The sequence below is a fragment of the Oceanobacillus saliphilus genome, from assembly GCF_023522835.1.
Lineage (GTDB): Bacteria > Bacillota > Bacilli > Bacillales > Amphibacillaceae > Oceanobacillus > Oceanobacillus saliphilus.
This window is the reverse complement of the sequence record NZ_JALCZU010000009.1, coordinates 1-115,343: the sequence shown is the minus strand read 5'-3', so window position 1 is coordinate 115,343 and position 115,343 is coordinate 1. Positions and strand designations below refer to the sequence as shown.

Here is a 115,343-nt window from a genome sequence, read left to right as displayed (position 1 = left end):
TATGAAATTGTAAAAGAATAGTCAAAATTTACCCTTTACTAAAGTGGTATAATAGCGAAGGGAGTGATTAAATTTGAGTCTAGAACAGAAAAAAAAGAACAAACAGAAGAAAAAAAGGAATCGCTTACTATTCAGAACAGCTATTCTGGCTATTTTAGCGGGGGCAGTTGTATTTACACTTATCACAAATCTGCAAAAAGATAACACAATCTATAAAGCTGGCGATCTGGCTCCAGACTTTCAGCTTGAGCAAATCAGCAAAAATTATGATGCAGAAACCATACAATTAAGTGATTTGGAAGGTAAGGGAGTCATGCTTAATTTCTGGGCTACTTGGTGTAAACCTTGTGAAGCGGAAATGCCGTATATGCAGGAATTGTACCCGGAATATAAAGACAAGGGTGTTGAAATCGTAGCCGTCAGTCTTGATGGTACGGAGCTTGTTGTTGACCGTTTCATAGATAAATATGATTTAACATTTGCAATACCTCATGATAAAACGGGAGAGATTAGAGATTTATACAAAGTTGGACCTATTCCAAGTACTTTCTTTATAAACCCTGATGGTGAAATTGAAGAGATAGTGAATGGTGCTCTATCTTTGGAACGGCTCGATGGATACTTGCAGGCAATACAACCAAGCACAAATTAATCGTTACAATCAGTGTGGGGGATATAAATGAAAAAAATAAAATGCGAATGCGGGCATATCAACCCAGAAGGAACAGTCTTATGTGAGGCGTGTGGAAAGCCAATTGAAGGTAACCAGCATATTGATGGCAATCAGGATAATAAACTGATTAATATGCGTTACGACGGCACTGCACGTCGGTCACAAACGTACAATAAATCAATCATAGACAAAATATGGAGCTTCTTCTCCTCCGTGAAAGTCGGCGTATGGTTAATTGTGATAGCATTGGTTGCTTCAATGCTTGGAACAGTTTTTCCACAAGAAATGTACATACCTGCAGATGCAGTTTCTCGTGATCCTGCAATTTTTTATGAAGATATATATGGAATATTAGGGCTGATCTATTACCAGCTGGGTTTTCATAATTTATACAGTTCTTGGTGGTATATGGTATTAATTGCCCTTATTGGTATTTCTCTTGTTATATGCAGCCTGGATCGCTTTGTACCATTGTACAAAGCATTGAAAAAACAAAAGGCAAAACGTCATGAAACATTTTTAAACAGACAACGGTTATTCAGTGAAACGGAAACAGTATCCAAGGAGGATATTGAAACCGTCAAAGCTAATTTGAAAAAAGCTCGTTATAACGTTCGTGATGAAGATGGGCATATACTTGCCGAAAAAGGACGCTTCTCCAGATGGGGGCCATACGTCAACCATATTGGCCTGATTATTATTCTTATCGCTGCAATTTTACGTTCAACATCGCTTATGTATACCGATGAATACATCTGGGTAAGAGAGGGCGAACAAATAGTTATTCCTGGCACGAACGGCGAATACTATATCGAAAACAAAGAATTTATCATGGAAACACATGATGAAGATGACGAACGGTTCGCGCAGGCAATACAGCAGGAAGGTATTGTTCCAAGTAACTTCCAGACAGATGTTGTCGTCTATCAGGCTACTAACTCATCTATACCGGGAGCTGCACCTGAACTTGAACCCATTTTGACCGATTCCATTCAGATGAACAAACCGGCTAAATTCGATAAATACACGCTATACCAGTCAGGATATCAAGTGAACGAATTTACCAGTATGACTTTTAAGATTCATGAAACAGATGATCCTGATGCATCCGCTTTGGGAACATTCACGATCGATTTAACGAACCCCGAAGCAGCCTATGAGCTAGATAACGGCTTCTCGGTTTCGATAGAACAATATTATCCGGATTACTATATGAATGATGGTGCACCAACATCAGAGACAAATTATCCAAGAAATCCAGCTTTTGTCATGATGGTATACCCTCCTAATAACGAAAGTCCTGAAGTGAGTTTTATCGGTATCGGGAGAAATATTGACGCCACTGGGGAAAATAATTATAAACTTGGGATTTTAGATTTTGAATTACATGATGTCAGTGGTCTGACACTCAGAGTCGATTATACATTGCCTTTCTTTATGCTTGGTGCAGCAATATTCATGATAGGAGTTACACAGGGAATGTATTGGCAACATCGAAGAATCTGGATTAATCCTAAGGGTAATGGCGTTCTGCTTGCAGCCCATACAAATAAAAATTGGTTTGGAATTAATAAAGACATCGAGAAAGTTTTAAAAAATACATCGATTGCGATGGTTGTAGACCAGCAGGAACTGGATGAATAATTGTTGCTTGCGGAATCAATCGTTGTATTGGTTGCGCAAGCGATGGATCCTGGATAGGGAGGAATTTTTTAATGGATTTACTTAGTTTGAGCAGTACGATGCTATATACAGCATTTATTCTATATTTGATTGCAACATTTTTCTTTGGGGCTACCATCAGGCAGAACAAATCTGACAGAAAGAAAAAAACCAAATCCGGAACAATCGGGATTACAATCACCATTATCGGTTTTATTGCGCAGCTCGTTTACCTTATAACGAGGTGGATTGCAAGTGGACATGCACCTGTAAGTAATATGTTTGAATTTATGACATTCCTCGGAATGTGTATGGTCCTTGCATTCATTATCATCTATTTTTATTACAAATTGTCTTTTCTTGGGCTATTTGCACTTCCTATAACAATGGTTCTTATAGCTTATGCAAGTATGTTCCCAACCGATATTTCACCACTGGTACCTTCTTTACAAAGTCACTGGTTGTACATACATGTAACAACGGTTGCCCTCGGACAAGGAATATTATTTATCAGTTTCGTGGCAGGAATCATGTATTTGACAAGACAAATTGATCAAACAGTCAGGAATAAAAGAAATACATGGCTTGAAATCGTTCTCTATACAATTATATTATGTGTAGGATTTATTATCATAACTACCATTTTCAATCTTATGAATTACAACGCTACATTTGAATACCAGGAAGGTAACCGTACTGTCATAACAGAATATCATCTACCTGCGATTGCGGCTCCAAACGAGGGAACACTTCTGACGGAAGATGCTATGCAACCATGGTTTGAAACACCGAAATGGATGCATGGTGCAGATGCTGGCCGAAAGTTTAATACAGTCATCTGGTCATTCATATCCGGGACCATCCTTTATGGGCTGATTCGATTGTTTACCCGTAAAAGGATTGGCGCAAAGCTGCAACCGCTTCTGAAAAGTGTAAAGCCGGATTTACTTGATGAAATAATGTATCGATCCGTAGCAATAGGCTTCCCTATTTTTACACTTGGTGGATTAATATTTGCTGCAATCTGGGCACAAATTGCGTGGGGCCGTTTCTGGGGCTGGGATCCTAAAGAGGTTTGGGCACTTGTTACATGGTTCTTTTATGCTGCTTTCCTTCATTTACGCCTATCAAGAGGGTGGCATGGTGAAAGGTCAGCCTGGCTTGCAGTTATAGGATTCGGCATTATCATGTTTAACCTTATTGTTGTTAACTTAGTATTGGCTGGTCTCCATTCATATGCTTAGACTTTTCCTTACTGAACGGGGTATCATAAAGATACCTCGTTTTTTAGCAGATAGGAAATCAGGGGGCGGAGAGCAGTTCGCCACCATCTATAATGAAATAGGCAAAATAGAAATTAACCTGAATAAATCCATCTTGCAATGCTTAGACTTATTCATTTCATTATTGCTTATTATTGCCTGTTTTCATGCGAAATATAGAAGAATTTTCTAGCTGTGTAAGTATAACTTGGCTGACATCGAAAGATTTGGTGACAACCAAGTTTTCTAATACTTTTTTTACAATATGGTTTATAATTTACAATTAGAGTTGAATTTAGGGGGAACTAACATGGAGGAAAACGCTAGGATTTTAGTTGTCGATGATGAAGAAAGAATTCGGAGACTAATTCGGATGTACCTTGAAAGAGAAGACTATATCGTAGATGAAGCGGAAAACGGAAAAGATGCCTTGGAAAAGGCTTTAAATACTGACTATAATGCAATAATTCTCGATATTATGATGCCAGAAATGGATGGTATCGAAACGTGCCAGGAATTACGAAAAGAAAAAGACACTCCTGTCATTATGTTGACTGCAAAAGGTGAAGAGGCTAACCGTGTACAAGGCTTCGAAGTCGGAGCAGATGATTATATCGTCAAACCTTTCAGCCCAAGGGAAGCGGTATTGCGTGTGAAAGCACTACTGCGTAGAGTATCTGCATCTTCTTTCAATGAGGCAGATACTTCTACCAAAAATATTTTGGTATTTCCTCATATAACGATTGATCATGATGCACACCGTGTTACAGCTGATGGGGTAGAAGTTAGTCTTACGCCTAAAGAATATGAATTGCTCTGTTTTCTTGCAAAATCTCCTGATAAAGTTTTCAACAGGGAGCACTTGTTAAAAGAAGTATGGCAATATGAGTTCTTTGGAGATCTTCGCACGGTCGATACGCACGTCAAAAGACTGCGGGAAAAATTAAGTACCGTATCAAAATCTGCAGCTAAAATGATTGTGACCGTCTGGGGAGTAGGTTATAAATTCGAAGTTGATGATGCATAATGTTTTGGCGCAGTGTAGTTGGTAAACTCTCTTTAACGATTCTATTGCTGGTTGCCTTTGTGCTTTCCATTCTGACTATTTTCCTCATGGAATTCTTTGAAAATTTCCATATACAGGAAGCTGAGAAAGAAATGATGCAGACAGCAACGAAGATATCCTCTCTAGTCGAAAGGGGGCAGGAGAGGCCTTTTGTCGAAGAAATGACAGAGTTGCTAAAAGATCCTAACAGTAGGATAGCCATCTTCTATAGTGAAGACGACATCTGGTTGTCTACAAGCAACGATTCTGATCTCATTCCACAGGAGGAAGGTTGGATCGAATCAAGAGATGAAATTAACGAAGTAATCCATAACCAGCAGAGAATCAAAAGGCAGATAGACATCCCGGGTAAGGACGAAGAAATGATTATTGTAGGATCACCTATTGAAAATGGTGGTGCTATATTTGTATTTCAATCACTCGATATAATTAATCAAACAAAGGCACAAACTACCAAGCTAATCCTGCTCAGTGCGGGTATTGCCATTATACTTACTGCATTCTTTGCAGTATTCTTGTCGACAAGAATCACCTCTCCATTAATTAAAATGCGTGAAGCAGCCTATGATCTTACAAGGGGAGAATTTAATACGAAAGTCCCCGTTCTAACCCATGATGAAATAGGTGATCTTGCCATAGAGTTTAATCGAATGGGAAGACAGTTGAAATTTCATATCAATGCATTAAGACAGGAAAAAGAGCAGTTATCAAGTATTGTAAGTTCAATGGCTGATGGTGTACTTACACTTAATCGGAATGGGGACGTTCTAGTCATAAACCCGCCTGCACAAAAATATATTGATGCTTGGCACTTTGAAAATGATGTTAGTTTAAAAGAACCTCGCAAGCTTCCATCAGAAGTGCAGGAAGCTCTTAAGGAAGTAATTGATGGGGAGCAGGCTGTTCTACGTGAGATAGGGTTGCAAGGGCGAAACTATGTTATGCTGATGACGCCTTTATATGACCAAACTTATGTAAGAGGTGCAGTTGCCGTCATTCGGGACATGACTGAAGAAAGACGGTTGGATAAATTAAGGAAAGATTTTATAGCCAATGTATCGCATGAGCTTCGTACTCCAATTTCGATGCTTCAAGGATATAGCGAAGCGATTGTTGATGATATTGCAGATACGAAAGAGGCTAAAAATGAACTTGCTCAAATCATACATGAAGAATCGCTTCGCATGGGACGTCTTGTAAATGAACTGCTTGACCTTGCAAGAATGGAAGCTGGCCAGATAAAATTAAATCTGGAAACATTGGAAATTGAATCTTACGCGAAACGTATTGTAAATAAATTCAAGGGATTGGCTTCCGATAATAATATAGAATTGACATTGGAAGTAAATAATGACTATTCGAATGCTATACTTGATCCTGACCGAATTGAACAAGTATTTACAAATTTGATAGATAATGCCCTCAGACATACGACAGAAGGGGATACTGTTCAAGTTTCCATTGTTAACAATTTTAGTGGAATGTATGTGGAAGTGAAAGATAGTGGGAGTGGAATACCGGAAGAGGATTTGCCGTTTATTTTTGAACGCTTTTATAAAGCCGATAAATCCCGAGTACGCAATAAAGAGAAAAAAGGTACAGGACTTGGTCTAGCTATTGCTAAAAATATCATCGATGCCCATAAAGGGACCATTCAGGTGAAAAGCAAGTTAAAGCAGGGAACTACTTTCAGCTTTGAATTACCACAGAACCACAATAATCAATAAGGCTTTTCTATTCGTTTATCTTATGCTATTATATGTTGTGGTGGAAATGAATCGTATAATTTGAACATTGGTTAAAAGGGAATCCAGTGAAATTCTGGAACTGTCCTCGCAACTGTAATTGATTACGAACTAAGCAATCCACTGTATGTGTTTACATATGGGAAGGGCTTAAAGTAGGCTTGAATCATTAGTCAGTAGACCTGCCAATTTTCAATTGTTTCAATGCTTCGAGGATATGAGCGGTTGAGACTTACAAATACATACAGTACTTTGTCTATGATTATTTGTTTGTCTTAAATCCGTCTTGACTCATCAAAGACGGATTTTTTTAGCAGATAGGAAAGTATAAAACTTTCCTATCTGTATAAGTGCAACTAAGGCTGTCACCGAAAGGCTTGGTGATAACCAAGTTTTCTAATGTTTAACACAAAAACTTTCATTTCCAGCAACAATTATTATTTCAAAAAGGTGGGAAAAAGATGAAAAAATTAGGAATGCTATTTTCAGTAATAATCATGTCCGTAGGTTTACTAATTGGATGTGCTTCAGGAGAAGAAACGAATCAAAATACTTCAGTCAGCACAAACAATACATCGCATTCCGAAGAGGTGGCAGAGGATGCTGTCAGAATTACTATAACTATCGATGAGGGAGCTGAATTTGTAAACGAACAGGAAATCCCGATTTCTGAAGGGGATATCCTAATGGACGTTATGGAGGAAAACTTTTTCATTGAAACAGAGTTTGATGGTACATTCATAACATCGATAGAAAGAGTCGCTGCAAGTGATGAAGATCAAACAGCGTGGATGTTTTTTGTGAATGATGAGATGCCGACTGTCGGAGCAAGTGAATATGAGCTGTCTCCTGGTGATAAAGTTGTTTTTGACTTACAATCCTGGGAATAGAATATGAACACGTACAAGATAACAATAATCGCTTTATTGGCTGCAATGGCAGTTGCAGGAAGATATGCATTTCAATTTATTCCCAATGTACAGCCTGTTACTGCTTTAATTATTATTTGCGGCATTATCTTGGGACCATTATCCGCCATGCTTTTGGCTTTTCTAACCACATTTCTCTCAAACATGCTGATGGGAATGGGTGTATGGACTGTATGGCAAATTATTTCCTGGAGCATTATTGGAATACTGAGTGGTGTGATGAGTAAATTTCTTAAACGTGTCCCATTTGCAGTAATTGTATTGTTTGCTGTATTTAGTGGATACTTATATGGATTGATCATTTCATTGACAAACTACCAGATAACAGGGAAATTTTGGCCCTATTACATTGCTGGACTCCCATTCGATACAAGTCACGCAATTGGCAATGCAGTGTTTATCATTTTCCTTTATCCGATAATAGCGCATTTATTTAGCAGATATGCACAGAAAAGATTTACAGTTAGAAATACCAACTGAATCCAGTTGGTATTTTTTTGCGTATAAGAAACTTACCGCCATCTGTAATGGGAAAAGGGAGATTAGAATTTAACCCTAATAAATCTATATATTAATAACTCAACTTTTGCATAATTTAACTCCAGTTAAACGGTTGAACCTATTTTGTTGGTACGAAAGTTGAGTTAATCATTAATGTAAACGGGATAAACAGACACTTGCACTTTTATTTTATTCCATATAGTATGATTGTAACCTTTTCGTATTAAAAACGACTATTTACTTGAACGGAGGGTCTCTATGAAGGCCGTTTTCGATAAGTTATATGATAATTATCACCAGGATCTGTTCCAATATATTTTTTACATGGTAAAAGATAGGGAAACAACGGAAGATCTTGTTCAAGAAGTCTATATTAAAGTGCTAAAATCCTATCAAAATTTCAAAGGGGAGAGCACTGAAAAAACATGGCTTTTCTCCATAGCAAGACATGTTACATATGACTATTTCCGTTCACTAAAAAGAAAAAGAAATAGAATAATTGATCTTTTTGACTGGGAAGAAAAAGGGAGCAACATTGCTGATTCAAATGATTTACCTGAGGAAGTGGCAATAAAGAATGATCAGCTTAAACGTATCTATACATGTCTTGACAAGTGTACCATCGACCAGAAGAGTGTATTGATTCTTCGTTATCTGCAGTCCTTCTCCATTCAAGAAACTGCCGAGATACTTCATTTCAGTGTAAGCAAAGTCAAAACGACACAACATAGAGGATTGAAAGCATTAAAAAAACTTTTGCTGGAACAAGAAGAGAAAGGAGGAGATGTTCAATGAAGCAAACAGAAGAAGAACACCAGGAAATCATTGATCGTTTACGGGAAATGCCTGAAATGAAAGATGAAACAGATAAGCAGGTGTTGTACAACCGCATCTCCTCAAGCGTTTCAAACAAAGAACAGGTAAAGAGTAGAAACCAAAAACATAAGCTGGTTCCCGTTCTAGCCACCATTATGACCGCCGCCCTGATTTTTATTATTCCATTTATTATGAATCAAAGAGAACAATTAGATTTAAGTACAGAATCTGGAACTGAATTAGCGACCAACAGTGATGAAGCGGAATACTCAAGAATGATGGAAAGCTCTGATTTCGAGCAGGACATCGAAGAATCAGAAGAACAGGATATAAATTCTATGAATGAATTAACGATTACTCCTGAAGGGGAACTGCAAAGCTATGTGATCCAGGAATCCAACGAACCATATAAGGTTGTATATGGTGCTTTATCAGATCCTCAGCAGCAATTCATCATTCCGATTTCATTTATAATAGATGAGACTGCAGACTTAGAAGAATACTACAATAATCTTGAAAATTATATGAACAGGGAAGATTGGATTACAAATGATTACATGCTGAAGAATGCTTCTTTTGAGTTAAAGGAATCTGTAGTTCTCGTTGATTTAGAAAATGGGTTTGACATTGGTGAAGGGTCGGCAAATGCCTATATATTTGAAAAAGTGCTTGTTGCCATGTTTACTCCTTATGGTATAAGTAAAGCTGTCTTTGAATCTGACAGCAACGGAATAGACCTTGGTCCCTACGGATTTGTCGAAGAGCTTCCACTAAAAAGGGAAGAGGAAGAAATCTATAAACTTTATAATAATCAACTCTTAATTCCTCTTCCTAATACAAATAATCTCTCCATTGGTGATGCTATTACCGAAATGAAAGCAGAAGAGGAAGAATTCAATCTGGGTCGAACAATACCAGAAGATATTCATTTCTCAATCGATTCAACCGGCGACCAGCTTATATTGACACTTGATGAAGAGTCGAATTTTGGAAACGGGCAGGAAGAGCTGACAATGATTGAAGCGATACTGATGACTGCCAAAAGTTTTGAGTACAAATTTGTACAATTTAATGATCTTCCCTATAACCAAATCGGTACGTATGATACTTCAGAACCGATTCAAGTACCTGAAGCTGTAAATCCCGTAGACATAAGGAATTAATGATAAGTAACTATAAAAAGTGTTTTTGAAATAATATTTTTCAAAAACACTTTTTGAATGTATAATATAAAACAAAAGCACTTAGCACTTCGACCACCCCACAACAAGAAGGATGTTCGACTAAATTACTGTTAAAAAGAGTTTTCTATGATTCACCGAATTTCAATGGATTTCCGTGGAATGGATTTTCTGCTATTTTTATTGAACCTGTTGGACAACCTTCAAAGGCATCAAGCAAATCATCCATTAACTTTTTCGGTATGATAGATGTCCCTGTATTTTCGTCGATTGAAACATAGGAAAGACCCTCATCATCATAAGTAAAAATACGTGGAGCTGCTGCACCGCATGCACCACATGCAATACAAGTTTCTTTATCAACGATTGTGTATTTCGGCATCCGTTTTCCTCCTAAAACCAAACCCGCTACTTATATTCTAAATCTGATTTCAATTGTTTTCAACAACATCTGATATAATATTGCTTTAAGGGGGATCTTTAGATGATTTTCGATGGCATTATTTTAACATGCGTTTCCAATCTAAACGGAGAAAGAACGGCTTCCAGCATCTATCATTTGGTAAAGGGGAAGAAATCCATTCAAACTATCCAGGATGCTCATATTTATCAGTTGGATAAATTTTACGGGATTCACAGTCATCTGACAAAAGAGCGTTTCAATAAAAATTTATCTGCGTTGGTTACAGCTGGATTGTTGAAACCGGTTGGAACAAAGGATGGCGTATTTCAGTTAACAACGCATGCTGTCAATTGGCTTGATAATCATAGAGAACAATTGAAAATCGACTATTTTCATGGACTAACCTACAATGGAACGGCAAATAGCTTTTTTTTAAGACTTTTGTTGCTCATTCAGACACTAACGAATACTAAAATGGACCATTATCACTTCATCCCTGTGACCGATAACTATCATGTAGAAAGATGGGTTAAACAGGTATATAGAAAAATAAACAATAATCAGGAAAAAGCATTGGAGTCGCTATACATCGAACTATATAGCATATTAAAAAAATTACCCGATAAGGATGCTTCTGTATTTGTTGATAGGCTTACTGGCTATCAAAATTACGGGTTGAGTACCAATCAACTTTCTGACAAATATAACCTATCAGCAGATGACGTTCATTTAATACTTACAGGGGTTATCCATTATTTACTAAGTACAATTCAGGAAAAAGAAGGAAATTACCCGATTCTTTCTTACATCGTAAAAGATCTGGATAAAGCTGTACAAATTACACATTCGGCAAGTATAACGAGTGAATTATTAAGTAAAAACTACACAATAGAGCAAATATCGGCAATGCGCAATCTTAAGATAAACACCATTTACGATCATATAGTGGAATTGGCTCTCTATGAAGCCAACTTTCAGGTGGACGAGTACATATCCCAAGAGGAGCAGGAGGAAGTGTTAACTGTACTGAACAACGTGAACTCTTATAAATTAAAGGACATCAAAAATTCAGTAAACACGAATATCAGTTATTTTCAAATAAGACTTGTTCTCGCAGTTAATAAAAAATTGTTAAGCCAGGGTGATTAACATGCAGCAAACTATTCCGTTAGAAGATTATTTACAGAGATATTTTCATTTCAATTCATTTCGGACAGGTCAAAAGGAGATAATCCAGGATGTTCTTGAAGGAAAAGATGTACTTGGAATCCTTCCCACCGGATCAGGGAAGTCGATTTGCTACCAGCTTCCGGCTATCATTCAGGAAGGGACTACCATTGTTGTTTCACCGTTAATCTCCTTAATGATAGACCAGGTAAAAGAATTAAAGGCAAACAACTTTAAAGGAGTTGTTGCTATCAATTCTTTTATGAACCCTGCCGAAAGAAGAACGGTCTATACGAATCTTGGAAGCTATCAATTAATTTATGTTTCTCCTGAGTTATTACAGCAGCATGAATTGATTTCCCACTTAAAAAGCATGACTATCAAATTAGTTGTTATCGATGAAGCCCATTGTATCTCGCAATGGGGACATGATTTCAGACCGGATTATCTGAAGCTAAGTGAAACCCTTGAAGTTTTACATCATCCGACAGTGATGGCTTTAAGCGCAACCGCCACTCCTGAGGTCCAGACAGATATCATCCATTCCTTGGGAAGGCCAAACATGCATAAACGAATATATCCCATGGACAGGGAAAATATCGCTTTTTGCATGGAGGAAGTTACCGATGATGTCGAGAAGAATGAACGGATCATCCAGTTATTTAAACAGTTCAAAATTCCGGCATTAATTTATTTTACAAGCAGGGCAGTGGCGGAAAAAACAGCAGAAATTCTGTCCACACATCTTCCGGAGAATAATATAGCATTCTATCACGGAGGCATGGAACAACTCGATCGTATAAGCATTCAGCAGCAGTTTATGAATGGTCAGCTGGATATTATATGCTGTACAAGTGCATTTGGAATGGGGATCAATAAAAGTAATATCAGACTGATCGTTCATTATCACCTTCCACTTCAGCTAGAGTCCTACATTCAGGAAGTCGGCAGAGCAGGAAGGGATGGCAATTCCAGTGTAGGGTTATTACTTTTCTCACCAAAGGATCTTTATATTCCAACTAATATGATTAAAAATGAACTTCCTGATGAAACAGACTTAAGAAATTTATTCCTGTACTTAAAAAACTTGGTGACTCAAGAAAAAATGAAGATTACTGAAACAAATGAGCAAATTGAAAATCGGCTCCAGATCAGTGAAATACAATGGAAGTTTTTCCGTTACCAATTAGAAAAACATGGTATTATAAAAAATAATTATATTATCTATGATGAAGAACAGTGGAATGAAACCATGCGTCTGATTCAATTGATCATGAAAAACCGATTCATGTACAAGCAAGAAAAATTGTACGATGTATTCAATTGGATTCATGATAAAAAATGTCTTCGCAATCAGTTGTATCGTAATTTTCAGTCCGGTTTCAGAAACGCTACGTATCAGTGCTGTAGTAATTGTGGGTTCTCCTGGAATAAATGGGAACCTGATGAAACCGAAACAAACAGCAAGCGAATATCAAGTTGGCAAGCGAACCTGAAGAAACTATTATTGATTGGAGAATTTGATGAAACAGAGTGACCTTATGAAACAACTTTCCGATAAAGCGTTTAAACTTCTTCTTCTTTCATAAGCACTATTTATAAAATTCGTTTTATCTTTTTTAAAAGCTTTTCAGACTGCCTTCTACATGTTGATAGCAACTAACAACAACCAAAATATGTCCTACAATGGCTCCATTTATGAGCTGATCAAAACTTTTACTGGTTACGGTCACAGCTTTCTGTTTGTGCTTGTGATTCGCTTTAAGAAGTGAGGTGCTTTGTATTGAATATGAATCAAGATTCCAATAAGGAAAATGAATTACGAAGTCTTTTTGAGGAATTGGAAAAAGGCAATGAAAAGAAAACAATTCATACGGAGACAAACACAGATAAAAACACCGAAACAAAGCGGGAAGTTGATATTTTAAACCTCCCACCGAGGAAAGAAATCCATTCTGCTAATGCCGGAATGCATTTTAGAGTTAACAAACCGTTATTTCGTTTTCTGTTTGTATTATTTTTACTTATTATTATATTGATTGGCGCATACTATTTTTGGGATAATGAATTATTTTCTTTCGTAAATTTTATACAAATTTTCTAGCTAAGTACAACTTCAGGGGAGACGTTGTAATTGATTAAGTATATAATATAATCTATGTCCATTTGTTCACATCGTATATAGGACCTATGATTTTGGACGTCATAAACGAACCACACATGGCGGCATATCCATATTTTGGACACCGTCCGTATTAGAAAACGAAAGTATTTAGTATGCATCAGGACGAGTACCTGAGTTCACTTATGTAGAATGTCACGTACTTACTTTAAAAATAAAAACAAAGATAAATACATGGCACTGTTCAACATAATGATGATATGCATATAGTGTATTAAGTGCTTACAATTATGATTAATTGATACAATGAAAAGAGTAATTTTCACAAATAGGCACCTATATAAGGGGGATGCAGTATGCGTATTGAACGTTTGTCTAATGACCAATTTAAAATATTTTTAACGTTTGATGATTTGATTGAACGTGGTTTTACGAAAGACGATTTATGGCATGATGCATCAAGTGTCCGCAACCTTTTCAGTGATATGATGTATGAAGCCAGCAGTGAGCTTGGTATTGAACTTGATGGTATGCTTCTCGTCCAAGTTCATTTAATGCAGGCCCAGGGGATGCATATATTTGTGACACAGGAGTATGAGGAACTTACTTGGGACGATGATTTTATCGAAATGAAGGTTACGTTGGATGAAAGCAAGGAATTAATCTTTTCATTCAATGAATTTGAAGATATTATCCAGGTCTCATCCTATTTATTGCCTTTAGCTGTTGAAGGGGGAAAAGTTTACCACATGGATAATCGTTATTATATGATCCTTGACGAAGCTGATTTCCCTGAAATTAATAAAGAGGATATCATAGGAATCATGTCCGAGTATTCGAATCCGAGCATTATTACTTCGCATAGGTTGGATGAATATGGAAAAGTAATTTTTCCATCAAATGCAGTCAAAAAAATTATCGATACATTTTATTAGAGGGGTTAACTATTCTTACAGATTTCAAAGGAGTGCATAGAATGAAAGTCGCAGTTTTATACGGGGGAGTATCTGGTGAACGGGAAGTTTCACTCTCCTCTGGAAAGGGAATAATCAAAGCACTAAAGGAAAAGGGACATGAGGTTATTGGGATAGATTTTAACCCGAATCAATTGGAAGAAATCATTCATTTGGAGGCCGATCTTGTGTTCATCGGCCTTCATGGTAAACACGGTGAAGACGGAAGGATTCAAGGGTTATTGGATATGCTTGGTATTCCATATGTTGGCTCCGGTGTTCTTGCTTCTGCCCTGGCTATGGATAAAGCAAAAGCAAAACAGGTCTTTATGATGCATAATATTCCACAAGCAAAGAGTGAAGTATACACAATTACATCGTTAAGCGAATCAGAGAACATAGCAGAAGAAATAAAAAAGGCGTTTAACCCGCCATTTGTTATTAAACCAAATAAAGAAGGGTCTACGTTGGGACTTACTATCGTAACTGACTCAGCACAAGTTTTGGATGGCGTTAAATGTGCAGCTGCGAGCGATGACACGCTATTGGTTGAAGAATTTATTAAAGGAAGAGAATTAACTGTAGCTGTAATGGGTAAAAAGGGGCATGAAAAAGCTTTGCCAATTGTCGAAATCATACCCAAAAATACTTTTTATGACTATGAATCCAAGTATGCTCCTGGAGGCAGTGAGCATATAGTGCCTGCCTTAATTGATGAGGAAATAACGAATAAAATACAATCCTATGCAGTTCTTGCCCATCAATCACTCGGATGTGAAACATATTCCAGAGTGGATTTTATTTTAAATGAAGATAACCTGCCTGTAATTCTAGAGGTAAACACATTGCCAGGTATGACGCCCACAAGTCTATTTCCCGATGCAGCAAAATCTATCGGAATCAGTTACAGTGATATGATTGAACAATTTGTTAATCTTACATTGGAAAACGTAAAATAGACAGCATTTATACAGCATCCTAGACGAGTCTATACTATTGCATATTTATCATGAAAGTGTATACTAATCTCTGAGTGGCTATATAAAACTTTTATGTATATTGTAGGAGGTAAATGAATGGTAGCCGAAAAAGCAGCAGATTCTACCAAAGAAACACAAGAAAATATGGATGTATTACGTTCAACACGAACTGTTGTAAAAACAGCATTGGAAAAACTTGGTTACCCAAATGAGGTTTATGAATTGTTAAAAGAACCTTTACGTATGATGACTGTGCGTATTCCCGTACGTATGGATGATGGGTTAGTCAAGGTTTTTACTGGGTACCGTGCCCAGCATAACGATGCAGTTGGACCAACAAAAGGCGGAATCCGCTTTCATCCAGATGTAACAGAAACCGAAGTAAAGGCATTGTCTATCTGGATGAGCTTAAAAGCTGGTATTGTTGACCTCCCATACGGAGGTGCAAAAGGCGGAATAATCTGCGACCCTCGCGAAATGTCGTTTCGGGAATTGGAAGCATTGAGCCGTGGATATGTTCGAGCTGTAAGTCAGATTGTAGGACCAACAAAAGATATTCCTGCACCTGATGTTTTTACAAACTCTCAAATTATGGCCTGGATGATGGATGAATACAGTAAAATAGATGAATTTAACAGTCCAGGATTTATTACTGGTAAGCCAATTGTTCTTGGAGGCTCTCATGGAAGGGAATCTGCGACAGCAAAAGGTGTTACGATCGTATTGAATGAAGCAGCAAAAAAGAAGGGTATTGAATTAAAAGGCGCAAGAGTTGTTATTCAAGGATTCGGAAATGCAGGCAGTTTCCTATCCAAATTCCTTCATGACGCAGGTGCAAATGTTGTCGGAATATCAGATGCTTATGGTGCTTTGTATGATCCTGAAGGGTTGGACATCGATTATCTGCTTGATCGCAGAGATAGCTTTGGAACCGTAACCAAATTGTTCAATAACACCATATCAAATAAAGAATTATTTGAATTGGATTGTGACATCCTTGTTCCCGCTGCAGTAGAAAACCAGATAACCCGGCAAAATGCGCATAAGATTAAAGCTAGCGTCGTCGTGGAAGCTGCAAATGGTCCTACAACAATGGAAGCAACTAAAATTCTCACAGATCGTGACATACTTCTTGTACCAGATGTATTGGCTTCCGCTGGTGGAGTTACTGTATCCTACTTCGAGTGGGTACAAAATAACCAGGGATTCTATTGGTCCGAAGAAGAGATTGATAAAAAGTTACATGAAATCATGATTAAATCTTTTAACAACATTTATAATACAGCAAAAACAAGACGTGTCGATATGAGATTGGCTGCGTATATGGTTGGTGTAAGAAAGATGGCTGAAGCAGCCAGATTCCGTGGCTGGGTTTAGACAAGCACGGTTGCCATAGTTAATAGCTGCATGTATCTACATGTAAAAAACTCTTATTCATTAAGAGTTTTTTATTTTCGTAACAAACTTTAATACATAAAGGAAGTGCAGGATGATGGAGTATGAAAAAGTTATTATTGTTGGCGGGGGACCTTGTGGGATGTCCTGTGCCCTGGAATTGAAAAAGCATGGAATCAACCCTTTAATCATTGAAAAAGGAAATGTCGTCAATACGATCTATCATTTCCCCACTCACCAAACATTTTTCAGTTCGAGCGACAAACTGGAAATTGGGGATATGGCTTTTATAACAGAAAATCAAAAACCCGTCCGTAATCAGGCACTCGCATATTATCGTGAAGTTGCAGAGAGAAAGGAACTTCGCATGAATACCTATGAAAGAGTGACAGCAATAACAAAATTAACGGGACAATTTTCCATTTTCACCGAATTATTCAATGGGCAGAAAAGAACTTACACCGCTGATAAGGTAATTATTGCGACAGGGTATTATGATCAGCCAAATTACTTGGAGATTCCCGGAGAAAATAAAACGAAAGTCATGCATTATTTTAAGGAGGCCCATCCTTATTATGATAAAGATGTAGCGGTAATTGGCGGTAAGAATTCAGCTGTGGATGCTGCGCTGGAACTTCATAAAGCTGGCGCCAGGGTAACGGTTTTTTATCGGGGAGAAGAATATTCAAAAAGTATCAAACCATGGATCCTGCCCGAATTTGATTCCTTGATAAAAAAAGGAAGAATAAACATGATTTTTCATTCTCATGTCACAGAAATAACGGATAATGAAATTCATTATACAGTAGACCGTAAAAAAGGCACGCTAAAAAATGATTTTGTTTTTGCGATGACCGGATATAAGCCTGATTACTCACTGCTGGATATGATTGGGATTGAGTTTGATAGATCGACTGGAAAACCCACACATAACCCTGAAACATATGAAACAAACATACAAGGTGCATACATAGCAGGGGTAGTAGCAGCCGGATACAATAATAATGAAATTTTTATAGAAAATGGCCGCTTTCATGGAGAGGGAATAGCAAAATCAATTAGGAAAGGATAGCAGAAACTTCTGCCATCCTTTAGATTCATTCATATTTCAAAGAGATCTTTTAATACCTTCAGATTTTGTGTCTTTTCAAGAGCAATCAATAATTTGATTCTTGCTTTTGGGCCTGATACCCCTCTTGCGAAGATGACACCCATTTCTTTCAATTGTTTTCCACCACCATCGTAACCATATGTCGGCTGTACAACTCCCTGGTAGCATCGAGAAACAAGAATGACCGGTATATTTTCGGCTATCATTTTCTGTAAAGGTTCAACTGTTGTTTTCGGCAGATTGCCCTGCCCGAGCCCTTCAATAACGAGACCATCTGGATTTGCCGCTTTAATAGCATGGAGAAGATGGTCATCCATTCCTGCATAGGCTTTTAGTAAAAAAACTTTCTTTGATATGTCTTTAATTGGGTGTGTGGGGTGGGAAAGCACTGTACGATGAAAGATGATGGAATCCTTTGTAACCATTCCGATAGGTCCAAATTGTGGACTTTGGAATGTTGCTACATTACTAGTGGAAGTTTTCGTAACATTTTCAGCAGTATGTATTTCATCGTTCATTACAACAAGTACACCATTGCTTTTTGCTTCATCTTGGATGGTGACTCGAAGTGAACTGATCAGATTGTACAGTGCATCTGAACCAATTTCATTACTGGATCTCATCGCTCCTGTTAAGATAACAGGCTTGTTCGTATGAAGCACCAAATCTAGGAAATAAGCAGTTTCCTCCAATGTATCTGTTCCGTGTGTCACAATAATTCCATCATATGTTTCGATTACCTCATTTATTTTTTTCGCAAGTTCAAGCATATGTTTAGGAGTGATTTGCGGAGAGGGCAAATCGAATAATATATGTTCATCAATTTCTGCATACAATTTAAGTTGATCAGACACAGCTGTCAATGGATGCATCTCAGTAGAATTAACTTCCCCGGTTTCCTTGTTTTCAAGCATGGAGATTGTTCCCCCGGTATGTATAATCAAGACACGTTTCATTCATGTCACCTGCTCTCTTTTTTCTATTTCCAATATCGATACTTAATGATACGATAAAAGTACTGTAATTGGAAAGAGGTATGTAATGATGATTGCAATTTTATCTGCTGGAATAGCTCCCATAGTTGCTCTGATGTCTTTCATCTATCTGAAAGATCGAATTACAGAACCAATTCCATTGATTATGAAAACATTTATTTTTGGGGCTTTATTGGTATTTCCAATTATGTTTATACAATACGCCATTGCCAATGAGCAAATAAGCAATAGCATTTTTATCGAATCATTTTTTCAAATTGCATTATTTGAGGAGTTTTTTAAGTGGTTTATTTTTTTATTTGCCATTTACCATCATCCAGAATTTGACAATCATTATGATGGAATTGTATATGCTGTTTCAATTAGCTTAGGCTTTGCATCTGTAGAAAACATTCTCTATCTATTAACAAATGGAATTGAGTATGCCTTTTGGAGAGCTTTCTTTCCTGTTTCTTCACATGCATTATTCGGTGTTATTATGGGATTTTATTTTGGTAGGGCGAAGATGAATTCCGGCAATAAAAGCCTGAATATAGCAGTTGCATTTCTCTTCCCGTTTATATTACACGGAATATATAATTATATCCTTAGAAGTTTTACAAATAGCTGGTTTTATGTGCTCATTCCATTTATGATTCTGCTTTGGATGCGAGCATTGCATCGAATGAAAACAGCCAATGATTCTTATATAAGTTCCTATGATATTCATAAAGAACAAAAACACCTGTGATTGAAATAATTACAGGTGTTTTTTTAATTAAATCAGCAATCATGAATAAAAAGGGTAATTACACAAAAAATAGAACTGCAATTCACTAGAGATGAACAGGAGGAAAAAGAATGACCTATCGGAGAGTTGCCTTTTTACTCATGATTATATGTTTCTCATTGGCTGGGCTGCAAGGAGAGTCATCTATAAAAACAGTAAACGCCTTCAGTGAACAGGTAATCCAGCACGGCGCAGTTGGAGATGATGTGATTGAGTTGCAGTCGAGGTTACAATATTTAGGATTTTACAATGGAAAAATTGATGGCGTATTTGGCTGGGGTACTTATTGGGCTTTAAGAAATTTCCAATATGAATTTGGAATGGAAATTGATGGTCTTGCCGGGCAAGCTACCAAAGATAAACTTGTAAAAGCAAGTAATTATGATGAGGGATATGTAAAAGGAAAAATTAATAAAGGAAAGGACTTCACTCATTATGGAGGTGTCGATCGCACAGGGACACCAGCTGATCCCCAAGCAGAAACTCCTGAAGAAACTGCTGGAGAAGATGTGACTGCAGTAAATGTTCCGCAAGGCTACTCACAAAATGACATACAATTAATGGCAAATGCAGTCTACGGTGAAGCTCGTGGTGAGCCATATGAAGGTCAGGTCGCAGTTGCAGCTGTAATCATAAACAGAATTGAGAGTCCTACTTTCCCCAATACAGCTTCAGGTGTCATTTTTGAGCCGAGAGCGTTTACAGCTGTAGCGGACGGTCAAATATGGCTGACACCGAACGAAAGAGCAAGGGAAGCAGTTCTCGATGCAATAAACGGATGGGATCCATCAGGGAATGCAACGTATTATTTCAATCCCGATACTGCAACATCCGGTTGGATCTGGACGAGGCCTCAAATCAAGAAAATTGGCAAGCATATATTCTGTAAATAGAAAGGTGTGAGTAATAGATGGTTCGTTGGATACTAATCGGAGTACTTTCATTGGCGTTGGTCGGTACTGGTTTTTGGGGTTACAGGGAGCATCAGGAAAAAAACGCAATCTTAATTCAGGCAGAAAATACGTATCAGCGTTCTTTCCATGAACTAAGTTATCATATGGATCTTCTGAATGACCAGATTGGTACTACGTTAGCGATGAATTCCACTGAAAGATTATCTCCCCAGTTTGTGGAAATCTGGAGATTAACATCAGAAGCATTGTCCAATGTCGGACAGTTGCCACTGGGATTGCTTCCATTTAACAAAACGGAGGAATTTTTATCTGAAATAGGAGATTTCACCTATCGAACTGCTGTAAGAAATCTTGAGGATTCACCGCTTACTGAGGAAGAAACAGAAACGTTGAAGCAATTATACAGTCAATCCGGTGACATAAAGGACGAATTGAGACAGGTACAGCATATCGCACTCGAAAATAATTTAAGGTGGATGGACGTTCAACTCGCACTTGCCAATCCGGATGAGCAAGTGGATAACACGATTATAGACGGTTTTAGAACTGTTGAGAAGTCTGTAGAGGGATTCACAGAAGCAAATTCTCAGTCTTCTGTCATTGGAAGAACCTCCAATGATCATAAATATAAGTACTTAAATGGTCAGGAAATCAATGAACAGGAAGCACTCGATAAGAGCAAGGAAATTTTCAATGTTCAAAATGAGGATAATTTAACTATTGCAGAAAGCGGCGAAGGTTCGGATGTCCCGATGTACAGTATCTCCTATCATAATGATGAGAAAAGAGCTTATATGGACATGTCACAGCAAGGTGGGCACCCGCTAAGTATTCTTGTCTCCCGAGATATTGCTCAAAATCAAATCAGCTTGAATGAAGGTGCTGAAAAAGCCCAGGATTATCTCAAATCCTTTAATCTTGAAAATATGTCGCTCTTCCAAAGCAGTGAATATAATAATGTCGGTGTTTATTCATTCCTATACAATGAGGATGATGTACGCGTTTATTCAGATGCAGTCGAAGTAAAAGTCGCATTAGACAACGGCGATATTCTTGGTTTATCAACAAATAACTATTATATGAACCACACTGACAGGGATCTTAAAGAACCGGAAATTTCAGCAGAAGAAGCGAAAAAAATGGTTAATCCAAATGTTGACATACAGGAAGAATTTCTGGCTATCATCGACAATGATCTTGGTGAGGAAGTTTTAGTATATGAATTTCTTGGTGTATTGGACAACGATACGTACCGGATTTTTATCAATGCAATGAATGGCTTTGAAGAAAAGGTAGAGAAACTCGATGGAACAGAAATCAATTTTGCAGCTAATTGACCAATAGCTAAGGGGTACTTCTAAGCACCCCTGACAAAGCTAGACGTTTGCGCTGGACATGACTGTTGTTGAGTAAATAAATAGCTACTGGCAAATTTTTCTCCCCGCATTAGAGGACCTGACCTCCACTTCGATAATTTCATTTGTGGTGGAGGTCAACTTTCTATGAATCGATTCTGTTCATGGCGTTTAGTTTAGGTCATCCCTTTGTAGACTAACACATACAGGGAAGTGCCAAGTTTTTTACGGTATATTTTTTCTTTAGGGACTGGCAAAAAGCCTTTCCCTTTTTTTCAATTTCTGTAATAATGAGCATATAGTAGGATATAGGTCTGGGGGTCTTTAGATGAAAATAGGAACAGTGCTAAATCTCGAAGTAAAAGATATAGAAACTGGGGAAACACATGAATACCACTGTAAAATTATTGAAAAGAATGATAAATTTTTAATCATCGATTATCCGATCCATGTGAAAACGAAAAAAACTGCATTTTTCTCGAAAGGCACCTATATTACAGCAACCTTTATGGGAAAAGATCAAGCTGTTTATAAGTTTTCGTCACAGATAGCAGCAAGAATAAAATTGAACATACCCGCTTTGGCAATCACTATTCCGGATAATAAAAATATGAAACGCATTCAACGTCGTGAATATGTAAGAATCGAAACCTCACTAGATATTGCAGTTCATAGTGTGGATAATCAATTTCACCCCTTTGCGACAGTAACTTTCGATATAAGTGGTGGTGGATTGGCGGTAATCGTTCCAACAAGTACCCAATTGGAAATCGGCCAAAAGACCGATATTTGGTTACCATTGCCCATGCAAAATCAGGAATACCATTATGTTTACGGTCAAACCGAAATTGTTTTAATAAGAGAACTGAATACGAGAATGAATATGGTATCATTGAAGTTTATTTCCATAAGTAATAGCGACAGGCAAAAGATTGTAAGGTTCTGTTTTGAAAAACAACGTGAAGCACGGCAAAAAGAGCTTATTTAATTAGACCAACAAATTTAGGATATGTTATTATTAACTATATGTTAATCTAAAAAACTTGGCAGTTGCCAAGTTTTTTTAAAAGATAAGATGGAATGCGAATGGATTATAGCACGTTTTCAAATGGTCAACAGGAGGAAGGATTTTGGATTATGAACGAAAAGAAAATCGCAATAGCTATTGATGGACCAGCAGCTGCCGGTAAGAGTACAGTTGCAAAGATAGTTGCCGAAAAACTGTCATATATCTACATTGACACAGGTGCAATGTATCGAGCGTTGACATTAAAAGCGCTGAACGAAAACATCGAATTGGATAATGAATCAGCAGTCTTTCATTTGTTGTTGCATACAGAAATACAATTAAGACAAACGAATGAAGGACAGATTGTTTTACTGGATGGTACGGATGTTACAAAAGAGATACGTTTTCAAGATGTGACCACAAAAGTTTCCTATGTGGCTAAACACGCTTCAGTGAGAACGGAAATGGTGAAAAGACAACAGGACTTGGCAATAAACCGTGGTGTCGTCATGGATGGGAGAGATATTGGAACTCATGTCCTTCCAGATGCCGAGGTTAAAATATTTCTGGTTGCCTCCGTTGAGGAAAGAGCGAAACGCAGATATGAAGAAAATGTAAAAAAAGGAATTGCTTCCAGTATGGAGGTGCTCAGGAAGGAAATTGAAGAGCGAGATAGGATTGACTCTAGCCGTGAAGCATCACCTTTAATCAAAGCAAGAGATGCTATTGAGGTTGATACTACTTCCTTAACTATTACTCAAGTAGCAGAACTGATTTTGCAAGAAGTTAATATTAGCAGGTTAAATAATAATATCTAAAAGGTTCAAGGGGCGAAAAATATGAGTTTATACAAATTTGCAAGGTTTATTGTGGCATTGATACTGTATCCACTATATCGCATTAAAGTAATTGGAAAGGAAAATATTCCAAAAGATGGGCCGGTTATCATCTGTTCCAATCATATTTCCAACTTTGACCCTCCGGTAGTCGGTATCACTTCACCACGTGACATCTACTTTATGGCTAAAGGTGAATTGTTTGAAAAACCAATATTGGGTAAACTGTTATTAGGAATCCAGGCATTTCCGGTTAGGAGAGGCCTTTCTGACAGAAATGCTTTAAGGAAGGGACTTGAAATTTTAAAAGAAGGAAAGACGCTTGGACTCTTTCCAGAAGGTACAAGAAGCAAAACAGGTGAATTAGGCAAACCGTTAGCAGGTGTTGGTTTTTTTGCATTGCGTTCTGAAGCTGCGATTATTCCCTGTGCAATCATCGGCCCTTATAAAGCGTTCAGTAGATTAAAGGTTGTTTACGGTAAACCGATGGATATGGAACAGCACAAAGCATCTAAATCCTCACCACAGGAAACAGCAGATGCCATTATGCAGGAAATTAAGTATTTACAAGAAAAACACCAAAATTAATTGACTTTACTTGACAAATAATTGTAATTATTAGAAGTTATAGAAAGAATAAGTTTAAATCATTCTTACTATTTCCATTTAAATTGGATTTTGGAGTGTACTTAGGAGGGCTATGGATATGAGTGAAGAGAACAAGGATTTACAGGAATTGAAAGTAGGAGACACTGTAACAGGAACCATTATCAAATTGGAAGATAAGCAGGTTCTTGTCGATATTGGCTATAAAACAGAAGGTATTCTTCCAATTGGCGAACTATCAAGTATGCATGTTGAATCAACAGCTGACGTAGTTAAAGAAGGCGATTCAGTAACACTTAAAGTTAAAAAAGTGGAAGACGATGAAATAATCCTTTCCAAAAAAGCAGTAGATGCCGAAGCAGCCTGGGAAGATCTTGAGACAAAACACAAGAACGGTGAAGTTTTTGAAACCATCGTCAAGGAAGTCGTAAAAGGCGGACTTGTTGTTGATGTTGGTCTTCGTGGATTTATTCCGGCATCTTTAGTGGAAACTTATTTTGTAGAAGACTTCTCAGAGTATCTGAATAAACCATTAACTGTTAAAATTGCCGATCTTGACAGAGATCAGAATCGAATTATCCTTTCCCATCGTGCAGTAGCGGAAGCAGAAGCAAACGCAAGAAAAAATGATATTCTTCAATCACTTGAACCAGGTCAAGTATTGGAAGGTACCGTTCAACGGATTACTAGCTTTGGTGCATTTGTCGACCTCGGTGGTGTTGATGGGCTCGTTCACATTTCGCAATTAGCCCATGAACATGTCGCTAAAGCTTCTGACGTAGTCTCTGAAGGGGATAAAATCAACGTGGAAATCCTATCGGTTGACCGTGACAATGAGCGCATCTCATTATCACATAAAAATACACTGCCTGGACCATGGACAGATATTGAAAACCAGATTTCCGCCGGCTCTACAGTCGAAGGTACAGTGAAACGTCTTGTTAACTTCGGAGCTTTTGTTGAAATTCTGCCTGGTGTTGAAGGTTTAGTCCACATTTCGCAAATTGCCAATCGCCACATTGGTACGCCGCAGGAAGTTCTTGAAATTGGCCAAAAGGTGAATGTCAAAGTGCTTGATGTCAATGAGAAAGATGAACGAATTTCACTAAGCATAAAAGAATTGGAACAGGAACAGGAAGAAAAAGAATATAAACAATATGAAAAAGTTGAAGATCAATCTGGATTCCAGCTTGGAGACGTTATTGGTGATAAACTGGACAAATATAAAAAGTAAGAACGGTCAAGATCCCTCTTAGAGGGATCTTTTTATTTCCTAAGTAAGCTGCTCACATTTTCAATTAGTATTTTTACAATTTTAAGCCATACTACAAAAGAAATACACAATTTATAATTGTACCTGAGGTGGCTTACATGACTGAATATACGCTTTCGATTGTCTTTGGTGTGGTGATAGGGACAATATCAAGAATCATTATGCTAAAAACAGATTACAGACAGTATCCAACGTATTTACACGGCAAGATTATTCACCTTTCTTTGGGTTTTATAGCTGCATCTTTAGGTGCATTGGCAGTTCCAGCAATCATGGAAAAGGAATTCACTGCTGTTACACTGCTGACAGTGGCAGCCACCCAATTCAGAGATGTAAGGAACATGGAAAGGAACACATTGACCGAAGTGGATGGTTTTGAACTGGTTTCACGGGGAAAAACTTACATTGAGGGGATTGCCATTTCTTTTGAGAGCAGAAATTATTTAGTAATGTTCACTGGGTTTCTTGGTACGCTTTCTTATATCATGTGGAATGTATTTGTTGCTATTGTCGTTGCAATCATCTGTCTGTTTATCAGCAATAGGCTAATGAGCGGCTCCAAACTGGAGGAAATTGTTGATATAGAGCAAAGCAGAATACATTTTGATGGTGCTGGACTGTATGTGGATAACATTTATATAATGAATATAGGATTGGAAGAGCGGAAGCGGGAAATATTGAAATACGGAATGGGGTTTATTCTGACACCAAAAAATATCAATGTCGTAACAACTATTGGAAATCTCGGCCAAAGACAGGCTATTCTTCATGATGTTTCGGTTTCTTTAGGTGTGTTCAGGGATTCAGGCACCCCAGCACTCACGCCATTAATCAAACGTGATTTGGATGATGGGCGTTTAGGTGTATTTATCCTCCCACAAATTCGGGATGTTGATAAAGCCATAGCAGTTATCGGATCTGTTCCTGTACTGGAAAGTGCAGTCAGAATGCCTTCAGAATCCAAATCGTTAACAAAAAGGGGATAAGGTATAATGATGATTGAAAAAGCTATATTAGCTGTAATCACGATGAACAGACAGAAGGTTTCAGGGGGAGCACCTATATTTTTTTGCGACAATAAGAAAGAACTAGAATATGTTGCTGCCAATATCGAAGCCATTACAGATGGCATTGCTCATGCACTGAGTGAAGAAATGTTTATTATCGTTAAACATTAATAACAATTGTTAATATTACCTTCTTTTGCTAGAATGAATTAAAGTTAAGGCAAATAGACATAAAGAGAGAGGATGTCCTTACTATGAGGAAATCTGTAGTAGCAATTGTAGGAAGACCTAACGTCGGAAAGTCTACTATTTTTAATAGACTTGTTGGAGAAAGAATTTCAATCGTTGAAGATATACCGGGAGTGACCCGCGATCGAATATATGCGTCTGCCGAATGGCTGAATCAGGAGTTTAACCTGATTGATACTGGCGGAATTGAAATTGGAGACGAACCATTGCTTATTCAAATGCGTCAGCAAGCAGAGGTAGCGATAGATGAAGCAGATGTCATTATTTTTCTATTGAATGGAAAAGAAGGCATTACATCTGCAGATGAAGAAGTAGCCAAACTTTTATTTAAATCAAATAAGCCAATTGTGTTAGCAATTAATAAAATCGACAACCCGGAGATGCGTGATACGATTTATGAGTACTATTCTCTCGGCTTTGGGGAGCCATACCCGGTCTCAGGTTCCCATGGACTAGGTTTGGGCGATTTGTTGGATGAAGTGGTTAAACATTTCCCCGAACTATCCGAAGATGATATCAAGGAAGATACCATTTATTTCAGTCTTATCGGTAGACCAAATGTTGGTAAATCTTCACTGGTCAATGCGCTTCTTAATGAAGAAAGGGTTATTGTAAGTGAAATGGAAGGTACTACAAGGGATGCCATTGATACTCATTTACATAAAGACGACCAGGATTTTATCATTATTGATACTGCTGGGATGCGTAAGCGTGGAAAAGTATATGAAACGACTGAAAAATACAGTGTACTTAGAGCCCTTAAGGCTATAGAACGTTCTGATGTAGTTCTCGTTTTAATCGATGCAGAGACGGGAATCAGGGAACAGGACAAGAAAATCGCAGGCTATGCACACGAAGCAGGAAGAGCTATTGTCATTGTTGTGAACAAGTGGGATACAGTTGATACGGATGAAAAGGCAATGAAGGAATTTGAAACAAAAATCCGTGCACATTTCCTTTATTTAGATTATGCACCAATTGTCTTTCTATCGGCCAAAACGAAAAAAAGACTGCATACACTAATTCCGGCTATCAAACTTGCAAGTGAAAGTCATGCGAAGCGCATATCCACAAATGTATTGAATGATGTCATTATGGATGCCATTGCCATGAATCCTACGCCGACTGTGAAAGGCAAACGACTGAAAGTGCTCTATGCAACACAGGTTGCGGTAAAACCGCCTAGTTTCGTTGTATTCGTAAATGATCCTGAACTGGTGCATTTTTCCTATGAACGTTTTCTTGAAAATAAAATAAGAGATGCATTTGGTTTTACTGGTACACCAATTAAATTATTTGCAAGAAGAAGACAGTAGAGAGACAGGAAGTGAGATTATGGGAAAAATAGCGGTACTGGGAGCAGGTAGCTGGGGAACTGCTTTGAGCATCGTCCTTGCTAATAACGAGCATGATGTCAAACTGTGGTCCCATCGAAGAGAGCAAGTCGAACTGATAAATAGCACACATCGGAATGAAAAATACCTCGATGTGGATATTCCACCTCAAATTACAGCAGTTTATGATCTCAAAAAGACTGTTGAAGATGTGAGCGCAATTGTTGTAGTCGTTCCTACAAAGGCAATTCGGAGTGTTTGTCAGCAATTGAATCATGTTTTAACGAATCATGTTACTGTCATCCATGCATCCAAGGGAATCGAACCAGATACCTTGAAAAGAGTATCAGAAATGATCAGTGAAGAAATGGATGACTATGACTACGAAGATATTGTCGTCCTCTCCGGTCCAAGTCACGCTGAGGAAGTAGCCTTGAGACATCCAACTACAGTGACGGTTTCTTCGGTAAACATGGAAAATGCTAAAATTGCCCAGGATTTATTCAATAGTGATACATTTCGCGTTTATACCAGTCCAGATATTCTCGGCATCGAATTAGGTGGAGCTTTAAAAAATATTATTGCAATTGGTGCCGGCATTTCTGATGGTCTTGGCTACGGAGATAATGCAAAAGCCGCTCTTATGACCAGGGGCTTGGCTGAAATAGCAAGACTTGGCACATCACTTGGAGCCAACCCTTTAAGCTTTCTCGGATTATCGGGGGTTGGAGATCTGATTGTGACATGTACAAGTGTCCATAGTCGAAACTGGAGAGCTGGAAATTTACTAGGTAAAGGAAAGAAATTGGATAACGTACTGGAAGAGATGGGTATGGTAGTAGAAGGAGTCAGAACCGTTCAGGCTGCATATCAATTTGCAAGAGAGCAAGATGTGGAAATGCCCATCACCCGTGGTATATATCAAATTTTATTCGAGGAAAAAGATCCAAAAGAAGTTGTCGAACAACTGATGACACGAGATAAAAGGGAAGAAATGGATGACCTTGCAAGCTTGCTGAATGAGCGGTATTCTTAAAATTTCACGTATTTACTCCCCCTGCATATACTATGTTGAAGAACATAGCAAGGAGGAGAATGAGTGAATAGTTTTCAAAAAGGAATGTTTGATAAAATACAGAAAAACTCCAATATTAACCCGGATGATATATTCAAAGTTGCTGATTCCATTAAGAATGCTGATTTTTCCGATGAGAGGACAGTTAGAAATCTAGTCCGTCACCTAGCAAGAATGGCAGATAAACCATTATCAAAAGAAAAAGAAGATAAAATCGTTATGTCTATTGTCAACAACAAAATGCCAGGAGATATCCAATCATTGAACCAATTATTTAAAAAATAGCCATTCATAGGCAACCTGCGGATACGTAAAAGCAAAACCCTGCATAAGATAAATCGCACAAGCATTCATGGATAGAGTTGCAATGGAATTTATTTAGTCGGCCCGGAATGAAGAAGCCCCCTTCATTTCGGGTTTCGTTTGTTTGGTTTTCACTCTCTCGGTATATACACACAATATTGTGAAAACATCATTTTTATACGACCGTTTTCGACCTTATGTTATAATACCTTGTGCAAAGATAAATTGTTGGAATCAGGGGTGAATTTCGTTGTCAATTTCAATGCTTATGATGTATATTTCTTTTGTCGGGATGTTTTTATTAATTCTGGCAATTGGTTTGATCGTGTTAAGCAGACATAAGTTAAAAGGGTGGCTTGCCGGGATTGTTTCGCTTCTGGCATATATTTGTTTAATAACAGGCGGATTGATTATTCTTTATGTCGTGTTAAGTGGACCGACACGGTAGGTGGTAAGGGAGGCTATTACAAGTGAAACATACATATTTTGGCGTATTTGGTTTGTTCCTTTCTCTGTTTCTTTTGAGTGGTTGTTTATACCCTCAAAGCGAAATGGAACAAAACCAAATACCTAATGAAGAACAATTGGAAACGGTTCAACGTGCTATAGAAAATTACAAAGAAGGGGAACAAGGTTTGGTACCAATCAGGACCAAGCCAAATGATACACCAATCTTCCAAAAATACTTAATTGATTTTAATTTACTGAAAGAGAAGGGCTACTTATCAGAAGCACCTGGAAATGCCTATGAAAAGGGAGGCGTATATCAATATACATTAATCACTCCAGAAGATGACCCAAGAGTCAAGTTGATTGATTTACGCATTACAGAAGCTATCCGAAGTGTTAATGTCCAACTCGATTTCTACCGCAGTGAACATATCTACCCTGCATACGGAGAAAAAATCTCAGAAGGTGTCTATACGGTTGACTATAAAAAACTGGGCTTAGACAGTGCCCCAACAGTCGTCAGTCCTTATTCGAGAGAGAATCTTCCAATTATAATGGATGTCGATGGAAATCTATATGTAGATTATCGAATCGACTTGAACAATGCCTTAAATGAATATGACCATGAATATACCACTGGAGAGGATATACGTTATCTACTTGCTGATAATACTCCTTTTGTCCCAGCATATTCACTTCCATATACGATAGCAAACGATGAACCTGTTTTTTTGATGGAAAACGAATAAAGATATCATATTAGTTCCCTTGCAACATATATTGTTGCAAGGGATTTTTTAATTCCGGCATTTATTACATCCTAAAATGACTATTGATTTATTTATTTTATTAAAAAGACTTAAACAAGTCATATTTTAATAGGACAACATCATAGACTCATAATGTCAATAAATTGCGGGTGGTCCATATTAAAGTACGGAGATCGGGAGGGGATCTTTTGGAGAAAATTGATATTTTTAAAGATATTTCGAAACGGACAAATGGAGATATTTATCTAGGAATAGTTGGTGCAGTCCGTACAGGGAAATCGACATTTATTAAAAAGTTCATGGAGCTTGTTGTATTGCCTAATATTGAAGATGAGGGTGAAAGAGCAAGAGCACATGATGAATTGCCTCAAAGTGCAGCAGGAAGAACGATTATGACGACAGAACCTAAATTTATACCAAACCAGGCTGTGAAATTGACAGTGGATGAAGGTTTAGATGTAAATGTTCGACTTGTTGACTGTGTGGGGTATGCTGTCGAAGGGGCAAAAGGGTTCGAAGATGAAAATGGCCCGAGAATGATTAATACTCCATGGTATGAGGATCCTATTCCATTTCATGATGCAGCAGAAATCGGTACTAGAAAAGTCATACAGGAACATTCCACCATTGGAGTTGTCGTAACGACAGATGGAACAATAGGTGAAATTCCCCGAAACGATTACGAAGAAGCCGAATCGAGGGTAGTCGAAGAGTTAAAAGAAGTAGGTAAACCTTTTATCATGGTTATTAATTCCGTTAAGCCAACAAGTCAGGAAACAGAATTAATGAGACAGGACTTGTCGGAAAAATACGATATACCAGTTCTTGCAATGAGCGTTGAGTCAATGACGGAACATGATGTATACAATGTACTTCGTGAAGCATTATATGAATTTCCTGTTCTTGAAGTCAACGTTAATCTACCAAGCTGGGTTATGGTTTTAAAAGAAGATCATTGGCTAAGGGAAAACTATCAGGAAGCAATACAGACAACTGTTAAGGATATAAAAAGACTTAGAGATGTCGATCACATCGTTGGTAATTTTTCAGAATTTGAATATATTGATAAAGCAAACCTTGCTGGTATGGAAATGGGCGATGGTGTTGCCGAAATCGATTTACATGCCCCGGATTATTTATACGATCAAATCCTAAAGGAAATAGTCGGTGAAGAAATCCGTGGTAAAGACCATCTGTTGGAATTAATGCAGGATTTTGCTTTTGCTAAAAGGGAATTTGACCAAGTATCGGGAGCACTGCGAATGGTTAAGCAAACCGGTTACGGTATAGCTGCACCTACACTGGAAGATATGCAGCTGGATGAGCCTGAAATCATCAGGCAAGGCTCCAGGTTTGGCGTTCGTCTAAAGGCAATGGCTCCGTCTATTCATATGATTAGGGTAGAAGTAGAATCCGAGTTTGCTCCAATTATTGGAACTGAAAAGCAGAGCGAGGAACTGGTTCGTTATTTAATGCAAGATTTTGAAGAGGATCCATTATCAATCTGGGAATCTGATATATTTGGCAGATCGTTGAGCTCCATTGTCAGAGAAGGAATACAGGCGAAGATTTCTTTGATGCCAGAAAACGCAAGGTACAAACTGAAGGATACCCTTGAAAGAATAATCAATGAGGGATCTGGTGGATTAATAGCTATCATTTTATAATTATGAAGCAGCTTGATATAAGCTGCTTTTTAATTTGCAGATTATACATAACGTTTATTACTGCAACTAATTGACTGATAGACACTTCCACATCCGGTCCCCAGAAAAGTCATAAGCAGTCACCTACGCTTTAGTTCTACACTCAACTTTGACAAATAACCCTTGATTGAATTAAGAGGGTTGGAGATACACTGTAGCACATACTTATTACTTGTGGATTTCTACGTTTAACACTGTTAAACAGGTGAACTTATTTTATTATAAAAAAAGTTTGAGTTCTTCCTTTTTGAGTTAGGAGTCCGAGCTCATGAGTGTTTATTTCAAAAATATAGTTTTAACGGCAGGAAATATGGGAATGATGTCGTATATATATAATAATCTGCTTTAACCTTCGTTATCGCAGTATTAATGCCCTTTACCATAAATTGGTAATAGATCTGTGTTTTGGAAGACATTTTAGGCTTTTCAGCAAATAAATATTGGTTAAATAGATACTTTTTGTTGAATTTTATTAGAAACTCAGTTAATATAAGCCTTGTCATCAATTGAACAGATGGCATTTGCGTATAAAACAGACAAACTAGTGAACAAATTTTCACTTAGCCTGAAATGATTTGTTCCCATGTCGAATTAAACACTTTGGGAGGAGGTGAATGTCATGAACAAAACAGACTTAGTTAATGCAGTTGCTGAGAAAAGCGAGCTTTCTAAAAAAGACGCAACAAAAGCTGTAGATGCAGTATTCGAATCTGTCATGGATTCACTTAAAAATGGTGAAAAAGTACAGTTAATCGGATTTGGTAACTTTGAAGTACGTGAGCGTTCAGCGCGTAAAGGTCGTAATCCACAAACTGGAGAAGAAATCGAAATTCCTGCAAGCAAGGTTCCGGCTTTCAAACCAGGAAAAGCCCTTAAAGATAGTGTAAAATAATTACATAGGGCGTTGAAGGGTGCGTTATCATACGTGCCCTTTTTCTATGTTACGGCTTAAAAGATTGACTTTAAAATTGTTATAGGACATATTAATTAAAAAAGGACGGATACTATATGTATGACCCAACTGTTAAATCAGATTTTTTTATCATTAAAGCTCTAGAAGATGGCGTCAATGTCATAGGTCTTACCCGCGGCAACGATACCAAGTTTCATCATTCTGAAAAACTTGATAAGGGCGAAGTAATGATTGCTCAATTCACAGAGCATACTTCGGCTGTTAAAGTTAGAGGTAAAGCAATTATCCAGACCAGCCATGGAGAAATGGAAAACAGTTAAGTTATTTCCCTTTCATCTGGAATCAATCATTTTTATAACAGCTAAAATATGCTATAATAACTAGAGCACTCGAAAGGATGAAAGGGCCCAGGTGATATCTTTGAATACTTCTGTCACAGAAATTCAGAACTTAAGGGGACTTCTAGAAGATAAAATACACCACAAATATCTTGATAAATATTTACAAAAGCCCAAAATAGATGATGAAAAACTGAGAATTTTAACTTCTTTGATAGATAATAAGGTATCTCTTCATCCAATACAAAAGGAACGATACATTATCACAGCGATGATGGTACAAATTGCTCTTGATACACATGAACTCGTACCTGTAAGAAATGAAATGGATGAAACAAAAGAAGATAAACTCACGAAACAACTCAGGGTTTTAGCCGGTGATTATTACAGTGGTTTATATTATCTGCTGTTATCTGAAATAGAAGACTTTGATTTTATACATACGCTTGCATCTGCTATTAAAAAAATCAATGAATACAAAATACAACTTTACTATAAAGAAGTGGACTCACTTGAAGAATTTATTGATATAACAAAGAAAATCGATTCTACTTTGATTACCAATGTTACACAATATATTTATGACTGTTCAATTAACGAACTGATCGCTGATTGGCTATTTACGGAAAAGTTGAATATGGACTTAAGAGAAGCACAGCTCAACAAGAATTTCCCACTTTTCGAAAAATGGAAGGATATAGATAAAAGTAGCAATTATACATCTTTTATTACTAAAATGAATGTCCTAAACCATGAAAAGAAAGCGGAAATAGTAAGCTCCAATTCAAATCTCCCGGAAGAATACGTATTTCTGAAAGACTATTTTAAACATAGAATGGATGAAATTGAATATTATAATTCCTCAACTGTGGAAGAAGGTTAATTTATGCAGGGAAGAACAAAAGAAGAAAGAGTACATCATGTTTTTGAAAAAATATACCCAAACTATGATTCCATGAATTCCATCATTTCTTTTCAGCGTCATAAAGCATGGAGAAAAGATGTTATGAAGCGCATGAATGTGAAAATTGGATCACAGGCACTAGATGTGTGCTGCGGTACTGGAGACTGGTCTATTTCCCTGTCAGAAGCCGTTGGAGAAAACGGATATGTGACAGGGCTCGATTTCAGCAAAAACATGCTCTCTGTTGCAAAAAAGAAAAAAGAAGAGCTAAAACTAAGCCAGCTGGAATTGATTCATGGAAATGCTATGGAACTTCCTTTTGAAGACAATACTTTTGATTATGTAACAATTGGGTTTGGATTAAGGAATGTTCCGGATTATATGACAGTACTAAAAGAAATGTACAGAGTTGTGAAGCCTGGCGGAAAAGTGGTCTGTCTTGAAACGTCGCAGCCAACATTAATTGGTTTCAGACAAGGTTATTATTTTTATTTTCGGTTTATCATGCCACTACTCGGAAGATTATTTGCAAAAAGCTATGAAGAATATTCCTGGCTTCAGGAATCCGCAAAAGATTTTCCAGGCAAAAAACAATTAAAGCAAATGTTTTTGGATGCAGGGTTTTCCCGTGTTGAATTAAAAAGCTATACCGGCGGGGTTGCGGCAATGCATATGGGCTTCAAAGAATAATGATAATAGCATATATCTCTATCAATACGATTTATATTTTTAAGGGTAAAATTAGGTGACATAAATGAAACTACCAAAAATCTATGGGTTCTTAAAAAAAGATCTGGATCTAATCGAAACAGCATTACATGAAAGTATTCAAGCAGAACATCCTGTATTGCGAAAAGCATCCATTGGTTTACTGGACGCCGGGGGAAAAAGAATTCGCCCTGTTTTTGTCTTGCTGGCAGGGCAACTGGGTAGCTATGACTTAAACAACATTAAAAAGGTAGCTGTTTCTCTTGAATTGATACATATGGCTACTCTAGTTCATGATGATGTAATTGATGAAGCAGAGCTGCGAAGAGGTAAACCGACTACCAAGTCACTCTATGGGAATCGTGTTGCTATGTATACAGGCGATTACATTCTGGCGAGAGCGCTGGAAGAAGTAACAACCATTCATAACCCAGACATACACCGTCTACTTTCCAGAACGCTTGTGGAAGTGTCCATTGGAGAGATTGAACAAATTAAGGATAAGTATGTATGGGATCAGACGCTTCGGGATTATTTGCGGAGAATAAAACGAAAAACTGCGTTGCTTATTGCCACCAGTTGTAAACTAGGTGCGATAGTAAGTGGACTCGATGAAAAAGATGCAGATAGATTATACCAGTACGGATATAACATTGGAATGTCCTATCAAATTATAGACGACATTTTGGATTTCACTTCATCTGCAAAGGAACTTGGGAAACCTGCAGGCAACGACCTACTGCAGGGGAATATTACGCTCCCCGTACTTTATGCGCTTGAGCATAAAGATTTTAGAGAGATGATAGATGTCACATTTACAGATCCAGATTCTGTGGATGACCATTCTATGAAAATGCTCCTTACAAAACTAAAAAGTACGGATGCCATCAAGAAATCTTATAAAGTGAGTGATCTCTATCTCGCTAAAGCATTGAAGTCGCTTGAACCTCTACCACAGTCAAGGGCGAAGCTAACGTTGCAGGATATAGCAAAATATATTGGAAAAAGACGTTCATAACCTGATTGTAATTTTTATGAAAATTTGATAGAATCAAAAAGGTTGGACTTCCAATACATAGTAACGAGGTGAAAAAATGGAAAAAACATTTTTAATGGTAAAACCTGACGGTGTACAGCGGAATTTAATTGGTGAAATTGTAAAGCGCTTCGAATCAAAAGGATACAAGCTTGCGGGGGCTAAATTAATGGTCATTTCCAACGAGCTTGCCGAGCAGCACTATGGCGAACACAAGGAAAGACCTTTCTTTGGAGAACTCGTTGACTTTATTACATCCGGACCAGTTTTTGCGATGGTATGGGAAGGCGAAAACGTTATCGCAACTGCGCGAAACATGATGGGTAAAACAAACCCGCTTGAAGCAGCACAAAGCACCATTCGTGGAGATTTCGGTGTTACTGTAGGAAAGAACATTATTCACGGTTCTGATTCTCCGGAAAGCGCTGAAAGAGAGATTTCACTATTCTTTAAGGGAAATGAAATCGTTTCCTACACAAAACAAGATAGCGAATGGATCTATTGATTTAAATGAACCTCCGTTTTTTTCTAACGGGGGTTTTTTAACAGTTAATTATTGATGGAAGAGGCGCTTAGTTATGAAAGATGATTACATAGAGTTTATACAAAGAGTGAAGAAAAAAATTGGAATTGATTTGAACTTATATAAAGAGACACAAATGAAACGGAGGATTACTACTTTAAGAGATAAAAGAGGGTTTTCAAGCTATCTATCCTATTTTGAAGCACTATGCAAAGATGAACCCCTCCTGAAAGAATTTACAGACCGATTAACGATTAATGTATCCGAGTTCTATAGGAATCCGAAAAGGTGGGATGTACTTAAGAGCCAAATTATTCCAATGCTCCTGGAAACCAACAGGGAATTATCCATCTGGAGTGCGGCTTGTTCAACAGGTGAGGAACCATATAGTTTAGCAATTATGGCAAAAGAGCATTTCCCGAACGCCCGCATTCAAATTCTCGCCACAGATATCGATGACAATGTACTCGCCAAAGCAAAACAGGGAACTTATTTGGAGAAAGCTTTAAAAGAACTTCCGGATTCACTCAAAAAGAAATATTTCACACAAACAGGTAGTTTTTTTCAGGTAGAAGAATTCTTAAAGAAAAACATCACCTTTAAAAAACACAATCTTCTATCTGACCGTTACCCATCGAAAATAGATTTGATTGTTTGCAGAAATGTGCTGATTTATTTTACAGACCAGGCAAAAGAAGAAATCTATCAGAAGTTCAGTAAATCACTCAAGTCAAATGGGATACTGTTTGTCGGCAGTACCGAACAGATTTTTAATCCTTTTAAATATTCATTCCATCTAGCAGAAACATTCTTCTATCAAAAGGTGGAAAATTAATTTCACAAATGAACAAAAGCACATAGATATAACACAACTTTCGCATCGTGAAATTGACAAAGCCATATATATTATTCTTTCTTATCTTTCAAAAAAATGTACTAAATACAACATAAGTAAAAGCAGATATGATATAGTAATTAGAAAAACTTTGCTTTTATATAGAATATAATAATTTACTGTAAAGGAGAATGTTACATGCGCTACTTAACATCAGGTGAATCTCATGGTAAACAACTAACAACCATTATCGAGGGGCTGCCTTCCCAAATGCCTTTATTAAAAGATGACATAAATGAATCATTATTGAGGCGTCAGGGTGGATATGGTCGCGGAAAAAGAATGCAGATTGAAAAGGACCTTGTCGAAGTAACAAGTGGGATAAGACATGGTTATACACTAGGTTCCCCTGTTTCTCTTGTGATACATAATGACGATTTTAAACATTGGACCGATATTATGGGTGAAGATCCGCTTGAGGATGAATCAAAAATAAGACGTGTTGTCACAAAGCCACGACCTGGGCATGCTGACCTGAATGGTGCTTTAAAATATGGCCACCGTGATATGCGAAACATTCTTGAAAGATCATCTGCTAGGGAAACTGCTGCACGTGTAGCAGCGGGTGCAGTTGCTAAGACATTGTTAAAGCAACTCGGAATTGAAGTATGTGGTTATGTTAAAGAAATTGCCGGTATTCGAGCAGAAGAAAAGGAAACCTTAAATATTAACGAGCGAATTAAGATTTCTCAGGAATCACCTGTTATGGTATTGGATAAGAATGTGGAAAAAGAAATGATGGAAGCCATTGATAAGGCCAAAAGTGAAGGGGATTCAATTGGTGGAGTATGTGAGGTATATGTAGAAGGAATGCCTGCCGGTGTCGGTTCCTATGTGCATTATGATCGTAAACTGGACAGCAGAATTGCTGGCAGTGTTATCAGCATCAATGCTTTTAAAGGAGTTGAATTCGGGATCGGTTTTCAGGCAGCAGAACTGTTTGGTAGTCAAGTCCATGACGAAATCGCCTGGGATAAAGAGAGAGGATATTACAGAACATCCAACAGACTTGGTGGATTTGAAGGAGGCATGACTACGGGAATGCCTATTGTGGTAAAAGGGGTAATGAAACCAATTCCAACTTTAATGAAAAGACCGCTACAAAGTGTTGATATCGAGACCAAGGAACCATTTAAAGCAACCGTTGAGCGATCTGATGCCTGTGCTGTACCTGCTGCATCTGTTGTTATGGAACACGTGGTTGCATTTGAACTTGCCAAAGCGATTACAGAACAGTTTCCAAGCGATCGATTTTCACAGCTGAAAAAAGCGATTGAGGATTACCGTGAAGAAATCAGGTGTTTTTAATGGAGGTTATTTCCGTTAAATCCAGTACAAATTCATACCAAATCATTGTCGGTGAAGCTGTCCGCTTTAAATTAAGTGACTTTTTAAAAAAGGATTATTCCTCTATTCTTGTTGTTTCCGATGAAAATGTCTCAGCATTGTATATGGATGATATCGTGGGGAATTTTCCAGATAAAACGGTTTTCAAGTCCGTTGTCGGGGCTGGTGAACAATCAAAAAATATACAAACCTTTTACCAGCTCCAGACCGATGCCATAAACTTTGGCCTGGATCGCCAGTCATTAATCATCGCACTTGGTGGAGGCGTGGTTGGGGACCTGGCCGGTTTTGCAGCGGCAACCTATATGCGTGGGATTGATTATGTCCAATTGCCAACAACAATTCTCGCTCACGACAGCAGTGTTGGCGGTAAAGTTGCAATCAATCATGAATTGGGTAAGAACCTGATTGGCAATTTCTATCCTCCTGTGGCTGTTATTTATGATGTTGATACACTGGAATCACTCAATGACAGAGAAATACGTTCTGGATATGCAGAGCTGATAAAAGAGGCGTTAATTGCTGATGTTGACTTTTTCCGTTCCTTGCTTAAAACAGATATATATCACGTAACAAACAATCAGTTACAGAATCATCTAATGCTTGGAACTAAAATAAAAGCGCAAATTGTAGAAATGGATGAAAGAGAATCCGGAGTGCGAAAACATTTAAATCTTGGGCATACACTGGGGCACGCCCTCGAATCCGACCTTGGTTATGGGAAACTGGCCCATGGAGAAGCAGTGGCTATCGGGTTACTCTTTTCAATGCATGTCAGTGAACAGCTGGTTAATGAAAAACTGCCATTTGAAGAATTATATGAATGGTTACAAAATAATCGTTATCCTTTAAACGATATAGATTATCACAATGATCGATTAATTAATATAATGAAATCTGATAAAAAGTCAGTCAAAAGTAAAATACAAATGGTGCTGTTAAAAGACATAGCCGTGCCAATTGTGAAGGAACTGGAAGATGAAGAAATAGATAACTATTTAAAATCATTTATTGTAAGGATGGTGGCAAAATGACAAGAGGTATCCGAGGAGCTACGACAGTTTCTGAAAATATCGAAGCACAAATGATCGAAAACACGAAAAACCTAATCGAAGAAATGGTTGAAAAAAATAATATTAAACCACATGATATTTCCCATGTGTTTATCTCTGTGACAAAGGATTTAAATGCGGGATTCCCTGCAAGAGCACTGAGAAAATTTGAAGGATGGACCCATGTACCTGTAATGTGCATGGCTGAAATCGAAGTGCCTGGAAGTCTGCCCAAATGTATACGGGTTATGATGGTAGTAAATACAGAGGAGAACCAAAGTAATATCCAACATGTTTTTCATCATGAAGCAATCAAATTACGTCCTGATCTAGTAAACAATAAAGGAGAATAATTCATGGAAGGCAAACCAATTTTAAATCAACTTAGCCCTTATAAACAAGGGAAACAAACGAAAGAAATACAAGAAGAATTCGGATTAAGTCATATCGTCAAATTGGCTTCCAATGAAAATCCATATGGTTATTCAAAAATGGTTAAAGAACGCCTTTCTAAAGAACTTCCTGAATTTAATATTTATCCAGATGGTTATACAGGGGAATTGAGGAATGCTTTAACCGATAAATTAAATGTGAAAGAAAACGAATTGATATTCGGTAGTGGTACGGAAGAAATTATACAATTAATTTGCCGTTCTTACTTGCAACCTGGATTAAATGTGGTTGTGGCGGCACCAACATTTCCGCAATATAAGCATTATGCATTGATTGAGGGTGCATCAGTCAAAGAAATCCCAACAGATACAAATGGATACCATGATATGGACCGGATGCTTGAAGCAGTCGATGAAAACACGAAGATTGTGTGGCTTTGTTCGCCAAATAATCCAACCGGGTCTGTTATTCCAAAAGAAGATTTGCACACATTTATGAGTAAATGTCCTGATCATGTATTGGTAGTTTATGATGAAGCTTATTATGAATATATGGATAAAGAATTAGATGTACATGCATTATCCTATATTAATAAATTTGATAATCTAATTACAATGCGTACCTTTTCCAAAGCATATGGATTAGCAGGACTACGCATCGGTTACGGTGTAGCCAATAGTAATATAATAACTACACTAGATAAAGTCAGAGGTCCATTTAACACAACTTCGATTGCTCAAAAGGCTGCCATCACCGCACTTGAGGATCAGGCATTTATAAAGCATACATATGTAACAAATAAACATGTAAAAGCTTCGTTCGAAACGTTTTTGGATGATATCGGCTGGAAATATTATGATTCACAAACAAACTTTTTACTCATAGTTACTCCTACTAGTGGTACAGAAGTTTTCCAATATCTCTTGGAAAATGGGTTTATTGTAAGACCAGGTGAATTACTCGGCATACCTGGGACAGTCAGAATTACCATTGGTACAGAGGATGATATGAAGCAACTTCAAAAATTGCTGTTCATGTTCCATAAAGAAAAGACGAAGGTGTTCGAATGAATAAAACTACTATTTTAGTTGCCGGTATGGGATTGATCGGAGGATCCCTAGCCAAGGGGATGGCAGCATCCGAAGAAAATTATATTATAGGTTATGACCCCAGTCACGAATCATTGAAATTCGCTTTATTAAATGGGATTATTCATGAGTCCAGTACAAATTTTGCCGAATCTGCAACGAATGCTGACTTTATTATATTAGCAGCACCTATCTCTGATACAATTTCTTTAATGAAAGAGCTAAATACAATTAATTTTAATAAAAATGTAATTGTCACAGATACAGCATCTGTAAAAAGTCCAATCATTGAAACAGCAACACATTTTAACAATGAACAAATAACGTTTATCGGCGGTCATCCGATGGCAGGATCTCATAAGAAAGGGGTTCAGGCCGCAAAAGCACACTTATTCGAAAATGCGATCTATGTTCTTTCACCCATGAAGGAATGCAGTGAAACAGATGTAGCAGCCTTACAACACGTTTTGAAAAACACAAAAAGTAAATTTGTCGTATTACAACCTGATGAGCATGATGAAATGACAGGGGTTGTATCTCATTTCCCTCATTTAATTGCATCTTCATTGGTTCACCAGGCCAAGAAATGGGAGATTACACACGCATTTTTACCTAATCTTGCGGCCGGAGGTTTTAGGGATATTACAAGAATCGCTTCCAGCAATCCTAAAATGTGGCAGGACATTTTCCATCATAACAGAAACAAAATGTCCACCCTGCTTGAAGAATGGATTGAGGAAATGAAATACTTGAAGGTTCTATTGGAGAAGGATGAGAAGGACAAGATGATTTCATATCTGGATAAGGCTAAACTTTACCGTGATGGTCTTGCCGAAACAGAAAAAGGAGCTATCCCCTCATTTTATGATTTATATGTTGACATCCGTGACCAGCCAGGTGCACTTGCTTCAGTAGTTCAATTACTTGCAAACGAAGATGTCAGTATAAAAAATATTGAGATTCTTGAAGTTCGCGAAGATATTACAGGTGTTTTAAGATTAAGCTTTTATACAAAAGAAGCCCAGATTAAAAGCTCTGAACTATTAGAGAACAACGGTTATGAAACAATGATCCAGCATTAGAACTGATTCAGAAAGGAAGTGACAACCGTGAGCGAAAAAACACTAAAGCCTTTTGAAGGAAAGCTATCCGGTGTAATAGAAATTCCAGGCGATAAATCCATTTCTCATCGTGCAGTCATTTTTGGTTCTCTGGCTAAAGGAATTACAAAGGTTACCAATTTTCTGGACGGAGAAGATTGCTTAAGAACCGTAAATGCTTTCCGCGAAATGGGAGTAACGATACAGGAAGATGGAACAAGCCTTGTTATTGAAAGTGAAGGAATCTCAGGTTTGTCCGAACCAAAACAACCTTTAGATTTTGGTAATTCTGGAACAACTACAAGGCTGATGCTCGGAATACTATCCGGCCTGCCATTTTTTACAACCATCTATGGTGATGCTTCATTGTCCAAACGCCCAATGGATCGTGTAGTGAACCCACTGCGTCAAATGGGTTCTATCATCGATGGAAGAAATGATGGAAACTTACTCCCTTTGTCAATAAGAGGCAGTAAATTACATCCGATTGACTATACACTTCCGGTCAAAAGTGCCCAGGTTAAGTCTGCCATCCTGCTGGCAGGTCTACTGGCCGATGGCGAAACGAGGGTGACTGAAACAACCCCTACACGGAATCATACGGAAAATATGCTTAAAGCGTTTGGTGCTGATATTACTTCAGACGGATACACCACTACGATTAGAGGAAAAAATAATTTACATGCGACAAATGTTCATGTCCCTGGTGATATATCTTCTGCTGCTTTCTTTCTTGTAGCTGGTACCATTGTTCCTGACAGTAGCATTCACCTGAAAAATACAGGATTGAACAACACCCGAACAGGAATCATTGAAGTGCTTCAAAAGATGGGCGCTGACATCGTTATCGAAAATGAAAGATCTGTAAGCGGGGAAAAAATAGGTGATATTCACATCTCCTATAGTTCACTGAAAGGCATAACCATTGAAGGAAACATTATTCCTACGCTAATAGATGAGATCCCTATTATTGCTTTACTCGCAACTCAAGCTGAAGGGACAACAATCATTAAGGATGCCGAAGAACTTCGCGTAAAAGAAACGGACAGAATAACTGCTGTTGCCGATGTTTTAAATACACTTGGCGCAGATATAACACCGACAAAAGATGGTATGATTGTAAAGGGAAAAACACAACTGCATGGTGGGAATATAGCTTCCTATGATGACCACCGCATTGCGATGATGGGTGCAATTGCATCTTTGATAACTACAAATGAAGTTGTCATAGATGATATTTCCTGTATATCCATCTCCTATCCTGATTTTTTCAGAGATTTAGAATCGCTGAAATGAATAAGAAATTCACTCAAGGTCAGTTTTTTTAAAAGGATAGCGTATAAATGTTGGCTAGCATGAACTGTTGCAACATATTTGGCCACGTCAAGTCTAATCAGCACCATATGGGGATAACCTCAACGCCCATCCCCCCCTAAATTCTGGAAGTGGAAGTCAAACATCCGTTCATGCGGGATAAAATTAGCTATTAAGAATCTGCCGATGTGCAGATTCTTTTTAGTTCACATATTTGAACTGCCCGCCTGATTTGGGTATTATTAAAATTGAAATAACTTATATATGTAGTTATTTAGAGAGGATGTTCGTAATGGACACCATTATGGAAGCAGTGCAATTAGTAGAAAATAATCAAACTGAGAAAGCAATCAACATGCTCGATGATTATTTGACGAAAGCAAATGATGATGAGAAATATACGATTGCTGAATTATATCTTCAATGGGGATTCCATCAGGAAGCTCGGCTGATTTTAGAAGAATTGCTGGAGCTATACCCGGAAGAAAGTGATTTGAAACTATCCCTTGCTGATATTTTTATAGAAATGGAAGAAGACGAACCGGCAATAACATTGCTTAATGAAATAAAAAAGGACGATCCAGCATATATTCAGTCACTTTTGCAATTGGCAGATTTATATCAGGCACAAGGATTATTTGAAGTATCTGAACAGAAATTGCTGACAGCAAAACAGATAGCCCCAAGTGAAGTTGTCATTGATTTTGCGCTTGGAGAACTCTATTTTTCCATCGGAGAATATGTTAAAGCAATTACTTATTTTGAGAAAGTAAGGAGCAAACAAGCTGAAGTTGCTCACATCTCGTTGGATGACCGCCTCGGTGAATCTTATGCAGCTGCAGGAGAATATGAAAAAGCATTGACCTATTTTAAAGAAGATGGCAATGATAATGCCGATAAATTTTTTAAACATGGCGTAACTGCTTTTCAGGCAGACAGGACTGATATTTCCATCAAAGCATGGGAGCATGTACTGGAAATTGATGAAGACTATCATACGGTTTATTACCAACTTGCTAAAGCATATGAACGTGAAGGTATGCTTGAGGATGCGTTTAACATATCCAAAAAAGGAATGGAAAGAGATGCATTCAATAAAGAGCTATATTATATAGCTGGTTCTGTTGCCCATCAATTGAATCAGGATGAAGAAAGCGAAAAATACATTCGTGAAGCAATTGCCCTTGATCCCGATTACAAGGAAGCCGTTCTTTTCTTGATTGAGCTTTTCAAAAAGAATGGGAACTTCGAGGAAATAACCGACTTAATTTTGGAAATTAAAAACACCGGTGCAGATGACCCGTTATATGATTGGGAACTTGCACGGGCATTTAATGAAAATGAATCGTTTGAAAATGCATTAAAATACTATCGTGAAGCATATAATAGTTTAAATCAAGATAGCGATTTTCTGAAGGAATACGGTTACTTCCTGACTGAAGAGGGCAGAATTAAAGAAGCAATTCCCATCTTTGAATCCTATTGTTTACTTCAACCTCTCGATGAAGATGCTGAATCATATCTGAGCCGTTTAAAACAAACGTATGAATTGGATCAATAGTATCTTGTAATTTAAGAAGGGGGGAAAAAAATGATATCTCCTGTTACAGCGAAGGACAAAAAAAGTTTTATCCAATGGTTCCTTAATCATTACCGACTGAAAAAAAGAGAGAGTGTATGGATACTTAATTATCTTGTAAATCACAATGAACTGCTGACAAACGTTCATTTTGTGAGAGATGTAAAATATTGTCCAAGAGGAATCATGATGACCAGTCACTGTTCGGAAGAAGTGCCTTTTCGCTTTTACAAAAATCACCTTGTTACGACAGATGCTGAGAAGTCTTTTCATGAGATTCGACTTAACCAGAATGAACCTTTATACTTACAATTAAATTTCAAAAAATCCAATCAGCATTCCTACTATGCATCTGTATTGGAAGAAAACCCATTTATACCTGCGGACTATTATATAACAAATCACGATAAAGAGCTTGCCAGCCAACTACTGAACCATTCACTATACGAACATAAAAAAAATAAATTAATGATGGAAATCGACCGTGCTCTCGATGAAATGAACCATGAAGAATTCCAGCGCCTGACAGGTAAATTAAAAAAGTTAAATTCAATAGATTCTTATCAACCTGATTCGAAGGAATAGGTTGATTTTTTTTGTGTATATAGGATAAGATTTAGTAATGGGACACTATTTTGATAAGTCAAAAAGACTAAGAAAGGAAGATTAGCTATGAAATGGAGAAAAAACGATATACAGCAATATGTACAATCTAAAGAATACATAGATACGATTCTCCTGCCATTGATTCCCATCCAATTATCAAGTGATGATGATGCGGAAAAACACGCCTCACAAAGTGAAGTGATGAATATTCTAGCAAACGAGATAGAAAAAGAGCTGACAGGAAGAATCATGCTTGCACCAAACTACCATTATCTTAAATCTGCCGATAAACAGCTTGAGAGCAAACGATTGAATGGTTGGGCTGAAGATATGAAGAAGCAGCCGTTTTCCCATATTGTTTACATCACCTTTGATTCCAGCTGGAAAAAGCATGAAAAAGATATTAGTGACAATCTTTTATGGATGCCGGCTGTACAGGTGGGGGAAATAAACTCGAAAGAAATGCATGGTATTATACGTGAACAAGTAGGACAAACAGTTGAATTGATACGCTCCTACTGGCAGTCAAATTAAGCAGAATTTTGCCTGAACTTATATGTGAGAATATTGTTTTATATTGACCGAATATAAAGATTGCGCTATCATTGTATTGTCCTAGTAATCTGAATTTAATTATATTGTCCGTGACTAATGGAAAGAGGGGGGAAAATCATGAGTAATGAAAAACAGCAAGTATCCCGTAGACAGTTTCTAAACTATACGCTTACTGGGGTAGGGGGGTTTATGGCAGCCGGTCTACTTATCTCTCCGATAAGAATGGCGGTTGATCCAGTATTAAAAGAATCCTCAGCAGGTGATTTGGCAAACGTAGGATTATCTGTTGATGATATTACTTCAGAGCCTCAACGAATTGATTGGAGTGTTGATCAAGTAGATGGATGGTATGAATCTGAAGTTAATCGCTCTGCATGGGTTTATAGAAACGAAGATGATGAGATTGTAGCCTTTTCCCCGGTTTGCAAACACTTAGGTTGTGTTGTTTCATGGGAAGGCAGTGAAAATCATCCAAACGAATACTTTTGCCCGTGTCATGATGGACGCTATTACAAGGATGGTACCAATGTTCCAGGTACTCCACCATTGGCTCCATTGGATGAATATGAGCAGGAAGTCAGGGATGGCATGTTATTCCTAGGCGATGCAAGACCACGAGAGGAGGCGTAGTGACATATGTTACAAAAAATATATGATTGGATTGATGATCGTATAGATATTACGCCGATATGGCGTGATATTGCAGACCATGAAGTTCCCGAACATGTTAATCCCGCGCATCATTTCTCAGCATTTGTTTATTGTTTCGGGGGTTTGACGTTTTTCGTTGTCGTCATTCAAATTCTTTCCGGAATGTTTCTAACCATGTACTATGTTCCGGATATTCAAAATGCGTGGAAGTCCGTTTATTATTTGCAGACTGAAGTTGCTCATGGGCAGATAGTAAGAGGAATGCACCATTGGGGCGCCAGTGTTGTAATCGTAATGCTATTATTACATACCCTACGCGTGTTTTTTCAAGGCGCATATAAAAAACCGCGTGAACTTAACTGGGTGGTTGGTGTACTAATCTTCTTCGTTATGCTAGGTTTAGGTTTTACCGGTTATTTATTGCCTTGGGATAACAAAGCATATTTTGCAACACAGGTTGGACTTGAAATGGCGGAACAGGTTCCGTTTATCGGTCAACAGTTGAAAATACTTCTGGCTGGAGATGCAACAATTGTTGGTGCTCAAACATTGACAAGATTCTTTGCAATCCATGTATTCTTCCTGCCGGCAGCATTATTTGGACTATTGGCAGCACATTTTATTTTAATACGTAAACAAGGTATTTCCGGACCACTATAAGAAGGAGGGCAAGTGATGCATAAGGGTAAAGGTATGAAATTTGTCGGGGATTCGAGAATTTCCGCTGAAAGGAAACCAAATATACCGAAAGATTATTCTGAGTATCCTGGAAGAACAGAAGCTTTTTGGCCCAACTTTTTATTAAAAGAATGGTTGGCTGGAGCTGTATTTTTAGTTGGTTTTCTAAGTTTAACATTAGCTCATCCATCGCCTTTGGAAGGGATGGCTGATCCAACTGACGCAGCATATATACCTCTGCCAGATTGGTACTTCTTATTCCTATATGAACTATTGAAATATGAATTTGCAAGTGGAGACTTTATACTTTTAGGTATGCTCGTTCTCCCTGGGCTTGGTTTTGGAGCATTATTACTGGCACCATTTTTGGACAACGGTCCAGGGCGCAGACCACATCAACGTCCAGTGGCTGTTGGAATGATGTTATTAGGATTGGTATCCGTTATATGGTTGACCTATACATCTGCATCACATGTAGATTGGGAAAGCCGCGCTGAGGCGAATAAACCTATTCCACAAGCAGAAGTCACCATTGATACAGAGCATCCTGGTTTTGCTTCCTATGAAAATAGCTGTTTAGCATGCCATGGTAATGAATTAGAGGGTGGAGCAGGACCTGCACTCGTTGGAATGGATCTCTCAGCTGAAGAGATTGCTGACATTGCAGTGAACGGTATTGGTTCCATGCCAGCTGATCAATTCACTGGAACGGATGAAGAGCTCGAGCAATTAGTAGACTTTATCATCGCAGTAAATGAATCAGCAGAGTAAACGTTAACTAAAAAACACCTTTACCATCTATGTTGGTGAAGGTGTTTTTACTTAGTCATTTGGAAGGCGGTTAAAAATAATGATTAAATACATACTGCAAGATAAAAAATTTGTTTTCCTACTTTTTCTCATTAATTTATTTGGTACGATTTATGGCTTTTATTGGTATAAGAGCCAACTTTCCATTACACCGGATATCTTTTTGATTTTTGTACCTGACAGCCCTACAGCGAGTTTGTTCTTCACTATATTTTTGTTGTTTTTTCTATTTGGCAGGAACATTCCTTATATTGAGGCACTTGCCATTATAACGTTATTTAAATACGGCACATGGGCAGTGGTCATGAATCTTCTTACATTAATTGTTGAAGGGTCATTGGGCTGGCAGGGCTATATGCTGATGGCATCACATGCAGGGATGGCAATTCAGGGTCTACTATATGCACCGTTTTACAAAATAAAAATAAGACATATTGTAGTTGCTTCCATCTGGACACTTCACAACGATGTTATCGATTATGTATTTGGAATGATGCCAACGTATTCCTCGTTAGCTAATTATATGAATGAGATTGGTTATTTCACTTTCTGGCTAAGTATGTTGTCCATTTTTATAGCTTATTGGTTAACGATCGAACAAAAGCGCAAGCGCCTTGATTACCCCCGACAAGCTTAAGTAGAAACTACCAGTGGCGTTTTATGCCACAGGTAGTTTCTACTTAAGACCTCGAGGGGGTAGGCGCTGGAGCTGGACGTGGCCGTTTAGGTGTAAGAATTAATTGCTGCCAAAATTTTATGCTTTCTTATCTCTCGGAAATAGCAATAGTAAGTTACTGTTATATGTCGCTTATTTTCATCATACACTTGAATAATAACAAGTATATGAGGTGATCTCTATGGTAAACAGAAGAATACTTCTTGTCCAGATCACAGCTGCAGTGCTCATAGGGATTTTGTTTTACATTCAATTTAATTCTCCCAAGGTCCAGGCAAGTACAGTCACTACTGCGGATTTGTTAGATGGAAACAAAAACATGGATATTGCTTTGCTTATTTGCGCGGCCCTTATTGTAGGCGGATGCATCATTGGTACATTATCTTACGTAAGTTGGAAAAAATATAAAGCCGAAGTGAAACCGGAAGAGGAACCGAAAAAGGACAAATCAGTTGACTAAATATAGAAATTTGACTAAAATTGACCTTAGATAAATAATTTAAAAATGGAGGAATGTAAATGGGTTTAGGTAGTTACCTTATCTATATAGCTTTGTTGTTGATTATACCAATGTGGGCACAAGCTAAAGTTAAAAGCACATATACGAAGTTTTCCAAAATACCGACATCTTCTTCCATGACTGGAGCAGAAGTCGCACGTAAAATATTGGATGATAATGGTTTATATGACGTTCAAATCGGGCAAACCAAGGGCACTTTGACCGATCATTATGATCCAAGAAAAAAGGTAATCAAGCTTTCTGATGGAATATATCATGGTCGTTCCATGGCCTCTTCGGCTGTAGCAGCCCATGAGGTTGGACATGCTATCCAGGATCAGCAGGAATATGTATTTTTAAAATTTAGAAGCGCCTTGGTGCCAATTGCAAACTTCGGATCAAACATCTCTTTCTTTTTAATCATCGCTGGTATGCTTATGGGTGCAATGAATTTGTTCCTGTTTGGTATTATCTTCATGTCAGCCGCAGTTCTATTCCAGTTAGTAACACTCCCTGTAGAGTTCGATGCTTCAAACCGGGCGATGACCCAATTGATATCAGCTGGTGTCATACGGAATAATGAAGAAAGAGATACAAAAAAAGTCCTTAATGCCGCTGCACTAACATATGTCGCTGCTGCTCTTGTAGCTGTAGCTGAACTAGTCAGATTCATTTTAATTTACCTTGCGCACAGAGATTAATTTTAAAGGGATGACAATTCGTCATCCCTTTTCGTTTACAGTAAAATTCTACTGCAATACGTGCTGCGGTCTTCGCGAACGCCAAGTCGGGTTAATCCTGTAACGGGTTCTTATTTTCATCGAGCGTAAATCCTTCCCCCATCACATCATGGGCAGTGGTTACAGCTACAAATGCATGTGGATCGATACTATTTATAATACTCTTCAATTTTACGATTTCATTCCTTGCGACAACACAATATAGGACATCCCTTTTCTCACCGGAATAGCTTCCACGCCCATCCAAAACGGTAACTCCACGATTCATGGATGAAAGGATCTTTTCAGATATCTCACTGCTCTTGCTGGAAATGATTGTTGCACCTTTAGCAGAATATGCACCTTCCTGAAGGAAATCAATCACGCGTGCCCCCACATAAACAGCAACCAATGTGTACATACCTTCGACAAGATCCAGAATAACAAAAACAGAGGTAGCAATAACAATAAAATCAAAAAGGAACATGGTGCGTCCCATACTCCAGCCCGCATATTTATTGACAAGTCTAGCTATAATATCCACGCCACCGGTAGTCCCACCGAACCGGAAGATAATCCCCAGCCCGACACCAATGAACACCCCTGCAAATAGAGCAACCAATGTCATATCATTCTCCAAATGAATGGAGAATTGATAGACCTGGAAAATTCTTAGAAATAGTGACACGGCAACAGTTCCAATAATTGTATACATGAATGTACTTCTGCCAAGGAATTTCCAGCCTATAAAGAAAACCGGTATGTTCAGTACAATATTCGTAACAGCCGGATCCCAGCCCCAAAGAAAGTAAAGCAGTAATGTAATACCTGTAAAACCACCTTCACCAAGGTTGTTTTGCATATTAAAATGAACGATACCAAAAGAAAAGATTGCTGAACCGAGCAAAATAAATAAAATATTTTTAAATTTAATGCCAAATAACATGTAGAATTCCTCCTGATAATGATCTATATCCTGATTACCTCAAGTCTTTCTTAATTATAGTCAAATAATTTTATAAGAACAATTTAAATATTTCTGTATTAAAAATTTGTCAAACTAGCGCCTTTTCGCTAACATGATAATAGAAAAGCATAGAAGAGGGGTATTACCATCGGAGCGCAAGTCTATGATACAAAAGCAATTCAAAAAAGAGTGGACAATTATATTTCCCAGTATAAAGAAGGTTACTTTTCTCCTTTAGCTATGATGGCAAGACTGACAGAAGAGACTGGAGAATTGGCCAGAGAAGTAAATCACTATTATGGCGAGAAACCTAAAAAAGCATCTGAGAAGGAAAATACAATAGAAGAGGAATTGGGAGATATTATTTTTGTTATCGCTTGTTTTGCCAATTCACTTGAAATTGACCTCTCAGAATCATTTGATATGGCAATGAGTAAAATTGAGACAAGGGACAAGGATCGCTGGACCCGTAAATACTAAGAAATGGAAAGAGTTTGGGTCCACCCCATTAAAGGAGATAGAGAATATGGCAATAAATATTATTTTAGCAGGACCCCGTGGAAGAATGGGATCCGAAGCTGTACAAATGGTCTTAAAGGAAGCTGACTTTAAATTAGTAGCATGTATTGACAGAAAATTCGATGGTCAACATTTAAAAGACATTGATGGAATGCCTGATATAGATGTGCCTGTTTTTCAGGATATTGAAAAATGCTTTCAGCAAGTGAAAGCAGACATTTTCATTGACCTTACTGTTCCCGAGGTTGGATACTACCATACCAAAAAAGCACTGGAAAACAAAATCAGACCAGTTGTAGGAACAACAGGTTTTACAGATGAACAAATTATTGAACTTACCGAATTAGCGAAAACCAATCATACAGGATGTATCATAGCCCCCAATTTCGCAATTGGCGCTGTCTTGATGATGAAATTTTCACAAATGGCTGGAAAGTACTTTTCTGATGTTGAAATAATTGAAAAGCATCATGACAAAAAATTAGATGCCCCATCAGGCACAGCCAAAAAAACTGCAGAAATGATTATGGAAACTAGAGAATTCAAAAAACAGGGTCACCAGGATGAAAAAGAAACGATCAAAGGCTCACGTGGCGGAGAAATGGATGGCATGCGTATTCATAGTGTACGTCTTCCTGGACTTGTCGCACATCAGGAGGTAATTTTTGGGAGCTCTGGTCAAACATTATCCATTAAACACGACTCTCTAAATCGTGATTCCTTCATGGAGGGAATCAAACTATCTGTTTTGAAAGTGATGGATATGAACGAACTTGCCTATGGACTTGAAAATATCTTATAAATAAAGCCTTTTTTCATAAGTTATTTTGCTTTATAATCTTCGCAGTTCATATAAACTGTGACATAAGATAACCAGCCTTCGGCGACCGCGAACCGCAAGTGGATACGGACTGCGGTTGCCAAAGTAATTTGTCTCCATTAACAAGTTACGTCGTAGTTTACAGATGCGGCAAAAACGACATTTTTTTGGTTGCTGGATTACCCGCAACCCTTTTAGAAAGCAGCCTAGTTTTAAAACTCTATGATGATTTATAATAAAGGAAGGTATCTATGAATATCGCTTTGATTGCACACGATAAAAAGAAAGAAGACATGATCAATTTCAGTATTGCCTATTCCCATATACTTCAGGAACATCACCTGTATGCTACTGGGACAACAGGAAAATTAATTTCAAAAGCAACCGGACTGAACATTCATCGATTTATGTCAGGACCACTTGGTGGAGATCAGCAAATAGGTGCAATGATCGCTAGTAATGAGATGGATATGGTTATCTTTTTCCGTGATCCACTGACTGCACAACCCCATGAACCTGACGTAAGTGCTTTAATGCGTTTATGTGATGTATATCATATACCACTTGCAACAAATATTGCTGCTTCTGAGATTTTTATTCATGGCCTGGAGCGCGGTGATTTAAAATGGAGAGAAATCATTAAAGAAAAACGGCAGAAAGAAGGAAACGCGTGAAAAAAATAGGGATTACATGCTATCCAACTGTTGGCGGGTCGGGGGTTATCGCTACAGAATTGGGTAAACTCCTTGCTGAACGGGGAAACGAAATACACTTTATAACCTCTAGTGTTCCTTTTCGTCTTAATAAAGTTCATCCGAAGATTTTCTACCATGAGGTTGAAATGAACCATTATCCGGTTTTTCAATTTCCACCATATGATCTCGCTCTTGCTGCAAAAATGGCTGAAGTCATCGATCGTGAGAAGCTAGATATTCTGCACGTCCATTATGCTATGCCACATGCCATTTGCGCTATTTTGGCAAAGGATATCGCAGAACATGATGTGAAAATTGTAACTACTCTCCATGGAACGGATATTACGGTACTCGGCATTGATCATACGTTTAAGAAAATAATCAAGCACGGCATAGAGAAGTCGGATGCGGTGACAGCTGTTTCGAACAGTCTTGTTAATCAGACGAAAGTAATGCTCGATTTAAAAAAAGAGATATCGGTTATCTATAATTTTGTCAATGAAGAGGAATACCAAAAGAAGAATATTCCTTCACTCAAGGATCAATATGGAATTCAACGTGATGAAAAAGTACTTATACACATATCCAATTTTCGTAAGGTAAAACGTGTTCAAGATATCATTCATTCATTTGTCAAAATAAAAGAGCAAGTTAAAAGTAAACTACTCCTTATAGGAGATGGTCCAGAATGCTCCCATATGGTACATCTTGTTGAGCAGTTGGGCATACAGGATGAAGTGCTTTTCTTGGGAAAGCAGAACAATATTAGTGAATTATTGTCGATTGCGGATCTAAAATTATTACTATCGGAGAAAGAAAGCTTTGGTCTGGTGCTACTGGAGGCAATGGCATGCGGTGTTCCTTGTATCGGAACAAATGTAGGTGGAATACCTGAAGTTATTAGGCATCAGGAAACTGGTTATATTGTTGAACTGGGGGATATTGAGGCGACAGCCAGATACGCCATACAATTATTGAGCGATGAACGACTATTGAATCAATTCCGTGCAAATGCTTATAACCACAGCAAGAAAAGCTTTGAATCCTCTAAAATTGTGAGCGAGTATCTAGAGCTTTATGATACAGTTTTAAAATAGTAATCAGAAAGAAAATGGTGATCAGCATGTTACCAAAACCATTTTTAATGGCGAAACCTGTACTCGAATATATTGAAAAGCACAATCACAAGGCATATTTTGTGGGAGGATGTGTACGCGATTTATTGCTGAACCGCCCACTTGGAGATATAGACATTGCAACATCTGCACCGCCAGAATATATCCAAGAAATTTTCCCTAAAGTGATCCCGGTTGGCATCGAGCACGGCACGGTCATCGTAAGATATGAAAAAGAATCTTACGAAGTTACTACCTTCCGCATGGATGGCAACTATTCAGATAAACGTCACCCCGATACAGTTGAATTTATTGATGATATTAATAAGGATCTGGAGAGACGGGACTTTACAATTAATGCACTTGCTATGAATCTGCATGGGGAAGTTATTGATTTGTTTGGTGGCAGGAATGATATTGACAAAAAAATGATTCGGACTGTGGGAAATGGATATGAGCGCTTTACGGAAGATCCTTTACGGATAATTCGGGCACTTCGTTTCTCCAGTCAGCTTGGATTTGATATCCACCCGGACACATTTAAACAAATGAAAGACCTCCGTAAAGAAATTGAAAGCCTTGCAGTTGAACGTATTACAAATGAATTCACAAAACTTTTTGCAGGAGAATATGTTGCAAATGGTATCCGTTATTTAAAAAAGCTAGGGATTGAAAAGTTTCTACCGGTTTTCAGTGATTTTCCTGATTTAATCAATCAAATTCCATCTGCAATAAAACCTTTACAATCGTTCGGCGAATGTATTGCCCTGTTTAACATACTGAAGCCGGAAATTACGGTAAGTGAATGGGTGAGAAAATGGAAATGTTCGAATAAAACGAAACTGGAAGCTATTCAATTATTGCAGGCATATGACCAATATAAATCCAATGGCATCGATTCATGGCTGGTATATCAGTTAAGCTCTGAATTTTATGATGGCTTTTGCCGCTTATTGGACATCCTGGAACAAACGGATATCACCATACACCATATGAATGCAATTGAAAACGAACTGGAGATAAGGGAAAAAAGTGAATTGGCGATTAATGGTTACGACTTGATTGAATTATTTCCCGCTAGGCAAAAAGGGCCTTGGCTACACCAGTTAATCAAAAGAATCGAAAAAGAAGTTGTATCCGGTAATTTAAATAATACTAAATCAGAGATAAAGGATTGGATAAAATGGAATCCACTCGAGATCGATTAATAAACTTGCTTGCAGAAAATGAAGACAATTTCATATCCGGACAAGCATTATCCGAATCACTCAACATTTCAAGAAACGCTGTGTGGAAACATATGAAGGATCTCGAAAAAGATGGCTACGAAATTGAAGCGAAACCAAGAAAAGGATATCGCATCAAGGAAAACCCGGAAAAATTGAGCAGTAATACGATAAAGTGGGGGCTTGATTCCAAATGGATCGCCAAAACGGTTCTACATAAGCAAACAGTCGAGTCCACCCAAACAATCGCCCACCAGGCAGCCAGAGAGAATGCACCACATGGAACCATTGTCGTTGCTGATGAACAAACAAATGGGAAAGGAAGAATGAATCGGACATGGCATTCTTCCAAGGATAAAGGGATATGGCTTAGTATCATATTAAGACCGGAAATCCCTCCGAATCATGCAACCCAATTAACACTGTTAACCGCAACCGTCCTTGCAGATGTATTAAATACATTTGAAAATGTTGAACCACTTATTAAATGGCCAAATGATATACTGCTGAACCGAAAAAAAACAGCGGGTATTCTAACTGAAATGCAGGCAGAGCAGGACAGGATTCAGTATATACTGATTGGAATCGGATTAAATGTCAATCAATCCATCAGCGATTTAAGTGAAGATATACAACATAAAGCCACGTCATTACGAATAGAAACAAAGAAAGAATGGTCCGTCAAAAAGATCATCCAACAATTGCTGACTACCTTTGAGACTGCCTATGATGGATACATGGATGAAGGTTTTGGGCCCGTAAAAAGAAAGTGGGAGCACTATGGCTTTAAGATTGGTGAAAACATAAAAATAAACACATTTAATGATAATTGGGAGGCTAAATTCCTTGGGATTTCAGAGGAAGGCGCCCTTGTGACCGAGTCTAGAGACGGAAAACCTGTAACACTTTATTCGGCTGAAATCAATTGGTTTTAAAGATATATTGGGGATCCTGAACACAGTAGGAATTAGAAAGTAAGGTGGAAAAGATGGATAAATTTGTAGTGGTTGATCTTGAAACAACAGGACATTCACCGTCAAGAAATGATAAAATAATTGAAATCGGTATCGTTGTCATCGAAAATGGTGTCATCACAGATACCCATACGACATTATTTAATCCCAGTAAATCAATTCCACCATTTATATCGAATTTGACCGGAATATCTGATTTGGACGTTGAAAATGCACCACTATTTTATGAAAAAGCAGACAACATTATAGATCTATTTAAAGACAGCTACCTCATTGCTCATAATGTATCCTTTGATTTTGGCTTTCTTAATGCAGAGCTTGCAGCACATGGCCGAAACAGGCTGAATAATCCTGTTTTGGATACGGTGGAATTAGCGAGAATTTTGTTTCCCAGAGCACCAAGCTATAAGCTAGGTCAGCTTGCCGAATACTTGGATATTCATCACGAAGATCCTCACCGTGCACTTTCGGATGCCTATGTAACAGCTAAATTGTTTTTAAAGCTGAAGGAAAAAATAGAAACATTACCATATGAGACAATTGATCATTTATTGAAGCTTGAAAAAATGTTTATATCAGATGTGCGCGAGCTCTTCTCAGTCAGGTTGCAGGAATTGGCATTTTCCACAACTGAACAGGAAACGATCACGTCTTACCAAGGATTAGCTTTCAAAAAGGGCAATGACATAGCCAAAGAAGAACATCAGGTGGAAACATCTTTTGGTGAATATTTGGATGACATTTACGAAGATGAAGGCTCTATGCAAAAACAATTTACGAATTATGAGAAGCGGGCAGGACAGAGGGAAATGTCTGAAATCATCTATGACTCTTTTCAATCATCTACGCATGCTTTGATTGAAGCTGAGACAGGCACAGGAAAATCACTTGCTTATTTACTTCCCGCAGTATACGAAGCAGCAAAAAAGCAGCAAAAGATCGTTATAAGCACTTATACGACTCAACTACAAAGCCAGTTGCTAGAGGAGGAAATACCCTCTGTAAGACAGTTGACTGACATTCCTTTCAACGTATCATTATTAAAAGGAAAGAGTCATTACATAAGCTTAGAAAAGTTTGCCCACGAATTAAATCACACACATTCAGATAATTATGACAAGGTATTAACAAAAGCAATGCTGCTCGTATGGCTTACAGAAACGGATACTGGGGATATTGATGAAGTACAGTTACCTACAAGCGGTTATTTTTTTTATAAAAAGATATCTACGGATGCCGAGAGTAAAGTAGATCCTCAATCACCTTGGTTTTCTAAATCTTTTTATCAGAGAGCGCGAAGAAAAGCCCAAAAGGCTGATATTATTATTACAAATCATGCTTTACTATGTACAGACATGTTTAACGAGTATCAATTCCTGCCAGGATATGAGAAAGTGATTATTGATGAGGCACACCATTTTGAAGAGACTGCCTCCCGTCACTATGGCCTAAAAATGGATTATATCAATATGCTGTTTCTATTTAATCAGATTGGATATTCCAATGACGCAAAAATGTTTGGAAAGATACTGAAAAGCAATTCATTAACCGAGGAAAATATTCCGCTCGAAAAATGGGACGATATTCTGGATCAAGCGAAATATGAGATGGACGATTTATTTCAGACCCTCTATCAATATGTTGTAGCACAGCATAAAAACAGTAAATCCTTGAGTGATATAGGAAGACTGCAATATCGATTCGAAGCTGATAAGGAAGATGACACTACATGGTCAATTATTAAAGAAATGGTCTCCAGGTTGACATTCTATATTAGAGATCTGATTCATATTCTTGCACTTGTTGAGCAATATCTTACCAAACATGAGATGCTTGATAAATATGACAAAGAAGATTTAATTTCCATGACAGGTATTTTCCAGGACTTTATCGATGGATTCGAACAGATGTTTTTTACGGAAACAACTGTGCCACAAATAAAATGGATTGAAATTGATACGAAAGGAACAAAAAATGCCGTTTATTTATACAGTGAACCTTCAGATATATCCGGATTGCTGGCAAATGATTTTTTCCAGAGCAAAAAAAGCGTAATCATGACTAGCGCAACGCTTACGATGAGAAATTCATTCGTATTTATTCAAGAGAGACTCGGGCTAAGAGCGGAGAGACTCATAACCAAAAAAATCGATTCCCCATTTTCATACAAGGATCAGGTTCAACTGCTTATTCCTGATGATTTTCCAGATATAAAATACGGGAATACAGACGATTTTATTTATGCAACCTGTGAGGCGATTATTTCTCTGGCAGAAATAACAAAAGGACGAATGCTCGTGTTGTTTACTTCCTATGATATGCTAAAAAAATCGTATACTTTATTAAAGGAAATAATCAACGATAATGAATTTATACTGATAGGGCAGGGAATAACGAGTGGAAGCAGATCGAGACTAAAGAAGAATTTCCAGACATTCGATCAGGCTATTTTGCTTGGCACTAGTTCTTTTTGGGAAGGTGTGGATATACCAGGGGATGATCTCTCTTGTCTGATGATTGTTAGACTACCGTTCCAGCCTCCAAATCATCCTGTTTTTGAAGCTAAATCCCAATTGATGAAGGAGAATGGCAAAAATGCATTTATGGAATTATCATTGCCAAACGCTGTCATTAAATTCAAACAGGGTTTCGGTAGATTAATCCGTTCCTCAAGTGACAGGGGAATTGTTTTTGTTTGTGATGCCAGAATTGTAAAATCAAGATATGGGAAATATTTTACCGAATCCATACCCGACGTTCCTACATCATTTGATTCTACAAAAACATTGTTAAGTAAAGCAGAAAAATGGTTCTGATTCAGCGAGAACAAGTAAAAAGCTACTGATGCAACAGAACAGCATCAGTAGTATAATCAGATATGATGTGTGTGGGTCGGGAATATTTTGTCAAACTGATTAGAGAAAGCAGTTGATATTGTTTACTGACATGCTTTATCATACTTCGTTCATCAATTTGACGTATACTTATTGTTTACTTCCTGTTATCAGGTATGTATAGTAAAAATTGATAAAACATGAAGCAATAAAGTTAAAGGGGGACGGATGAATATGTATAATGGAAAACTCATCTTGATTCATTTCCAATTTTCATCCCGCTGGAAAAAAGTAAATAAACTGGATGAACGATATGCATAATACAAAATCCAATTGGTTAATGTGGAGTTCTGTGCTGTTACTTGTAATTATTTTAGGTTGTGGTATTTATGCTGTATACTTATACAATGAGCTATACGACAATAAAACTGCAGGATTTGATGAAACCTCACGACAAATCCTGAATCAGACAGCCATTACCGAGATAGGGAAGATGGATCAATACAATGGCTCTGAATCTTATCACATCCTATACGGTAAGAATGACGAAAATGAAGAAAAGCTCATTTTTTATCCGCTCGAAGGCACTGAAAAAGAGCTGACAACGATTGACAGGTCAGAGATCATATCAGAGGAAGAAATTCTAAGTCTTTGGCAATCGCAGTGTAATGGTTGTGAATTCGTAAAAATCAACCCTGCATTAGAAAATAACGAACCTTTATGGGAAATAAAGTATAATGACATGAATAATAGGTATGTAATGGATTATGTTTCCATTTACGATGGATCACTTGTAGAACAATACCGTTTTAAAAGAATGTTTAATTAGGGAGGAGCACAATTAATGGAATTAGCGCAACGAGTTAAAACATTATCACCATCATCAACTTTGGCAATAACAGCAAAGGCAAAAGAGTTAAAACAGCAAGGGCATGATGTAATTGGACTGGGGGCAGGGGAACCTGATTTTAATACCCCGGATTACATACTGGAAGCGGCAAAAGAAGCAATGGATCATGGTTTGACAAAGTATACTCCATCTGGTGGAATTGTCGACCTAAAAAAGGCAATTGCCGCTAAGTTCAGTAAAGATAATGGACTTGACTATACAAATGATCAAATCATCGTAACGACAGGAGCAAAACACGCACTGTATACATTATTTCAAGTGATCCTAAATAAAGGGGATGAAGTAATTGTACCGTCACCTTACTGGGTAAGCTATCCGGAACAAATTAAATTAGCGGAAGGAAATCCGGTATTTGTTCATGCTTCCGAACAAAATCATTTTAAATTAACAGCGGAAGAACTCGAACAAGCAATTACGGACAAAACAAAAGCAGTCATTATTAACTCGCCTTCAAATCCAACAGGAATGATGTATAATAAAGAAGAACTGGAAGAAATTGGCAAAGTTTGCTTAAAACACAATATTCTCATTATCTCGGATGAAATTTATGAAAAGCTTATTTATACTGCGAATCCGCATATTTCTATCGCATCGCTATCCGAACAATTAAAGGAACAGACCGTTATTATAAATGGTGTATCTAAATCACATGCAATGACCGGATGGAGAATAGGTTATGCTGCAGGATCAAAAGAAATAATCAAAGCAATGACGAACCTTGCTTCACATTCTACTTCAAATCCTACTTCAATTGCCCAGTATGCTGCACTTGCTGCATACGTAACAGAAGGGGATACATCTGAAAAATTTAAGCAGGTCTTTGCAGAAAGACTTGATGCCTTTTATGATTTAATTACTGATATTCCAGGAGTTAGCTGTGTTAAACCAGAAGGAGCTTTTTATTTATTCCCAAATGTTATCGAAGCAGTCAAAAACAATGGTTTTTCAAACGTTGACGAATGGGTTTCAGCACTGCTTGAAGAAGAGAAGATAGCACTTGTCCCTGGATCAGGATTTGGGTCACCTGAAAATGTCCGTTTATCCTATGCTTTATCCATGGATGAATTAACAGAAGCTGCAAAACGAATGAAACGATTCGTTGAAAATCACCAATCAAAGTAATATGGAGGTAAACTTTTTATGAAAACAACAATATCTCAAGCATCAAAACACAAGGAACAATCCGTAACAATTGGTGCATGGCTAACAAATAAAAGATCAAGCGGTAAAATAGCTTTTCTCCAGTTAAGGGACGGTACGGGATTTATCCAAGGAGTAGTTGTTAAAAGTGAGGTATCCGAAGAGACTTTTAACCTGGCCAAAAATTTAACACAGGAAACTTCCATGTACATCACCGGGAAAATAGTTGAAGATACACGCTCTGCATTCGGTTATGAAATGCAAGTAACCGAAATTGAAGTGATCCATGAAGCATCTGATTATCCAATTACGCCAAAAGAACACGGAACAGAATTTTTAATGGATCATCGGCATTTATGGCTTCGTTCAAAAAAACAGCATGCCGTAATGAAAGTAAGAAATGAAATTATTCGCTCCACCTACCAATTTTTCAATGAAAATGATTTTGTTAAAATAGATCCACCGATACTTACTGGATCATCTGCAGAGGGAACGACAGAATTATTTCATACAAAATACTTTGATGAAGAAGCATATCTTTCACAGAGTGGACAACTATATATGGAAGCCGCTGCAATGGCATTTGGGAAAGTATTTTCATTCGGACCTACTTTCCGGGCAGAAAAATCCAAAACGCGCAGACATCTAATCGAATTTTGGATGATTGAACCGGAAATGGCGTTTACAGATCATGAAGAGAGTCTCGAAATCCAGGAAAATTATGTAAGTTATATTGTTCAATCCGTATTGAATAATTGCAAACTGGAACTGGATATTCTGGAACGCGATACATCTAAACTGGAACAAATCAAAGCTCCATTTCCTCGAATTTCATATGATGATGCAATTGAATTGTTAAAAGAAAAGGGTTTTGATGATATCGAGTGGGGAGAAGACTTTGGTGCGCCCCATGAAACGGCTATCGCAGAAAGTTTTAATAAACCTGTTTTCATTACCAATTACCCAGCTAGGATCAAAGCATTTTATATGAAACCTGATCCAAATAGGTCGGATGTCGTTCTATGTGCCGATTTGATTGCTCCAGAAGGTTATGGGGAAATCATCGGTGGATCACAGCGTATCGATGATTTGGAACTAATGAAAGAAAGATACGAGCAGCATGGTTTGAACGGTCCTGCTTATAAATGGTACCTGGAACTAAGACAGTATGGAAGTGTTCCACATTCCGGATTTGGACTTGGTCTTGAAAGAACGGTTGCATGGCTTTCAGGCGTCGACCACGTCAGGGAAACCATTCCATTCCCAAGGTTATTAAACCGCCTATATCCTTAAGAAATCGTACAAAACGAAGGCAGATACGAAGGTTTCATACGGATTATCTATCAACGGAATTAAAATCCCTTGCAAATTTAAGCAAGGGATTTTAATTTCCCAGAACAAGTCATCTTTCATGCTATACTAATATTGAGGTGCTTTCATCATGTCAACAAATTTATCGATTCAACAGATTCTGTCAGATCAACTGCATATACCGACAACTCTGCTCACGAAATATAAATCATTCGGTCTCAATGAAAAGGAAGTTATGTTAATCCTCCAGCTGTTTCGCTACTTGGGAGAGAAGAATGATTTTCCAACACCGTATGAGCTTTCCAGACATGTAACAATGGATGAGCGGGAATGTGCGAATCTCCTAAGACAATTATTACAGAAAAACATGCTTTCCATTGAACAGAAAGAAAATGAAAATCATCAATTAAGTGAAGCCTATTCTCTGGAACCATTATGGGAAAGATTATTTTCTAAAGAAGAAGAGCAATTAGGCGAAGAACAGAAAGTAGGGACAATTTTCATTCTTTTTGAACAGGAATTTGGGAGACCATTATCACCATTTGAAATCGAAACGGTCAATGCCTGGATTGATGAAGATGAAATAGAACCTGCTTTGATAAAAGCTGGCCTAAGAGAATCTGTACTCATGGGAAAATTAAATTTCAAATATATTGACCGTATTCTGAGGGAGTGGAAAAAGAAAGGGATCCATACCGTTGATGAGGCCCGCCAGGCAAGTAAAAACTTTCACGGTAGAAAGAGTACGAAGGAAGAGAAATCGGTACAAAGAGATACATCCTTTTATTATAACTGGTTAGAAGGGGAAGATTAGAAGATGCTAAACAGAAAGCAGATTAGATATTGCCTTGATGTTATGGCGGACATGTTTCCAGATGCTCGGGGCGAATTAGTGCATTCCAATCCATTCGAGCTTGTTATCGCGGTCTTGCTGTCAGCACAATGCACAGATAAGCTTGTAAATCGAGTAACTGCAGATTTATTTCAAAAATATAAAAAGCCTGATGACTATCTTGAAGTGACGCTTGAGGAATTGGAAGAGGATATAAAATCGATTGGTCTCTACCGTACAAAGGCAAAAAACATTAAAAAGTTATGTCAGGTTTTACTGGATGACTATAATGGGGAAGTACCCCGGACGAAAGAAGAGCTAATCAAGCTTGCAGGGGTAGGGAGGAAAACTGCAAATGTAGTGGCTTCCATAGCTTTTAATGAACCTGCTATTGCAGTGGATACACATGTTGAGCGTGTTTCCAAGCGACTAGGAATTTGCAGATGGAAGGATTCAGTCATTGAAGTAGAAGAAACACTTATGAGGAAAGTCCCCCGGGATGAATGGAGTGTCACACATCATCGAATGATTTTCTTTGGAAGGTATCACTGTAAAGCCCGTAACCCGGATTGCCCGGAATGCCCCTTACTTGAATTATGCAGAGAAGGTCAAAAACGAATGAAAAAAGCAAAAGTACAATAAAAGCACAACCGACTTGAATACCGCAACAGAAGGATCGTTCGCTTGCGCTGGAATTTCAGAAGAGCGGAACCGGAGCTGGACACTCACTGTTTCTGTATTAAATATAAAAAACAGGTAAACTCTTAACGAGCTTACCTGTTTTTGTTATGATTGACCATCATCATCTTCTTCAGGTTCAGCGGGCTGTTCATCCGCTTCTTCTGTGTCTTCATTACTTTCTTCTTCATCCGGCTGTTCTTCTTCATCTTCTTCTTCTTGACCATTGTTGTTTCCATTTCCATTGCCGTTGTTGCCATTGTTACCTCTATTTCCATTATTACCGTTATTTCCATTGTTGCCATTGTCGTCTTCATTCGTCTCTTCAGCAGGTATATCTACAGTGGTACTTTGTGTCGGACCTCTTACACCTTCGTTATCTCCATTTTGTCCAATTGGGGTAACTTCAATGGTGTACGTTTGACCTGGGGTCGCTCCACTCACTTCAATTCCTTCTGATTGGACTGTTTGTGTCTGGCCATTGACAGATACTTCAAAGGATGCAGATGGCCCATCATAATTCCACGTCACATCAATCAAAGAACTGTCTTCAACATAACGTGCATTCAATCCACTAACTGGCGGTATATCTTCTTCCTCTTCTTCACCAGGAATGGTTATTGATGTTGTAGCTGGTTCACTTGTCATCGATCCGCTTTTGACGACTACCTGTATCTCATACGCCGTTCCAGGCTCTACTTCCGATATTTCCATCGTTGTATCTTCGGTGGAAGACAGACTTTGCATTTGACCACCATCCACACTTGCACTGACTTCAAATGATACGTCTTCATCTGTATCATAATTCCACTCAACCTGAACAGAGTTGGAATCCTCGTCATATTCGGCACGTAGCCCTGTAACTGGGTTCAGCTCATCAAACTTTTCAGATGTTTTCGTAGGTTCTGTTCCTTTTACAAACAGCTCCGTAACGATTTCTGAAGAAGGGGTGTATTCACTTGGAAGTGCAGGTGGGTTGGTTCCTTTTTCCACTTTTACTTCAACAACTGAATCTGGTCTTTGCCAATCACCAGATTCAATTCCTTCCGATATTTTAGACATCGTTTCTCTAAATAATGCTTTTGAAATGTTTGTATCCTTAAGTGGTGCTCGGTTACCAGCTTCATCAAAACCGGCTGTCCATGAAGAAATTGTATAATTTGTTGAATAACCGGCAAACCATGCATCAGGACTACCAGAGACATCAGGGAGATTTGTTGTCCCCGTTTTTCCGGCAATAGTAATTCCTGGAACATTTGCACCTGTACCAGTACCTTCCGTAACAACGGATTTTAACATGTCTGTTACCATATATGCAGTGTAATCGGACATGACCGCTTCTGGTTCTGGAGTAAGATCAACTACTTTTCCATCTGGAAACTCTACTTTCGTCACAGCATACGGCTCATTATAAATTCCCTCGTTACCAAAAGCTCGATATGCTCCCGCCAGTTGAAGAGGTGTAACGTTGGTATCTGTTCCGCCGATTGCATCACCTATCGCAATCTGATCATTAGCAAACGTATATCCTATATTTTCTGCAAATTCCTTCGCTTTTCCATATCCAACTTCTTCCAGCAATTTAACAGTAGGAACATTCAATGATTGATTCAATGCATGTCGTGCAGTGATCCAACCACTATAGCTTCTGTTCCAGTTTCTGATTGAATGTTCCATTCCTGCACCTTGATATGGTCCATCATCATTGATTTGATGATAGGTGGACATTTTGTTATATTCGATAGCCGGACCGTATGCCACAATAGGTTTGGCTGTCGATCCCGTTTGACTGCCACCTCTGATTGCGTAGTTAAATCCTCGATTGCCTTCATTGTTTCTACTTCCGCCGATGGCCTGGATTGCTCCTGTTTGCGTATCCAACACAACCATTGCGGCTTTTGTCTCATCATCCGGATATTTTATCGGATTTTGTTCACTGTCTGTCAATAGAAATTCAACATGCTCCTGAATACTTGTATCCAAAGTAGTATAGATTTTTAGACCGTCTGTGTTAATGTTGGCACCATCAATTTTTTCAGACACTTCATTTTCTACTTGTTGAATAAACGCTTCATATGGTGTTGGGTCCGGACGTGACTCAACAAGCAGGGAAGGGATATCTACTTCCCTTGCTTCATCCGCTTCAGCCTGTGTGATCTTATCATGTCTTACCATTAACGTTAGAACAGTGTTCATTCTTGTTTCTGTCAAATCAGGATTTTGAAATGGGTTATAGGCAGTTGGCCGTTGTGGCAAGCCGGCAAGTATGGCTGCTTCTGCCAAAGACAAATCATCTAAGTCCGTTTTCCCAAAATAGTTTTCTGCAGCTTGGGCAACCCCGTAAGCGTTATTACCATAAAAAATACCATTTAAATACATTTCCATAATTTCTTCCTTGGAATATTCGCGTTCCAATTGTAATGCAAGCCAAGCTTCCTGTACCTTCAGACTGATTTTCTTATCTGGTGTCAGGAAGGCTCTCTCAACTACTTGCTGGGTGATTGTACTTGCTCCTTGTGAACCAAATCCGTCAGTTATGTTAGCAAGTACTGCTCCACCAATTCTTCGGAAGTCTACACCGGGATGCTCAAAAAATCTTGCATCCTCTGTAGCAGTTACTGCATCAATAAGAATGTCCGGCAAATCTTCATAGGAAACCTGTTTCCTTTTTTCATCACCGCTTAAATTAGCAAATTGATTACCATCTTTGTCAAATAATGTGGATGAGAAGGGAACAGATAGTTGTGATTCATCCAGCTCTGGAGCTGTTGCTATCCAGTATGCACCAACAACTGCTCCTCCAATTCCTAAAGATAAAAAGACAATAAGTGCTGCCAATGCTATTTTTTTCCAAATTGGTTTCTTTTTTGTGTTTTTCTGTTTTCTTCTAGCTGATCGACTCTGGCTGTTTTCTGCCATAGTTCCATACCTCCGTCTCTAAAAATAAAGCTTATCTATGATAGCTAAATAATCGACTCTTGTCTGATATTGAAAGGGAATGATATAACTGTCCTTTTTTATCGTTTCATAGGAAATTGACTTTTTTCCTCCCTTTAATTTGTCGTTCCAATAGGAAAAAAGTTTCTCTGCTTCAAGAAAATATGTTTCATCATAGGCTGCAAAACGAATAATCATGAAGCAAACACCACCATGATCCACAACGGATTGCATATGGCTTATCTGATGATCGTGGATATTGGATAATGGAAATCGAGTCTTATTCCTTGTTTCCTTTGCTTCAAAATCAACATATTTGCCTCTATATAGGCCGTTGTAATCTGTTGTGGAAGCTTGTTTGTAATACGCTTCTGTAATAACAGCAGCACTACGACTGGGATAATTGACTTTTACTATTTGTACTGGCGTCGGTTTTTTATGAATAACAGCCTGATCGGTATCCAGATAAAATTTATTGGTAATATTTATATCCTCTTCGAGCGTCATGCCCCGATTACTGAATATCTTATTTTCCTGGTTTGATGATGATTTCTGGACAGGTATGATTTTCCTTTGTCCATTCGGATAATTCAAAAGATGCTCCCTCCCAGCATAATACAGTATGATATCAGAAAAAAAGGTAAATGATAACTTTTAACATCCCTGTATGTCTAAATACATGATTCGAAAAAGAAAGACGTGTTGTATGTTGATTCATAAAAAGGATTACATAGTATATTATATAACAAATCTGACCATATCACATAACGTAGACAATATCTCTAGAACAAAGGCTTACCAGAATTTTTTTATGGATCACCCCGAAATCAAGTGGGCACTGGTTGCAAGTATCGTATCCAGAAATGCTGGATGGAATATGACTGATTTGTCTTTACCCCAATTTAAAGGGTTACTGGGCAGAAAAGAGCGAAACCGCTTATTTATGACATATGAACGGGCAAACTGGCTAATTTTTTCAGATGCCTATCCACAATTACTTCTATACTATTTATCAAAGAAATACAATCAGCCTTTATTTCATTTGCTTCCTGAATTTCATGTTTCATCCTTTATGGTAAATGAATGGTTTCATTTCTGGAAATTTGAGGATAAGGAAAGACTGTTAACTTCTTTAATCATTAATGAACAAAATCTCATCCAAGCACCTGTTATCGACCAGTCATTTTTTAAATCACAAGTGTTTGGTTCTATACCATATAAGCTGCAAAATTTCCTTTATATGAATGCCGTTTTATTGCCTGATCGAAAAGGTAACCTTCATGGTACATTTGTACATGGTTTCACAAACGTAGACAAAAGGATAGAAGTGGGAAGAAAAATTGCCGCCATGCTCCAGAGACAAGATATTTATGAAGCGACGTTGGACTTTATAGTATCAATCGAACCAACTGGGTCACGTATGGAATACGAATCTTTTTTAAAATGGAACCTTCCTAGCAGTTCCATTTTAAGGACACTGTATCCCATCATCGACCATCAAGATATCATACGTAAGGACTGGTTAAAAAGAGGGGATATAAAAACAAAATGGTATAAGAAAGCCATTAATCCAGGCAAAACGGAAATTGGAAGATCCTTTTATAATAAGAGGAGATTATTGTTTGCCTACTATTATTTGAAAAAACGATTCAAAAGAGCACAAGTTACTTAATCAACTTACAAAAGGGTAGTCTGCGTGCTTGACGGCTGTTTTTGTCTGTCCATGTACTGCTGTCATCCATGTATAGTTCCTAATGTATGGAGAAAGGATTTGTACCACAGTGGACAAATCCTTTCTCCATTGTATTGTCAAAAAACGAGTTTAGTCTATACGGAAGGACGGTTTGGACCGTTGAGTTTTTTATCACCAGTTTTTAAGGACTTTGTTTTACGATCTGTTGTACTGCTTTGCTGACGTTCTTTTTTGGATTGCTTCAAAATAAAACACCTCCTTTTTTGAAGTCAAGAAAGTTTACAAACATCCTTAACTACATAAGTGTAACGAAGGTTGTCATGGAAAGGCTTGGTGACAGCCTTCGTTTACTAATAGTTTGTCTAACTTTAGATAAAAGATAAGTAATTCCACTAGTTTTGTACATTAACTTCTAGTTTTGTCGAAGGGGGAGGATAGTACCACGTAGGAGGCGAATCATTAGTTAATAAATAAATAATAAGGGTGATCAATATGACAGCTATTATGAAAATGGAACAGAATGGCATAAGTAAAAATAAAGCTCAACATACATTGGAAGAAATGGCCGAACAACTTCAGTTAATCGATCAAAAACTTAAAGTAAATGTGGATCGTGAAGTTTGGATGCATTTTCAAAATGAAATTCATCAAATAGATTTTACTAAAAATGCGATTAATAAAATGAGGAAATAAATGCCTTCTATACGTAAAAATGATAAAGTAATATATATCGTTTAAACTTTAGTATAAAGGCGGAAACATAATGGAACTAAAGAACCAGACTGAACTGTTAAAAGAACATCTTTTTCGATTGAAAGCGATTTTCGAAAAAAATTCCCCACCTGAAAGTACGAAAGACAAAGCATTCTTTCTAATGGTTAAGGAAGAAACGATGCCTGTCTATCAACTTTTGGAAGAGTGGGAGGATGGAGCATTAAAAGTAGTCAAAGAAAGAAAGGCTAAAGTACACCCACACCAAATAACTTCCACAAAGGAAAATATGGAACTAGTGCTCATGCACAGCTATTATGTAGATACAAGAAGAAAACGCTATATGGAATTGCATCGTTCGATAATATATGTGTTCGACTTGCTTATGGAGGATATCTAGTATATAAATCCTAATTGGAAATCTTTACAAAAGTTTGTATTTCTCTTATAATTACCTGCACAAACACAAAAGGATGAGATCGATGAAAACGGATAAATTAATCGAAGAAGCAATAAAAATCAGAGATAAAGCGTATGTTCCATATTCCAAGTTCCAGGTCGGAGCTGCCTTACTTACCAAATCAGGAAAGGTTTATACTGGGTGCAATATTGAAAATGCTGCATATCCGGTAAGCTGCTGTGCGGAACGTGTTGCTATCTTTAAAGCAATATCAGAAGGGGAGACAGAGTTTCAGGAAATGGCAGTTGCAGCAGATTCTCCAAGACCTGTTCCACCCTGTGGCTCTTGTCGCCAGGTAATGAGTGAATTTTTCTCCAAAACGATGCAGATCCATTTATCTAATCTTAAAAAACAAACAAAATCATTTACAATGGAAGAACTACTTCCTTTTTCATTTGGTACTGATGATATGTCGTGACTTATTTTTAGTAGGGTGGAGATTCCATTCTAAAAACTGCATGGCCCTTAATTTTAAGATTTTTAATTGTAAGAAGGAGACTGAGATTCAGTTTCCTTTTTTAGCAGGAAGGAAACGACAAATTACCAACCTGTACAAGTCAACTATCACCGAAAGGCTTGGTGACAATCAAGTTTTCTAATGGTATAATAAAATTAGTATATTTAGCATTAATTTTTCATTTGAATAATAAACTGAAAGAGGATGTTCAAGAAGTCGGTAAAATCACACAACGAATTTTCGGTGCGATGCTTTTGAACATTCTTAAATTGACTAGAAAAAATGATAACTAAAAATAGGAAATGTGAAGATTATGAGGTGATGAGATGGCTTTAAACCGTATTCAACTAAGTGGAAAAGATATTCTTGAAAAAGATTTTAAAACAGCTATGAGAGGATACAATCAGGAAGAAGTTGACGAGTTTCTTGATGTTGTCATACAGGACTATGATATATTCAAGCAGGAAATTGAACGACTGCAGGCTGAAAACGAAAAGTTGAGAAAAAATTCTGTAGAGCAGCCAAGAACAAGAACACCACAACCTAATACTCAGGTTAATTACGATGTATTAAAGCGCCTTTCCAATTTGGAGAAGGCTGTTTTCGGCAAAAAATTCGCCGATGCTGGTGAATAATTTACTCGCTCTGCCAATTTTTTACATCCATTGATTAAAGTATATTTTTATGATATGATAATAAAACATTAATTAAATGCTCATGTAATCGCTGCATGCAAATGCAGAGGAAAGTCCATGCTCACACAAACTGAGATGTTTGTAGTGTTCGTGCTTGATGAATTCATAAGTCAAGGTAGCTTATAGGCTAACGGCAGAAGACATTCCTAAGTCCTACTAGGATATGGAACTATTCTTGAAAGTGCCACAGTGACGTAGCTGAGATGGAAACATTTCGGGTGGAACGGGTAAACCCCACGAGTGAGCAACCCAAATAATGGTAGGGGCATCCTTCAGTAGGGAATTCAACCGAACAAGGGACAAGTTTTACTTGTAGATAGATGATTACAGCCGGAGTACGAGGCTTGACCACCGTTTGCAGTACAATGGCACAGAACATGGCTTATCGAGCATTTAACGGTCTATACGATGAATATGATACCTTTTCTTTGTCAAAAATGACACAAGGAAAGGTTTTTTATTTGGGCTGTTTTTATCAGATTGGGACTGCAGAACTCATCCTATCAAAAAATAGCAAACTCGTCCGTCTCGGTCGTTTCTTCTTTTGCTGATCTTATTGTATATGGTAAACTAAAACTAATTTTAATGCGAAGGGAATAGTTCAATGCAGAAAGTAACATTAATAGCAACGGCTGCTATGGGGTTAGAATCAGTTGTTGCACAAGAGGTAAAATCATTAGGATATGAAGTAACAGTAGATAATGGGAAGGTTATTTTTGAAGCTCCATTATCAGCAATTCCCAGGTGCAATTTGTGGCTCCGTACAGCTGATCGGATTAAGCTGGTTGTCGGACAATTTAAAGCATTAACATTTGATGAGTTGTTTGAATCGACAAAAGCACTACCATGGGAACATTATATAGCGGAGGATGGACAATTTCCTGTTTCCGGAAAGTCGATAAAATCCAAACTTTTTAGTGTCTCTGATTGTCAGGCTATTGTGAAGAAAGCAATTGCAGAAAGATTAAAACTAAAATATGGTCTCGCGAGCAAAATGCCGGAGACTGGAGCGTTGTACAAAACTGAAGTGGCACTGTTGAAAGATATCGTAACTTTAACATTGGATACATCCGGTGTGGGACTTCATAAGCGTGGATACCGTGTTGGTCAGGGGGAAGCACCATTAAAGGAAACATTGGCGGCTGCCCTTGTCATGCTCACAAATTGGAAGCCCGACTATCCATTCATCGATCCATTTTGCGGGTCAGGTACATTAGCCATTGAAGCAGCATTGATTGGGCAAAACATTGCACCTGGCTTCAACCGTGAATTTGCCTCAGAAGAATGGTCACTTCTCAAAAGAAAATTATGGGATGAGGCCTTTGAAGAAGCAGAAGACAAGGCGAACTATGACCAAAAGCTTGATATTACCGGGTCAGACATAGATCACAGTATGATTGAAATAGCTACTGACAATGCAGTGGAGGCTGGACTAGGGGACCTGATCAATTGGAAGCAGATGCAGGTAAGTGATTTATTTATTCGTAGGGATAACGGTTATATCGTAAGTAACCCGCCATACGGTCAGCGTATGGGTGACAAGGATGTCGTTGCCGCGATGTATAGTGATCTAGGCAGCATTATGAAAAAACATCCTTCTTGGAGTGTATACATCATTACAGCCTTCGAATCCTTTGAGAAATACTATGATCAAAAGGCTACTAAAAAGCGGAAATTATTTAATGGTTTTATTGAGACGAACTATTATCAATATTTTGGTCAAAAATCGAAGGAGGAATAACGTTGCAAAACACATACCTCAACGAAAAAGACTTTAAAGAATTATTAAATGAACAAAATGCTTATCGTGAAGCATTAACACTTGCACAGTGGGATATGCGCACAAAGATTCCAAGGAAAGCTGTTGATCAGAGATCGGAAGTAATCGGTTTTCTCGCGGATAAACTGCATCAATTGGAAACATCTGAGAAGATGAAGTTTTTTATAGATGTATTAAAAGACAATACCAATGACGAGACAATGCAAAAAATTGTTTTAGAATGTGAAGAAAACTATAACAGAAACCGAAAAATACCAAATAATGAATACAAAGAATATGTCATGCTACAAACCAAATCAGAGGCTGTGTGGCAGGAAGCAAGAGAAAAAGCTGATTTTTCTCTGTTCCAGCCCGCTCTGGAAAAATTGGTGGAATTCAATAAAAAATTTGCAGAATACTGGGGATACGAGAAAAATAGGTACGATGCATTGTTACATAATTATGAACCAGGGATGACAACAAAAACGCTGGATGATGTATTCCCGAAATTAAGAGATTCGCTTAGCAAGCTTCTCCAAAATATAAATAACAGCAAAGAAAAGCCTGATCCTACAATACTGAAGGCACATTTTCCCAAGGAAGATCAAAAAGCCTTTACAATCGAAGTATTAAAGCAGATGGGCTATGATTTTGAATCAGGGCGTCTGGATGAAACGATACATCCTTTTGCAATCACGTTGAATTTAAACGATGTACGGATCACAACCCGATATGATGAAGAAGATTTTCGAATGGCTGTATTTGGGACGATTCACGAAGGTGGACATGCATTATATGAGCAGAACATCAGTAGAAAACTTGCAAAGACACCTCTTGCAACAGGAACGTCAATGGGAATACATGAATCACAATCATTGTTCTGGGAAAACTTTATAGGTAGAAGTAAAGCATTTTGGAATAACCATTATGAGCTGTTCCAATCATTTGCTCCAAAGCATTTCCAAAGCGTTGACAGGAATGACTTTTATCGTGCTGTAAATGAAGTCAAACCTTCCTTGATTCGAATTGAAGCAGATGAACTAACCTATCCCCTTCATATCATGGTTCGTTATGAGCTGGAAAAAGCTTTAATAAACAGTGAGATTGAAGTGAAAGATCTCCCACATCTTTGGAATGAAAAAATGGTTGACTATCTTGGGATTAAAACTCCAACTGATAGGGAAGGTGTATTACAGGATATCCATTGGGCAGGGGGAGACTTTGGTTACTTCCCTTCGTATGCACTCGGTTACATGTATGCTGCACAATTTAACCAGTCATTGGCAACCGAAATGAATGTGGAAGAAATGATTGCTTCCGGTAATTTCGGTCCGGTGAATGAATGGATGACTGACAATATTCATCAGTATGGGAAGATGAAAAAACCATTGGAAATAATAAAAGATGTTACAGGTGAACCATTAAATCCAGATTATCTTGTTCATTATTTAACTACCAAATATACAGATATATATAGATTATAAGAGCGGGGGAAAATAACGCTAAAAGGTGATTAATTTGACCAATATCTGTTCCATTGGACTTGGCATACCGGAATTTTCTATTGATCAGCAAGCCATTAAAGAAACCGTTCAGAAAATATTTTCCTATTCAGATAAGCAAATAAATCGATTACTCCCCGTATTCGACAATGCTGCAGTTAACCGTAGGCAATTTGTCGTCGATGAGTCCTGGTTTTTCGACGAACACAGTTTCAAAGAGAAAAATGATTTGTATCAATCAGCGGCAGAAAGATATTCATTGGATGCGATTGATGATTGTCTAAAAAATCAAGATTTCTTGAAGGAAGCTATTCCTTATGAAGCAATCGACATGATTCTATTTGTATCGAGCACCGGGATTGCTACTCCTTCGATGGATGTTCACTTGTTGAATGCACGACCATTCAGGCAGGACGTAAGCCGGATGCCATTATGGGGGCTTGGTTGTGCTGGTGGGGCAACTGGGTTGGCGCGTGCACATGACTGGTTGACTGCATATCCGGATAAAACAGTCCTTATTGTATGTTGTGAGCTTTGTAGCCTGACATTTCAAAAAGGGGATAGTAAGAAGAGTAACATGGTGGGTACAGCTCTCTTCGGTGATGGTGTTAGTGCAGCATTGGTAATTGGAGATAAGTCCCGATACGTAAGCTACAGAAAAAAATACTCACCTAAAATAATTACATCGAGTTCCTATTTAAAACGCGATAGTGAAAGTGTAATGGGCTGGGAAATCAACAATTCCGGTTTTGAAGTAGTCTTTAAAAAAAGTATTCCCGCATTGGTTGACTCATTCTGGAGGGAGCACGCAACGAAATTCTTTCAAACTACAGGTCTTCGTGAGGAAAGCATCCATTCATTTATTTCCCATCCAGGCGGAAGAAAAGTGATGGAGGCAATGGAGGAAGTCCTCCAATGTTCAAAGGATAAACTGAAATACTCCTATCAAATTTTGGCTGATCACGGTAATATGTCCTCTGCAACGGTATTATATGTTTTGCGGGAATGGATGAAAGAAACGATCGAGCCTGGACAAAAAAGTATATTATCTGCTCTTGGACCAGGGTTTAGTTCAGAGTTATTGTTGTTGGAGTGGATGGAATAATGGCTGTATATATGTGGGCTTTACTGGGATTTATCATTTTGCAGCGTCTTTTCGAACTTATTGTAGCTAAACGTAATGAAAAATGGATGAAAGAGAGAGGCGCCATTGAAAGGGAAGCGGACCATTACAAATGGTTTATCATCATACACGTCTTTTTCTTTATCTCCATTTTAATGGAAACACTTTGGAGAGGTAATTCAACATTACCGTTAAACTATACACTATTGATATTTTTCATTTTAACGCAGATGGCGAGAATTTGGTGTATTGCTTCCTTGGGCAGATTTTGGAATACAAAAATAATTATTCTACCTGGAGAACGGTTGGTGAGTAAGGGACCCTATAAGTATGTTAAACACCCTAACTATATTATTGTAGGGATTGAATTATTTATCATACCACTGCTTTTTGGAGCAATCATAACTGCAATTCTATTTCCAATGCTTCATATTTTATTGCTTACTGTAAGAATTCCAGCAGAGGAACGTGCATTAAAGCATGTCTTATTCAATTCAAAAAGGGAAGAAACAGGTGATTAACCTGTTTCTTCCCTCATTTTAGTAGATAGGTAATAAGATGAAACGCCAGTCTGTATCTACTTAAGCTGTTACGAATACATCACCTTTAGATTTGTCGACTGCCTTTGTTTTCAATCAGGAGTTACCAATCGGCCAATCAAATGGCGGAGATCCTGGTGGTGAGTTTTGAATAATATCTATAAATGGGATCGTGTATGCAAATAATATTAAAGCTATCGTAATTGCAACCCACAATTTCCAGTTTTCAAGCCACATTGGAGTTGGCGGTGCATTTTCTTCTTCCTCTGCAATAGGGAACTCCTCTTCACCTTTAGGGGAAAAGAAAGCCAGTTTAATGAAAATATAAACCATTAATATAATACCAAGGAACAGAATTGTACCACCGATAGCCTGTGCCATTTGATATGCACCCCATTGAACAGCCTGTTCAGTGCCTCCGTATTCGGAGTAAGATGATCGTCTTGGTGCACCTAATAGACCTTGAATATGCATTGCACCTGACATAATGGTCATACCAATTGTCCAAACAAACGTTTGAATGATTCCGAGACGGTTAACTTCCTTCGTTAATGTTCTTCCCGTTAAATGGGGGATCAGCCAGTATGTGATACCAAAGAATGTCAGGATAACTGTAGTTCCTACTGTTAAATGGAAATGTCCTGTTACCCAAATTGTATTATGCACTAAGGTGTTCATTTGGTGGGAAGCATTGATGATACCACCAGCTCCACCAGGTATAAATGCAAGCATTCCTACAAATGGTGCAAGGAAACGTACATCTTTCCATGGTAAATGCCTTAACCAGCCAAATAATCCGCCAAAGCCTTTTTTACGTCCTGTAATTTCAAATGTTGCAAACATCGAAAATGCAGTCATTAAACTAGGGATAACAACCATAAATGTTAGAACGACCTGAATAAATTTCCAAGTTGGATCAATACCCGGTTCTGTCAACTGATGGTGAAAACCAACAGGAATCGAGAAGAACAGGAATAATACGAATGATAATCTTGCCAATGAATCACTGAAAACCTTACCACCGATAATTTTGGGTATAATTGCATACCATGCCATATAGGCAGGAAGCAGCCAGAAATAAACCAATGGGTGCCCAAAATACCAGAACAATGTCCTGCTGACCAATACATTAATGGTTTCTGCGTAGCCAAGAGACCACGGGATAAATTGGATGAGCACGGAGACGGCCACTCCAAGGCTAGCGATAAACCACATTATCATGTTGATGTTTACCATAAAAGCCAGCAAAGGTGACTTTTCACCAGGATGCGCCTTTTTCCAAAGATACAATTGACGCCAGTTTACAAAACCTGCGATCCAGCTGCCAACAATTACAAGAGCCAATCCAATATAAAATAACGGATGAGCTTTCAATGGAGCATAAAAGGTATAGAGAACACTTGCTTTACCTACAAGAATCGTAGCTGCAGTAATGGCAGTACCAACCGTCATGACCCAGAAAGCAAGCCAGGAAACTTTTCGTTGCTTATCGGAAATCCCAACTGTTTTCCCCATTAAAGCATATTGAAAACCGATTATAAAAAATGTAGTAAGTACGAGAGCCAGAACAACACCATGTAACGTCAATATTTGATAATAGCCAATGCCCCATGGTAATGTAAAACTTCCTGATCTGACCAGCACTTGCAGAAGTCCCATCAATCCGCCAATGAATAATGAAATAAATGCTACATAAATAAATGATAGATACAAATTCGCTTCTTTTTTACCAATCGTGAGTGGTAAACGGGCATTTTCTTCAAACACACCTATTTTTGGTATTTCCATATTAATACACCTCCACGGTTGCAAACATCATGTGATGTCCAACACCACAATATTCATTACATAAAAGCGTAAACTCACCAGTCTGCTTCATTTCAACTTCCATGCTGCTGATATAACCTGGTTCAACCATCATATTTACATTCGTCCCAGCGATGTTAAAGCCGTGAACAACGTCTGGTGTCACAACTTGAAACAGTACAGAAGATCCTTTTGGTATGCTTATGTTTTTAACTGCATTTCCATCTTCATCAACACCTAGGTCATAATTGAAAGCGGTTGCTACAACATTTACAATATACTTATCTTCATCCACTTTTGTAAGACCGAGGTTCTCCGACTGAAAGGCTTCATGTGCTTCAATATTTGCCGGATCAATTGTTATTCCATGGCTCTGTGGGTGGGTTCCGAGATAGAAAGCTCCAAATCCAAGAATAATTAAAAATAATGCTAAAGCTACAACCCCAGATATAAGCCAAATCTTTTCATACTTGTGTAAATGCATCGATATCACTCCTCTAAATTTCTATTTTTATCTTGAAATAAATAATGCGAACACCCCAAACCAACTAATGATAATGATTAGTCCTAAAACACCTACGGAAATAAATGTTCCCTTCAAATTCGGTTCATTTTCAGATCCTGTATGCTTTTTCTGATTCCTTCTCATTCGTATCATCCTTTCGTAAAAGTATCAGATATCACCCTATGTTTTTATCATACACAAAGTACAAATAGAAATAATAGAAAATGAAAACGATTCACAATTTGTTCAATAATGAAGATAGAGCTTCATGTAAAGGCTTTACTAACTTTTTAGTATAAAAAGTTTATGAACGATGTATGTATAATTAGCATTTTTACTTGACAACTAATCGAATCAGGTGTCTGCAATAATCACTTTCGATGCTGATATATGAAAGAAGAGGAAAATCAAACCCATCAGTTATGTATCTAGCTGATGCTTGTAACCGAGCAATAACCCAAAGCACCTTTAATCCGACCCTCCTTAAATTCGAGAGCCGATGTGCTTTTCACTAAAAGGGGAATACGTGCACTAATCCTCGTGTCTTGACAGTCGGAGAGGCTTCTTTATCGTGTTGTGAGGTAGAGGAAGTCTTACGACAACTAAAGAGCTGGAGCTGGACGTGGCCGTTTTGGTGTATGAATTAATTGCTACCAAAATTTTATTCTTTCTTATCTCACGAAAAAAAGCGGAAATCCAAATAGATTTCCGCTTTCGCTATATGTTTGTTGCTTACCTTTTTACGACATTTGCAGCTTGTGGGCCACGTTCACCATCCACAATCTCAAAAGAAACTTCCTGACCTTCTTCCAATGATTTGAAACCCTCTTCCTGGATTGCTGAATAATGTACAAATACATCATTTCCTTCTTCCAATTGAATAAATCCATAGCCTTTTTCAGCGTTGAACCATTTTACTACTCCGTTTTCCATGTAACTTTTCCTCCTAAATAATTCCACGTAAAACGCGTGTTAATACAAAGTCGAGAAACAGAATATCAAAAAAAGGGCAGCTTCTATAGAAGTGTAGGATCACTATTGCATCCACTTCTATAGAAGCTGCCTCTGTCATTAATGATTCCGTACATCTTCTTTGCTTGTTATTAATATAGCTTATTCAGAAATAATCGTCAAGAAAATGGGCTTGTTTTTGCCTCAATAAACTATTTTTTTAAAATTATTATTTAAATGAACAAACTGTAGGAACATCTGCAGTTAACTGAAAAAAATATTTTCTTAGGTTATACTAAATAGATACAAAGGAATAAAGGAGCATTAAGATGAAAACAGACATTGAAATCGCACAGCGGACCAAGTTAAAACATATTTCCGAAATTGCAGAAGCATTGGATATAGCTCCTGAGGACTATGAGCTCTACGGGAATTCCAAAGCAAAGCTTTCCGAACAATTAATGGGCAAGTTAAGGAACAAACCGAATGGTAAAATTATTCTTGTTACGTCAATCAACCCCACACCTGCCGGAGAAGGAAAATCAACCGTGACAGTTGGTCTGGGACAGGCATTACATCAATTAGGTGAGAAAGCTGTCATCGCTTTACGGGAACCATCCTTGGGTCCAGTAATGGGATTAAAAGGAGGAGCGGCTGGTGGGGGCTATTCTCAAGTGCTTCCTATGGAAGAAATCAACCTCCATTTCACTGGCGATCTCCATGCAATTACAAGCGCCAATAACCTGCTTTCTGCGATAATCGATAATCATATTCATCGGGGAAATAATTTAAATATCGATCCAAGGAGAATTGAGTGGAAACGCGTCCTGGATATAAATGATCGTGCATTAAGACAAATAGTCGTCGGCTTAGGTGGACCGATACAGGGAGTACCAAGAGAAGATGGGTTCAATATTACAGTAGCTTCCGAAATAATGGCTGTTTTATGCTTGGCAACTAGCCTGGAAGATTTAAAAGTAAGAATTTCAAGGATTGTAATCGGCTATACATATGAGGAAAAACCTATAACTGTCAAAGATCTTGATGTTGCAGGGGCTTTAACGATGCTCTTAAAAGATGCCATTAAACCCAATCTTGTACAAACGACAGAAAACACGCCTGCAATTATTCACGGAGGGCCTTTTGCGAACATAGCCCATGGTTGCAATAGTATTATCGCTACTAAAACCGCTGCTAAGTTAGGTGACTATGTGATTACGGAGGCAGGGTTCGGGGCTGATTTGGGTGCTGAGAAATTTCTCGATATCAAATCATTGGTAGGCGATTTTGAGACAGATGCGGTAGTAATAGTCGCTACCGTAAGGGCTTTAAAAATGCATGGTGGTGTCTCAAAACAAGATTTAGATATTGAAAATGTCGAAGCATTAAAAGCAGGTATGGAAAACCTCCAAAAACATATTGAAACAATCCAGCATTTTGGCTTACCATATGTCATCGCCATTAATAAGTTTCCTACAGATACAGAAGCAGAAACAGATTTCATTCAGTCCTGGTGTGAATCCAGAGAAATAGAAGTTGCATTAACAGATGTTTGGGCTAAAGGTGGAGAAGGTGGACTAGAACTAGCAAGAAAAGTAATCGAGAAAACAAATGCGCCTTCAACGGAAACCTTCAAAAGAATCTATGATTTGGATGATACCCTGGAAACCAAGATCAGAAAGGTAGCTCAACTTGTTTATGGTGCTAATGATATTGAACTTTCACCTAAAGCAAAAAAACAGATTCTCTTTTTTGAAGAACAAGGGTGGGGAAAGCTGCCAATCTGCATGGCTAAAACGCAATACTCCTTATCGGACAATCCGGAACTATTAGGTAGACCGAGTGGGTTTTCCATAAACATCAGAGAGTTGAAACCATCCATCGGTGCAGGATTTATTGTTGTATTAACGGGAGATGTGATGACAATGCCAGGTCTGCCGAAAAAACCGGCTGCCATACAGATGGATGTAACAGAAGACGGAACGATTACAGGGTTATTTTAAAATGAAAGAAAAACAGTTGTCACGTATACGGGAATATGTAAGGCAACTATTCCATGACGACGCCACCGGCCATGACTTTTTTCATATGGAGCGGGTAGCCAACATGGCAAAACAGATTGCGGAAGCTGAAAAGGCAAATTTATTTATTTGTGAAGCGGCTGGCTTGCTTCATGATATTGGTGATCAGAAACTTTTCAGCAATCCAAATAAAGCCATCGATGATATGGGTATCTTTTTAAATTCAATATCGATGAGCTCTAAGGAAATCGCCTGTATCAAAAGAATTATTAAAGATGTTTCCTTCAGCAAGGGAGAGATACCAGATCAATTGGAGGGGAAAATAGTACAGGATTCTGATCGACTGGATGCTATAGGTGCAATTGGAGTTGCCAGGACGTTTGCATATGGTGGAGCGAACAATCAAATGATTCACCATCCAGAACTTACTTCGACATCGATACAGCACTTTTATGATAAGTTATTAAAACTGAAGCAACTGATGAATACAGATACTGCTAAAGAAATTGCGGAGGAGCGCCATCGATTTATGGAGACCTATTTAAAGCAATTTTTTCATGAATGGAATTGAAGGGATTCATAGATAAAACAAGCAAGGTGTATCTATACTTGCTTGTTTTATCTCACCCGCCCTGCACCTAAATAACGTTCTTGCCAATAGGTGTTATTCAATTCACTAATTTCAACCCCCCGTGAAGAACCAGCATGTATGAATTTGCCATCTCCTACATAAATTCCGGCATGGGAGGGACCGGAATTATAGGTAGTAAAAAAGACAAGATCACCAACCGATGGAGTGCTTACCGGTTTGCTGAAATTCCATAAATCACTGACAGTTCTTGGTAGTACAATATCTTGATGTTGAAAAACATACTGGATGAATCCGCTGCAATCAAATCCAGAAGGGGAAGTACCGCCATATACATACGGTGTCCCAATTAACGAGCGTGCAGATTGAATGACATCCGTATTATTAGCAATTACTTCCACTTTTTCTGTACTGGCCACAACTTCCACCTGCAGGTCATTAGATGAAGGGTCCTCAGCCACATCTTCAGAAGGCTCAACCTGTTCACTCTCAACAGGTGATGCTTGCAAACTCTCTGTGGAAAGCTCAACGATGACTGGGTACAGAGAATTCACTAGTTCCAAAGTATCTTCTTTCGTCAATTCGATGTTCAAATCTGTTTGTGCTTTCATTAAAGCCTCATATGTCAAAGGGCCATATTTGCCGTCAATATCACCTGTGAGATAACCAAAAAAATACAATGCTTCCTGGACTATTTTAACGTCGTCACTATCCATACCTGGTTCCACTATATTTGCAAATTCAACCAATTGCTTCATACGGATCTTTTTTTCAGTTATTTCTGATAAAGTTTTCCGTTCAGCAGGACCTTCGATTTCGAGGTGATAATCATCCTGAAATTTGTTGATTGCATGTTCCGTAACCACAGCAAAATAATCAGGATTCTGTTCATAAAAATAAGTCATCTGACTTAGCTTTTTCTGCAATAGACAATCTGTTTCACTATGATACATGGATTCCATTTGTTCACTTTCGGCAAATACCTTTCCAATTTCTAGTGTTCCGACACCTTGCAATGGCTGACTTAACACATAGCTGCACAGAAGCGAATGTTTCAGTACACTTTCTACCGTTGCATTTACCATAAAGTCATCCTCCTAAAACACGAATAATCTCTATACTAGAATTATGACGAAAAGACTCTCGTATGAATTACGGTTATGTTACAATATCTGTTATAATAAAAACATTCATATTTTAAATATACATAACGTAGCTATATAAGTTAGGAGAGATACCATGTTAAAAGGTGAACAGGCCTATTTGGATTTAAGCAGGCACATACTGGATAATGGCTTCAAAAAGGGAGATCGTACCAACACTGGAACATATTCTGTGTTCGGTCATCAAATGAGATTCGACCTTTCAGAAGGATTTCCATTACTGACTACGAAAAAAGTTCCATTCCGATTGGTTGCCAGTGAACTTCTATGGTTTATCAAAGGGGATACAAACATACGCTACCTGCTCGAAAATAATAATAATATATGGAACGAGTGGGCATTCGAAAAATGGATAAATAGTGAGACCTATACAGGTCCCGACATGACAAATTTTGGAATCAGAAGTCAGCAGGATCCAGAATTCAATGAAACATATCACGAGCAAATGCAATTATTTAAAGACAAAATAGTGCAGGATAAAAGCTTTGCTGAAGAATTCGGTGACCTTGGATCGGTTTATGGCAAGCAATGGAGGAAATGGAAAACTTCTAAGAATGAAACGATTGACCAGTTGAAAGAAGTGATAGAATCCATCCAAACGAATCCAGATTCCCGCAGACATATTGTCTCTGCATGGAATCCGGAAGATATTCCGCATATGGCACTTCCGCCGTGCCATACACTATTTCAGTTTTATGTGGCTGATGGGAAATTATCCTGCCAGCTGTATCAGCGAAGTGCTGATGTCTTTCTCGGAGTACCATTTAATATCGCAAGCTATGCATTGTTAACACACCTTATCGCACATGAATGTCAATTGGAAGTTGGAGAATTTGTGCATACCTTTGGTGATGCTCATATTTATTCCAATCATATCGAGCAAATTCAAACACAGCTGAAAAGAGAAGTAAGACCATTCCCGAAATTGAAGATCAATAAAGGGAAATCTTCCATTTTCGATTTTGAACTTAATGATTTTGAAGTAATTGATTATAATCCTCACCCTAGCATTAAAGCACCAATCGCAGTATAACTTTACTACCCAACAGGAGGGGAACACCATGATTTCACTATTAGTTGCAATGGATAAAAACCATGTTATGGGCCTCGATAATGGAATGCCTTGGCATTTACCAAAGGATTTACGTTTTTTCAAAGAAAAAACGACAGGAAATACGATTATCATGGGAAGAAAAACGTACAATTCGATAGGTAGAGCTCTACCGAATCGAAGAAATGTCGTAGTTACTCGAAGTAATGGCGAATTTCCGGAAAACGTTGAAGTGATTGATAATCTACAAACTGTCAAAGAGTGGAATCTTGCAAAACCGGAAGAAGAATATTTTATTATTGGCGGAGGTAATATCTTTAGCCAGGTGATTGATATTGCAGATAGAATGTATATCACCTGGATTGATGAGTCATTTGATGGTGACACGTATTTCCCTAATTTTCCCGAAGAAGAGTGGATTTTAACTTCCAAAGTAAAAGGGGAGAAGAATGACACCAATCCTTATGACTATTATTTTTTACAATATGACCGTAAAAATCAATTGAATTAAATTAACTTGTTTATTAAAAGATAAACATGTTATGATGAAATTGAAATTTGCTGTAATATTGCAAGCTTTATAATATAATGAAGAAGGTGTTTGTATGTTGGCAAATATAGGGGTTCCCGGGTTAATTTTAGTTGTATTGCTTGCACTGATTATCTTTGGACCTAAAAAACTACCGGAAATTGGGAAAGCTGCCGGTCAAACCTTGCGTGAATTTAAAGACTCCACTCGGGGCCTGACAAGTGATGCTACTGATGAAATAAATGAGGTTAAGGCTATTGTTCAAGGTGGAAGTAAAGAAGAAGTTAAATAACTTTTCGGAGTGATGGTTATGTTTAGTAACATTGGAATTCCCGGATTAATACTTATTCTTATCGTTGCTTTGATTATTTTTGGTCCATCCAAGCTACCGGAAATTGGCAGAGCTTTTGGAAGCTCGTTAAGAGAATTTAAACATGCGACACGGGATATTGTAAGTAACGATGAAAAAAATAAAGACAAAAAACACATTTGAAATAATCAATAGATTGCAATGGAGGTGTAGGGTTATTCCTTACATCTTCTTTTGTGCTATTTGAGAGGGAGTATCGATATGTCAGAAGATCAGCAACAAATAGATACTGAAAAAGAGATGAATCTGGTTGGTCATTTATCGGAACTAAGGAACCGGCTAATCGTAACTGCTGTTTTCTTTATACTGTTTTTTATAGTAGGTTTTATTTATGTGAAGGATATTTATTGGTTTTTCGTTAATGATATCAATCTTGAACTTACCGCAATCAGCCCAACCGAGATTATATGGATTTATTTTTCTATGGCAGGTTTAGTCGCAATTATTGGTACAATTCCTGTTCTGGCCTATCAAATATGGGCATTTATCAAACCTGGTTTAACACCGCATGAAAGAAAAGCATCACTATCCTATATTCCTGCACTATTTCTTTTATTTTTATTAGGACTAGGTTTTGGTTATTTTGTATTTATACATTTAATAATGCCTTTTCTGCTCTCATTAAATGATGACATGTTCAATATAATGTTTACTGTAGATAGATACTTTAAATTTTTATTGCGGGTAACATTGCCTTTTGCTATACTGTTTGAGTTACCGATTATAGCAATGTTCCTGACAAGTTTGGGAATCTTAACTCCAGACTTTATGATTAAAAATAGAAAGTATGCTTACTTTTTCCTGATCGTTGTGGGAGTATTGATAACTCCACCCGATTTTATTCTACAAATTGTTGTGGCAGTGCCACTAATTATCCTGTATGAAATCAGTATACAGGTGTCAAAAATTGTTTATCGCAAAAAGCTGAAAAAACATGAAGAATTTATGCAGGAGAACAGCTGAAAAGAGGTGAAATGATGCGTTTCTTCTATCAATTTCTAATGACTTACAGAGGGAAAATTAAACCTGATGAAAAGTCTTTGCTTGCTGAATGGGCATTTGAGGACCATAATTTCCCAAAACATTCTGCTGATTATGATGAAATCAGTAACTATCTGGAGTGGAATAGTCCTTTTTCAAACGCGCTTAATGTATTTGATGAACTTTGGGAAACGTATCAAACAACTAAATAATGAAAGGGTTCGGGAAGTGTGTTTCCGGACCTTTTTTTAATTTCTAACAATCACACCGAATCGTTTCAGAAAACAAAGGCATTCGGCAAGTCTTTTCAAAAATATCTTCCTTAAACATATCCAGAAAGGCTATAGATTACGACATCCCAAATTCAAACAAACGTTTGATCAATTATCAGACAACAGTCATATGGACATATGACTGTTGGATTATAGCCTACGATTTTCTAAACATATCACCTGCGCAAAAAGTGACTTTTTTCTTATTAAACCGCCATTGGAAAGAAGTATTTTGTTGTTTCCTGCGGTTGCCCGGGAAATATCTCCTCTCCATATTTAAAGCTGCCTACACGAATTGAACAGCACAAACGTAAACTAATGTTAGATGATTTATACCTAAAAGGGGGATAATGATGATATTTCCACCGCGGCAGCACTATGACCAATATGAGCATCCTATGGAAAGACAATCAGGGCATGGCGCATTTCCATCAAAGTTTACTTCAAAATTTTTGGGAGGAAACACGGTGAACAGTATTTCCAAAACATTGGATACGGTTCAGCATATTTTAAACATGATTCAGTCAAGCACGCCGATAATAGAGGAATATGGCCCAATGATTAAAAATCTTCCTGCCATGTATAGAATGATGAAGGCTTTTAAAGAAATAGAAGGAAGTGATGAAGAAAATACGAAAACCTCCTACAAAGCAGAAGATACCAAAATTGAAACTGTTACGCCTGTTGAGCCAGTCAAAAAGACTGAGGTAAAAGGTATATCCAGACCTAAATTATATATATAGAGCTCTTGTAAGTCGGACTACTTGATTTTTATCTGTAAAAAGGGAAAAATAGATGTATGCAAAGCGAGTTAAATTGCTTTAAGACAATTGAATATAAAAGCATTCTATGGTTCACTGATAATAATAACAATAGGACAGGAGGAAATATTCATGTCTAATAACTTTGAAACAGCAACATTTGCCGGAGGATGCTTTTGGTGTATGGTCGAACCGTTTGATGAGCGTCCTGGAATCAAACGTGTTATTTCCGGTTATACGGGTGGACATGTTGAAAACCCAACATATGAAGAAGTTTGCTCTAATACAACGGGACATTTGGAAGCAGTACAAATAACCTTCGATCCAACTATTATGCCATACGAACAATTATTAAATACTTTCTGGCAGCAAATTGACCCGACAGATTCCGGTGGTCAATTTAATGATCGTGGAGAATCTTATAAAACGGCTATTTTCTATCATAATGACCGGCAGAGACAAGCAGCAGAAAATTCAAAACAGAAACTTGACGCAAGCGAAAAGTTCACCAAGCCGATTGCAACTCAAATCCTGCCTGCAAAACCTTTTTATCATGCAGAAGAAAATCATCAGGATTATTATAAAAAGCAATCATTTCATTACCGATTATATAAAAAAGGTTCCGGTAGAGAAGATTTCATAAAAAATACATGGAAGAATAATATCGACAAATCCGAATTAAAGAAGAAGCTGACACCAATTCAATATCATGTCACCCAGGAAAACGGAACAGAGAGGCCGTTCCAAAATGAATACTGGAATAATGATAAAGAGGGGATCTATGTGGATATTGTCTCCGGTGAGGTATTATTCTCATCGAATGATCAATATGATGCGGGATGTGGATGGCCAAGCTTTACCAAGCCTGTTGACCCATACCATGTTAAAGACAAAGTGGACACGACCCATGGCATGGTTCGTACGGAAATCAGAAGCAAGAGTTCCGATTCACATTTAGGTCATGTTTTTGAGGATGGTCCCCAAGAAGCTGGAGGTTTGCGATACTGCATGAATTCCGCTGCAATGCGATTTATCGCGAAAGATGAAATGGAAGAAAAAGGCTATGCAAATTATCTATATTTATTTAACTAAAACATAGTAGACGATAATAACATTATGTAAACTAGTTGAAAAGAGGGAAATAAAAGTGATTCATTTAAATTGGGAAAATAGAGAAACAGTGAAACAAATAGAATGTGTTCATGCGAATGCTAAAAAGTTTGTTGTTGATAGCAAACTGACACCTGGTAAAAAATATGATGTAAAGAATGAAACAGAAGAATTTTACTTTATTATCGATAATAGTGAACGTATTGGTGGATTTAGAAAAGATTACTTTAAAGAAGTAATGTAATTAAAAAATAACAGGAATCGCTCCTGTTATTTTTTTGTGCTTTTGTTAACTATTTTTAAAATTATAATACTTTGTTTTCTATTGCACCTTTAGATGCTATAATTTAACTACCTCTATCTTACAATTTTCCAAATAATTACCAGGAAGGGATGATCAAATATGAAAAAAATCTACTTCGTCCGACATTGTTCTGCCGATGGACAACATAAAGACGCCCCTTTGACAAAAATGGGGATCCAACAGGCAGTTGAGTTGGCGACTTTTTTCGAGAAAGAGCAAGTTACATTTGATCTTATCCTTACCAGTCCATATTTAAGAGCTATTGAGAGTATAAAGCCATACACACAACTAACTGGTATACCTATTGAATATGACGAACGGTTAAAAGAACGTATTCTTAGCGAGGATCCGGTTGAAGACTGGATGGAGGCATTGGAAAAATCCTTTATGGATTACAGCTTTTCTTTACATGGTGGGGAATCAGCACGGGATGTAATGGCACGAGCCAACGAAGTTATCCACGAAATAACAAGAGATGCTTCGATAAACAATGTAATCATAGTCAGCCATGGAAATTTATTGTCACATCTCTTTAATCAATATGATAATAGCTTCGGTTTCGAACAGTGGAAAGAGTTGAGAAACCCTGATATTTATTTATTGCAGTTAGATAGCGATAATAACAGTAGCAAGCTGGAATGTATATGGAACCCTGATAATTATTAGAAAAGCTTTGTATGAAATGCATGCATCCTTACAAAGGTTCTTTCTTCTGCAAGATTTGCCATTGCGATAGCCTCTGGTTCTTAATATATATTATGATAGATGTGAAAAATGATGAATCTTTTATTTTTTTGAGATAATGAGTTATAATAATTGAATACTAATATATATCCATTTTGAGCACGAAGGAGGAGAGACGTTTGGCATTTGTAATTACATCACCATGTATAAATGAAAAAGCAGGAGAATGTGTAGAAGTTTGTCCTGTTGATTGTATAGAAGAAGGAAAAGATATGTTTTTCATTGATCCTGATATATGCATCGATTGCGGGGCATGTGAAGCAGTTTGTCCTGTTGAAGCAATTTTTATGGAGGATGAGGTTCCTGAGAATGAAACAGAATATATTTCATTAAATCGGGTATTCTTTGAAAACAGATAATACCGTCGCAAAACCGTTTACCGAATTTGGTAGGCGGTTTTATTTTATTAAGGTGATTGCCTTCATTGCACATATACAGGTAGGTAAGTTTATACTTTAACCCTTTTTAAAAAAACATCTTCGCAAACAATCTGTCGTTTAAATACATAAATTTACCTGAAAAGGCAATAATAACGTTAACTGAATGAAAGATTGGAGCGAGATACATTGGTAAAACCTCAATTGCCTCAATTTCCTGAACCGATGTGGCGTGAGAATATGACGTTGCCGAGCTTTCCTGCCTTAAATGAATCTATTAAAGCAGATATTGGAATCGTTGGGGGAGGAATAACTGGAATAACCGCAGCTTACTTACTCGCAAAACAGAACTTTAACGTAGTATTACTTGATGCCGGTCCTGTGCTAAACGGAACAACCGGTCATACTACTGCAAAAATAACCGCCCAGCATGGACTTATTTACGACGAACTAATTAATCATTTCGGATTAGAAAAAGCTTCTCTCTACTATAAGGCTGCGGAAGAAGCAAAACAGTTTATTGAACAAACTGTAAATGAACATCGTATTAATTGTAATTTCAGCAAAGAGGATGCCTATATTTATACGAATGATGGCTCTTATATAAGCGACTTGGAAAAAGAAAAAGAAGCATACGATCAATTAAAAATAGACAATCAATTAACGGATAAGATACCGCTCGACATTCCCATTAAAAGTGCCCTAATCATGCATAATCAGGCACAGTTTCATCCATTGGAGTACTTAAAAGTATTGTTAAATGAAGGTTTAAAAAAACAGCTGACTGTTTACGAAAATACGATTGCAACAGATATCGAGTATGTTAAACATACGAACATTATTACCAGAGAAGGGCATCGAGTCACATGCCGGTATGTTATCGTAGCCTCTCATTTTCCTTTTTATGACCGTCAAAGCTTTTATTTTGCACGTATGTACCCTGAAAGGTCTTATCTCGTAGCTGGTAAATCTCCGCTGAACTTCCCAGGAGGCATGTATATCAATGCAGAAACTCCAACACGATCCATACGATCCGCAAAATTTGAAGGTGAAGATATCATATTAATTGGTGGGGAACACCATAAGACAGGTCAAGGGAAATCAACCATGGCCCATTATGAAGCATTGCAGAAATTTGCACAAGATCATTTTAAAATAGATAAAATTGATTACCGCTGGTCAGCACAAGACCTGACAACATTGGATAAAGTCCCATATATTGGAAGAATGACCAAAGGAGATAAAACAGTACTGACCGCTACAGGTTTTCGAAAGTGGGGAATGACAAGTGGCACTATTGCAGCAAAGATTTTAGCGGATAACATACAGGATCAGGAGAATCCATATTCTGATCTTTTCAGTCCAGCAAGATTTGAAGCCGATCCTGGACTCAAGAAATTCATGGAAATCAATGCAGATGTTGCGAAACACTTGATAAAAGGTAAACTAGAATTTACAAAAAATACCGTTAGTGAACTTGCAACGGATGATGCAACTGTTACCAGAATGGATGGAAAAAGGGTAGGGGTCTATAAAGACGAAGAGGATACGCTCCATATGGTAGATACGACCTGTACCCATATGGGATGTGAAGTGACATGGAATTCCGGTGATCGTACATGGGATTGTCCTTGTCACGGGTCAAGATTTGACTATACGGGAGAAGTTGTCGAAGGCCCGGCCAAAAAACCATTAACTAAAATTGTTGAAAACAACTAAGCAGCAGAAACTGCTTAGTTGTTTGTTTATGTTTATAAAAAGTATATTTTAAAATTTGATAGTAATGAATTCATTCTAATTTGACCTGATTTGACGTAGGTAATCTATGTAAATTATTGTCTGCAGGTGTATAGATCGATTAATGGATCCTGTAGCCGGCAAACGTTCATTGGTTAATAAAATGAAAATAGTCACAACGGTGCAACAAAAATGAAAAATAAGCTGAGTTATATTGGATAATAAACTTTTATATGCTTTGAAATAAAATGAACGACAAAAAAATTATTATAAATGTTAGTATACATAACGAATTCAATCTAAGATTAAATGATAATAAAATAAATATAAACTGTAAATCATCCAAAACGCAGCGTATTTTTTCATTTTATCTCAATATCATAAGTATACTTAATTAATGAGACAGAAATTCACTGTTTTTCGTTTACTTCCTATAATAAATATTATGTAAACTAGGATTAATTTAAGCCAAGAATAGAGTTCTTCCCTGTAGCTGATGTTCAAGGACAAAAAAGTGTGTACAAACTTTGATTGATTTCTCATCTACCCTTCTAATAGATAGTCCTTAAAATATTGCAAAGGTCTTGTTGCACCATCTTTAAAACTACTTGTAAAAACCGTTACCAATTGATAGTCAGGTGCGACAATAATATACTGTCCTTCATGTCCAATCGCAAAAAAAATCCTACCTACTTGATTGTCGGATGTTATGTTCCACCAATGATATGCGTATGAATAATTATCATCAGTTTTGACCTTCGAACTTGTAGATTCCTCAATCCAATGATATGGTACAATTTGTTTGGATTTCCATACACCATTATTTAAATATAGCGTACCGATTTTCAACATATCAACCGTTTTCATCGTTAATCCGAATCCACCAATTGCTATACCTTGAGCATCACGGTTCCACTTGTAATCTGTTATTCCTAGAGGTGTAAATAAATAGTTTTTGGCAAAGACTTCTGTATTTAATCCTGTAGTCTTTTGTAAAATTGCACTTAGTAATTGTGAAGAACCACAACTGTAGACCATTTCTTTTCCAGGTGGATGATCAATGTCCTGCTGCAATACAAAATTGACCCAATTTTTGCTGGGTATCATACCACTATTACCCGGCCAGTATAACCCTGAAGTCATTGTCAGCAGATGCTTAATTGTAATTCTCTCATTTTCTTTATCTTTATTAAATTCCGGAAAGTAATGAATTATTGGAGTGTTAACATTTTCGATAAACCCTTTGTCAATCGCAATTCCGATCAGTGCTGATAAGATACCTTTTGTGACAGAATATATCTTGTGTTGCTTTTCCTTCATTTTTTTATTTCGATAATATTCAAAAATCACGGTATTATTCTTCTGTACAAGGACACTATCAATTTTATCTTTTTTTATTATTTTTTCAAAATCGGTTAAAAATTTCATTCGCCTGGGAATCCCCCCCTTATATATTAATCCAATATCTTTTTTCTTCTTTCCTAATCTCAAAGCCAATAGATTTATAATGTTTTAATGCAGATTCATTTTTTGTTTCAACGAGAAGCTGTATGTAATCAAGATTGCATTTTTGTAAATAACGAATCCCTTCTATTATTAAATGACTTGCAAGACCACGCTTTCTCCAATCAGGCTTAACAAAAACATTTTCTATTGTGCCTATATTCTCATCTGCCTCCTTCCAAGCCATAACACTTCCAATGATTTCACCCTTGTAAAGTAGAGTCCATAAATGCAAGTTGCCACCAAGGTAGAAAAAGTGTTACGAATGTCACAAATAGCTTCCCTCTCATTCTATTAAATAATTTAGAAGGAATATTTCTGGCTGTATGACTCAAAATCATCTCACTTCCATAAAGTTTGACTATTTCATCTAACATTTGTTATATTCGATTATATAATCGAACTTCCCTGCACTTTGGATAAGAAAGGAGCTGTTTATACATGTCAAATGAAGTCTCTATCTTCATTATGGACGTAAGTAATTCGTCTAAAGAAAATATTGGGAATGAATTAAGTGAATATCTAGAGCAATTAAAAAATAGCATTGCTGAGTGGACACAAAATATTGGTGTGACAAAGGTTAGTCACCGTGCTGGTGATGAATTGGTAGTTATAAGTAGTGGCTATGCATCGGCATATACACTTGCTTTCTATATTAGCCGTATTTGGAAGTTTAGCAATCATAAGCCTTATTTCGGTCTATCGTTTGGCAATATCCAAGATGATTTAAGTGCAATAAACATAGAAACATGGATTCATCCACTAATGAAACAAGCAAGAAATGCTAATGATCACTTGAAAAAACAACAGAACAGATCGCTATTTCGCTTCGCATTACCTCGTTTATCAGATAAACAAGGCTTCACTGTTTTTAGCAAAGAATTTGAAATATTAATTAATACAAGTTTAACCCTCAAGCAAGCGCAAATGGACGAGCAAACCGATATACAATCTCTTGTATGTTCTTTATATTTAATGCTCGGTCAACAAAATAAAGTAAGCAAATATCTTAAACGAACATCCTCTACTATCTCCCATCATATGAAACAGGGTAAAACGCAAGTCATCTTGCATGCTTTTTATGACATTGTTAAGGTGCTGGATTTATTAGGTACGTCGGATGAGCATCAACTAACGGATAAGCTGCAAACAACCATTCGAAACCATGTAATAAACCAAATAAACGATTACTTTCCGAAAGAAAGGAGATTATAATGACTGTACTATTGTTGCTTCTTGCGCATTTGGTTGCTGATTTTTGGTTGCAATCCGATCAAATGGTGAAAAATAAAATAAAACATTTAAAAAAACATATACTTCATCATTTGCTGACAACAGGAATCGCACTTACCATTATATGGGGTTATCAATACGCGTTTCAACATATAATCAACTATTTTATTCTACCTTTTGTTTTTATTATTATCACGCATCTTTTGATTGATTTGTTAAAAATAAAATTAACAGACTACATTCCAAAAAGCGCAACAGATAATATGAAAAAGCTCGGATACTTTCTTTTGGATCAAGCATTACATGTCATAATGATACTCATCTCCTGTATTCTTTTCTTTCATATGAAAGCTACAGAAATGGTGACAAGCCTTTTAGACTTGAATGGGGCAAGTAGTTTAAACCTGTTCAACACAGTATTATTTATGATCATCATTTTTATTTTGGCAACAAGTGTTAGTGGTCATATCGTAAAATATATTATCGGTTCATTACCATCAGAACTTGCAAACTTTGAAGGTGAACTGACATTGAAAAATCAAATGAATGCTGAAAAAGAAACTATGCTACCTAAGACAGAAAATAGCTTTACAGAGGAATATCATTACTTTACATACTCCACCCCACTTCGTTCACGCGGAAAACTCATTGGCTATATAGAAAGATTGCTAGTTATTACATTAACAGTGATTGGCGCATATCCGTCTATTGCTTTTATTATCGCTGCCAAGTCGATTGCACGATTCAAACAGTTAGATGATCGAAACTGGGCGGAATATTTCTTATTAGGTACACTATCTTCTATTTTACTAGGATTAGTGCTCGGTCTTGTTGTACAGGGATTTATTATGTAAAAGATAAGGAGCCATTAACTAAATTGGTTCCTTAACAAGCTATCAGAACCGCAGTTAACCCTCTTGTTCTTTCATTTCTGACTTATGGTTAATCATCGTGCCTCACCATATATAAGTTGAACTTAATCCCCAGTATATCTCTATTACTCTATATGTATCGTAATTCCAGCTCTATTAAAAGTTTCGTTACACTTATTTTCTTTTCTCACGTTTGTAAATAATTGTATCAGTTTCTCTTTTGGAATCGGCTGATAGTCGTTTGTATTTTTTGTTCCACTTCTTTGGCAATTTGAAGATCCAAAATTGCGCAGCTTTTCTGGCTCAATTGATACCTTATTTTGGATTTAACCATCCTCTGCCTCTTGAAAGAAGTTTCGTGGCCCGGAAGCACTCCGTTTTAACCACCTTTTATTTAAAATAATTACTAATAAGATAGTATATATCCCCGAGGATTTTTTCACTAAACTAGTTTAATTGATATTTTGGTTACATAATTGATAATAGCCTCATCCTATAAACTCGATCTTTCTAGAGAATTTTAGCATTGCCTTGGAATTCAACCTCTTTGTTTTTAAAAAAAGGACCCATATTATATTAAACTGAATGACTCAATTGTAGAATGTTAAAATTTTTTATCTACAAACTCGATTATTGAATCCTTAAATATCACTATTGAAACTAATATACAATCAAAATTTCACAGCTGACGCCCCCCATCGTATTTAATCTTTTAAAAACATACTTGGCCCTGGGATTGGTCAACAATTGCAAGATCCAAGCGTTCTGTTTGTTCATTTTTTGTATTATACCATTGGAGAATTGATTCCTTATCAAAATCCGAACCGCTTTCTGTCAGTTTTAATACTTCATGGTCTTTTAAGCATTCTTCCATTAGAAAACTTGGTTGTCACCAAGCCTTTCGGTGACAGCCTTAGTTGCACTTATGCAGATAGGAAAGTTTTATACTTTCCTATCTGCTAAAAAGAAAGTCTTCACCCTTGAACGATCTGAGAACAACTTTCTCCCCTTCTATTATTGGTTTATGATCTAGATATACCAATCCACTTCACTCCCTTAATTTATTTAGTATTTACTCGCAATTATTCGCAGGATCTCTCCCCCTTTTTTCGTTAATATTTGAATAGTCAGAAACTTACAGAGTTTAGAATTTTATGTCTCAAGTATAAATAGTATAGACTTTCATGTCCTTTTACAGAAACATCTATTTAGAATGGTTCGCTTATCCCCCATCAATTCTAAAATAAATTCATTACCAAAGTTAATTATTGAATAAGGATGTGAAATAAAGCTGATTCGAATAATCTTCATCCTCTTTCACATCCTTATTCTTTAATGACTACTATCTTTTTTGTTCAGCCGCTATTGCATCTGCTTTCGTTACATGAACAGTGCCAAATGGATGTTCTGGTGGTGCGTAGATTGTATAAAGTTTAAGAGGCTTATCTCCCGTATTCGTCAGATTGTGCCATTTACCAGCAGGAACCATGATTGCATAGTCATCATAGACCCTTGCTTGAAAATCCAATCGATCCTGCCTGTCACCCATCTGAACCAATCCTTGCCCCTCTTCAATACGTAAAAATTGATCTACCGCTGGATGAATTTCTAAACCGATATCATCTCCAACCGCGATACTCATCAATGTAACCTGTAAATTACTACCTGTCCATAAGGCAGTTCGAAACGTACGGTTTTGTTTGGTGGCTTCCTCTATATCCACTACAAATGGACGTGAACCATAATCTCGTATCTCCATTCCATCTTGATGTGATCCTAAAGAACTAAATCTCTTAGCTAGATTAACTTCTTCCGTTCCAGCCTGTAAAAATACCTGTTGAATTGGTGGTTGCTGTGTACGCTGATAGCTGTTTCGGTATTCCTCATGAGCCTCTAATATTGCTTCATAAGCTTTTTGTAGTCCCTCTGAATAAGAGCTAAACGTAACGTTATCGATTTCATAATCAGGCTCACGGCCAGTGAACGATCGATAAAGATCAGTAAATTGCTGCAGAAGCGCTTTTTCATTTTCCACGGCATGGAGAATTTCTTCCTTATCCTGTTGATTTGGCGCAATATCCGCCAAACGACTATAAAATTCAACTGTGCTTGCTTTCCCTTTTATCGCAGACTGTATAGCATCCAATTCTTGTTGACTATGTTCTACAAAATCTCCTGACATAAACTCCTGGTTAGACGAGGGCGCGTTTACGTAATACGGATACATATTAGAAGAATCGTACATTTTGTTCATTCCTTTCATGAATACTAAAAACATCCTATGCACGATGTATAGGGAATGTGCCTCCATAATAGATGTGCGATTTATTATTCAAAAGATAACATACGTGTAAACCATAGCTCTATGATGAAAAATAACTCAATATCTTTTGGATACACCCTGCTTAATTCTGCTAAATCACTCATTTTTAAAAAAATATTGTTACCAAGCATTTCAGCGACAACCTTCGTTGCACTTATACAGATATGAAAGTTTTAGACTTTTCTATCCGCCAAAAAAAGCTGTTCCTAAAGCGTAGTCATTACTACCTTTTGGAACAGCCTTTTCATGACGGCTATTTAATTGATCTTCAATATTCGGCAATTTTTAATATAATACAATTTCCCGAAGGATCATAGGTCATAAAATCATTGTATTGTCGTTTAATATCTGCACCAATACGCTCTAAATTTATTACTGTATGTTTCAGAGCTTCCTCATTCGGCAATAGAAGTGTATAAGATTCCAGACCCGGGCTGTTTACAGATGGAGCAGGTGCACCCACTCCATTCCACGTATTTAACCCAATATGATGATGATACTTACCGGTGGAAAGAAATAGCGCCTGTGCCCCATATCTGTTTACGATATCAAAGCCAAGTCCCTCTACGTAAAATTTCTCTGTCTTTTCCAATTCAGCAACATGCAAATGGATATGGCCCATTACTGTTTCTTCGGGCAGGCCATTCCATAACTCCCCCTGTTTCAAACTGGATGAAAGGTCTTCAAAATCGAGTGGATCCACTGCCATTGCAACTTCTCCCTCATTCCAGCTCCAAACAGAAGGATCCCGATCTATATAAATTTCAATACCGTTACCATCCGGGTCTTTTAAATAAAGGGCTTCACTGACAAGGTGATCGGATGATCCAAAACGGATTCCTTTTTCACCAAGATAATTTACAATACCAGCTAAATCTGATCTACGAGGCAATAGTATGGCAAAATGATATAACCCAGTCGTCTTTCCTTCTTTTGGAATAACATTTTCCGGCTGTTCCAATGACAATATACTTGTCCTGCCATCTGTTGTTAATACAGCTGTTGTTTCCGTTTGTTCCAAAATTTGAAAACCTATTATCTCTTTATAATAATTTAGTGAGCGCTCTAAATTTTCCACCTTAATCCTTACATGACCAACAAATATATTTGGTTTCCGATGAAAATTGATAGAAATTCCTCCTTTATGTATATCTTATTATATTTTTACTTTATAGTTACTTTATGTAAGTAAGTTTACTTATGTTATTATATTTTGTCAAGTCATGATAACGAAGCTGTATATACTTTAGCAGACGTGGTGGTTGTCACTATCCTTTCGGTTACAGCCCTCGTAGCACTTATGCTGGTTGGTAAGTTTATACTTTTTCACCTACCCAAAAAGGACGATTCAGCTAAATGAAAAATCGTCCAATTATGCAATTAGAAAGGATTTTTACTTAAAACTCCCTCACATGCCTATAAAATAAATAATTACTAGTAAGCGTAAAGATTAGTTAGAAACCTTGGTAATACCTTCGTTGCACTTATGCAAGTATGAAAGTATAAACGTTCATACTTGCAAAAATAGACAGACGCCCAGTACTTAATACAACAGTACTACATAGTATACAATGTAAAATGAATAGGAGGTTTTATTTAAAATGCAACGACAAGATGGTATGAATATGCAACATCCAATGGCTTATCCAAGTATGAACGAGATGCCTATGCAAATGCATGAAGGTACAATGGGAGACTATAGTCATGGTCATAGTCACCACAGGGAAATGTTTGATTTTTGCAATAAGCACAGAGATCACTATGTCATGGTGGAAACAACTGATGGAAAAGTGTACGATGGGATAATTATTAATGTAGATGCCGAAAATGTGCAAATCCTTATGCCTATGGGTGACCAACGCCCTGAGGATTCAAATGAAAATGGTGAAAATAGGCAATTTGGTTTTGGTGGAGGATTTGGCTACCCTCCTTATGGCGGCTTTGGTCGGGTTCCTTTCAGATTTAGAAGATTTCGCCCTTTCCCTTTCCCTTTTCTTGGAATTAGAAGATTGTTTTTCCCATTCTTTTATTAATGAAGATTTTTTAGATATTGCCTGTTGAAAAACTGCGTTTGAACGATTTCCTTTATTTAAAGAAATACTAAAATGATTCGTAACTTAGAATTTTCTCTATAACATAACATATGATTGAGTGATTATGTTATGTAGTAACTATGACTATTTTTAATGAATAAATTTAATTTTTTCCGCTTCTTAGTAAACTTATGCATATTGGAAAGCTTTATACTTCCTATAATGCGAACAAGAGGAAGCTACCTTATGTAGCTTCCTCTTAGTATTTAACGATATTCCTTGATTTGTTCATCTGCAGCAGCCATCCGCTCATATTGAAGGAGCTTTAATTCGAACAGGGTAAGTGGATCGCGATAAACTTCCGGATTTTTTCGCATATCACTTAGCGTATTCTGATTTTCCTCTATCTCATTATGTGTTTCCTCCAAGGTTACATTCAGTACTTCCAATGGATTCGCGAAAAACATATTTATATCCCGTTCCAATGAATTTTCGAATATCTCGAACTGATGCATAAACTGATTTGTAATTGATTCTGCTGTTTCACTATAATCTTTGTTTTCGATGAATTGCTTATATTTATTTTGAAGCATTCCTTTATTTTGCGAAAGGGCTCCAAACAGTTTCCCTGCACTTTTAAATAAAAATTGTGAAGGAGTGGAACGCGTCAGTATACTGGCTTTTTGGAGGTTTATTTTACCTCTTGTCATCCGGTCTGCATCACGGCGCCAATCATCTAGCACTTGAAAGTCACAATCTAGCGCAATCTTTTCTTCGCCGTAAAGTTGATTAAAGCTTCTGCTCAATTCATGCAAATTTTCCTGGCTTTCTTTGAACTCCAATTCACTTTCCACTATCCACCCCTGGATTGCGGTTCGAAAATCAGGTAAGACCTTTTCTTCTATATAGTTAAAGATTTGATGATTCATTTCTTCATTAAGCTCAACATGGATTCTTTCAAAATTACTATCTTCTTTCACTATTTCAGAGGAGTCGCGAATAAGCTCCGGTATTTTGCTCTTCAGATCCTGGCTCATTTTTTGTTTGATTTCGCTATATGACGTGTTAATGACCTGAATTTTTCCCTCTTCCATATCACTTAACTGATTAACCGCTCCTTTGAGCTTTATAACCATCTCTTCATTCCATTTGATTTTTTCAATGTATGCCTTTTCCATTTCTATTCGTTTCTCAAGCATAAACTTAATTGATTCTTTTATATAATAAAGAATTTTTGTTGTACGTTTCTCTTCCAGCTTCTGCTCATTCTTTATCGTCCCAATAAATTCAGACAATTCACTCCATCCATCCACATCTTCATCATGTGCTGATAAACCAAAGAGCTTTGCATGCGGAAAATACGTATTCACAGTCGATACAGTGTGTTCAATTAATTCATTCGCTTCCTCGTTGTTAGCTGAGGTTTCCATTTTATTTAGAACGAAATGCATTGTCAGTTCTGGTGCCTGTTCCTTCATTTGAATTGCCATATCAAGCTGATTCGCTGTCAGTGGTGCGTCCCCACTTAAGACAAACACCAGGCTGTCCGCGAAATGTAAATCTTTGAGCATATCATTCTTCTCTTGATTCTTATCTGACAATCCAGGAGCATCAATTAGAGCAATCTTATTTTCATTTAGGAATGAGAACGGCGTCTTCACGGAAATAAGTGTATCTTGTTGTTTCATTGTTGATTTATAGTCGGCATCGTCGGATATGCTTTTTACTTCTTGGTCCGTTATGGCATGAATTTCCGCTTCAAGCGTATCTTTAAATAGGATTGTAGCTTGAGAAGAAGGTTCCAAGAATTCGCCTCCAAGAAGGTTGTTAATAAAAATCGTCTTTTCATGCGATTCGGCTGCCGATACAAGCAGGTGATAATGATTGAAATCCTGAAGTTCTCGGATTATCCATTCAAGGCGCTCGCTCAAGAACACACCGTTATCCTTTGCCCATTTCCCGATTGTTTCAAAAAGATTCAGCGCATCTTCCATAACATTTTGATCAACAGCAGATTGGCTCACCATGCTCTGTGCTTTACTAATCATAGATTCATCAATGGAGGAAGGAAAGATCTCATTCCAGGCCAATGTAGCTGATGAAGAGATTAGGGCATCTGAAGGTGTACATATTTTCATCCAATTGGTTAATAGATTCGGAATCAGACGCGACAAGTCTCTAATTAGATACCTTCCATCCGTTAAAGTAAAATAGGTTTCTTTATAGAGCGTTGAAAGCTTCTTCCATGTATGGTAGCTTTGGGGTTCCATGTCTAATAAAAGGTGATTGATTTCCTTAAGCCATGGGAAATACAGTTCATTTTGTCTGTAACTGTTCCAAAGTTCGGCTGTAAGGCTTTCGAAACACGACTGATCCGCATGATATAGCGACTTCAGTACTTCCTTAAAATAATTCGGCTCCATCGTTGCAGTGTGGCCCATTTTCACGTATGTTTCCAATACCCTGAACCATGTCAGTGAACCGGTTCGTATGGACTCCTTGACAGCAAGATGAATCGCATTTTCGAAATCCTGCTGATCCTCAAAGAAAGCACGGGCCATATCTGTCACATCCGGATAATCCGGATTTAAGTTAACTGCCTTTTTAATGGCATGAACCGCCTTTTCAAGTTTTCCGAGCTGAGTATACAATGAAAAAAGCTGTAGAAGGACTTCTGTTTTTAAAACATCTGAATCCGTTTCAACTGCTTTATAATAGTCTTCTGCAATTGCAAGCAAATCTAATTCAAAATGCGCATCTGCTATATTTTTCTGTGCCCAAGGCTTCAAATCATTTGAAATATTTTCCCATTTAAAAATTGCCGCTTCGAAATCTTTATTTAAAAAATATACCTCTCCTTGAGAATAGCGGATGGACGATAAATCAGTCACTTCATTTTGTTGTTCCGCCATATACATTTCACCCAAAACTTTCATTGGATGCATCGTTTCATTATCACCAATCAATGTTTTATAATAGGATTTACTTATTAATTGCTGCTCTAATGTCATGTTGATCCCCCGCAATGCTTTTTAGAATTTTACGATACAGTGAAACAGTGAGATTTCTTTTTCCCAACCTACACGTCTTGTTATTTCATCCCGTAGAGTTAGGGAGTTACAATCCCGTTCATGCTTGATAAAAATCTTTTCTTTAGAAAATTCGTTCTGTCCTTGGTGTTTATGACCAAAATCCCATTGTTATAAGCAATTTATACCATAATCAGCAGGAACTAGAGTAGTTTATATAAGTGAATGTAACTTCAGTAGACAGAGCTGTCTGTTCATTTTGGAACAAAGTCCTTCATTACTGGGTTAGCACAATAACTATGTATATTCCAGACAAGAATTATTATGTTTATAATCATTGCAGAGGGCTTTGTCCAACTAGTGACGAAGCCCTTCTGTATCTATTCTGTTAATATCCTTCCTGATCACCTTCTAGAACAGATGCTTCAGGAGCAGTGTCCTCATCTTCGACTTTCTTGAAGCCTTTATCCAATCTTCCGGCATTTTCAATGTCGCCAGAAGCCATGTAACCGGCGATTTCTGTATTGGAAGTGGTCCCATACAAACCCATGCCACCTAATTTTACATTTATTTTCTGTTCATTGCGCTCTTTTTTCTTATCCACATTTTTCACCTCCTAAAGGTAATATAACCAATGGGGATTCAATATATAGATTAGAAATACAGCATCAATCTGTAAACAGATTGATTTGAACGAAATAAAGTGAAACATACTGTACATATTATCTAATGAGGTGATAAAAATGGCAAATGATAATACAACTAACGATTTACCGAAACAGGATAAAAAAGAAAGAATCAGCGTCCAAGCTGGTATAACCACCGTGACGGATAATCGAATAACCGGAGACTCGATAGATGAACATCGCAGCTTAGAGTCAGCGAATACATTTATCGCTGAGAAAGAGATTAAACAAGCATTTCACAACTCCTAGGTAAAGGCTACTTGCTTACAAGCTATAGCGCAAATTGGTGGAAATTGAAGGAGTAAGTACTGATTTACGGATTGCTTACTCCTTTTGGATAATTGAAACTTGACTACTTACGGAGCGTTTTTCTTCAAAATCAAATGGAATTTAGAAGAAAAGACTTGAAATAGCCGATGTTACATTGGCTTCTTTGTATGCTCTTTCCCGATTTTAATCCTATTCATGCAAAAAATACAACATTCCTTTTAGTGAGAACTTTGTTGTACATAGACAGTTTCATTGCTCCTTAGAGATAGTAGAACACGTGGCTGTCATCATGCCTTTCGATGACAGCCACGTTGCACATAGAATAGGAAAGTTTAATACTTTTCTATCTGCTAAAAATGAAAGAATCTATTATTTTCCTCTATATCGTAGGTTAATCCTCGTTCAATGCGACTGCTGCTCGTATTAGTATGGTAAAAGAATCTCGGTTAATTTCTTCCATGTTTTTAATTCTAATATGCCTCATTGTTTTTCCATTTCCTTGCAATAGTTCATCCATGTCTTTCACCTCAAGTTCATTCCCTTTATGAAAACCGAGATTCACATGTTTTTTGGAAGCTTGCAAATAGCAAACCAATCCATTATACGAATAGTTTGGCATGGACCATTTAAATTCTTCTTTTAGCTCTGGGGAAGATTTAAGAATGATATTTCTCAAAGTATCGGTAATTGTTTGAATCTCATCTGGCAATTCCTCAATAAATTGATCAACTTCTTTTACGGTTCTTATTTTATCAGCCATTCGTCGCTCCTTCCAAATCCTATTTAGATTTAAAACCACTTTCATGTGATGAACATCTTATCTGTAAGTATACCTCACTTTAATAGAGGAGGAAAAAGCAAAGGGGTTTATTTGATTTCCATACCTTTCCGTATATGTCTTCGTTGCACTTATGGAGTTCGTAAGTTTTATTCTTTTTATACTAGTGGTAGCGGACCGCTCCCCACCGCGTTTACTATCTGGAAAGGAAAAGGGAATAAGCATTGTTGCTTATTCCCTAACGGATTAATATCCTGAAACTTCTTTTCTTTCGTATGCAGCAATTACTTTTGATAATGCTTCCTGCTCCGCTTCACTTAGTGGAATCAGCGGAAGGCGCACTCCCCCAACACGTATGCCAATTCTGTTCAATGCTTCTTTTACCGCAGTTGGATTTGGTGCTGCAAACAGAGCTTGCATTACTGGTAAAATCTGACGATGGATTACAGCTGCATCGGTTACTTTCCCATTATAAAAATGCTCTATCATTTCCTGCATCTCATTTCCGATAATGTGAGAGGAAACAGAAACAATCCCCGTTCCACCAATAGCCAATGTCGGTAATGTTAAACTATCTTCACCTGTATAGACACTGAAATCTTCGGAAGTATGACTGATAATTTCCGCTGTATGATCCAAATTACCACTTGCTTCTTTTACAGATACAATATTTTTTATTTTTGATAGACGAATAATCGTTTCCGGATCTATGTTTACTACACTTCTTCCCGGAATATTATACAGCATTACAGGCAGTGAGGTGTTTTCCGCAATGGTACGGAAGTGCTGATACATTCCCTCCTGAGAAGGTTTATTATAGTATGGTGCTACAAGCATAATTGCGTCTACCCCTGCCGCTTCCGCTTGTTTAGTCAATTCGACTGATTCTTTTGTATTGTTGGAACCCGTACCAGCAATTATAGGTACTCTGCCACCTGCTGCTTTCACAACAAATTTAAATAACTTTAATTTTTCATGATGTGTCAGGGTTGGTGATTCGCCAGTTGTTCCCGCTACCACCAATCCGTCTGATCCATTTGCAATCAGGTAATTAACTAATTCTCTAGTTGCTTCAAAATCAATTTCACCAGTCTGATCAAATGGCGTTACCATCGCTGTTATTACTTTACCGAAATTCATAACTTCACACACCCTTTTATTAGAATTGTTTAGCATAGGTGTGGAGGACCAAAATAAAAAGCACCAACGAGAGCCGTTGCTGCTTAGAACGTCTGTAATAGTTCTACGCTTGATAGCCCTCCATATAGTCACCCTATATGACAGTCCTGCATCTATTCAATGACAGCACCAGCTTCAGGATTATGAGTTTCCATCCGCTTCGGCAAATTCCCCTTTCCTCATGTATCGTTGGAGCTCACACTCCTCCACATAAGTACTAATGGTTTCTGCACCTCTATCCTTACTTTAAATATCTTAAAATAAGAAAGTATTCAATTGATATGTGTATTATAACAATAACCTCACACAAAAACAAACTTTTTAATGAAGAATCATATAGGTGTACGAAATCCAAGTATTTTTTGGAATTTGACGTGGTATAATAGGCTTGAATTATAATAAACAAACAAGTTGGAGGTAACATGCTTACATTTGAAGAAAAACTAGCAATTATTGAATCCTATCCGGAATTAGAACGTCACGATGTATCCCTAGGTCGTGTTAATTTTCATTTCCCCGAAAGTGTTATGGAAAAGAAAACCATCGTATACCATCTTCACCCGAATGGTAATGGATTTGTCTATGCTGAACAGATAGATGATCATTATACTGTCGATTCTAAAGGAATGGTCAACATTCGTGATTTTAGCCCAGATGCGTTGCATAAAATCATAAAACAATCTATAGAATCCCTTTCTGAATCAGAACCTTTTGAAGAAACATGGATAAACAGTGAAAAACAAATCCTTAAGATAGTCGAGGATTTTGATTTATGGAACGTCTATGCAGGAGATTTACTGGACGGAACTTATGCCACCTATAATGCTGCGGCGGATTACCTTCATCAAGAAGGCTTTAGAAGATTGACAGATGAAGTGGAATAACGTGAAACTTCATTATAGTAGGGTGTTCTTTCTCCCAACTGAATAGTAACCACTAGTATAACCGAATGGCACATGAACAGGATCACGAATTAATCGGCTGTTTATACCACAAGGGGATAACATAAGGCCCGCTCCCACCTTCACGTGATAGTTTCTTACGCTTAGAAGTAGGGATTAAGCCAGTTAATGCATGGAAAAACTAAAATGAACCTTACTTTTTATAAGGTTCATTTTTTATTTGCAGGTAAGATGGAAAAAAGAATAACGTTATTTCTTATTAACTACCGCTTCGAATGTAATGGATTGATTTGATTTCGTCGGATATTGTCCATATTGATAATCTGCTGATATTACGATATCTTCAAAACCAACCTGTTCAAGAAGTATTTTAAACTCTTCCACTCCATACCAGCGAAGTGGAAAACGTTCTAATTCTGTTTGTATGAGTAAACCATTTCGCCACTTTTCATAGCGATTGTGAGATATTGTGTACTGGTTGATATAATCAACTTCGACTATTTTAGATTCTAATGTAATCATATCCCCATTTTTAGTTTCCCATGTTCTTGTAGATACTTCGTCAATTGTTACATCTGTTTGCAAAAAGGTATCTATAATAAGCTTTCCACCGTTTAAGAGATGATCATAGAAATTCTTTAATGCTTGAATAGAATCCTCTCTTTTGTGTAGTAATAGGAATGTTCCAGTTGGCACAATAATAGCTTCATACTTTGTATCTAATGAAAATGACTCCATTTTCTCTTCAAATAATTTTGGGTCAAACCCTCTTTTTTTACAATTATTACGACATATCTCTAACATTTCTGCTGAAACATCGAAGCCATCAACTTTTAAGCCTTTTTCTAAAAGTGGAATGAGGATTCGACCCGTTCCAACTCCTGGTTCAAGAATGTTACCCTCACAAGATGCTAACCTATTACTATAAAATTCTACATCTCCAAATGAAAGACCAATATATTTGTCCAAATCATAGACTTCTGAAGAAAGTTTACTATAATAACCTAACATGAATTCATTCTACTCCTTCTTGTGTATTTCTTAGTCAGTCATAATAACAACATTATTTGCTTGTATGATCGCAGAGGTTGTCATATATAATGAACTTTGAAAAACTGTAATATAATTCTTGTTGAATTGAATCATATAATGTCCCAGTCCTTCTCCCCTTTAGAATTACTTGAATAGTTTAAATAACACCGTCTTCATAATACCATCATAAAAGATTGCATCCAAGTCTTTTAAAGGTTTTGCACCATTATCTTAAACAGATTACTTTCAGGCAGTTTCGAAATTCTTTGCTGTTTATTTAATGTTTAATGAAATGGAAAAGGTACTGATGAATAACAGCACCCTTGCTCTGATTGGACCTATAATTTTAATCCCCACGACTGCAATAGACTCTATAACCTGGCAGATAAAGCCTCTTTCGATAAGATGATTTGGATAGTACTCGGTGAAGCATTAATAATTTATGGATGAGGAGTACTTCGTATCATACTTTTAATTCTTTGGAATTCCTGACCAATGCTATCTTATTGCGATTTAATATTTTTTCAAGGATTTCTTCTACATACATGGAAAAAGCGGGATGGGTTCGCTGTCTCGGTCTCGGTAACCGAATAGGCTGATTTACGCTAATGACACCATCTTCAATTAATATTACCCGGTCAGCAATAGCAACAGCCTCTTCTACATCATGCGTGACGAGAATCGATGTAAACTTTTTCTCACTCCACAATGATTCGATAAGGTCCTGCATCTCAATTCTCGTGAGTGCATCAAGCGCACCGAGTGGTTCATCCAATAAAAGCAGGGAAGGATTATGAACGAGAGCCCTTGCCAAGGCTACTCGCTGCTTCTGTCCCCCGGAAAGCTTAGACGGCCAGTCGTTCATCCGATCTTCTAATCCGACTTGCCTCAATGCATCAATAGCTTTTATTTTGAATTCGCTTGAAAGCCCAATACTTACATTATCAATCACCCGCTTCCAGGGAAGAAGGCGTCCATCCTGGAACATGATTCTTGCATATTTATTTATATCATGTAATTGTTCATTGTTTATACGTATGAAACCATCATGATAATTTTCAAGTCCAGCAATTAAACGCAGTAAGGTGCTTTTACCACAACCACTCTTTCCGACAATTGCTACGAACTCCCCTTCTTGTATCGTTAAATCTAATCCTTTGAGAACTTTCCGTTCGCCATAGATTTTGTGTATATTATGAATCATAATATATTCTTTCTTCCTGGGCTGTTTCACGGTGGATTACCTCCTAAAACGTTACTAATTTTATGCATTCCACTTAAGTAACTTTGCCTCCAGATATCTGGCGATGACATCTGATAACTTCCCAAACAAGGCATAGAGCAGAATACTCAATACAATGACATCCATTTGCATAAATTCTCTTGCGTTCATTGCCATATATCCGATTCCGGTATGGGCAGATATCGTTTCAGATACGATAAGTGTTAACCACATCACTCCCAATGAAAAACGGATACCTACAAGTATCGATGACATTGCGCCGGGCAGAATGACCGTAACAAACAGTGATATTCCTTTTAGTCCATATGCACGCCCCATCTCCACTAATCCTTTATCGACATTTTTTATGCCATGATACGTATTGATATATATTGGAAAAAGAACGCCCAATGCAACTAAAAAGATTTTCGATGTTTCCCCTATTCCAAACCATAAAATAACAAGCGGGATTAAAGCCAGGTGAGGGATATTTCGCAGCATTTGAATGGATGTGTCAAAGAAGAGATCCGCAGACCGAAATATTCCATTTAATAGACCAAATATGAACCCTATTACACCTCCGATAAGAAATCCGGCTAATGCTCTTCCAAGACTTATCGATATATGGCTGAATAATTCCCCTGTTGAGAAAAGTTCTATACCAGCTTGCATAACTTTTGTAGGTGCCGGCAAAATTCTCTCCGGAATAGCTCCCGCCCATGAGAATACTTGCCAGCCTACAAGCAATAAGAGGGGTAAAAACCAGGGAATGAATTTTTTTATTGATTCCATCATCATAAACTTCACTTGCCCCACCCTCCTTTCTTTCATTAATGCTTACTCATGACATCCTTAACATCGATTTCGCGTGGGATAATATCCAGCCTGAAAAAGGTATCAGCAATTTCCTGCTGCTCTTCAACGATTTCATCACTTAATGAATCTACACCATACACCCTACGTTCAACTGCAAGCTTAATTGAAGCTTCATCAATATTTAAAACAGGAACTAGCATCTCTATTAGCTCTTCATGATGGTTATTGGCCCAGACAGATGAACTTTCGATTTCATCCAAAATGATTTCAATTAAATCTTCATGTTCCTCTGCGAACGTCACATTTGCTATAAAGAAATCCCGATCGGTTGTAAAACCCTCTCCATTGGCCAGAAGGGTTGCATTCATATTTATTTCCGTTGAAGAAGTAAACGGATCCCAAACTACCATTGCATCGGTTTGGCCTTGTTCAAAAGCAATTCTTGCATCACCCGGCGATAAAAACACGGGAGTGATATCTGTATAACGTAACCCTTCACTTTCCAATGCTTTTACGATGAGATAATGAGAACTTGATCCCTTAGCAAAGCTTACCTTCTTATTCTTTAAATCTTTAATTGATTTTATTTCAGAGTCTTTCGCTACTAAGATTCCGCTTCCCTCATACTTTGATTTCCCAGCCGCTACTGTAACAAACGGAGCGTCTGCCGCCTGGGCAAATATCGGCGGGGAGTTTCCTGTTCTCCCGAAGTCGATACTGCCCGCATTCAAAGCCTCAACCAATGCCGGACCTGCCTGGAACTCATTCCATTCTACTTTATAACCAACTTTCTCAAGTCGATCCTCAAGTGCTCCTAGAGACTTTAAAATAATCAATGGTCCATTTTTCTGATAACCAATTCGAATAACATCCTCATTCGATTTAGCTGACGAATCACTGATACTGCAACCAGCAAAAATAATGCATAGTATACTCATCAAGAACAGTGACAATTTCTTAAACATAATTACTAAAACCATCCTTGCTAAAATGTATTTTATATCTGTGTTTAGATTATGTATAAATTAAAAGTAGGTTCCTGTCTTGGGTAAAATGCCTAGTAAAAATATTCATTATTGTTATTGTAATTAGCTTCTGAATGCTGATACCGCAGGATAATTTATCTCCTTTCAGGAAAACTTAAAGGAGAAGCATTTACTAGGAGGATTTCGAAATGGGAGTACTTACTAATAAAGAACAGGAAGAGCCATTGCATTCCGGGGAAGTTTTTAATCTCTGGTCATACTTATCCAGTACTAAAGGAACGCTTGTGACGCTACAAGTTTTAATTAATCACTGTGGAGAACATGATTTAAAAACATTTCTGGAAGATCTTCTTGAAAATGTCTTAACACAGGAAGAACAGCAGGTGGAGACACTACTGAAAGAAGCTGGAATACGCTTACCACCCGCTCCACCAGACCGTCCAAACGTGGAAGTTCAGGACATACCAGCCGGTGCTAGGTTTAATGATTCGGAAATTGCAGTTCTGGTTCAAAAAGAATTAATGGCAGAAAGAATTTTATGCAGCTATATAACCGGTATAGCTAACCGAGAGGATTTACGGACGATGTTCAGTGAGTTTGGAGAACAAAAAGAAGAATATGAGCTCAAGCTGTTAAAGATTACAAAAGACAAAGGATGGATGGTTTCTCCACCATTAAATATAAAATAAAGTGATAATTCATCTTGTGGAGATTTCCTTTTCTCTCCCTGCTCAATTAACACAAGGATATGACACAAGGCCCAACTCCACCTTCACTGTTTGATTTGCTCACGCTTAGGGGGAGGAAGAGCACTACACTACAGCCCATAAATGCGGGATATAACTAGATATATTGCCAATATCAAGGAGCGGAGAGAAAGTGACAAAGAAAAATAAGGGTATGATTATTACTGCGATCGGATCCATCCCACTTATTATGACGCTTGGAAATTCCATGTTAATTCCAATATTTCCTAAAATGGAAGCTTCATTGGGTCTTTCTAAAATGCAAGTAAGTTTAACCATTACCGTTTTTTCCGTAGCTGCCGCCATCTTTATTCCGTTTGTCGGATACCTTTCAGACCGTTTTTCAAGAAAGATCATCATAATTCCTTCCCTACTTGTGTTTGGTCTGGGTGGCTTAATTGCTGGATTAGGTGCTGCATTCTTTTCTAATCCCTTTCTATGGATCATGATTGGAAGAACCATACAGGGTTTCGGCGCGGCCGGGACTTCACCAATTGCCATGGCATTGACTGGTGACCTTTTTAAAGGTGGGGAACAAAGTCGGGTACTTGGAATATACGAAGCTTCTAATGGATTGGGAAAAGTCTTATCGCCGATACTTGGTTCAATTTTAGCATTAATCGTATGGTATTCCGTATTTTTCACTTTTCCCCTATTAAGTGTTGTGTCAGCTTTGCTTGTTTGGATTTTTATTAAAGAAAAGAGCAACCGTCAGGCTCCCCCTCCTTTTCGGAAATATATAAGCGGTTTGTTGAGTGTATTTAAGCATGAAGGACGATGGCTTTTTACTACATATCTTGCTGGTGGAACTTGTTTATTTGCCCTATTTGGGATTTTATTTTATCTTTCGGATAATCTTGAAACAGAATTTAAGATTGATGGTGTTGTAAAAGGTCTGATTTTAGCAATACCATTGCTTGTTATGGTCATTACATCTTATATCACTGGAAGTAAAATTGGTAAGAATCTGGAAAGAATGAAACGATTAGCGTTGCTTGGTTTCCTCTTAAAGACAATTTCATACGGAACACTTGTCTTCTTCAACAGTCTAATCCCTTTTCTTGCAATTCTCGCTTTAAGCAGTGTAGGTGCAGGGCTTATCCTCCCTTGTGTAAATAGCATTATAACGGGAGCGGTCGGTAAAGAAAGGAGAGGATTTGTAACCTCTTTGTATGGTTCTGTCCGATTTTTGGGTGTGGCACTCGGCCCGCCCATATTTTCACGTTTAATGGATTGGTCAAGAACCGGCATGTTTTTGTCCATTGCGACCTTTACACTTATCGTCGGACTGCTCGTACTGCTTTTGCTTCATGTAAATGGAAAGGATGGAAAGGAAAAGAAGGTTACATCTGTGCGCTATAATTATTTTTAAGTAGCACCATCTTTACTTTTTCCGCCAGTTAAGTGTATAGGTATGAAAACATGTAATTTGGCATATTTGATCGATTATCTTTGTTGAGATCCATTGACTGATAAGTGCTAGGAGTAATATTTTCCAGTCAATTATTATGGCAGTCATTAAAAAAATGCATATATTCACAAGAAATAAAGGCTTTCCGGGAAGCATATTTCTTTTTTTAGATATAATAAGTGCAACTACTCCAACACCACCATTGGAGACTCCTTGCCGCATAAGAATTCCAATTCCAGTTCCAAGAAATACAGATCCTGCAACAACATCAAAAAGCAAACTTCTATTCGGTGAAAAACCTTGCTCAAATAAATGGAGGGATATCGATGTTATTGTTATCCCTATTACTGTCCAAACTGCGAATCGTTTACCAAGAATTTTTATTCCAAAAAAAAGCATGGATAAATTAACGATCCATAATGCCAAGCCTATATTGATTTGAAACCAATAGTTTAAAAGAACTGCAATCCCTCCAGCACCACCTGATGGTATATAATTTGGAAATAAAAATAGACCCATTCCAAACCCTTGAATAGTTCCTCCCGCTACTACTAGTCCAAATTTTGTTGCTAGCTGTTTCATTGGGTTCCTCCCGGATAATCGTATCTTCTCTTCTGTTTAAGGACAACTCTTTTCATCTTATTCAAAACAAAGCCAGGACATGAATAAGTCATTGATAAACTCTTGATAGTTGGGTAAACTCGTTTTGGCATTCCAGCCGACAAGCTTAAGTACAGTGGTGTTCTTTTTACATGAGGTAGTTTCTACTTAAGAGCGGGGGGAGTCCCTTTCGCCGGACGTTCAGAAGCGGAGGTTGACTTAATGCTAGCAAGGGCAGGAGTTTCTAGGAACCAGAGCTGGACGTAGGTAGCCATATATCTGTTAAATTAAGTGCGCCAAAATGTCCTACTTTGTTTATCTCATAAAAAAAGATTGCCCTATAGTAATTTTACTAATGGACAACCTTCGATTAAACACGTTGATTGGGAGCTTCAGTTACTTTTGAGGAGCAGCAGGTGTAGAAATACTGGTTAGTGCCTTTTCAGCTTCATTATCGTATTGTTCTTCCACAGCCAAGTCACCTAATGCAACCATACCTACAATTTGTTCATTCTCCACTACAGGCAACCGACGTATTTGTTGGTTGGCCATTAATTGTATAGCTTCAATAACATCCATATCAGGTGTTCCCTTTACAATTTGCTGTGCAGTCATGACTTCTGATATTGGTGTTTGGGCAGTTTCACCTTGGGCTGTAGAACGGAGTGTTATATCACGGTCTGTTATGATTCCAACCATTCGACCGTTGCTATTCACAACCGGCACAGCACCAATGTTATATTTACTCATCATTTCCGCTGCTGCCTTAATGGATTGTGATTCATTCACTGTGTGAACATCCGATGTCATGATATCCCGCAAAGAATGTTTCATCCAAAAACCCCCTTTCATTTCATAGTTTCATTCTATTTAAAGATAGTATGAAAGGAAATTTATTCCTCAATTGGATAGCTTATTATTATGTGTAAGTTAGCAGTACAACTATTGATAAAGCTATCCAATATCGTTAAATTTCATCGACAGGTAGAATTAAATAAGATTCTTTCTACCGTGATGTATAGGCTGTTTCCATACATTATTAGGCAAAACAGATCGCATAATTTGCTGCAACTGCAACGTATGAAACGTGATAAGAAATTGGTGAATTACAGATAGTAAGCAAACCGTAAATAGAAGTTGCTACAGAGGGTGATGCCATTAACAATTACTTCCATAAGAGCAAACTAAGTATTTTGAAGGGGGGACTAACTTTATGTGTTCATGAAAATTTAGAGACGGTTCGTGTCACCCATTTCTTTTTCAATAGAAGCTTTCCACACCAGGGTTTTTCACCACTTATGAGGGTAGATGAGTCTATACTTCCCTACTGCAACCCCGTACTGTGGGGTTGTTCGACTTGTCGATAATCAAATTATCCACAACCGAATAAATCTATAATTTTCTAGGCAATAAAAAAACAGGAGATACGATAAAATCGTATCTCCTGTTTTTTTATTGCCTGGCGGCGTCCTACTCTTGCAGGGGCAAAGCCCCAACTACCATCGGCGCTGAAGAGCTTAACTTCTGTGTTCGGGATGGGAACAGGTGTGACC

The 115,343-nt window shown here is 37.5% G+C and carries 121 protein-coding genes, 1 rRNA gene, 1 other RNA gene and 2 riboswitches (1 of these 125 running past the window's edge); of the genes, 98 read left to right on the top strand and 25 right to left on the bottom strand.

All coding sequences use genetic code 11. The features are described 5' to 3' along the window. The 10 genes from MN204_RS15065 to MN204_RS15020 all read left to right on the top strand — a co-directional run. Positions 1-13, top strand: the 3' portion of a protein-coding gene (locus MN204_RS15065) for a pseudouridine synthase (protein ID WP_249871903.1). It extends 722 nt beyond the left edge of the window; only the last 13 of its 735 coding nucleotides appear in the window; its start codon lies off the left edge, out of view; its stop codon occupies positions 11-13. A gap of 60 nt (positions 14-73) precedes the next feature. Next, complete coding sequence (gene resA, locus MN204_RS15060; RefSeq protein WP_249871902.1) at positions 74-652, top strand: thiol-disulfide oxidoreductase ResA; 579 nt, start codon at positions 74-76, stop codon at positions 650-652. Positions 653-679: 27 nt separating this feature from the next. Then, the gene (resB, locus tag MN204_RS15055) at positions 680-2,317 is read left to right on the top strand and encodes a cytochrome c biogenesis protein ResB (protein ID WP_249871901.1); all 1,638 of its coding nucleotides are present in this window, start codon (positions 680-682) and stop codon (positions 2,315-2,317) included. Between the two features lie 71 nt (positions 2,318-2,388). Continuing rightward, complete coding sequence (gene ccsB, locus MN204_RS15050) at positions 2,389-3,579, top strand: c-type cytochrome biogenesis protein CcsB (protein WP_249871900.1); 1,191 nt, start codon at positions 2,389-2,391, stop codon at positions 3,577-3,579. Between the two features lie 328 nt (positions 3,580-3,907). Continuing rightward, positions 3,908-4,624 (top strand): response regulator transcription factor, encoded by a 717-nt coding sequence (locus MN204_RS15045; protein ID WP_249871899.1) that lies wholly within the window; start codon positions 3,908-3,910, stop codon positions 4,622-4,624. Next, positions 4,624-6,390, top strand: coding sequence for an ATP-binding protein (locus MN204_RS15040; protein WP_249871898.1), 1,767 nt, complete (start codon positions 4,624-4,626; stop codon positions 6,388-6,390). The genes MN204_RS15045 and MN204_RS15040 overlap by 1 nt, the downstream gene beginning before the upstream one ends. Positions 6,391-6,441: 51 nt before the next feature. Next, positions 6,442-6,612: riboswitch (cobalamin riboswitch) on the top strand. Between the two features lie 257 nt (positions 6,613-6,869). Beyond that, positions 6,870-7,298, top strand: a complete 429-nt coding sequence (locus tag MN204_RS15035) for a DUF4430 domain-containing protein (protein ID WP_249871897.1) — start codon at positions 6,870-6,872, stop codon at positions 7,296-7,298. Positions 7,299-7,301: 3 nt separating this feature from the next. Further along, positions 7,302-7,817, top strand: a complete 516-nt coding sequence (locus MN204_RS15030; RefSeq protein WP_249871896.1) for an ECF transporter S component — start codon at positions 7,302-7,304, stop codon at positions 7,815-7,817. A 279-nt stretch (positions 7,818-8,096) separates the two neighbouring features. Continuing rightward, positions 8,097-8,633 carry an RNA polymerase sigma factor SigX gene (gene sigX / locus MN204_RS15025; RefSeq protein WP_249871895.1) on the top strand — a complete coding sequence of 179 codons (537 nt, stop codon included), beginning with the start codon at positions 8,097-8,099 and terminating at the stop codon, positions 8,631-8,633. After that, on the top strand, positions 8,630-9,817 hold the full coding sequence (locus MN204_RS15020; protein WP_249871894.1) for an RsiX family anti-sigma factor: 1,188 nt from the start codon (positions 8,630-8,632) through the stop codon (positions 9,815-9,817). The genes sigX and MN204_RS15020 overlap by 4 nt, the downstream gene beginning before the upstream one ends. A 145-nt stretch (positions 9,818-9,962) precedes the next feature. On the opposite strand, the gene MN204_RS15015 is transcribed toward MN204_RS15020, so the two are convergent. Further along, the gene (locus MN204_RS15015; protein ID WP_249871893.1) at positions 9,963-10,217 is read right to left on the bottom strand and encodes a ferredoxin; all 255 of its coding nucleotides are present in this window, start codon (positions 10,215-10,217) and stop codon (positions 9,963-9,965) included. 102 nt (positions 10,218-10,319) lie between these two features. On the opposite strand from MN204_RS15015, the gene MN204_RS15010 reads away from it, so the two are divergent. The 7 genes from MN204_RS15010 (at position 10,320) to MN204_RS14980 (ending at position 17,927) form a co-directional block, all read left to right on the top strand. Continuing rightward, a complete protein-coding gene (locus tag MN204_RS15010) occupies positions 10,320-11,387 on the top strand; it encodes a YpbB family protein (RefSeq protein WP_249871892.1) in 1,068 nt (355 codons plus the stop codon). Between the two features lies 1 nt (position 11,388). Further along, a complete protein-coding gene (locus MN204_RS15005) occupies positions 11,389-12,942 on the top strand; it encodes a RecQ family ATP-dependent DNA helicase (RefSeq protein WP_249871891.1) in 1,554 nt (517 codons plus the stop codon). 246 nt (positions 12,943-13,188) lie between these two features. Then, the gene (locus tag MN204_RS15000) at positions 13,189-13,509 is read left to right on the top strand and encodes a hypothetical protein (protein WP_249871890.1); all 321 of its coding nucleotides are present in this window, start codon (positions 13,189-13,191) and stop codon (positions 13,507-13,509) included. 374 nt (positions 13,510-13,883) lie between these two features. Further along, positions 13,884-14,462 carry a genetic competence negative regulator gene (locus MN204_RS14995; RefSeq protein ID WP_249871889.1) on the top strand — a complete coding sequence of 193 codons (579 nt, stop codon included), beginning with the start codon at positions 13,884-13,886 and terminating at the stop codon, positions 14,460-14,462. A gap of 41 nt (positions 14,463-14,503) precedes the next feature. Further along, positions 14,504-15,439: a D-alanine--D-alanine ligase gene (locus tag MN204_RS14990; RefSeq protein ID WP_249871888.1), complete on the top strand. Its 936-nt coding sequence runs from the start codon at positions 14,504-14,506 to the stop codon at positions 15,437-15,439. A 117-nt stretch (positions 15,440-15,556) separates the two neighbouring features. Then, positions 15,557-16,837 (top strand): Glu/Leu/Phe/Val family dehydrogenase, encoded by a 1,281-nt coding sequence (locus tag MN204_RS14985; protein WP_249871887.1) that lies wholly within the window; start codon positions 15,557-15,559, stop codon positions 16,835-16,837. A 115-nt stretch (positions 16,838-16,952) separates the two neighbouring features. Continuing rightward, the gene (locus MN204_RS14980; RefSeq protein ID WP_249872000.1) at positions 16,953-17,927 is read left to right on the top strand and encodes a YpdA family putative bacillithiol disulfide reductase; all 975 of its coding nucleotides are present in this window, start codon (positions 16,953-16,955) and stop codon (positions 17,925-17,927) included. A gap of 29 nt (positions 17,928-17,956) precedes the next feature. On the opposite strand, the gene MN204_RS14975 is transcribed toward MN204_RS14980, so the two are convergent. Beyond that, positions 17,957-18,922: an asparaginase gene (locus MN204_RS14975; RefSeq protein WP_249871886.1), complete on the bottom strand. Its 966-nt coding sequence runs from the start codon at positions 18,920-18,922 to the stop codon at positions 17,957-17,959. 88 nt (positions 18,923-19,010) lie between these two features. On the opposite strand from MN204_RS14975, the gene prsW reads away from it, so the two are divergent. The 37 genes from prsW (at position 19,011) to MN204_RS14790 (ending at position 50,983) form a co-directional block, all read left to right on the top strand. After that, complete coding sequence (gene prsW / locus MN204_RS14970) at positions 19,011-19,691, top strand: glutamic-type intramembrane protease PrsW (RefSeq protein WP_249871999.1); 681 nt, start codon at positions 19,011-19,013, stop codon at positions 19,689-19,691. A gap of 140 nt (positions 19,692-19,831) precedes the next feature. Then, positions 19,832-20,623 carry a spore cortex-lytic enzyme gene (sleB, locus tag MN204_RS14965; protein WP_249871998.1) on the top strand — a complete coding sequence of 264 codons (792 nt, stop codon included), beginning with the start codon at positions 19,832-19,834 and terminating at the stop codon, positions 20,621-20,623. Positions 20,624-20,640: 17 nt separating this feature from the next. Further along, a complete protein-coding gene (ypeB, locus tag MN204_RS14960) occupies positions 20,641-21,981 on the top strand; it encodes a germination protein YpeB (RefSeq protein WP_249871885.1) in 1,341 nt (446 codons plus the stop codon). 346 nt (positions 21,982-22,327) lie between these two features. Beyond that, complete coding sequence (locus tag MN204_RS14955; protein ID WP_249871884.1) at positions 22,328-22,987, top strand: flagellar brake protein; 660 nt, start codon at positions 22,328-22,330, stop codon at positions 22,985-22,987. Between the two features lie 149 nt (positions 22,988-23,136). Then, entirely contained in the window at positions 23,137-23,826 is a 690-nt protein-coding gene (cmk, locus tag MN204_RS14950; protein WP_249871997.1) for a (d)CMP kinase, read from the top strand. A 21-nt stretch (positions 23,827-23,847) separates the two neighbouring features. Continuing rightward, positions 23,848-24,432 carry a lysophospholipid acyltransferase family protein gene (locus MN204_RS14945; protein WP_249871883.1) on the top strand — a complete coding sequence of 195 codons (585 nt, stop codon included), beginning with the start codon at positions 23,848-23,850 and terminating at the stop codon, positions 24,430-24,432. 118 nt (positions 24,433-24,550) lie between these two features. Then, a complete protein-coding gene (gene rpsA, locus MN204_RS14940) occupies positions 24,551-25,684 on the top strand; it encodes a 30S ribosomal protein S1 (RefSeq protein WP_249871882.1) in 1,134 nt (377 codons plus the stop codon). 137 nt (positions 25,685-25,821) lie between these two features. Further along, positions 25,822-26,709: a YIEGIA family protein gene (locus MN204_RS14935; RefSeq protein WP_249871881.1), complete on the top strand. Its 888-nt coding sequence runs from the start codon at positions 25,822-25,824 to the stop codon at positions 26,707-26,709. 6 nt (positions 26,710-26,715) lie between these two features. Continuing rightward, positions 26,716-26,901, top strand: a complete 186-nt coding sequence (locus MN204_RS14930; protein ID WP_249871880.1) for a capping complex subunit for YIEGIA — start codon at positions 26,716-26,718, stop codon at positions 26,899-26,901. Positions 26,902-26,984: 83 nt separating this feature from the next. Continuing rightward, entirely contained in the window at positions 26,985-28,295 is a 1,311-nt protein-coding gene (gene der / locus MN204_RS14925) for a ribosome biogenesis GTPase Der (protein ID WP_249871879.1), read from the top strand. Positions 28,296-28,314: 19 nt separating this feature from the next. Beyond that, a complete protein-coding gene (locus MN204_RS14920; protein ID WP_249871878.1) occupies positions 28,315-29,349 on the top strand; it encodes an NAD(P)H-dependent glycerol-3-phosphate dehydrogenase in 1,035 nt (344 codons plus the stop codon). Between the two features lie 63 nt (positions 29,350-29,412). Further along, entirely contained in the window at positions 29,413-29,673 is a 261-nt protein-coding gene (locus MN204_RS14915; RefSeq protein WP_249871877.1) for a stage VI sporulation protein F, read from the top strand. Between the two features lie 268 nt (positions 29,674-29,941). Next, positions 29,942-30,139 (top strand): DUF2768 domain-containing protein, encoded by a 198-nt coding sequence (locus tag MN204_RS14910; RefSeq protein ID WP_249871876.1) that lies wholly within the window; start codon positions 29,942-29,944, stop codon positions 30,137-30,139. A gap of 22 nt (positions 30,140-30,161) precedes the next feature. After that, positions 30,162-30,890, top strand: coding sequence for a YphF family lipoprotein (locus MN204_RS14905; protein WP_249871875.1), 729 nt, complete (start codon positions 30,162-30,164; stop codon positions 30,888-30,890). 209 nt (positions 30,891-31,099) lie between these two features. Further along, a complete protein-coding gene (spoIVA, locus tag MN204_RS14900; RefSeq protein ID WP_249871874.1) occupies positions 31,100-32,578 on the top strand; it encodes a stage IV sporulation protein A in 1,479 nt (492 codons plus the stop codon). 658 nt (positions 32,579-33,236) lie between these two features. Beyond that, positions 33,237-33,509: a non-specific DNA-binding protein Hbs gene (locus tag MN204_RS14895; protein WP_010650679.1), complete on the top strand. Its 273-nt coding sequence runs from the start codon at positions 33,237-33,239 to the stop codon at positions 33,507-33,509. A 116-nt stretch (positions 33,510-33,625) separates the two neighbouring features. Further along, on the top strand, positions 33,626-33,850 hold the full coding sequence (gene mtrB, locus MN204_RS14890) for a trp RNA-binding attenuation protein MtrB (RefSeq protein WP_249871873.1): 225 nt from the start codon (positions 33,626-33,628) through the stop codon (positions 33,848-33,850). Positions 33,851-33,950: 100 nt separating this feature from the next. Further along, positions 33,951-34,751: a heptaprenyl diphosphate synthase component 1 gene (locus MN204_RS14885; RefSeq protein WP_249871872.1), complete on the top strand. Its 801-nt coding sequence runs from the start codon at positions 33,951-33,953 to the stop codon at positions 34,749-34,751. Positions 34,752-34,754: 3 nt separating this feature from the next. Further along, the gene (menG, locus tag MN204_RS14880) at positions 34,755-35,462 is read left to right on the top strand and encodes a demethylmenaquinone methyltransferase (protein ID WP_249871871.1); all 708 of its coding nucleotides are present in this window, start codon (positions 34,755-34,757) and stop codon (positions 35,460-35,462) included. A 64-nt stretch (positions 35,463-35,526) separates the two neighbouring features. Further along, on the top strand, positions 35,527-36,498 hold the full coding sequence (gene hepT / locus MN204_RS14875; protein ID WP_249871870.1) for a heptaprenyl diphosphate synthase component II: 972 nt from the start codon (positions 35,527-35,529) through the stop codon (positions 36,496-36,498). Between the two features lie 76 nt (positions 36,499-36,574). Next, a complete protein-coding gene (gene ndk / locus MN204_RS14870) occupies positions 36,575-37,021 on the top strand; it encodes a nucleoside-diphosphate kinase (RefSeq protein WP_249871869.1) in 447 nt (148 codons plus the stop codon). A 73-nt stretch (positions 37,022-37,094) separates the two neighbouring features. Next, a complete protein-coding gene (locus MN204_RS14865; protein ID WP_249871868.1) occupies positions 37,095-37,874 on the top strand; it encodes a CheR family methyltransferase in 780 nt (259 codons plus the stop codon). A 198-nt stretch (positions 37,875-38,072) separates the two neighbouring features. Continuing rightward, complete coding sequence (aroC, locus tag MN204_RS14860) at positions 38,073-39,242, top strand: chorismate synthase (RefSeq protein WP_249871867.1); 1,170 nt, start codon at positions 38,073-38,075, stop codon at positions 39,240-39,242. After that, positions 39,242-40,315 (top strand): 3-dehydroquinate synthase, encoded by a 1,074-nt coding sequence (aroB, locus tag MN204_RS14855; RefSeq protein WP_249871866.1) that lies wholly within the window; start codon positions 39,242-39,244, stop codon positions 40,313-40,315. Before aroC ends, aroB begins: the two co-directional genes overlap by 1 nt. Beyond that, the gene (aroH, locus tag MN204_RS14850; protein ID WP_249871865.1) at positions 40,312-40,686 is read left to right on the top strand and encodes a chorismate mutase; all 375 of its coding nucleotides are present in this window, start codon (positions 40,312-40,314) and stop codon (positions 40,684-40,686) included. Before aroB ends, aroH begins: the two co-directional genes overlap by 4 nt. Before the next feature lie 3 nt (positions 40,687-40,689). Continuing rightward, positions 40,690-41,796 carry a histidinol-phosphate transaminase gene (gene hisC / locus MN204_RS14845; RefSeq protein ID WP_249871864.1) on the top strand — a complete coding sequence of 369 codons (1,107 nt, stop codon included), beginning with the start codon at positions 40,690-40,692 and terminating at the stop codon, positions 41,794-41,796. After that, entirely contained in the window at positions 41,793-42,896 is a 1,104-nt protein-coding gene (locus MN204_RS14840) for a prephenate dehydrogenase (RefSeq protein WP_249871863.1), read from the top strand. The genes hisC and MN204_RS14840 overlap by 4 nt, the downstream gene beginning before the upstream one ends. A gap of 27 nt (positions 42,897-42,923) precedes the next feature. Next, complete coding sequence (aroA, locus tag MN204_RS14835; protein WP_249871862.1) at positions 42,924-44,210, top strand: 3-phosphoshikimate 1-carboxyvinyltransferase; 1,287 nt, start codon at positions 42,924-42,926, stop codon at positions 44,208-44,210. A gap of 310 nt (positions 44,211-44,520) precedes the next feature. Beyond that, on the top strand, positions 44,521-45,789 hold the full coding sequence (locus tag MN204_RS14830) for a tetratricopeptide repeat protein (RefSeq protein WP_249871861.1): 1,269 nt from the start codon (positions 44,521-44,523) through the stop codon (positions 45,787-45,789). A 30-nt stretch (positions 45,790-45,819) separates the two neighbouring features. After that, positions 45,820-46,392 (top strand): ReoY family proteolytic degradation factor, encoded by a 573-nt coding sequence (locus tag MN204_RS14825; protein WP_249871860.1) that lies wholly within the window; start codon positions 45,820-45,822, stop codon positions 46,390-46,392. 87 nt (positions 46,393-46,479) lie between these two features. Next, entirely contained in the window at positions 46,480-46,947 is a 468-nt protein-coding gene (locus tag MN204_RS14820; protein WP_249871859.1) for a YpiF family protein, read from the top strand. 138 nt (positions 46,948-47,085) lie between these two features. After that, positions 47,086-47,598, top strand: a complete 513-nt coding sequence (locus MN204_RS14815) for a QcrA and Rieske domain-containing protein (RefSeq protein WP_249871858.1) — start codon at positions 47,086-47,088, stop codon at positions 47,596-47,598. A 6-nt stretch (positions 47,599-47,604) separates the two neighbouring features. Then, the gene (gene qcrB, locus MN204_RS14810) at positions 47,605-48,279 is read left to right on the top strand and encodes a menaquinol-cytochrome c reductase cytochrome b subunit (protein ID WP_249871857.1); all 675 of its coding nucleotides are present in this window, start codon (positions 47,605-47,607) and stop codon (positions 48,277-48,279) included. Positions 48,280-48,294: 15 nt separating this feature from the next. After that, on the top strand, positions 48,295-49,068 hold the full coding sequence (locus MN204_RS14805; protein WP_249871856.1) for a menaquinol-cytochrome c reductase cytochrome b/c subunit: 774 nt from the start codon (positions 48,295-48,297) through the stop codon (positions 49,066-49,068). Positions 49,069-49,147: 79 nt separating this feature from the next. After that, the gene (gene lhaT, locus MN204_RS14800) at positions 49,148-49,744 is read left to right on the top strand and encodes a lipoprotein heptaprenylglyceryl N-acetyltransferase LhaT (RefSeq protein ID WP_249871855.1); all 597 of its coding nucleotides are present in this window, start codon (positions 49,148-49,150) and stop codon (positions 49,742-49,744) included. Positions 49,745-49,964: 220 nt separating this feature from the next. Further along, a complete protein-coding gene (locus MN204_RS14795; RefSeq protein ID WP_249871854.1) occupies positions 49,965-50,243 on the top strand; it encodes a sporulation protein YpjB in 279 nt (92 codons plus the stop codon). 59 nt (positions 50,244-50,302) lie between these two features. Next, on the top strand, positions 50,303-50,983 hold the full coding sequence (locus MN204_RS14790; protein ID WP_249871853.1) for a zinc metallopeptidase: 681 nt from the start codon (positions 50,303-50,305) through the stop codon (positions 50,981-50,983). A gap of 91 nt (positions 50,984-51,074) precedes the next feature. Here MN204_RS14790 and MN204_RS14785 read toward each other — a convergent pair whose 3' ends face one another. Beyond that, positions 51,075-51,947, bottom strand: a complete 873-nt coding sequence (locus MN204_RS14785) for a YitT family protein (protein WP_249871852.1) — start codon at positions 51,945-51,947, stop codon at positions 51,075-51,077. A 210-nt stretch (positions 51,948-52,157) separates the two neighbouring features. Here MN204_RS14785 and MN204_RS14780 point away from each other — a divergent pair, with 210 nt between their 5' ends. The 12 genes from MN204_RS14780 (at position 52,158) to nth (ending at position 64,986) form a co-directional block, all read left to right on the top strand. Beyond that, positions 52,158-52,448, top strand: a complete 291-nt coding sequence (locus MN204_RS14780; RefSeq protein WP_249871851.1) for a nucleotide pyrophosphohydrolase — start codon at positions 52,158-52,160, stop codon at positions 52,446-52,448. 46 nt (positions 52,449-52,494) lie between these two features. Next, the gene (gene dapB / locus MN204_RS14775; protein WP_249871850.1) at positions 52,495-53,289 is read left to right on the top strand and encodes a 4-hydroxy-tetrahydrodipicolinate reductase; all 795 of its coding nucleotides are present in this window, start codon (positions 52,495-52,497) and stop codon (positions 53,287-53,289) included. Positions 53,290-53,558: 269 nt separating this feature from the next. Continuing rightward, positions 53,559-53,981: a methylglyoxal synthase gene (gene mgsA, locus MN204_RS14770; RefSeq protein ID WP_249871849.1), complete on the top strand. Its 423-nt coding sequence runs from the start codon at positions 53,559-53,561 to the stop codon at positions 53,979-53,981. Beyond that, a complete protein-coding gene (bshA, locus tag MN204_RS14765) occupies positions 53,978-55,099 on the top strand; it encodes an N-acetyl-alpha-D-glucosaminyl L-malate synthase BshA (protein WP_249871848.1) in 1,122 nt (373 codons plus the stop codon). The genes mgsA and bshA overlap by 4 nt, the downstream gene beginning before the upstream one ends. A 26-nt stretch (positions 55,100-55,125) precedes the next feature. Continuing rightward, the gene (locus MN204_RS14760) at positions 55,126-56,325 is read left to right on the top strand and encodes a CCA tRNA nucleotidyltransferase (RefSeq protein WP_249871847.1); all 1,200 of its coding nucleotides are present in this window, start codon (positions 55,126-55,128) and stop codon (positions 56,323-56,325) included. After that, on the top strand, positions 56,301-57,278 hold the full coding sequence (locus tag MN204_RS14755) for a biotin--[acetyl-CoA-carboxylase] ligase (protein ID WP_249871846.1): 978 nt from the start codon (positions 56,301-56,303) through the stop codon (positions 57,276-57,278). The genes MN204_RS14760 and MN204_RS14755 overlap by 25 nt, the downstream gene beginning before the upstream one ends. A gap of 53 nt (positions 57,279-57,331) precedes the next feature. Then, positions 57,332-60,133, top strand: coding sequence for an ATP-dependent DNA helicase DinG (gene dinG, locus MN204_RS14750; protein WP_249871845.1), 2,802 nt, complete (start codon positions 57,332-57,334; stop codon positions 60,131-60,133). Positions 60,134-60,464: 331 nt separating this feature from the next. Then, positions 60,465-60,980 (top strand): cell wall elongation regulator TseB-like domain-containing protein, encoded by a 516-nt coding sequence (locus MN204_RS14745; protein WP_249871844.1) that lies wholly within the window; start codon positions 60,465-60,467, stop codon positions 60,978-60,980. Positions 60,981-60,995: 15 nt separating this feature from the next. After that, entirely contained in the window at positions 60,996-62,183 is a 1,188-nt protein-coding gene (locus tag MN204_RS14740) for a pyridoxal phosphate-dependent aminotransferase (protein WP_249871843.1), read from the top strand. 18 nt (positions 62,184-62,201) lie between these two features. Then, the gene (asnS, locus tag MN204_RS14735; protein WP_249871842.1) at positions 62,202-63,494 is read left to right on the top strand and encodes an asparagine--tRNA ligase; all 1,293 of its coding nucleotides are present in this window, start codon (positions 62,202-62,204) and stop codon (positions 63,492-63,494) included. Between the two features lie 148 nt (positions 63,495-63,642). Continuing rightward, positions 63,643-64,326 (top strand): DnaD domain-containing protein, encoded by a 684-nt coding sequence (locus tag MN204_RS14730; RefSeq protein ID WP_249871841.1) that lies wholly within the window; start codon positions 63,643-63,645, stop codon positions 64,324-64,326. 3 nt (positions 64,327-64,329) lie between these two features. Next, complete coding sequence (nth, locus tag MN204_RS14725; RefSeq protein WP_249871840.1) at positions 64,330-64,986, top strand: endonuclease III; 657 nt, start codon at positions 64,330-64,332, stop codon at positions 64,984-64,986. Between the two features lie 144 nt (positions 64,987-65,130). On the opposite strand, the gene MN204_RS14720 is transcribed toward nth, so the two are convergent. Both MN204_RS14720 and recU read right to left on the bottom strand, forming a co-directional pair. After that, positions 65,131-67,941, bottom strand: coding sequence for a penicillin-binding protein 1A (locus tag MN204_RS14720; protein ID WP_249871839.1), 2,811 nt, complete (start codon positions 67,939-67,941; stop codon positions 65,131-65,133). 18 nt (positions 67,942-67,959) lie between these two features. Next, the gene (gene recU, locus MN204_RS14715; protein ID WP_249871838.1) at positions 67,960-68,553 is read right to left on the bottom strand and encodes a Holliday junction resolvase RecU; all 594 of its coding nucleotides are present in this window, start codon (positions 68,551-68,553) and stop codon (positions 67,960-67,962) included. A gap of 112 nt (positions 68,554-68,665) precedes the next feature. Here recU and MN204_RS14710 point away from each other — a divergent pair, with 112 nt between their 5' ends. The 10 genes from MN204_RS14710 (at position 68,666) to MN204_RS14665 (ending at position 76,880) form a co-directional block, all read left to right on the top strand. Then, positions 68,666-69,631, top strand: coding sequence for a DUF2515 family protein (locus MN204_RS14710; protein WP_249871837.1), 966 nt, complete (start codon positions 68,666-68,668; stop codon positions 69,629-69,631). A 513-nt stretch (positions 69,632-70,144) separates the two neighbouring features. After that, positions 70,145-70,345, top strand: coding sequence for a hypothetical protein (locus MN204_RS14705; RefSeq protein ID WP_249871836.1), 201 nt, complete (start codon positions 70,145-70,147; stop codon positions 70,343-70,345). 70 nt (positions 70,346-70,415) lie between these two features. Next, complete coding sequence (locus MN204_RS14700) at positions 70,416-70,763, top strand: DUF1798 family protein (RefSeq protein WP_249871835.1); 348 nt, start codon at positions 70,416-70,418, stop codon at positions 70,761-70,763. Between the two features lie 55 nt (positions 70,764-70,818). Further along, a complete protein-coding gene (locus tag MN204_RS14695; protein ID WP_306798725.1) occupies positions 70,819-71,241 on the top strand; it encodes a cytidine deaminase in 423 nt (140 codons plus the stop codon). Between the two features lie 365 nt (positions 71,242-71,606). Then, positions 71,607-71,915: a cell division regulator GpsB gene (gpsB, locus tag MN204_RS14690; RefSeq protein WP_249871833.1), complete on the top strand. Its 309-nt coding sequence runs from the start codon at positions 71,607-71,609 to the stop codon at positions 71,913-71,915. Between the two features lie 76 nt (positions 71,916-71,991). After that, positions 71,992-72,365, top strand: an RNA gene (gene rnpB, locus MN204_RS14685) — RNase P RNA component class B. A 214-nt stretch (positions 72,366-72,579) separates the two neighbouring features. Continuing rightward, on the top strand, positions 72,580-73,716 hold the full coding sequence (locus MN204_RS14680; protein WP_249871832.1) for a THUMP domain-containing class I SAM-dependent RNA methyltransferase: 1,137 nt from the start codon (positions 72,580-72,582) through the stop codon (positions 73,714-73,716). 2 nt (positions 73,717-73,718) lie between these two features. After that, the gene (locus tag MN204_RS14675; protein ID WP_249871831.1) at positions 73,719-75,218 is read left to right on the top strand and encodes a carboxypeptidase M32; all 1,500 of its coding nucleotides are present in this window, start codon (positions 73,719-73,721) and stop codon (positions 75,216-75,218) included. A 34-nt stretch (positions 75,219-75,252) separates the two neighbouring features. Further along, complete coding sequence (locus tag MN204_RS14670; protein WP_249871830.1) at positions 75,253-76,341, top strand: type III polyketide synthase; 1,089 nt, start codon at positions 75,253-75,255, stop codon at positions 76,339-76,341. Next, positions 76,341-76,880, top strand: a complete 540-nt coding sequence (locus MN204_RS14665; protein WP_249871829.1) for an isoprenylcysteine carboxyl methyltransferase family protein — start codon at positions 76,341-76,343, stop codon at positions 76,878-76,880. The genes MN204_RS14670 and MN204_RS14665 overlap by 1 nt, the downstream gene beginning before the upstream one ends. A 114-nt stretch (positions 76,881-76,994) precedes the next feature. On the opposite strand, the gene MN204_RS14660 is transcribed toward MN204_RS14665, so the two are convergent. The 4 genes from MN204_RS14660 to MN204_RS14645 all read right to left on the bottom strand — a co-directional run bounded on the left by MN204_RS14660 (position 76,995) and on the right by MN204_RS14645 (position 80,142). Next, a complete protein-coding gene (locus MN204_RS14660; protein WP_249871828.1) occupies positions 76,995-78,686 on the bottom strand; it encodes a b(o/a)3-type cytochrome-c oxidase subunit 1 in 1,692 nt (563 codons plus the stop codon). A gap of 1 nt (position 78,687) precedes the next feature. Next, positions 78,688-79,188: a cupredoxin domain-containing protein gene (locus MN204_RS14655; protein WP_249871827.1), complete on the bottom strand. Its 501-nt coding sequence runs from the start codon at positions 79,186-79,188 to the stop codon at positions 78,688-78,690. Positions 79,189-79,215: 27 nt separating this feature from the next. After that, complete coding sequence (locus MN204_RS14650) at positions 79,216-79,353, bottom strand: cytochrome c oxidase subunit 2A (RefSeq protein WP_249871826.1); 138 nt, start codon at positions 79,351-79,353, stop codon at positions 79,216-79,218. 588 nt (positions 79,354-79,941) lie between these two features. Beyond that, positions 79,942-80,142 carry a cold-shock protein gene (locus MN204_RS14645; RefSeq protein ID WP_067725536.1) on the bottom strand — a complete coding sequence of 67 codons (201 nt, stop codon included), beginning with the start codon at positions 80,140-80,142 and terminating at the stop codon, positions 79,942-79,944. Between the two features lie 347 nt (positions 80,143-80,489). Here MN204_RS14645 and MN204_RS14640 point away from each other — a divergent pair, with 347 nt between their 5' ends. Both MN204_RS14640 and MN204_RS14635 read left to right on the top strand, forming a co-directional pair. Then, positions 80,490-82,163, top strand: coding sequence for a formate--tetrahydrofolate ligase (locus MN204_RS14640; protein WP_249871825.1), 1,674 nt, complete (start codon positions 80,490-80,492; stop codon positions 82,161-82,163). Position 82,164: 1 nt separating this feature from the next. Next, positions 82,165-82,752 (top strand): HD domain-containing protein, encoded by a 588-nt coding sequence (locus MN204_RS14635; protein ID WP_249871824.1) that lies wholly within the window; start codon positions 82,165-82,167, stop codon positions 82,750-82,752. Positions 82,753-82,799: 47 nt separating this feature from the next. On the opposite strand, the gene MN204_RS14630 is transcribed toward MN204_RS14635, so the two are convergent. Next, the gene (locus tag MN204_RS14630; RefSeq protein WP_249871823.1) at positions 82,800-83,855 is read right to left on the bottom strand and encodes an NlpC/P60 family protein; all 1,056 of its coding nucleotides are present in this window, start codon (positions 83,853-83,855) and stop codon (positions 82,800-82,802) included. Between the two features lie 154 nt (positions 83,856-84,009). On the opposite strand from MN204_RS14630, the gene MN204_RS14625 reads away from it, so the two are divergent. The 12 genes from MN204_RS14625 (at position 84,010) to MN204_RS14570 (ending at position 92,151) form a co-directional block, all read left to right on the top strand. After that, on the top strand, positions 84,010-84,966 hold the full coding sequence (locus MN204_RS14625; protein WP_249871822.1) for a thymidylate synthase: 957 nt from the start codon (positions 84,010-84,012) through the stop codon (positions 84,964-84,966). Between the two features lie 28 nt (positions 84,967-84,994). After that, positions 84,995-85,495, top strand: coding sequence for a dihydrofolate reductase (locus tag MN204_RS14620; RefSeq protein ID WP_249871821.1), 501 nt, complete (start codon positions 84,995-84,997; stop codon positions 85,493-85,495). A 94-nt stretch (positions 85,496-85,589) separates the two neighbouring features. Continuing rightward, positions 85,590-85,805, top strand: coding sequence for a twin-arginine translocase TatA/TatE family subunit (locus MN204_RS14615; protein WP_249871820.1), 216 nt, complete (start codon positions 85,590-85,592; stop codon positions 85,803-85,805). An 18-nt stretch (positions 85,806-85,823) separates the two neighbouring features. Then, a complete protein-coding gene (locus tag MN204_RS14610) occupies positions 85,824-86,006 on the top strand; it encodes a twin-arginine translocase TatA/TatE family subunit (RefSeq protein ID WP_249871819.1) in 183 nt (60 codons plus the stop codon). Between the two features lie 78 nt (positions 86,007-86,084). After that, positions 86,085-86,846: a twin-arginine translocase subunit TatC gene (tatC, locus tag MN204_RS14605; protein WP_249871818.1), complete on the top strand. Its 762-nt coding sequence runs from the start codon at positions 86,085-86,087 to the stop codon at positions 86,844-86,846. A gap of 14 nt (positions 86,847-86,860) precedes the next feature. Then, on the top strand, positions 86,861-87,076 hold the full coding sequence (locus tag MN204_RS14600) for a YozE family protein (protein ID WP_249871817.1): 216 nt from the start codon (positions 86,861-86,863) through the stop codon (positions 87,074-87,076). Positions 87,077-87,489: 413 nt separating this feature from the next. Continuing rightward, entirely contained in the window at positions 87,490-87,879 is a 390-nt protein-coding gene (gene vrrA / locus MN204_RS14595; RefSeq protein WP_249871816.1) for a VrrA/YqfQ family protein, read from the top strand. Positions 87,880-88,029: 150 nt separating this feature from the next. Beyond that, entirely contained in the window at positions 88,030-88,989 is a 960-nt protein-coding gene (msrA, locus tag MN204_RS14590) for a peptide-methionine (S)-S-oxide reductase MsrA (RefSeq protein ID WP_249871815.1), read from the top strand. Between the two features lie 55 nt (positions 88,990-89,044). Beyond that, complete coding sequence (locus MN204_RS14585) at positions 89,045-89,251, top strand: DUF6501 family protein (protein WP_249871814.1); 207 nt, start codon at positions 89,045-89,047, stop codon at positions 89,249-89,251. A 159-nt stretch (positions 89,252-89,410) separates the two neighbouring features. Further along, positions 89,411-89,977 (top strand): histidine phosphatase family protein, encoded by a 567-nt coding sequence (locus tag MN204_RS14580; RefSeq protein WP_249871813.1) that lies wholly within the window; start codon positions 89,411-89,413, stop codon positions 89,975-89,977. A gap of 197 nt (positions 89,978-90,174) precedes the next feature. Continuing rightward, positions 90,175-90,414: a 4Fe-4S ferredoxin gene (fdxA, locus tag MN204_RS14575; protein WP_249871812.1), complete on the top strand. Its 240-nt coding sequence runs from the start codon at positions 90,175-90,177 to the stop codon at positions 90,412-90,414. A gap of 207 nt (positions 90,415-90,621) precedes the next feature. Next, entirely contained in the window at positions 90,622-92,151 is a 1,530-nt protein-coding gene (locus MN204_RS14570; protein ID WP_438804710.1) for an FAD-dependent oxidoreductase, read from the top strand. Between the two features lie 561 nt (positions 92,152-92,712). On the opposite strand, the gene MN204_RS14565 is transcribed toward MN204_RS14570, so the two are convergent. Then, the gene (locus MN204_RS14565) at positions 92,713-93,597 is read right to left on the bottom strand and encodes a serine hydrolase domain-containing protein (RefSeq protein ID WP_249871811.1); all 885 of its coding nucleotides are present in this window, start codon (positions 93,595-93,597) and stop codon (positions 92,713-92,715) included. A gap of 19 nt (positions 93,598-93,616) precedes the next feature. Further along, positions 93,617-93,907, bottom strand: a complete 291-nt coding sequence (locus MN204_RS14560) for a GNAT family N-acetyltransferase (protein ID WP_249871810.1) — start codon at positions 93,905-93,907, stop codon at positions 93,617-93,619. A 206-nt stretch (positions 93,908-94,113) separates the two neighbouring features. Here MN204_RS14560 and MN204_RS14555 point away from each other — a divergent pair, with 206 nt between their 5' ends. After that, the gene (locus tag MN204_RS14555; protein WP_249871809.1) at positions 94,114-94,887 is read left to right on the top strand and encodes a hypothetical protein; all 774 of its coding nucleotides are present in this window, start codon (positions 94,114-94,116) and stop codon (positions 94,885-94,887) included. After that, on the top strand, positions 94,887-95,759 hold the full coding sequence (locus tag MN204_RS14550; RefSeq protein WP_249871808.1) for a DUF3307 domain-containing protein: 873 nt from the start codon (positions 94,887-94,889) through the stop codon (positions 95,757-95,759). Before MN204_RS14555 ends, MN204_RS14550 begins: the two co-directional genes overlap by 1 nt. A 1,360-nt stretch (positions 95,760-97,119) precedes the next feature. Here the strand turns inward: MN204_RS14550 and MN204_RS14545 are convergent. Together MN204_RS14545 and MN204_RS14540 are read right to left on the bottom strand one after the other, a co-directional pair. Further along, the gene (locus MN204_RS14545; RefSeq protein ID WP_249871807.1) at positions 97,120-97,959 is read right to left on the bottom strand and encodes a cupin domain-containing protein; all 840 of its coding nucleotides are present in this window, start codon (positions 97,957-97,959) and stop codon (positions 97,120-97,122) included. Between the two features lie 409 nt (positions 97,960-98,368). Further along, a complete protein-coding gene (locus tag MN204_RS14540; RefSeq protein WP_249871995.1) occupies positions 98,369-99,229 on the bottom strand; it encodes a VOC family protein in 861 nt (286 codons plus the stop codon). Positions 99,230-99,701: 472 nt separating this feature from the next. Between MN204_RS14540 and MN204_RS14535 the strand changes: the two genes are divergently transcribed. After that, entirely contained in the window at positions 99,702-100,133 is a 432-nt protein-coding gene (locus MN204_RS14535) for a hypothetical protein (RefSeq protein ID WP_249871806.1), read from the top strand. 266 nt (positions 100,134-100,399) lie between these two features. On the opposite strand, the gene MN204_RS14530 is transcribed toward MN204_RS14535, so the two are convergent. After that, positions 100,400-103,144 (bottom strand): GTP-binding protein, encoded by a 2,745-nt coding sequence (locus tag MN204_RS14530; protein WP_249871805.1) that lies wholly within the window; start codon positions 103,142-103,144, stop codon positions 100,400-100,402. Positions 103,145-103,550: 406 nt separating this feature from the next. Next, positions 103,551-103,766 carry a hypothetical protein gene (locus MN204_RS14525; protein WP_249871804.1) on the bottom strand — a complete coding sequence of 72 codons (216 nt, stop codon included), beginning with the start codon at positions 103,764-103,766 and terminating at the stop codon, positions 103,551-103,553. A gap of 139 nt (positions 103,767-103,905) precedes the next feature. On the opposite strand from MN204_RS14525, the gene MN204_RS14520 reads away from it, so the two are divergent. Then, positions 103,906-104,097 carry a hypothetical protein gene (locus MN204_RS14520; protein WP_249871803.1) on the top strand — a complete coding sequence of 64 codons (192 nt, stop codon included), beginning with the start codon at positions 103,906-103,908 and terminating at the stop codon, positions 104,095-104,097. Positions 104,098-104,509: 412 nt separating this feature from the next. On the opposite strand, the gene MN204_RS14515 is transcribed toward MN204_RS14520, so the two are convergent. Further along, on the bottom strand, positions 104,510-104,878 hold the full coding sequence (locus MN204_RS14515; protein WP_249871802.1) for a DUF1801 domain-containing protein: 369 nt from the start codon (positions 104,876-104,878) through the stop codon (positions 104,510-104,512). Positions 104,879-105,142: 264 nt separating this feature from the next. Continuing rightward, positions 105,143-106,036: a 4-hydroxy-tetrahydrodipicolinate synthase gene (gene dapA, locus MN204_RS14510; protein WP_249871801.1), complete on the bottom strand. Its 894-nt coding sequence runs from the start codon at positions 106,034-106,036 to the stop codon at positions 105,143-105,145. A gap of 105 nt (positions 106,037-106,141) precedes the next feature. Beyond that, a riboswitch (Lysine riboswitch) is annotated at positions 106,142-106,321 on the bottom strand. Between the two features lie 176 nt (positions 106,322-106,497). Here dapA and MN204_RS14505 point away from each other — a divergent pair. Next, positions 106,498-106,959 (top strand): hypothetical protein, encoded by a 462-nt coding sequence (locus tag MN204_RS14505; RefSeq protein ID WP_249871800.1) that lies wholly within the window; start codon positions 106,498-106,500, stop codon positions 106,957-106,959. A gap of 267 nt (positions 106,960-107,226) precedes the next feature. Here MN204_RS14505 and MN204_RS14500 read toward each other — a convergent pair whose 3' ends face one another. After that, positions 107,227-107,988 carry a class I SAM-dependent methyltransferase gene (locus MN204_RS14500; RefSeq protein ID WP_249871799.1) on the bottom strand — a complete coding sequence of 254 codons (762 nt, stop codon included), beginning with the start codon at positions 107,986-107,988 and terminating at the stop codon, positions 107,227-107,229. A gap of 301 nt (positions 107,989-108,289) precedes the next feature. Here MN204_RS14500 and MN204_RS14495 point away from each other — a divergent pair, with 301 nt between their 5' ends. Next, a complete protein-coding gene (locus MN204_RS14495; RefSeq protein WP_306798720.1) occupies positions 108,290-108,418 on the top strand; it encodes a DUF2619 domain-containing protein in 129 nt (42 codons plus the stop codon). 54 nt (positions 108,419-108,472) lie between these two features. On the opposite strand, the gene MN204_RS14490 is transcribed toward MN204_RS14495, so the two are convergent. The 3 genes from MN204_RS14490 to MN204_RS14480 are packed head-to-tail and all read right to left on the bottom strand — an operon-like array spanning position 108,473 to position 111,012. After that, on the bottom strand, positions 108,473-109,243 hold the full coding sequence (locus tag MN204_RS14490; RefSeq protein WP_438804709.1) for an ATP-binding cassette domain-containing protein: 771 nt from the start codon (positions 109,241-109,243) through the stop codon (positions 108,473-108,475). Positions 109,244-109,273: 30 nt separating this feature from the next. Then, the gene (locus MN204_RS14485) at positions 109,274-110,029 is read right to left on the bottom strand and encodes an ABC transporter permease subunit (protein WP_249871992.1); all 756 of its coding nucleotides are present in this window, start codon (positions 110,027-110,029) and stop codon (positions 109,274-109,276) included. 32 nt (positions 110,030-110,061) lie between these two features. Next, positions 110,062-111,012: a sulfonate ABC transporter substrate-binding protein gene (locus MN204_RS14480; RefSeq protein ID WP_249871798.1), complete on the bottom strand. Its 951-nt coding sequence runs from the start codon at positions 111,010-111,012 to the stop codon at positions 110,062-110,064. Between the two features lie 209 nt (positions 111,013-111,221). Between MN204_RS14480 and MN204_RS14475 the strand changes: the two genes are divergently transcribed. Together MN204_RS14475 and MN204_RS14470 are read left to right on the top strand one after the other, a co-directional pair. Next, positions 111,222-111,722, top strand: a complete 501-nt coding sequence (locus tag MN204_RS14475; RefSeq protein ID WP_249871797.1) for a DUF3231 family protein — start codon at positions 111,222-111,224, stop codon at positions 111,720-111,722. 211 nt (positions 111,723-111,933) lie between these two features. Continuing rightward, positions 111,934-113,151: an MFS transporter gene (locus MN204_RS14470; RefSeq protein WP_249871991.1), complete on the top strand. Its 1,218-nt coding sequence runs from the start codon at positions 111,934-111,936 to the stop codon at positions 113,149-113,151. 12 nt (positions 113,152-113,163) lie between these two features. Here the strand turns inward: MN204_RS14470 and MN204_RS14465 are convergent, their stop codons facing one another. From MN204_RS14465 to rrf, 3 genes are all read right to left on the bottom strand, one after another. Continuing rightward, positions 113,164-113,772 (bottom strand): YitT family protein, encoded by a 609-nt coding sequence (locus MN204_RS14465; RefSeq protein WP_249871796.1) that lies wholly within the window; start codon positions 113,770-113,772, stop codon positions 113,164-113,166. A 414-nt stretch (positions 113,773-114,186) separates the two neighbouring features. Next, entirely contained in the window at positions 114,187-114,624 is a 438-nt protein-coding gene (locus tag MN204_RS14460; protein ID WP_249871795.1) for a CBS domain-containing protein, read from the bottom strand. 623 nt (positions 114,625-115,247) lie between these two features. After that, positions 115,248-115,343, bottom strand: a 5S ribosomal RNA gene (gene rrf, locus MN204_RS14455); the annotation flags it as partial.

Excerpts from the sequence above, each read along its gene's own strand:
- MN204_RS14565 (WP_249871811.1), bottom strand. The coding sequence starts at position 93,597 with ATGAAATTTTTAACCGATTTTGAAAAAATAATAAAAAAAGATAAAATT.
- MN204_RS14485 (WP_249871992.1), bottom strand. The coding sequence starts at position 110,029 with ATGATGATGGAATCAATAAAAAAATTCATTCCCTGGTTTTTACCCCTC.
- MN204_RS14475 (WP_249871797.1), top strand. The coding sequence starts at position 111,222 with ATGGGAGTACTTACTAATAAAGAACAGGAAGAGCCATTGCATTCCGGG.
- ccsB (WP_249871900.1), top strand. The coding sequence starts at position 2,389 with ATGGATTTACTTAGTTTGAGCAGTACGATGCTATATACAGCATTTATT.
- MN204_RS14530 (WP_249871805.1), bottom strand. The coding sequence starts at position 103,144 with ATGACATTAGAGCAGCAATTAATAAGTAAATCCTATTATAAAACATTG.
- MN204_RS15020 (WP_249871894.1), top strand. The coding sequence starts at position 8,630 with ATGAAGCAAACAGAAGAAGAACACCAGGAAATCATTGATCGTTTACGG.
- aroH (WP_249871865.1), top strand. The coding sequence starts at position 40,312 with ATGACAAGAGGTATCCGAGGAGCTACGACAGTTTCTGAAAATATCGAA.
- MN204_RS14600 (WP_249871817.1), top strand. The coding sequence starts at position 86,861 with ATGCGTTTCTTCTATCAATTTCTAATGACTTACAGAGGGAAAATTAAA.
- dapB (WP_249871850.1), top strand. The coding sequence starts at position 52,495 with ATGGCAATAAATATTATTTTAGCAGGACCCCGTGGAAGAATGGGATCC.
- MN204_RS14520 (WP_249871803.1), top strand. The coding sequence starts at position 103,906 with ATGGCAAATGATAATACAACTAACGATTTACCGAAACAGGATAAAAAA.
- MN204_RS14980 (WP_249872000.1), top strand. The coding sequence starts at position 16,953 with ATGGAGTATGAAAAAGTTATTATTGTTGGCGGGGGACCTTGTGGGATG.
- MN204_RS14895 (WP_010650679.1), top strand. The coding sequence starts at position 33,237 with ATGAACAAAACAGACTTAGTTAATGCAGTTGCTGAGAAAAGCGAGCTT.
- MN204_RS14975 (WP_249871886.1), bottom strand. The coding sequence starts at position 18,922 with ATGAAACGTGTCTTGATTATACATACCGGGGGAACAATCTCCATGCTT.
- MN204_RS14470 (WP_249871991.1), top strand. The coding sequence starts at position 111,934 with ATGATTATTACTGCGATCGGATCCATCCCACTTATTATGACGCTTGGA.
- MN204_RS14705 (WP_249871836.1), top strand. The coding sequence starts at position 70,145 with ATGACAGCTATTATGAAAATGGAACAGAATGGCATAAGTAAAAATAAA.
- MN204_RS14745 (WP_249871844.1), top strand. The coding sequence starts at position 60,465 with ATGCATAATACAAAATCCAATTGGTTAATGTGGAGTTCTGTGCTGTTA.
- MN204_RS14710 (WP_249871837.1), top strand. The coding sequence starts at position 68,666 with ATGTTGATTCATAAAAAGGATTACATAGTATATTATATAACAAATCTG.
- msrA (WP_249871815.1), top strand. The coding sequence starts at position 88,030 with ATGTCTAATAACTTTGAAACAGCAACATTTGCCGGAGGATGCTTTTGG.
- MN204_RS14985 (WP_249871887.1), top strand. The coding sequence starts at position 15,557 with ATGGTAGCCGAAAAAGCAGCAGATTCTACCAAAGAAACACAAGAAAAT.
- MN204_RS14460 (WP_249871795.1), bottom strand. The coding sequence starts at position 114,624 with ATGAAACATTCTTTGCGGGATATCATGACATCGGATGTTCACACAGTG.
- MN204_RS14755 (WP_249871846.1), top strand. The coding sequence starts at position 56,301 with ATGGAATCCACTCGAGATCGATTAATAAACTTGCTTGCAGAAAATGAA.
- MN204_RS15030 (WP_249871896.1), top strand. The coding sequence starts at position 7,302 with ATGAACACGTACAAGATAACAATAATCGCTTTATTGGCTGCAATGGCA.
- MN204_RS14495 (WP_306798720.1), top strand. The coding sequence starts at position 108,290 with ATGTTTAATGAAATGGAAAAGGTACTGATGAATAACAGCACCCTTGCT.
- MN204_RS14935 (WP_249871881.1), top strand. The coding sequence starts at position 25,822 with ATGACTGAATATACGCTTTCGATTGTCTTTGGTGTGGTGATAGGGACA.
- dinG (WP_249871845.1), top strand. The coding sequence starts at position 57,332 with ATGGATAAATTTGTAGTGGTTGATCTTGAAACAACAGGACATTCACCG.
- dapA (WP_249871801.1), bottom strand. The coding sequence starts at position 106,036 with ATGAATTTCGGTAAAGTAATAACAGCGATGGTAACGCCATTTGATCAG.
- MN204_RS14665 (WP_249871829.1), top strand. The coding sequence starts at position 76,341 with ATGGCTGTATATATGTGGGCTTTACTGGGATTTATCATTTTGCAGCGT.
- MN204_RS14655 (WP_249871827.1), bottom strand. The coding sequence starts at position 79,188 with ATGCATTTACACAAGTATGAAAAGATTTGGCTTATATCTGGGGTTGTA.
- MN204_RS14720 (WP_249871839.1), bottom strand. The coding sequence starts at position 67,941 with ATGGCAGAAAACAGCCAGAGTCGATCAGCTAGAAGAAAACAGAAAAAC.
- aroC (WP_249871867.1), top strand. The coding sequence starts at position 38,073 with ATGCGCTACTTAACATCAGGTGAATCTCATGGTAAACAACTAACAACC.
- MN204_RS14740 (WP_249871843.1), top strand. The coding sequence starts at position 60,996 with ATGGAATTAGCGCAACGAGTTAAAACATTATCACCATCATCAACTTTG.
- aroB (WP_249871866.1), top strand. The coding sequence starts at position 39,242 with ATGGAGGTTATTTCCGTTAAATCCAGTACAAATTCATACCAAATCATT.
- MN204_RS14465 (WP_249871796.1), bottom strand. The coding sequence starts at position 113,772 with ATGAAACAGCTAGCAACAAAATTTGGACTAGTAGTAGCGGGAGGAACT.
- MN204_RS14995 (WP_249871889.1), top strand. The coding sequence starts at position 13,884 with ATGCGTATTGAACGTTTGTCTAATGACCAATTTAAAATATTTTTAACG.
- MN204_RS15010 (WP_249871892.1), top strand. The coding sequence starts at position 10,320 with ATGATTTTCGATGGCATTATTTTAACATGCGTTTCCAATCTAAACGGA.
- MN204_RS14820 (WP_249871859.1), top strand. The coding sequence starts at position 46,480 with ATGAAATGGAGAAAAAACGATATACAGCAATATGTACAATCTAAAGAA.
- MN204_RS15045 (WP_249871899.1), top strand. The coding sequence starts at position 3,908 with ATGGAGGAAAACGCTAGGATTTTAGTTGTCGATGATGAAGAAAGAATT.
- MN204_RS14555 (WP_249871809.1), top strand. The coding sequence starts at position 94,114 with ATGTCAAATGAAGTCTCTATCTTCATTATGGACGTAAGTAATTCGTCT.
- mtrB (WP_249871873.1), top strand. The coding sequence starts at position 33,626 with ATGTATGACCCAACTGTTAAATCAGATTTTTTTATCATTAAAGCTCTA.
- MN204_RS14580 (WP_249871813.1), top strand. The coding sequence starts at position 89,411 with ATGAAAAAAATCTACTTCGTCCGACATTGTTCTGCCGATGGACAACAT.
- MN204_RS14650 (WP_249871826.1), bottom strand. The coding sequence starts at position 79,353 with ATGAGAAGGAATCAGAAAAAGCATACAGGATCTGAAAATGAACCGAAT.
- MN204_RS14930 (WP_249871880.1), top strand. The coding sequence starts at position 26,716 with ATGATGATTGAAAAAGCTATATTAGCTGTAATCACGATGAACAGACAG.
- MN204_RS14545 (WP_249871807.1), bottom strand. The coding sequence starts at position 97,959 with ATGTCAGGAGATTTTGTAGAACATAGTCAACAAGAATTGGATGCTATA.
- MN204_RS14505 (WP_249871800.1), top strand. The coding sequence starts at position 106,498 with ATGCTTACATTTGAAGAAAAACTAGCAATTATTGAATCCTATCCGGAA.
- tatC (WP_249871818.1), top strand. The coding sequence starts at position 86,085 with ATGTCAGAAGATCAGCAACAAATAGATACTGAAAAAGAGATGAATCTG.
- MN204_RS14610 (WP_249871819.1), top strand. The coding sequence starts at position 85,824 with ATGTTTAGTAACATTGGAATTCCCGGATTAATACTTATTCTTATCGTT.
- sigX (WP_249871895.1), top strand. The coding sequence starts at position 8,097 with ATGAAGGCCGTTTTCGATAAGTTATATGATAATTATCACCAGGATCTG.
- MN204_RS14805 (WP_249871856.1), top strand. The coding sequence starts at position 48,295 with ATGCATAAGGGTAAAGGTATGAAATTTGTCGGGGATTCGAGAATTTCC.
- hepT (WP_249871870.1), top strand. The coding sequence starts at position 35,527 with ATGAAACTACCAAAAATCTATGGGTTCTTAAAAAAAGATCTGGATCTA.
- MN204_RS14825 (WP_249871860.1), top strand. The coding sequence starts at position 45,820 with ATGATATCTCCTGTTACAGCGAAGGACAAAAAAAGTTTTATCCAATGG.
- MN204_RS14615 (WP_249871820.1), top strand. The coding sequence starts at position 85,590 with ATGTTGGCAAATATAGGGGTTCCCGGGTTAATTTTAGTTGTATTGCTT.
- sleB (WP_249871998.1), top strand. The coding sequence starts at position 19,832 with ATGATTATATGTTTCTCATTGGCTGGGCTGCAAGGAGAGTCATCTATA.
- qcrB (WP_249871857.1), top strand. The coding sequence starts at position 47,605 with ATGTTACAAAAAATATATGATTGGATTGATGATCGTATAGATATTACG.
- MN204_RS14535 (WP_249871806.1), top strand. The coding sequence starts at position 99,702 with ATGCAACGACAAGATGGTATGAATATGCAACATCCAATGGCTTATCCA.
- gpsB (WP_249871833.1), top strand. The coding sequence starts at position 71,607 with ATGGCTTTAAACCGTATTCAACTAAGTGGAAAAGATATTCTTGAAAAA.
- ndk (WP_249871869.1), top strand. The coding sequence starts at position 36,575 with ATGGAAAAAACATTTTTAATGGTAAAACCTGACGGTGTACAGCGGAAT.
- cmk (WP_249871997.1), top strand. The coding sequence starts at position 23,137 with ATGAACGAAAAGAAAATCGCAATAGCTATTGATGGACCAGCAGCTGCC.
- MN204_RS14660 (WP_249871828.1), bottom strand. The coding sequence starts at position 78,686 with ATGGAAATACCAAAAATAGGTGTGTTTGAAGAAAATGCCCGTTTACCA.
- MN204_RS14795 (WP_249871854.1), top strand. The coding sequence starts at position 49,965 with ATGGTAAACAGAAGAATACTTCTTGTCCAGATCACAGCTGCAGTGCTC.
- MN204_RS14760 (WP_249871847.1), top strand. The coding sequence starts at position 55,126 with ATGTTACCAAAACCATTTTTAATGGCGAAACCTGTACTCGAATATATT.
- MN204_RS14630 (WP_249871823.1), bottom strand. The coding sequence starts at position 83,855 with ATGGTAAATGCAACGGTAGAAAGTGTACTGAAACATTCGCTTCTGTGC.
- MN204_RS14790 (WP_249871853.1), top strand. The coding sequence starts at position 50,303 with ATGGGTTTAGGTAGTTACCTTATCTATATAGCTTTGTTGTTGATTATA.
- der (WP_249871879.1), top strand. The coding sequence starts at position 26,985 with ATGAGGAAATCTGTAGTAGCAATTGTAGGAAGACCTAACGTCGGAAAG.
- MN204_RS14865 (WP_249871868.1), top strand. The coding sequence starts at position 37,095 with ATGAAAGATGATTACATAGAGTTTATACAAAGAGTGAAGAAAAAAATT.
- MN204_RS14730 (WP_249871841.1), top strand. The coding sequence starts at position 63,643 with ATGTCAACAAATTTATCGATTCAACAGATTCTGTCAGATCAACTGCAT.
- MN204_RS14550 (WP_249871808.1), top strand. The coding sequence starts at position 94,887 with ATGACTGTACTATTGTTGCTTCTTGCGCATTTGGTTGCTGATTTTTGG.
- MN204_RS15035 (WP_249871897.1), top strand. The coding sequence starts at position 6,870 with ATGAAAAAATTAGGAATGCTATTTTCAGTAATAATCATGTCCGTAGGT.
- MN204_RS14920 (WP_249871878.1), top strand. The coding sequence starts at position 28,315 with ATGGGAAAAATAGCGGTACTGGGAGCAGGTAGCTGGGGAACTGCTTTG.
- MN204_RS14815 (WP_249871858.1), top strand. The coding sequence starts at position 47,086 with ATGAGTAATGAAAAACAGCAAGTATCCCGTAGACAGTTTCTAAACTAT.
- MN204_RS14955 (WP_249871884.1), top strand. The coding sequence starts at position 22,328 with ATGAAAATAGGAACAGTGCTAAATCTCGAAGTAAAAGATATAGAAACT.
- MN204_RS14500 (WP_249871799.1), bottom strand. The coding sequence starts at position 107,988 with ATGTTAGGTTATTATAGTAAACTTTCTTCAGAAGTCTATGATTTGGAC.
- MN204_RS15040 (WP_249871898.1), top strand. The coding sequence starts at position 4,624 with ATGTTTTGGCGCAGTGTAGTTGGTAAACTCTCTTTAACGATTCTATTG.
- MN204_RS14480 (WP_249871798.1), bottom strand. The coding sequence starts at position 111,012 with ATGTTTAAGAAATTGTCACTGTTCTTGATGAGTATACTATGCATTATT.
- vrrA (WP_249871816.1), top strand. The coding sequence starts at position 87,490 with ATGATATTTCCACCGCGGCAGCACTATGACCAATATGAGCATCCTATG.
- MN204_RS14625 (WP_249871822.1), top strand. The coding sequence starts at position 84,010 with ATGTTAAAAGGTGAACAGGCCTATTTGGATTTAAGCAGGCACATACTG.
- MN204_RS14840 (WP_249871863.1), top strand. The coding sequence starts at position 41,793 with ATGAATAAAACTACTATTTTAGTTGCCGGTATGGGATTGATCGGAGGA.
- prsW (WP_249871999.1), top strand. The coding sequence starts at position 19,011 with ATGATTGCAATTTTATCTGCTGGAATAGCTCCCATAGTTGCTCTGATG.
- nth (WP_249871840.1), top strand. The coding sequence starts at position 64,330 with ATGCTAAACAGAAAGCAGATTAGATATTGCCTTGATGTTATGGCGGAC.
- MN204_RS14785 (WP_249871852.1), bottom strand. The coding sequence starts at position 51,947 with ATGTTATTTGGCATTAAATTTAAAAATATTTTATTTATTTTGCTCGGT.
- MN204_RS14635 (WP_249871824.1), top strand. The coding sequence starts at position 82,165 with ATGAAAGAAAAACAGTTGTCACGTATACGGGAATATGTAAGGCAACTA.
- MN204_RS14515 (WP_249871802.1), bottom strand. The coding sequence starts at position 104,878 with ATGGCTGATAAAATAAGAACCGTAAAAGAAGTTGATCAATTTATTGAG.
- lhaT (WP_249871855.1), top strand. The coding sequence starts at position 49,148 with ATGATTAAATACATACTGCAAGATAAAAAATTTGTTTTCCTACTTTTT.
- ypeB (WP_249871885.1), top strand. The coding sequence starts at position 20,641 with ATGGTTCGTTGGATACTAATCGGAGTACTTTCATTGGCGTTGGTCGGT.
- menG (WP_249871871.1), top strand. The coding sequence starts at position 34,755 with ATGCAGGGAAGAACAAAAGAAGAAAGAGTACATCATGTTTTTGAAAAA.
- MN204_RS14700 (WP_249871835.1), top strand. The coding sequence starts at position 70,416 with ATGGAACTAAAGAACCAGACTGAACTGTTAAAAGAACATCTTTTTCGA.
- MN204_RS15015 (WP_249871893.1), bottom strand. The coding sequence starts at position 10,217 with ATGCCGAAATACACAATCGTTGATAAAGAAACTTGTATTGCATGTGGT.
- MN204_RS14645 (WP_067725536.1), bottom strand. The coding sequence starts at position 80,142 with ATGGAAAACGGAGTAGTAAAATGGTTCAACGCTGAAAAAGGCTATGGA.
- MN204_RS14620 (WP_249871821.1), top strand. The coding sequence starts at position 84,995 with ATGATTTCACTATTAGTTGCAATGGATAAAAACCATGTTATGGGCCTC.
- MN204_RS15005 (WP_249871891.1), top strand. The coding sequence starts at position 11,389 with ATGCAGCAAACTATTCCGTTAGAAGATTATTTACAGAGATATTTTCAT.
- mgsA (WP_249871849.1), top strand. The coding sequence starts at position 53,559 with ATGAATATCGCTTTGATTGCACACGATAAAAAGAAAGAAGACATGATC.
- resB (WP_249871901.1), top strand. The coding sequence starts at position 680 with ATGAAAAAAATAAAATGCGAATGCGGGCATATCAACCCAGAAGGAACA.
- MN204_RS14945 (WP_249871883.1), top strand. The coding sequence starts at position 23,848 with ATGAGTTTATACAAATTTGCAAGGTTTATTGTGGCATTGATACTGTAT.
- MN204_RS14830 (WP_249871861.1), top strand. The coding sequence starts at position 44,521 with ATGGACACCATTATGGAAGCAGTGCAATTAGTAGAAAATAATCAAACT.
- MN204_RS14640 (WP_249871825.1), top strand. The coding sequence starts at position 80,490 with ATGAAAACAGACATTGAAATCGCACAGCGGACCAAGTTAAAACATATT.
- MN204_RS14680 (WP_249871832.1), top strand. The coding sequence starts at position 72,580 with ATGCAGAAAGTAACATTAATAGCAACGGCTGCTATGGGGTTAGAATCA.
- rpsA (WP_249871882.1), top strand. The coding sequence starts at position 24,551 with ATGAGTGAAGAGAACAAGGATTTACAGGAATTGAAAGTAGGAGACACT.
- MN204_RS14990 (WP_249871888.1), top strand. The coding sequence starts at position 14,504 with ATGAAAGTCGCAGTTTTATACGGGGGAGTATCTGGTGAACGGGAAGTT.
- asnS (WP_249871842.1), top strand. The coding sequence starts at position 62,202 with ATGAAAACAACAATATCTCAAGCATCAAAACACAAGGAACAATCCGTA.
- hisC (WP_249871864.1), top strand. The coding sequence starts at position 40,690 with ATGGAAGGCAAACCAATTTTAAATCAACTTAGCCCTTATAAACAAGGG.